The sequence below is a fragment of the Robinsoniella peoriensis genome (assembly GCF_000797495.1).
Lineage (GTDB): Bacteria > Bacillota > Clostridia > Lachnospirales > Lachnospiraceae > Robinsoniella > Robinsoniella peoriensis.
Genome location: NZ_JTGN01000023.1, coordinates 1 through 97,756 on the forward strand (window position 1 = coordinate 1; position 97,756 = coordinate 97,756).

A 97,756-nucleotide genomic window follows, 5' to 3' on the forward strand; every position below is an offset into this window, starting at 1 on the left:
TCCCGAATGTGTCTGGCAATGCTCCATACCCTGCGGTCCCCAAGGACGGCAGGATCATAGCCATGATCTGCGAGGATCTGCCGCGGAATCTCCCCTAACTGGTATTCCGAGTAAAAGATCTCCTTGAACTCCCTGGTAAAGGTTAATTGGAATTTGGACACCTTGTAGGTGTAAGGATTTTGACGAAGCAGCAGCATTTGTTCATTGGTAAAAGGGTTTTTGGTCATGGTATTCCTCCTGTTCTTAGATAAGAATACCATAAGCCAAGAGAGGTGTCTAAGCCAAAAGAGGCCTCAGCAATCATCCAAGCCAGTTGTCCCAGAAACAGGGTATACCAGCAAGGCATGTCCACAATTGGGGTTCTGAAAGGTGAGGGGGTGTCCATTTATATGGAACTAATGGGAAGGGATGTCTAAAAAAATGGGAGCCCCGCTAAATGATGTGTCCACACTTATGGGTACATTATAAAATGCTCAGATCTGCTATACGCCTTCCAAACGCCTGCCATGGTCCGCCCCCTTCTCTTTCCGGGATGCAGTTTATTGATACAAAGCTGGTTTTCTCAGCATGGTTGGGCCCCGGGGTTGTGGCATGCTGTACGCTATTGGCATAGAACACTTTAAAACCAATAAACCAGCTGGATGTTATCACTGTGAACTGTCTCGAAATTCTACCACAGTATATTTGTGGTTATAGTACCTACATCCAGTTAAGTCTGTGATCAGGAAAGCAGGTAAAATTTCGTCTTATCATCCCCCTTTCACACTGAACTGCCGTAACACACTCTGCTGCATCCAAAAACGAACAGACCGTCACAACCCAGGGGTCTCCACCAGGCTGAGAAAACCAGCTTTGTATCAACGAATGCTATCTCGGAAAGATGGGTGTGGGAAACTGGTATGGGCGGAGGAAGCGTAGAGCAGAGCTGAGTATTTACTTGCCTTTCCGGAGTGTTTTTTGGCGGATAGTATTCGACTGGCTCCCATCGGATACTAAGCGGGTACTGAACCGAGAAATGCATCAGGATTTCTCGGTGAATACCCGCGTGCCGCCAAAAAGCGCTTCGGAAAGGTTAGAAAATACCAGTTCTGCGGCCAGCTGACGGAGCCCATGCCAGTTTCCCACACCCATCTTTCCGTACACTACCTATCATTTACAAAGCGTCTTTAATCAGCTAAACCCCAATCTGTTCACCATACTAATAATCACCAGAACTGAACAGCGATAACACAACACGCTCTATATTGAGGTAAACGTATGACAAAGAAAATATTTGTAGAAGTAACTGCCCGCTTTGGAACAGACGGTACCATTACACCGCTGAGTATCCTGTGGGAAGATGGCCATATATATACCATCGACAAAATTATAGATATCAGACGGGCGGCTTCTCTAAAAGCCGGTGGTCAGGGTATGCGGTATACCATAGCTATCGGCGGGCACCAGGCTTATCTGTTTTATGAAAATCCAAATTGGTTTGTGGAGGGAAAATTTTAATGTGTGGAAGATATAGTTTGTTTACAGAAGAGGACAATCAGGAAATCATGAGAATTGTGCAGAATATAACTGCAAGGTATCCGGAAAATAATATGAAGCGGGGTGAAATATTCCCAACTAATACAGCACCTGTTTTAAAAGCCGAAAACAGTCAAATTGATACCGATCTTTCCATATGGGGCTTTCCGAACTTCAGAACAAAGGGAGTCATTATCAATGCCAGGTCTGAAACGGCTGAAGAAAAAAGAACCTTTCGGGAAAGTCTCCATTCCAGAAGATGTGTCGTCCCCAGTACCGGTTTCTATGAATGGGCTCAGGATGGCAGTAAGACAAAATATCGTTTTACCCTTCCCGGGCAAAAAACGCTTTATATGGCGGGAATCTACAATGTATTTAAAGAAGAAAAACGGTTTGTCATCCTGACCACAGAGGCAAACAATTCCATGGCTGACATTCATAACCGCATGCCTGTTATCCTGACCAAAGATAAGGTAGCGGACTGGATCTTAACGGAAGAATTTGCCGTTCCCTATCTGCATGCAGTTATGCCGGTTTTAGACAGAGAGCAGGTGAAAACCTGATTCCTCAATCCTGCATGGAAAGATTCGTATTTCTGAAAGTCAGCTATTTTCCACGATCACCCCGTCCTGCACCATTATAATCCGGTCACTGCACCTGGCCGCTTCCTGTGAATGCGTTACCATAATAATAGTCTGACCGATTTTATGGTTTATTTCTCTCAGCAGCTCCATAATTTCCGCCCCCGTTTTACTGTCCAGGTTCCCGGTAGGTTCATCGGCAAACAGAATTTCTGGGTTTCCGATTAAAGCACGTGCAATAGCCACACGCTGCTGCTGGCCTCCTGACAGTTCCCGGGGTGTATGTTTCCGCCTGTCATCCAGTCCCACGATCCCTAATATTTTATCTAACTGCCCTTTATATTCTTTCATTTTTTTACCGTCCAGTAAAAGCGGCAGCATAATATTTTCCTCCACATTCAGATTTGGTATCAGATTATAAAACTGAAATACAAATCCTATATTTCTGCGCCGGATTATACTCATTTTGTCATCATTAAAATGAGAGATATCGGTCCCGTTCATCAGCACTTTTCCCTTTGATGGCTTATCCAGACCGCCCAGAATATATAATAGAGTACTTTTTCCTGAACCGGACTGCCCCATGATAGATACAAATTCTCCCTGCATCACCTCTAAAGACAGACTTTTTAAAATCCTGTTTGTTGTACCTCCAACTTGAAATTCCTTTATAACGTCTACTGCTTCAATTGCCTTGTTTTGATATTTCCTGCTCATGATGATACCTCCTGGTAAGTTGTTATTCAAATTTTATCTCTTCTACTATTTTCATGTTCTTGCTTTTTATAATCGGCACTGCCGAGCCAATGAGAGTAACAGCGATTCCTAAGATTCCAGCCAGAAGAAATGTTTTAAAATCCAGCTTGGGCATCATGGAAATCTTTGGACCCGCAACTATGAAAATTGTCTGAATTTCCATTGCGGATATGGCCATTCCAATGACTGCCCCCAGAAATCCGGAAGTAAGTCCTTCAATCATCGTCATTTTAATATTTTGCCTGTTACTTTGCCCCACAGACTTATACATGGCAATAGACCGCCGCTTTTGTATATAGTTAATCAACAGATTATTTATGATGCCGATTGCCGCAAGCAAGAGTATAAAATAAGTCATATAGTTCATAGGCGCTAAGAATCCGCCGATGGTGCTTAGCGAATCATTATTAAATTCTTCAACCGTCCGGCTCCAATTCCATGTATCGCCGAATAGTTCTCTCACCTGAATCATAATGGCATCCGGATCGGCTGCAGTATACGCCATAAATCCAAAGACGGACTGGCTAAAATCCTCAGCTGCATAAGCGGATGGTATTACAGCCTGAACATCGCTTGCGCGGGATTTAAAACTGCCGGCAATTGTATACGGTACATCTCTATTTCCGTTTGACAGCTGAATTGTATCACCAACATCACAGTCCAGCACCTTAATGGTATCTTCATTTAAAATGATTGACCGCTTCTCTCTAAATGCTTCTGCCGCCTGTTCCTTCATTTCCGGATCTGTATAATTGATCGCTAACATCGAGCTATATGTCTCAATGTCATCGGTGCCTTCTACCCTTGTAAATGTCATATTTTTGCAGGAAATTTCATGATCCATCACATAAAGAGGCAATACTTTTTCAATCCCCTCCATCTGTTCTACCTGATCTATAAATTCCTGATTCATTTCACCATCTGCAAACCCCTGCAATTCGGCATCACGAAACACATCTCCTACATAAGTCTTAACAAAATCCCCCACTACACTGATTGCAATTACTGCTGAAATACTGATAAACAGTAACGTAATATTCTGTGTGATATTTTTATTCTTCTTCATATTCCTGGCAGCAAGTTTTCCCTCGTTTCCCCATATTTTTTCGTAAATTATCTCAAAAAATGCGGATGCCAGATCGGTAAACAGCGGGATGAGTATAATAGCAGCCGCTATTAATCCCAGCAGAGAAAATCCGCCAGCTATATATAACGCATTGCCCGTTGCTATTTGCGGCAGTATAACAGATGCAATTAGCATAACAATGCCCAAAATTAAAACTGTACTGTTTGAAACATTCTTTTCCTCTACTGTTCCTAAAACCACATCCTTTATTGGAAGACGGCTGGCGCGTTTGACCGGTATATATGCACTGAGCAATGATGCAATAATAGAAACCGCTACAGATACCACAACTCCCACAGGCGCTATTACCGCAGGTATAGATATTCCCTGATCCAGCGACTGGCCCAATCCTTGCAGCATAATATTAAGTACCACAATACCACTAGGAATCCCAAGTAATCCTCCGAAACACCCATACAGGATACTTTCCATCATAAGAATTTTCTTGACAGTTTTCTCATTTGCTCCAATGCTGCGAAAAGTTCCTATGATTGGAAGGCGCTCTAATGTAATCACTTTATAACTGCTGAAGATAATAAAAACGCTCATCGTCAATGAAAAGAAGCTGATTAAAAAGAATGGCATTGTTTTCTGTCTGGCACCGGAGACAATCTGAGCTTCATTTACCGTATTGCTGACTCGATATTTTCCAGTGGGAAGCTGTTCTGACAATTTATTGATCAGACTTTCTGTGTCAATACCTTCTTTTTGTTCAATCAAAATTTCCGTATAGCCGCCGGCTTTCTTCATTATCTCAGCCAGGGTACCCCAGGGCAGCAATGCAGTTGTGCCACGGGTGTGTCTTAAAAATACGGTATCATATGCCGCAATGTCCGCCACTTCAAATGTATAGGATTTTCCTCTGATATCCAAAGTGATGGAATCCCCCTGATTTATGTTATACTTTGATGTAAAACGATCCGGCAAAATAATTTTGTCTCCTGTAAAATCAGAGATCTCATTACCATTTAACAAGCGCGGTTCATTAATCTGTTTCAATTGTTCCAAATCCGACGAGATCAGGTCAAAAGATTCAAAATAGCCATTTTTATGGTAAATAGCCGAACTCTCTAATATTCCTGCTATTGATTGTATCTCATCTAAATCAGGGATATCTTCCATTCTGGCTAATACGCCTGAATCCGCACTTTGGACCGATATAGTTGCCGTTCCAGCCTTTCCCCTTGCCATTTTTCTTTGGGCACTTTCGTAAGAGGAACCGATAGAAAATGAAACAAACAGCAACATGGTTGACAATACAATGGATAGCAGCATAACTGCGGTTCTGGTTTTACGTTCTTTTACATTCGTGAGAACATACTTTAAAATAATTTTCAATTTTACACCTGCTTTCTCTCTAATTTTCAATTTTTTGTCGTTCTAAAATTTTCAAAAAATAGTTTCACCTTCAACAGAAAAAAGGTTGACAGCTACCATAATTACATGATAACCTGTCAACCTTAATCACACTTTCATTGAACCTTATTTATCCTTAATACCCAGCTTTTCTAATATTTCGGAAAAGAAATATGAAACACTGTACCTGTTCCCAGCGAACTTTTCACGATAATTGTTCCTCCATGTATTTCTACGATCTGCCTGGCTATTGCCAGACCCAGTCCGGTACCTTCCGTCTTTTGCGCTGTATTGGTTCCCCGGTAATACCGCTGAAACAGATTGGACACTTGTTCCTCCGTCATACCCTCTCCGTCATCGGAAAGGAGAATCCCGATATTTTCATCTATTGTAATATGTATCTCCACTTTCGTATTGCAGTTTCCATGTACAAATGCATTTATAATCAGATTGCTAAATGCCCTCTTCAACAGTTGATGATCAAAGTCAAATCTCAGGTCGGAAATACCACTGTCAAAAACAATTGCATTGGATGCATATTCAGGTGAGTTTAAAATATCTATGGATAACTCCTTTAGAAATCTGATCAGATTATCATTTTGCCGTTGAAAGGGCAGCATCCCATTTTCCAGTTGATACGTTAACTTCAAATCATTAACCAGCGTGTTTGCATATTCTATATTCCGAAGCATAATGGAAGCATATTTTTGTATTTGTACCTGAGAAGGAAGTTGCCCGTCATGTGCCAGAAGTTCCGCATATCCTTTGATTGGTGCCAGCGGCGTTTTCAAGTCATGGGTTATATTTGTAATCCACTCTTCCCGCATGATATCTGTTTTCTTCTGTATCGCATCACTGGCATGAACTTGTTCATTAAGGGTATTCAAGCTCTTATAAACATCCGAAAATGTTCCATTCTTTTTAATGGGCAGATACTCCCTCTTTGCAATATCACCCACTGCCACTGTTATCCTGGAAATGAATTTCGTTACCCAATACCCATATCCGATTCCGGAAATCAATATGATTAAAAACAAAATACCTGCTGCAGAAAGTATAATCGTTTTTCCCCCAGTAAATTTGCTCCCATCAAGAAACATCGTTACAGTTGAGATGGAAACAGGAAAATGTATGATGTAAATAAACTCATCCGTCTTGTTTGTTACGGTTCCCAGATATACCGTTCCATCTGTTACATATCCCTGACCGGATAATCTCAACAGTTCCGCATTGGAATAATGATTTTGCTGATTTTCCGGTTCCTGGAAACCATAAACCCTGTTCCCCTCCCCGTCCAATACCTGCATCCACAATTTCTGTTCCTGAAGCTGTACCATTGCGGATTGTTTTATACGTGGTTTATCATCTATAAAAATAATCTGATCCGCAAAATCTTCCGTAAATGTTTTTGGAAAATCGCTCCTGATATATGTACCATTTGGCTGCCGGACCGTAATCAGAGAATCGCAAATGCCTATTCCGGCTAGCATCAGAATAAAAATGACAAGAAAAAAGGCAACGTACGTCTGCAATATTGTTCTATAACCAGATTTTCCCATCTATTCCACTCTTTCCAGAAGTTTATATCCTAACCCTTTTATCGTAATCAATTGCTTTGGTTCTGAAGGGTTTGTTTCTATTTTTTCTCTCAGATGCCTGATATGGACCATTATCGTATTATCACAAATACTGCTGTATTCACCCCAGATCTGCTCATAAAGGCGTTCTTTGCTTATGATTTTATTCTTATTTTGTACAAGAAATGAAAGCAGTAAGAATTCCCTTCCCGTTAAATTCAGTTCTTTTCCTGAATTATAGGCATGGTTGCTTTCCATATCCACACTCAGTCCACCCGCCGTATATACCATATGATTTGCCTTAGAAGTGCAGGCGCAATATCGCTGCCTGCGTAATTGTGCCTGCACACGGAAAGAGATTTCTCTGGGGCTGAACGGCTTTGTTATATAGTCATCTCCGCCGTTGGATAATCCCAGTATCTTGTCTATATCATCATTTTTAGAAGATAAAAATAAAATAGAGCAATAAGAAAAACTGCGGATTTGCTTACATACTTCGATACCGTCCAAATCCGGCAGCATAATATCAAGTATGACCACGTCCGGTTCAAAACATTTGCACAGGTTCACGGCGTCCCTGCCGTTATATGCCTTTCTTATATTTCGAAATCCATCACCTTTTAAGACTTCCTCTATTAGATCTGTTATATCTTTTTCATCATCAACTAATAAAATTTTACTATCCATTATTTTCCCTCCTCTGTTAATTACAAAATGAAAGCCAGATCAGATATTGTAAAGTATCTTCACTAATCCAAACTCATTAAATAATAAAAACCTTCCAAGAAACATAACACCCATATAGATAATCGGTTCGTATCTGCTATAATCTGAACGCTTATGATCCCATTTTGTAATTTTAATAAAGAATAAAAATAATAGATAACCTAAGATTGTACCAAGTGTATTCATAATCAGATCATCCACATCCGTTCGCCTATGGTTGCACAACTGGCTGATCTCAATCAGCAGGGAAAAACAAAATCCATATAACAGCATATACGGGAACTTCCCGGTTTTCGGCCATATGACAGGCATCAGAAATCCAAGCGGAACAAACAGCAGGATATTCAGCAGATAACCCGAGAGATCTATATTCTTAGAAAATGGTAATAAATTGACTTCATTTGCCCGTACCTCTATCCCATACATATTTAAATCGAACAGCGTACCTGCCCCGGTCAGATAAAAGACTGCATAAATATAACATGTAAATAGGAGATGCAGAACAAAATAACTCTTTGTACCTGCAATGCCTTTTTTCTTATATTGTTTATTTCTTATTATGTAAAGGATTAAAAGGGGGGTTAAGACCGTTAGAAATTCATAGAGTTTTAAAATATTCTCATTCATTTGTACTCTCCTTTTCGTTTTTCATAAGACTGGCGATCAATTATCAAGAGTATGATTCCATGAAGACTTGATTAATATAAATATAATAACCTATAAACCTTAAACTAATTTTTATTTTATCTTAATTAACCTTATTTTATAGGGATAATACTTATCTGTATACTTTATTTATGTGGAGAGCCATTCGCTCTATAGCGGTTCAGGTACTCCGCTTTTATCTGAGCCGTATTAATTCATAAAAAAAAAAGGCTGTCTGAAACAGCCTTAATTTAACTTTCCCTTGTCTTTCACTATGAGAAATGAATAGAAATGTATGAAACTACAAAAAACGTATCTTCGCTGTCTCTTTCTGTGCAGTTCGGTGATATGTTACTCCCGAATACCCCAGAACCAGCGTAGCGATAACTCTGTTTTTGCGTTTTAAGCCAAGTGCCTTGCGTAATGAACGGGACATATTTGCAGCCATGCAGAAGAAGCCGCTGTATAGCACACCCAATCCGTTGGCCTCTGCCATAAGAGCCATGTTAGAGGCGGCAAGTGCTCCGTTTATTTCATCTTTCGCCACAATCACAATTACAGCCGGTGCCTTATTAAAGAAAAAGTGGTCATCAATTTCCTTATTTTTTGCCATGGGATTCACAAGCCGAGCAAATGGCAGCAGCCTTCTAAAAAAACGGACTGCCATTTTTTCATAACGCTCTATATGTTCCTTTAACACGATATAGGATACATCCTGTGCATTTTCCCCGCTTGGTGTCAAGCGCCCGGCCTCTATAATCTGTGCAATCACTTCTGGAGCAACCGGCTGATTTTTAAACTGCCGTATGGTTCTTCTGGTTCTGATAGCATCCAGTAATTGCTGCGGATCTAATACAGTGGGCTTTTTAAATTCCATTGGCGGCTCATCAAAACCCGTCATGGAAACAGCCGCCTTGGGACAGACAGCGACACAATGCCCGCACTTGATGCATGCCTGGGATTCAATAACCGCTTTTTTATTTGTAATTGAAATATTGCTTGCCGGACAATCTCTGCGGCACATACCGCATCCGATACACTTTGCAGTGTCTACCTCAATTCTATGCTCTTTCATAATACAATCTACCTTTCCCTATCATACTTTCTAATTATTTCATTCTTCCATAATGTAATGGCGATGCCGGCCTTTTGAAGACTTCTTATATTCAATAGCTTCTACCGGACATCCTGCGATACATGCCATGCAATGGGTACAATTTCCTTTCCATAAAGGTTTGCCATTTACCATAACAATATTGTTTAAAGGGCACCTGCGGGCGCATTTTCCACAGGAAATACATTCACTGGATGCAGTGAATCCCCTGTCATGTACAAGGAGTGGATAATATATGCCATTAACCGGACCGCTTAATATTTTGTCTCGAAACGATATTGCCGGTTCCGGGAATTTTTCTCCTTTTTGTATCTGTATGGCAAGTTTTGAAATTGCCGGTTTCGCAGCTTCTACAATATTTTTACACTCCTGTTCACTAGGTGTTGGGAACATCGCCACATAATTCTCCGGCATAGGAATCGAAGCAATTCCATTAAATTGCATCTTTTTTTCTTTGCAGATCTTTTTTGCGTAAGCATTTGCATTTCCGCTGCTGCCATCGCAGGTAAGAACAAAATAGGCATTTCGATTTCCCGCGAAATCAGTCTCATCAATCCATTGTTCCACCACTTTTGGCATACGCCAGGCATAAGTTGGCGTTACAAACACCAGGGGCTTTTTTGATTGGAACGTATTTTTTTTACCCTTCTTCAAACAGTTATTAATGGAAATCATCTCATCACTGGTGGTTTCAGCAATCATCTTAGCCGCTAATTGACTGTTCCCGGTTCCGCTAAAATAGAAAATCATATTTTCCTCCTCTTGACATTTATAGAAACGTTTAATATGATATAAATTGTATCACATCAATCCTTCCTGTCAACTATCCAACCTGATACAAAATAAGGAGAAATGTTTCATGGACAAGAGAAAAATAGCAAATCAGTTAGTGAAAGACCGGCTGCTGTCCGCACTGGTTGCCCTCATGCAATACAAAGACTGGTCTAAAATTACAGTAACAGAATTAATTAAAGACTCCGGCGTTGCCCGGGCTTCTTTTTATCGTAATTTCAAATCAATTGAGGAACTTGTTGAGTATGGGCTCCATCAGATGACACTCAGCTACCACGAGGGAAGTCCCTCCCCGGTGGAAGACTTTCATAGTTGGGATCTGATGCGTTACAAGTTTCGGTTTTATGGAGAACACGCAGCACTTATCCTGGCTTTTCACCGTGCAAAATCTTCAATTTCCCTGCTTGATGTGGTCACAGACTGTGTGATTGAAGCACATGGAGATATGCCCGCAAGTTCCATCCTGAAATATGAACTATATTACCATGCCGGGGCATTTTACAACATGGTGCTGTGCTGGCTGGAAGGTGGGGCGAAAGAATCACCGGAAGCGATGGCAGATGAATTTTTGCGTATTACAAATAATTCCTGATACAATAAATACTAATAATCAAATGCAAAGTTACGGAGCACTTTATGAACTTAAGAACAATTATGGTATTTCCAGATTTCAAAAATATGGACTCGTTTAGTACCATCGTTCATAAAGTATCCGTTGAAATGATTGGGGAAAATCAGGAATCTGTGATTATAATAGAGAAGCATTTATATTGAATTACCCGATTTTAACCCCCTCAAAGGAAAGTGTAATGATCGTACGATAAATGTGCTCTTCGTATGAGGACTGCAGCACCCCATCATATTTTAAAACAGCCGATTCAATATTCTTCATCCCGTACCCATGCAGTGTCTTATCTTCTTTTGCTGTATTTCGTTCCCCATCACTGTTGTATTCCGGCTGAAGGCTGCTGTTTTCCAACTTTATAATCAATATATTCTGAATGCGTCTGATGGTCAGATAAATAAAGGGAGACTCCTGCGTTCCCATTCCTGCCGCTCTTTCACATGCCTCGATTGCATTGTCTAAAAGGTTCGAGAGTATGGTACATAGATCATTGGGCCGGATATTTGTATTATTGGGAAACTCAATATTCATCTCCATTTGGATACCTTTTTCTTTAGCCTTTGAATATCTGCTGTTAATAATATAATCTACGGTTTCGTCCCCGATCCATATAACAGACGCAATCTCTTTTAGCGGTTCACTTAGATTTTCAATATATTTTACCATATCTGTGTCCTTGCTTTTATTTGCCATTTGCAGCATGATCTCTAAATGTCTGTGAAAATCATGAAAAATTTTAGCATTAACAGCGTACGCCTGATTTAGAGCAGAATAGTTTTTTTCAAGCAGTTCTTTCTGCATATTAATTGTTGAAATATATTCCTTTTCTTTTTGATATCTAATATGGCTGTACACCAGAGAAATCCGCAAAAAGATCACAGCAAGCAAGATTCCCCAAATAATAAAAACCGTAGACTTGTCACCTATGGAAAAAGTTTTGTAACTCAAAAATGAAATCCCCATAAAACCAACTATAGGCGTTCCGTAAATAGAATTATAGTAAGGCTTTATTTCTTTTAAAATGCGTTTATTTCCAGGAAACAGCAACATCCAGATATAAAAAAAGATTTTTAAGCTGATCCAGATACATACACACATAATTAGGGATAGTTGTAAAAATTCTTTTAACAATAACCAAACCACAGTATCAAACAAATATATTATACTCAAACATAAACAGACGGAAGAGATTAGAAGTTTTGGCTTTACCCGTAACAAATATTTTGATAATCCCGCAACAGCTATGACAAGAATAAGCTGTTCCACTTCAAAGATCTGGAAAAAACTCTTCCATAGACATAAACAGACAGCGAGTCCAGCACTTGCCGCACATCTTGGAAATGATAAGGCTCTGCCTTTTTCCTCAGTAAACAAAATTTCACTCCAGCTGATACACAGGACTATATTCATAAACAAAATCAGAAATTTCAGTACGAAATTCATCATATACGTTTCCCCCAATAGGAATTCAGCGCAATTTTTACCCCCTGTAAATGGGATCTGCTGATTGGTAATTCTATTTGATTCTTTAGATAAATCATACTATTTTTTATTTGCGTTACTTGTATCAGATTTACGATACATCCCCGTTCAACAAAAATAAACTCTTCCGAATCCAGTTCTTCATGAACAGTCTGAAGACTTCTCCTCACCTTTATGACACCATGGAAAGTCGTTATTGCAGAATTCTTTCCATCTCTCTGAATATAAAGAATATCCTGAAATCTTACTTTCTCCATACGATTTGCCGTCAAAACTATATAATTTTTATTACTCTCCAGCATAATTAATTTCAGAGCATCTGTCACTGCATACGTCAACCTTTTCTCCAGATCATCTTTTGGCACATAGCGGAAAATAGATAGCTCAAAACTATCTATTGCATACTTAATATGGGAAGTGATGAAGATTACCCGCATATTTGGCATCTTAGGTTTTATAGACTGCACAATCTCCATACCGCTTATATTTGGCATCTCAATATCCAGTAAAATCAAATCGTAGAAAAAATCATCTTCTAATATATCCGATAAAAGCATCTCTCCATTGGAATAAGTGATAATATCTGCAATGCATTTCATCTGGCTAATACATTCCTGTAAAATCTCCTCGTTTCTGTGAATAGAATCGGACTCATCATCACAAATGGCAATTCGAATCAATCTGTTCACCTCCGGCTAATTCACCCCGAACGATATGTCCAATTCCGATAACAGCCTTTTCCGTAGCAGCCATTCCATTAATTATGAAGTCGGCTTTCCACTTTGTCGGTTCTACGTATTCATTATGGCGATACCTGACCAGTTCCAGATAAACTTCTGCAATTTCTTCAAAGGATTTGCCCCATGACATGTTTCTTCTCAATCTTCGGATGATTCTTTCGTCTGCGGGACAATCCACATAAAGTTTCAAATCAAGCATATCAAATATGTTTTTCTCCCATAACGTCAAAAGTCCTTCAATCAAAATAACATCATATCCCCCGGAATCCATATGGATTAGCAGATCTGAATACACGCTTTTCAAATCCATAGTATCCGGATGGTTATCGTCTATATACTCTTTGCCGCTGACCGGCGCTTTAGAAACAGGGCGTTCAGTCTCCGGTTTGAAATAATCATCCATATGTATGTCTATTACCTTTAATCCCTGTTTACCCAGAAATTCCGCAAGCTGCTCACAAAAAGCAGACTTCCCGCCGGCAGTTCCTCCTGCTATGCCAATTACATAACAAGTTTTCATTCTCACACTTTCCTCCTTTTAAACAGGCTGTTTAAAAACCTGGCACATTATGAGCTGCTCATTATATGCCAATCTAATTGTTTTTTTCAGTATATTTCATTTTTATTAATAATTCCAGCACTATTTTATAATTTCCAGAAACTACAGGATAACTTATCTGCATAGATAACTTGCTATATTTTTACCTCTATAATAACTAAGCCACCGATAGGTTGATTTTATAATAGCATTAAAATCCTGTCAATCAGAAACCGGTAGGAATATCCAAAGAGATATGATAAAATAATTACGCTCATTTGCAGCCGTCTCATGTTAATCTGCGTTGCTTGCCGCAACGGTACTTTTAACATAAATTGTACTAGGTATAATTATTAGTATAATTGTGATAAATATCATTATGATAATCGTTAGTGTGGTTTCTTTTAACATCTATGACAGTAAAGGGAAAGTGACCGTTATAGCTCAATCTGAGATGGTGTTACCAGACGAATAATATTTTAAGCTTATAAACCGTTTGAAAAGTTCAATATAACCGGTCCTCGTTGGAAACTATCAGACCGGTTATATAGACATTTATTTTCTATTACTGGGCATTAACCACATTTACAATACTCAGCTTCTCAATCTTTTTCGATGGTGAAATGACTGCTATAAATGTCGTAAGAGCAGAGGCTGCAATTGTTACCCCCAATACCAGAAACGGCGGCTGCCACTCCACTCCCCAGTTTTCAGTAACCATCATGGTAAATACCATTTTGTGACATAACATACCTAATATACTTCCTGCCAGACTTCCTACCACTGCATAAGAAGCAGCTTCTGCCCAAACCATACGCTTTAATTGTCTGGCACTCATACCTACCGCACGCATCATTCCATATTGGTTGATACGGCTGGAAACGCTGCCATTTACTGTATTTACTATATTCAGCAGAGCTACAAAAGCAATGACCATTAAGAATCCATACACAAATACCGACATTGACAGATAAGCTGCCTGCACATCCTGGTTCGCACTCCGTTTGTCCAGCAATGAAACCTGGGATCCCCCCGCTATTTGGCGGATTTTTTCATCCAGGTCAGAGGGGGCATTTGCATTTACCTGTACATCGATAATGGTGTAATCACTGGTTCCGGTCAACGACGTAAACGTATTTTCTGAACAGATTACAGCCTGTTCCCCCGCAGCTCTGTCATAAGGGGCATCTGCTAAGATGCCTGCAACACGCAATGAAGTTTCACCTTTTGGTAAGTTTACGGTGATCGAATCACCCACATGCCAGTTCTGTTCCTCCGAGTATATGACCAAAACTCCGTCTCCATCCTTCGCATCTTCTATATTTCCCTCAATCAGCTGATCTTCTACCCAATCGAACTGATACTGTTCATGAGAGATCAGCATAGCAGTATTGACGTGATCTCTTCCGGTTACCGGAATGTTGTATGCAAACATACGGCCATATGTTTTTTTGACGCCATCCAATTCACTGATTTCTTTGGCCAGGTCATGCTTAATGGACGGTGCATTTTCTTCAGCCAGTATACTGATATCCGGAGCATAAGGCCGAAGGGGATTCAGTGCATGGTTCATAAACGTGATCAAAACTGTAAAACACAGGAATAAAACAATACTGATGGCAAATGATCCGGAAAGTAAAAATGTATTCTTGCCGCTCTGGAACGCATGGTTTACCCCCATCCCGGTCTCCACATGAAAGAGACGGGTATTTGCCGCTTTTCCGGCTGCTTTCATTCCACCTACGCTGCCAGTCAGTGCTGCCTGAGGCGAAACTCCTGCTGCTTTTTTACATGGAGTATTGGATGCCAGCATGACCGTCAGAAAACCAACACCGGCACCCGCTAAAAGTGCAGGCACGCTGATCTGAAACAGTGGCATTTCCGCAAAAAATGCTGCGTTAAAAAATTTAAGGTAAGCTGATGCCGCCCACATCATAAGCGTACCACCCAGTAATCCAATTGGAATTCCAACTGCACACAGGCGGAGCCCTTCCAGCCTCACATAACGTTTTACCTGCTTTTTCGTCGCCCCCAAACAGCGCATCATCCCGAAAAACTGTACACGCTCCGTCACCCGCATTGTAAAGCTGCTGGAGATCATAAAAGTACCTGCACAGAGTATCAGCACAAACAAAATACCTGCTACAAGATACAACTGGTACATTCCACTGTCATTTCCCTGTCCCAGTAAACCAAGCAGCACCCGGTTCGTACCTACCTGATCATCGGACAATCCATAATCTGTTTTTATTTCCTGTATCGCCTGGCGCATGTTGGCACCTTTTTTAAACTGGATGTAATATACCCCATACACATCACCAGTTGACAGTCTTAAAATTCCTTCTGTAGTAAGGTAAATGGCATGCCGGTCAAAAGACTTCAGGGAAACAAAATCGCTGCTGATGCCAGTAATTTTAAACTGGCGTACAGTTCCATCTGCCAGGGTAATATCTGCCGAATCACCCACTGAATATCCCAGCTTCTGCATTGCTGACCTGTCCATCATTATTTCTTCCGGAGATTCTGGAAAACGCCCTTCTGAGGCTTCCATATTCATCTCCCTGGAAATTGCCTCGTCGCCGCCGGAAATACGTACCTCCACATCTCCGGTTTTTCCGCTCTCAATTTCATAAAACCAGCCCGAAACTGCCACATCCGGTCTTTCACCAATCTGTGTAGCAATTTTAGAATCGGGGTTCATAACAGCAGCATGATAATTACCATAAGTCTTAATATGTTCATTCATTTGTGTCTTCACGCTCATTTCAGCCATGCCGAATACTGCCACAACTAACAGTACGGATACGGCAATACAGGTAATGGTTAAGCGATTCTTCTTTTTATGCACTTTTGCATATTCAGAAATCAATCCAAGATAGCTTTTCACTCTGCATACCCCCCTAAATCAGTGAGTACCCCGTCCGATACCCGTAATACCCGATCTGCTGTGGAAGCTATACTGCGGTTGTGGGTAATCATCAGGATCGTCTGGCTGTACCGCTTGGATGCAGACTTAAGCAGGGAAATTACTTCACTGCTGTTTTGCGTATCCAGGTTTCCTGTTGGTTCATCAGCCAGAATCATCATCGGACGGGTAATGAGCGCCCGCCCGATGGCGACACGCTGCTGCTGTCCGCCGGATAATTGGCGGGGTAAATGATTGCGTCTTTCTTTTAAAGACAAAACCGACAGCAATTCTTCCACATAATCCTGATCCGGCTTTTTATAATCCAAAAGCAGGGGAAATATCATATTTTGTTCAACAGTTAACTCCGGAATCAGATTGAAAGCCTGAAATATAAATCCAATATTCCGCCTCCGGAAAATCGTAAGCTTTTCATCATCCATCTCCAGAATTTCCCTTCCGTCAATCTGAATACATCCAGAGGTAGGCGTGTCCAGAGCCCCAATCATATTCAGCAGTGTACTTTTTCCTGATCCGGATTCACCCACCACGGCTACAAACTGACCCTTTGGGACAGAAAAAGATACATTTTTCAGCGCCTCCACTGCAGTCTCCCCGCTCCCGTATGTTTTGTATAATTCCTTTACTTCCAATAAATTCATTTTAAAATCCACCTTTCTAAAGCATGTTTAACAGGCTTTCATTCGATGGGTATAGTATAACATAGCTACCTTGCATAGAGGTGACTCTTAGATTACACATGTGTAAGATTCCTAGAGATAATATATCTTCATATAAGTCCTCAAATGCTGATATTTACTGACTTTATATCCTCTGAGAATTACACAACATATTATAACTGGTATATATTTACACGGTGTAATGGTGTAAACTATGGTGTAAAATAACGTAGTTTTAACATTTACACCATTTAGGCTTCCAGAATACCAATTCTAATCATATTTTTTTCTACGCGATCAACATTTACATGGTTATAAACATCGTTAGTTATTTTTGAACTGCTGTGCCCCATTAGATATTGTATAACCTTTAACTCCATTCCATCTTCTGCTTTTCTTGTACATCCTGTGTGGCGTAATATATGCGCAGAAATTTGATCTATTCTAAGATCAGACTTTACACTTTTATTATAGTTATTTACCAGAACTTTTAAGGCACTATTAAAATTCGCACAATTTGTTAGATTTCCCCGTTTACTGTAAAACAAGAAATCTGTATACCCATCAACTTCATATTCTTTAGGTGTATTTTTTCTTATCTCTTTAACTATTTTATAAACCCTTTTTGACATAGGGATGGTTCGAATACCGCAATCAGATTTGGGAGGGGCTATGCTGTATTTTTTAAAGTATTTTAATTGATGATTAATAATTATCCTCCGTTTTTTCATATCGATATCGTTAATTGTTAGACCAGCAAATTCACCTATTCTACACATCGTATCTAATAAAAAAACTATTTGCAAATACATTTGATAATCATTTTCTCTTGCAAATTTGATTAAACCTTCTTCCTGCTCCCGTGTGAGTGCAAATCTTTTTTTTTCGATTCCACATATTTCATTTATACATCTTTTGACTGGGTTCTTTAAGATCAACTCATCATCCAGTGCCATATTGAATATAGCATTAATTAATTTATTGAAGAATGTTATCGATCCATAAGAAATTCCATCATCTTGCAACTCTTCATATATCTTAATAATATCATTGCGTTTTATCTCAGAAATTCTTTTATTTGCTTCTCTTTTATCTCGAATATGCTTGTTCCACATCCCCATATAATTTACTTGGGTTGACTCATTTAGTGGTCGCCCTTTGTGCTTTTTCCGTATAATGTATTGATCAAACATATCGTTCAGAGTAATTTTGCTATCATAGATTCCCTTCTCTAACTTCTTTTTAATGACCTCTTCTTTTTCTCGCAAAGAAGTATCATCTCTTTTTCCCGCAGGAACTCGGTCTGTAGGAACTAATTTCCAGCTATAAATGGTATGTCTTTCTCCTTTTAGATCTACATATCTATATTGATACTTTCCTTCCTTTCTTTGGCTTTCCCCTGTTCTTAATAATCTCCCTCTTAAATCTTTACGTTTTTCAGACATTATTCTATCTCCTTTCATATTTTGAAAAGAGCTTTGATATGATCTATTTATACTATCATATAATAGCCTCTTTCTCAACTATATAGCCTGGAGTGTATCGTTAAATTTTTCAAATTGTTTACGTTTAATCATCTTGTGAGTACCTTTGCGTAATACAAAATCACAATTAGGATCATTTGTCAATTCATCAATTCTATTAATACCTATACCAGAATATGCGGCTGCTTCTTTAACAGTAAGGTTCATTTTGCACCAAAATGGGATCTCGTTATACAAATTAAATTTATCCATTTTTATCTCCTTTTCTTACCTCGATGTTTACAAATTCTCCGAATAACCACCTATTCGGAGGTCTACCCAAATATTTACCGTTCACATTATCAAATACCTATAAACGATGCTGATCTGTGCTCCCAATTCCACCATTCCTAATTGCGGTAACATCATCATCAATAGTTATGCCGTATTCTACAAAAATCCCCTGCATAAAAGCATCTCCTGCTTTAAGTTGTACTAGTTTGCCCTCGTTACTTTCGTTTGAAATCTTAGCAAAGATATGCCCTTCATTGTCAGAGTAAAAGTAATCGCTATCTATAATCGAAACTGTATTGTTCAGCCGAAGACGATATTTAAAACCCAATCCGCTTCTGGGATAACATTTCAATACCCAACCTCCTTCCATTTCCACTCGAATTCCGGTAGGGATTTTAACTGTACGCCCCGGAGCCAGTGTAATATCCTTTGGAATATAGAAATCATATCCCGCAGAGCCGGTTGTGGCTCTTTTGGGAAGTTTGACTGCTTCATATAGTTGTGCAATTTTAAGTTCGGTAAATACGGGGCATTCTTCTCTATAATCTTTTAGAAATTGGTTATAACTTACTTTATGGAATTTTGCTATTCTCTGCATTTCTTTCTCCTTTTTTACTTAATCGCATTTGCTCCATCCACAGCTTTTACATATATTGCATCCTCCTTCAAAGGAGAGTGCTTCACCACATTGTGGGCATGGATTTACAAGGATTTTCTTTTTATTCTGCTTAATAAGTTTTGAATTCATATCTTCATAATCTTCATTAATTTCTTTAATGAATTCCTCATACATATCAATCAGCCCATTACCAATAGCAACTGGACAACAAGATCCTTTTGATGTATCTTTTTTTGTTGCTGATCTAACCGCATATGAAGGGCATGAACCACAGCTTTTTAATTGGTCTACAATAGAATAAATATCTACTCCAGCCCTAGCAGACAAAGATATCATTCTTGAAAGACCGATCATAAAATTGTTACATCCGCCTTGTGAGCCTTTGCTGAAGTATGTTTCCAATAAGTCTCCTGTATCTGGATCAAAGAATGCCTCACAATGTAAAGTTCCGCATCCCGTTGCGAGTGTACGTTTTTTCCCTATACAATTATCATCTGCTTTTATAATCATTCCTCGGGGCAGTACTTGTTCTCCCCATTTTTCTGCTGTTTCTGCTTTACTTGGCGTTGTAAGTATTCCAGTACGTTTACACCCATCCCGAAAGATTGTCACTCCTTTTAGCCTTTTTTCCCAGGCATATAAATAAAGTCCCCCAATTTCAGTCTGAGTTGTGCTTTCTGGCAAATTAACTGTGGAAGAAATAGCTGTGTCCACATGTAACTGGATTACAGATTGCATATCAATACGATCTCTCCAATTGATATCCGCAGAACTTACAAACGTACCTGGGAATTTTTTTGAACCAAATTTCTCTATATACTGTTTTGCTACATCTATATACACATCATAATATGTATCAGTACCATTTAAAGTTTCTGTTTTACGTTTGTATGATATTTGGAAAGCAGGCTCACAACCAGTGCTAATATTCAACATGGAGCCTATACTGCCTGTGGGAGCCAAGCTTATTAAACTACAATTTCGCAAACCATACTTCTCTATGCCTAATATTTTCAAGTCATCGTTCGTAAAATGTTTTCTGATGATTGATGACCTCAGAACATCTTGCGTATATTTAGGGAATGCCCCTTTTTCTTTTGCTAATTTGTTACTAGCAATTACGGCTCTTCTAAACATAAACCCCATTAAATTGTCAACAAATGCCTTGCTTGAGTCACTTCCATATTTTAAGTTAAGTTTACACAGCATATCCCACATGCCCATTACACCTAACCCAATATTGCGAAAATCTAAAGACATTTTTTTCTGCTGTGCCAAAGCATGATTATCTTTGTTTTCGTCAATAATTTCATCAAGCGCTCTAATCCCCTCATCAATAGCTACCCCAAACTCTTCAAAATCAAACATAGCACTCTCTGTAAATGGATTAATAATAAATTCAGATAGATTAATACTCCCAAGATCACATGCTGCATTTTTAGGTAAAGGCTGCTCTCCACATTGGGCAGTTAGCACACCATTAAATATGCCTGAATGATTACTGAGTTCAGTGAAACAATACACGTCCTCACGATAATCTAAGGCTTTCACACTTTCAACTGTAATGAATCTTTTGGAGGTACGATTAGGAATTATAGCGTTGTTTATTCTATACGGATTAAACCCGAGCCTGTTGAGCTTTAATATATCACTTGCGCTTATAGTCAATCTATATAATGCTTTGGTGTTATAAAATTTGTTTCCCATCCCTTCTGGAAAATATTTAGTTTCTTCAACCCTACATTTATTATAAACAGTTGACACGCCAAGCGTTTCTAACATATAAAATATATTCTTTATAAAATTAGAATCAATTGAAGTAATGCAAATAGAACCGTCTAAATTATTTGAGCCATCAGAATCAACTATTCCTTCTAGCCACCTAAGTTTTGAATTTACAGTATAGCCATTAATTGGAACAAAGGATTTATCATGCTCCACATCCACAGAATATGTATCTCGTCGTTCTGAAATTTCTCTTGCATTAATTGTTGCACAATGTTTCGATAAAGGTTTTTTATGTTTACCATAGAATGAAATATATTTACAATTTCTATCCGCACATTCAAACCCATCTCCACTAAAAAATCCTTGGGTATATGCATTTTTCAATTCTTTACTTCCATCAATTATAGGAAATAAACATTTTATTAATTTATCTCCTGTTTTTAATTCACTTGCTGCGACTCTGCTTCCGTCACTTAAAATAAATTTATGATATGGAGTACATTTTAAAGAACAGCCATTGGAAAGTTTCACCTCAACCAGTTCTTGGTCTTTCGCAGTTTTTTCAGGATGCACTCTGGAAAATTTATATCCGTTCCAAATATTTACTTCTTCTCCAACTAAGTCCTCTATCGGAAAGTGCCCTTTGTCAGTAAGTACTAAAGTGTCTTTTGTAACGCAAGGATTGCATGTCTCAATATTGTACGCATTACAAAACTCCATTAAATTGTAATTCCTAAATTGGTTTGTAAAAATACATCCAGGTTCTGCCCAATCATAAGCCTTCTCCATCATTAATCTATATAGTTCAATCGGAGTAACCTCATACTCAATTTTGTTTCCATTGAAATTTTTTACTATCCGCTTCGTTTGAACTTTTCCATAATCATAATATTCTTTTACACAAGACATAAATTCATCATCAACTTCCAAAGAAAGATTTGCTTTCTCAATCTTTCCTTCTTCCGATTTGATTTTAATAAATTCAGGAGCCTCTTTATGCCACGCATCTAGGGATATTAGAAGTGCACCTTTTCTACTTCCTCCTTGAGAAATACTTTCAGTTGTTCTATTATATAGCTCCATGAAAGGTACTATTCCGTCTGACTCAAACTGACCATTGTTGATACCACAACCTTTAGGACGAAGTTTACTCAGTGAAAGACCTTGCCCACCTTGTGTTTTAAATGTAAGGGCTATATCCGTATTAGCTTGCATGATATCATCTAAATTATCTTCGATGAATCCCCTTGAATAACAATTCATCATACTGGCTTTTTTACCTGTATTCCTATTTGCTGTAGTTCTACCTCCAAATAAAAACTTCTTTTCTTTAATCAATCTTCGTAAATTTTTATTGCCACCCGAAACCCTATCTAACCACTCGTCAAACGTTTCATTATTGAACTGGTACTTTTTACTCCATATATCTATTCCTAGTTTATTATCTTTACCTAACCAATCTTCTACAGTCAAATTATTGCCTCCTTATTAGTTGTTATTGCTAATTTATATATTGCATTATTTGCGATGAAACAGTGATTTTATTTATGTTTCTCCATATATAATTCTTTATTGTCTTCCAACTCCCTCAATCTTGTCGAAGCATACTGTAACATATGTATTAATCGGTACTTCTCGTTTTTATAATACTCTTTAACTTCGTCAATAATCTTAATTTCTAATTTATCTTTTCTAGGAAAATAGCAGTCACACATGTAACATTCTTTGCTAATATTTGATCCGACATTTCCTTCACCATCTCCGAAAGCACATTTTAAGCAGCTGCTTCCTCTTGATCCGTCATTGTAGACGGTTATAGAGACACAATCACAATTGGGAAATCTTTCATTATATGCATTGATTTCTTCTTTTGAATAAATACTGTATTGCTTACACTTTTTATGTGGTAATTCCCCTAATCTATAATCAATCCAATCTTGAGGTTTCATAACACAAGGATTCCCCGCACCATTAGCAAATGAATTTGCAAATAATTCTTGAGACTCCAATGGTAGAGAATTAATAAAATTATCAATATTTGATTCAAATTTATATTCTTCTACATAATCAGAGTGGGTAGGAGTTTCATTTACCCATTTTTCATATTCAATGTTTGCACAGTCGTTGCACAATTGAAAATACGTATTAACATCATCATACATACTTCCATATCCCCGTCCATGAATTGAATACCTGTGTATAGATTTTTTATTTAAGCATTTCATGCATATATTTTTATCTGTAATAGCTTTAATTCCCTTGGTATTTATACCATCCACTCTCCTTTTAATTTAAATTGATCCTACGCAATCAGAATCCTGTTACCATATCAGTTGCAACCCCTAAATCAATAGAATCTTCTGGGTAAATATACCAATCTATTTTCTTCTCCTTAATTTCTGCTAACCTTGCTTTTGTAATCTTCGTCTGAGTGCAGATATATTCTACAAGATCCATCCAGAGCCTATCATAGTTAGTCATTGCCTCTTTCATGTCCTGATAAGTACCTACCATTCCACCTGAAAATTCATGACAACACATTTTCGTATGTTTTGTAATAAACCTCCTATGCCCAGCAATAAAAATAAGAAATCCGCAGCTATCCGCATGGCTTGTGCTGTATGTATAAATTGGAGTCTTGCTGTTTAGAATAATATCAACCAATGCCCACATATCATTTGTAAAACCACCATATGAATTAATGAATAATTTAATAGGTTCCCTTTTAAATTTCTTTTCTGCTTCTTCTTTTTCGTTGTCTTCATTAAGCAAATGTAAAAGATTATAACATACCATACTCATACTATCCTGATCAATATCATCATGAATATAAAATATTCGTTTACTTGTATCAATAAACACATTTTCTCTTGCCAAATTTATACCTCTTAAAATATTTAAATTTTTTCTTTCACTCTTTTGTATTTTGCCATTTCATTACTTACAATCCTTACTCCTTTTACTATTGCTTCTTGTATTGTGCCTGCATTTAATATATGGTAATTCCATACTGCTCTTCTCTCATATTCTGAAAATTGCTCATTCTCCATATCATACCTCTTCAAATATGAATCAAGACTTTCACCTCGCTGTTCTGCTCTTCTTTTCCCTACCGACTTCGGCACTCGGATATAAATAATTACAAACTCATATAGATCTGTGCACCTTCTCTTTAAATCATCCAAACCCTTTGGGTCAATGACATAAACATCGCAATCATTAAGGATCTTCTTTGTTGTAAAATACTCAAATCCATTGATGCTTGTCCATGCTGCCATATCGTTAGAATACTGATCTACTTCGTTTTTCTGAATGAATATATGATCACTTTCTTCTGGCGTCTCATTTGTACGTATCGGTCTAGTAGTATAGGACTTGACTTGTTGCAAATGTAATTTTTCACATATTCCCTTAGCGATTGTTGTTTTCCCAGAGCAGCTTCTTCCAATTAATAAAAATACTTTTTTCTTGTCCATATAAAACCTTTCATTGGCTCCAGCTTTTTGTTATCTAGCCAGAGCCCCTTATACTTACCTGCTAACCGTATTTCCGCAATTTAAGCATTCGTACCACATGTCCGTAAATCCTGGAAAATCCAAATCATACCGCTCACTCATTGGATACATAACTCCTCCACATTTTTCACATGCTGGATGATTTGCTAACCAATCATCTTGTACCCGCTCCTCTTCCATCACTTCACCCCATATTTAGATATTTTTGTATAAAAATCATCTGCAACCGCCTTATCTGGAGTTAATATTTCTGCTTGTACCGTCTGTGACAAATCTGCCGAAAAAATTCCTATAATACTTTTCCCATCCAAAATGTACCTGCCTGAATATACGTTTACATCATCCTCGTATGTACTGCAGAGCTTTACAAATTCCTGTGCTTTACTTACTTCATTTAAATTAATCTTCATTCCTCTATTCATTCTATTTCCTCCGCTATTCTATCATTCTTCCACATCTTGTACATTTTCTGGAATATATAGTTTCCATTGATGGGAATCCAAAATATTCACCTCTGCTTTCCATGTGGCTGCTAATTTCAAGTTCTCCAAAACACCTTGGACACAATTCATTTTTTCTGCAAATGCTGTCAATCTCATCATTTAGACTTGTTTTAAAATTATCGTTCGTCACATTGTCAGAGAGTTCCTTGAACATACATAGTCGCAGATTTTTATCATCCAAGGTGTAATTTTTTATTGCTTCCACAAATTCGTACCCAAATTCTATTTCTACCGCCCACTTTCTGCATATTAATAACATTCTACAATTGGATCAATTTTACATTTCTTTCTTAGTTTATGTATAAATTTGTCAAAACACTCCGGACATAAGTCTAAATCCACTTTATCTCCATCATGTTGGGAACCAAATCCGATTCTCCAATGTACTCCAAATTCAAAATCTTCATCGAAATCATCAAATTCTTTCCCACAAATATTACATCTTATTATTCCTTTTGCCATTTCCTTTTCCTTTCATTAAAAATTTTTTAACTATGTTATTAAATTTCAGTTTGCGCCTTTAAATATTTTCTGATTTCCTGCTGTATTACCTCCGTAAATACCCTTGCAAATACTTTCGCCCCGCTTGGATAATCAGTTTGTATGCACTCCCACAGGTCAGAATATTCTTCCATCCCATCTATATTATCTAAAGAATTCATGAATTCCTTTTCACTGCATGTATCAATTGAATAGACTTCTTTTATCATCCGTTCTGACTGTTCTTCATTAGAAATCCAGTCTATAACTGTCTTTTTTGTTTCCTCCAAATCAAACACAGTCCTGTCTGAAATCTTACTCAGAAGATAATAACTATCTATTTGTTGCATCAATTCAAGAAATGTTCTCCCGCCTGATTCCACGCACCAGCTGTATGAATAATCCCCCGCATCTGATTGCGCCATCATCGACCAATTTTTATTATCAAACGTCACTCTCGCCCACATGCATTGCTTACAAAGCTCATCTTCTTTATCCATCCTGATATAAAACTGAATTGTGTCAGGTTTTCTTATTTCTACTTGCATTCTCTGCCTCTTTCCCGGCTACGACCGATGATTTAATCTTGTTGTGTGACAATTCCACCAACCCCATTACGTTTTTTATAACAAAGATACGTGCGATCCAGATCTGCAAAACTGTGCGGTACCGGTTGCTTAATATGCTTCTGGTTTCTCTTACATCGGAGATAACAGCAATTATTTTTACTACAATATGTAATATCCTCCTTCATGACTTCTCCTAACTATCCGACACTCAACAATCGTCGGATAAATTTTAAATTAATCTCTATGGACTTCTCCTAAAATAATTTTTCTTAGAATGCTTTCAAATATATTAACCGGTATGCTATTTCCAGCCTGATTATATAGTGCTGTGTAGTACCTTCCATTTCTTTTTTGAACCGTCTTTGCTTTGTAGAAATCTTGATCTTTGTATCCTTGCAGCCTCCAGCACTCCAATTCTGTTAAGTATCTAAACCGACCATTCCCGCAGTCAATAACCTGTGCCGGTGTTCTGTCTTGCCTTGTTGTTATTGTATATGCGAATTCTTTTATTACCGTTGCTCTTTTTATGCCTGTTTTTCCAATAGCAGAATATACACTAGGCTGCGTCACATCGTATACCGCAGGAACTTCCTCATTACTTATTAGTAACTCTGTTAAATCTTTCATTGGTGTCCTAATCAAGTCATCAAAAGTGAATTTTTCTCCGTTTAGAACTGATACTGTAAACACTCTTTCCCGTGCCTGTGGTAAACCAAAATCTCTTGCATCCAGAATACTATAATTGCTTACATATCCTAATTTCTCCATTTCTGATAAGTATCGATCAAAATTTGCTTTCATGTGTTTCGACAACACATTTTTCACATTTTCCCATATAACATATTTAGGTTTCCATTCACCCATGTTCTGTATGATCCGGATAGTTTCCCACATAAGGCTGGATCTGGTTTCGCTTCCTTGATCCGCCCCTTTTTGATGTCCTGCAATACTAAAATCTTGACACGGTGAACCATGTATTAAAATATCTGGCTTTAAATTCCAACCTACTACGGATTGTGTCTTGTAATTTAATTCCTCACTGAACATTGCATTGTATGATCTTACCGCCTTTTCATCTATTTCCACATAATCAATTGCTTTTACTGGAATCCCTAAATTTCTTAATGCTATTCTCGGTGATCCTATCCCGCCGAACAATTCTAGTATTTGTATCATATTTTATAAAGAGAACCCAGGTTCATGTGCGCACATCTCTGTCCTCCTATCTTAGTTAAATTTTAATTTACCGTATAACCAACTGTTAGTTTTAAAAGCATTTTTTCCAACTCTTCGTTAGCACTTCTAATAGCAGTAACATCAATTCCGTCCATACATCCCATATGCATAGACTTTTCATTTTCCTCTATTGTCTGTTTTAGAAACTGAACGGCTAATACTTTTGCAGTTTTTATGTTTTCAGGTTCCAATTCAGTATTTTCGTATTGTCTAAGTCGTTCAAGAGCTTTGTCTATTTCATCACAACAAAAATCACCGTAACAGTTTGATTTTTCTATGCAATTGCAGCATTTTATTAATGCCGCTTGTGGAATCGTCGTTAATCTTTTCATATTATCCTTCCTCAGATTCTCCCTGTTCTTTTAATTGTTCTCTATATAAATCTTCAAATCTATCCCAGAATTCAGCTGGAACCCCTAGAGCGTGTTTGAAAATTAAAAGTTGCACAAAACAAATGTTTTGCATCCCCGTTTTATGGTAAAATAAAGAAAAAGGGGTGTTTTATATGTTGAGACGATATGAATTAACAGATGATGAATGGAATCATATAGTAACTTTACTTCCTCCTGAAAACACAGGAAAACCAGGTCGTCCCTCAAAAGAAAACCGTACCATGCTTAATGCAATGATTTGGCTGGCGCGAAGCGGAGCCCCATGGCGTGATCTTCCTGAGCGTTATGGGCCATGGGAAAGTGTATACAGCCGTTTTCGTAAGTGGATTGATGCTGGCGTACTGGATAATATTTTTCGCGTTCTAAGCCTTGAAGCCGCATTGGAAGAACTTTCGTTAGATGCATCTATCGTTCAGGCGCACCAACATAGTGCAGGTGCAAAAAAAGGGGGCCTTCTAGCGAAATAGCACACAGCCTGGGCGGAGGCAGTACATAAATACACGCCATTGTGGATGCTTATGGAAATCCAGTGTATTTAATGATCAGTGAAGGACAACGCAACGATATTAATTTCGCGATTCMCTTATTGAAACATGTAAATTTAAAAGGAAGTAACATACTTGCTGATCGTGGATATGACAGTGATAAACTGATTGACTATATCTATGAGCAAGGTGGTGAACCAACAATTCCATCAAGAAAGGGAGCAAAGTTTGAACGTCATTGCGATTGGTGGCTATATAAAGAGCGGCATCTGATAGAAAAACTCTTTTTAAAGCTAAAGGCATTTCGTAGAATTGCCACCCGCTATGACAAACTTGCATTCACCTATCTGGGATTTTTGTGTATCGCTTCAATATTAATTTGGTTAAAATGACCAATGTGTAGCAATTTTCAAACACGCTCTAGCGCGTGTTTTACACTTATTACTTTTTCTTTACATTGATTACTATCTTAGCACTTTTACCATTAAATGTAGTTACCTTAATGGTTGCTTTTCCTTTTTTCTTTGCAGTAACTTTTCCGGTTGATGAAACAACAGCCACTGATGAATTGTAAGATTTATATTTTAGCCTATAACTGGCTGTCTTTGATGGGAAGTTTACTTTTATCCTCCAGGACTTTCCTTTCTTCAGATCCTTTGTTTTTGTACTGATTGAAATTGCCTTTGGTGCTTTTTTTACAGTGACCTTGCAGTAACTCTTTTTGCCATTTGCTGTCTTTACTGTAATCGTAGCCTTTCCAGGCTTTCTTCCGGTGATCTCTCCCTTTGACGTCACCTTCACTACTGACTTCTTGTTTGAACTCCAGGTAACTTTCTGAGATGCATTTGCGGGTTTAACTGCTGCTTTTAATTTTACCTTTTCTTTGGCTCCAATGGTGATTTTTGTTTTGTTTAGTGTCACTTTTGATGCTTTCGGCGTTTCCGGTACCGGCGGTTTGGGCGGAGTCTGGTTCTTCGTAAAGTTTGCTGTCAGCTTTTTGGATGCTGTTATATTTCGGTCACTTCTCTTTGCCGATTTTACTCCGTCACTCCATCCGGTAAAGGTATATCCTGTATTTGCCGTTGCCGTTACTTCAGTTGTGGAACCGCCCTTCACTATGGTCTGGACAGCTGTTCCGCTGATTTTTCCACCCGTCTGTGCCACGTACTCTACTGTTACCTTTTCTTCTGCTTTTTTGGTTACGGTTACCTTTAAAGATACGGTACTGTATGCATCCAGTAATTCTTCTTCATAGGTCATTTTTAATATAGGTGAGCCGTCGGCTGTCCAATGTACGCGTTTTAATCTTGCATGGCGGCAGGGGTCGTTCAGTGGCTCTCCGTTATAGGAGCTGTTATTACCATTATAATCAGAACCGCATTTCCGGTAATTATGGGAAGTTGGCCTTGCGTGGTATACGAAGATCGCATTCCCGTCCTGATCTACCGTAAAGGAGTTGTGTCCAGGTCCTTCTTCTCCATTTACATCCCTTGATGTAAGCAGCGGATAAGGGCTCTTCGTCCAATTGGCTGGATCCAGCAAATCTTCCCCTCCTTTTGCACTGCACATACCAATGGCGTATTCTGACCCGGTTCCGGATGCAGAGTAACACATAAATATATTGCCGTCTTTCTGTAAAACAGTTGCTCCTTCATTTACGCAATAACGGATCCGTTCCCATCCATAATCAGAACAGGTAATACGGGTAGGCTCTGAAGTCACCAGCCATGGCTGCTGCTCATCCACACTGGCTATAAATAAATCAGTACTGGAGCCCTGATAAGCTGCGGTAGGTTTGCCTGCCCAGATTACATAGGACTGTCCGTTCACTTCATCTTTAAAGTAAGTCATGTCCAGACAGAAGGACCTGCTAAACGGATTTTCCGATACCTCTGAAGTTACACCCAGTTTATAGTCTGTCCATTCGGATTCCTGACCGGATGCCTGTAATGCAGTTTCATAAGGATCACGGTCTCCGGGCAGTACCAGTGCATGGCAATAGATATCAAATAAATTACTGCTGTGGCTTTCTGTGAAATAGATAACCCAGTTATCACCCACTCTGTGTATTTCCGGTGCCCAGATATAGCGGTATCCTCTGGAGGCGTAGTCTGCTCCATCATAGAATCCCTGGTTTCCGGCCTTCCAGACGGTTACCTGGGTACTTCTGTCCTGCAGCCCTTCCAGTGTCTTAGAACGTCTTAAAACTACACGGTCATACTGTTCCAGCTGATCGTTTGAATCAATCTGATCCTGATCCTCCGGGAAATATGAACCGGTCATATAATAATATCCGCTCTGTTCATCCCAGTAAATGCAGGGATCCGCCATGCCTTCCACGAATTTTGTCTCATCGTAATATACCGTACCGGTTTCTTCATTATAATTATCCGGATCATCCGGATTTGCATTCTCCGGATCATCTTCCGGAAGGGTGCTTCCATTTAATTCTTTTAATTTATTGATATACTGGGTCTGAACCACCTTACCGGTTAATGTATACTCTCCCGGTTGGGATAAGCTGATGCCCTGCAGCGCTCCCTCCCAGTCGATACTGAATTTCTGACTGGATCCGTCTGTATAAACTGCATTAACACTTGGGTACAGTTTTTCCAGCTCCTGTTCCGTAAGCCCCTGCTGCGCATCTACATTTAAGCCGGTCAGGGACTCCAGTCCATTATTTACAACTGTCCCCAGTTTATTTACGATATACCGGTACTCTTCTTCTGTCAGGGAAACCGCATTTCCAAGGGTGATCTGCTCATCTGTGTCTAATATATTTTCCCCATTCAGCATTAATGTAAAATTAGAACGTTTCAATGGCAATGCATTTAATTCAGTTTCTGATACCATAATGTCATCATAATAAGCTACTCCATCTGTGGAAGTAAACAGATGGATTCCCCTGGAGGACGTCGCATCCGGCGCCGCCACTGTAAATCCCTCTTCTGTCTTAAAGATACGGGGATCTGTAACCTGAAGCGTGCCATTGGTATTCTTGGAGAAAATCACTGCACCACCATTGTTCAGAACTTCAAAGTTTTTTCCGTCTTTGCTCACAGCCATGTAGACACTGCGGGTTTCCTGGGCTACATTTGCTGCGGAGGCATAGAAGTCTGTAGAAGTGGAATATACAGCTGCATAATATCCCTCCTGCAGTTCCCTGACTGACTCTACTCCATGTACTGTAATTTCAAATGCTTCTGATTCCATACCGCTAACGATTGCTGTCACATGTGCAGTCCCTTCGGAAATTCCTCTTGCAACACCCTTTTCGTCTACCGTAAGTACCTCTGGATTATCAGATACCCAGGTTACTGTCTTGTCTACATTTGTAGATGCGGGCTGCAGTGTAACGCTGAGGCGGATACTTTTATCTTCATCCACCGTATTTTTGCCTGAAATAGTGACACTCTCCAAGGGGATTGGCACCATGGTTTCCTGATATAGAGCAGAAACTTCATCATCAGTCAGTGCTTTTCCATAGAAGGAAACGTCATCCAGCATAGCTCCGGCACATTTCCAGTATGTTGCCAGGCTGGCGCCCAGACGGACATTGGTTGCGGATGGATCTTCGGCAAGGCCTCCTGTGAGATCGCTGATCATCTGCCCGTATTTCTCGGAACCGGAGGTAATGGTATGCTGCTTTTTCACACCGTCGCTATAAAAAGTGATTCCGGACTCTGTGACTGTCATGGTAACCATTTTCCATGCATCCTTTTGGTCTAGTCCCAGGCTGGCAACGGAAAAATCTGTATAAAAAGTATTCTGGTCTGTGGTATTCCAATAAACCATCAGCTGGTTCACCGCAAATGTACCCGCTCTTTTACCCGTAGAAGGTGCTACTTCAAAGTCTATCAGACATCTGTCACCGCCTGCTTTGCCCGTAGTCTTTGTCCAGAAATTGAGGGTAAGGCCATTCTCCGTCTCCTGCCCTGCAAAAGGATTTCCCGGGAGCAGTGCATATCCGCGGTTGTTATAATCCGCCTCATTTAACTGAAGCACCTGTCCCCTGTATACATCATTTACCAAGGACGGTTTTTTTCCGCTTCCAACAGTCTCCAGTAAAAGCTTCTGACCGTCATATTCAAGCGCCTTTCCATCCGATGACAGCTTATAATCAGTAAAGTCATAGTTCTTAAGAGCCGTGGAGGAGATTTCCCCGGTTGCTTTATTTTCCACGGACTGTTTCTGATTACCGGGCTGTTCCAGAACTTCATCCAGATCTGTGTTCACGTCCTGCTGATCCTGTGGTTTTTCTGTCTGTAACAGAACCTCCGATTGATCTGTCTCCTTAGCCGATTCACCGTCCTGCTTTTCTGACTCAGGTGTAATGGCTGCACTATCCTGTTCCTGTATTTCGATTGCCGTATTTTCGCTGGCAAATACGGTACCTGACATCGGTGTAGCCGCCACTGCTACCGCGGTTACCACTGCCAAAATCTTTTTATATATTTTATTTTTCATTTTTATACCCATTGTATATTGCAGGCTTGCCTGCAATACTGCCACAATAAAACAGATTGAAAGAATCACACCGTGGCATCCTTTCTATAACATAATTTTCTTTCAACCTTTTCCTCCCTTTACTGCTCATCAAATGTAAATGAACTTCCATAAAAGCATAATTTTGAAATCCTCTCCAGTCTGCAAGCCGGAGCTTCTGCCCACAGGCAGACCTGCAGATCATTTCCGGAAGCTCTGAAGTTCTATTTTATTTTGATTGTCTTCTTCATGGTCACCCCTGATACCTTTGCTGTTACCACAACCCCGCCTTTTTTTAAAGCTTTCATTTTACCTTTTGCCGATATCCGGGCTAATTTTTTATTATTTACCGACCATTTCACTTTACCTGAAATACCGGCAACTTTTAAGGTAATTGATTTTTTTGCTTTTACACTGCTTTTTCCGGTTATTCCACCCACCGATATACTGACCGATCGTGTAATACTCTTTCCATCAACTGCAACCGTTACTCTAACAGTCCCTTTTCCGGTTTTCTTTCCCGTTACTTTTCCACTGGAATTTACTGTAACTGCACCGGATGCCTGATAAGTTATCTTGGGATTTTTGGCTTTGACTTCATTTGGACAGCTGACTGCTATCTTCGTTGCAGATCCTTTTGCAATTTTAGTCTTTGCGGATTTTGCAGTCACCTTTGACAAATCCACAACTGCTGCTGGAGGCTGTTTCTCTTCCTCAACTGTTGCTATCGTTATAAAATCCACCGGATATCCATCTGCCCCTGAGATAACTCTGGCAGTGAGAAGTGCATACCCTGCCTTTTGTGCAACTGCTGTACCATTTTCATATTTCACCACATCCGGAGCACTGGAACTGTAGCTTACGGTAACGCTATTTTTTAACTGATCCGGCAGGCGGAATATCGTTGCTGTTCCCTTTACTTTTAATGATACTTTAGAAGCAGGCTCGGCTTTTTTCAGCGTATCCCATACACTGTCATAGCTGTTCTCAAAGCGCAGACTCTTCACTGCCCTTTTTAACATGGCGGCTGCTGCATCTGCTTCCCCCTGGGAAACAATCCCCGCTGCTGACTCCAGTGCTGCATATAACTGTTTCCTGGATATAGCACTTAAATACGGCGTATCATAAGACCGTGCATCCTGTACAAGTGCATTGAGCTCTATTAGATTCAGTGCCTTTACCTTCACGGTAAATGACTTTTCGGCTGTAACCATTCTGGCTGTGAGAACCACCTGGGTATCAGCGGATGGGTTGTTAACTTTTCCCAGCCCCGTCACTACCTCAGGCACCGATGATTCCCAGACTACATCCATGGCATTAACTTTTAAAGGCAGCTTTAAATCATAAGCTACTGCATCCATACTTCCATTTCTGCTTCCCAGCAATATGCTATCCGTTACCGCATTATCCAGCTTTTCCTGAATGGCTTCCCGGTAAGCGGAATTTGTTCCTGCCACATCTAAATCGGACAAGGCTTTATTGTGAATTTTAAAGGATGAAATTTTGCCCTGGAAATTATCGTCACCTGTCCAGCAGGATTTTCCTATGTATCCCAGTATGTCATTTTCCGTACCCGGAGTTACTACATCATCCATGATGCTGTAACCGGTCTGTTTTTCATCAATTTTAATTCCGTCCACATAGAGGGTGATGGTTCCCCGGTCAAATACCATAAATACAGTGTAATATTCCTCATTTTTATTCAGCGGTGTATTCTGGAATAGAATTTCGGTATTGCTGTCCTTGATTCCTCCCCGAAGATTTCCGCCGGAAAAGGATGGACAGCAGAACATATAATTAGCTCCGCTTTTCCGGACTTTAGAGCCAAGGGTGAATAACCAGGCGTTCGTACCGCCGCTTCTGCTGTAAGTTGCTTCAACGGTAAACTGCTCTTTATCGGCAAGATCATCCATAATGGATACCGGGAACTGTACATAGCTGTTTTTCCCTGTTATATGCATAACATCCCGGTCATTTTCCGTATCAAAGGATACGCCTTGCGGATTTATAATCGTTCCATCATTCCCATGTCCGGATATGTCAAGCAGCCGGTCGCCGTCAACAGATGCCATCTGATATTCAACTGCCAGATTCTCATTTACTTCTTCCGGGTCATTTACGGTAACCGCAGTTGTCTCTGTTTTGGCTGTTTCACCGATACTCACCGTAGTTGTAATCTGCGTATTTCCTTTTTGGAGTCCGGTAACCATTCCCTCTTCATTTACTTCTGCTATAGTGCTGTCCAGAGACTCATAGGTAATCGTTACGTCTTCCGGTGTTACGCCTGCCGGAAGGCTGACATTAATCTTTGCCGCTTCATCCTTCATAAGCAGGATGCTCTTCTGTACATGAAAGCCTTCCTCACCCAGAATCTGCTCCGGAGAAAAGTCTCCATACAGTTTCAGGATCTGTGTATCGGTCAGCGCCTGATCATAAATGCTGATATCATCCGCCAGACCTTTGAATTCTTCATCCCAATTACTGACTCCCAGATAAATATCCTGATTTTGTCCGCTTAAGGCACTGGATGCCAATCCATAGCCGACCTTTTTACCATTTACGTAAACGGCTGTTTCTTCTCCATTTCCGGAAAGGGTAAGCATACTCCATTCTTCGGAGGGGATGTCTGCTTTGGCAATGACTGTCCAGGAATATGAGGTGCCCTCTTCCCGGGTCCAGAGCTTGTAATTATTTTCCCCTTTATTGCCGGATAGAGCCACCCATTTTTCCGGTGAATGATACCCAAGAAACAGGATTGGACTATTGTCTGTGATAGGGGCATCCGGTTTTACCCACAGGGATATCGTATAGGATTCTCCTATATTCTTCTGATTCATTTTCAAGCCATATTCGCCAAGCTCAATTGCCTGATCAGCTTCTTCTGCACTCCGGCCCTGGGCAAATGTTACATCTCCTTTGTAATCGCTAAGCCCCGTTACAATAGCCCGGGGACCTTCAGTCATTCCGTCATTAAAGTCATAATATGCCAGCGGCACAGGATCTGGCTCCTGGGCTAAAGCTGTGACTGCCTGAACACAAAAAGCTGTTGATACAGCCATGACTCCGGTAAAAGCTGCATATAATAATTTTCTGAACTTCATATTCATTCTCCCCCTCATTATGAAATCTTCTTCAGTTTCATGGTCTTCTTTTCAAACCCTGTCTTTGCAGTGATCAGTTTATTAATTGTTTTATATCTGGAAGAAGGAATCTTAAATACTGCCTTTTTATTGATATTTTTGAAAGCATTTTTTCCTATGCTCTTTATATTTTTTCCCATTGTCACTGTTTTGACTTTTGTCTTTTTATAGAATGCTTTGCTTTGAATGCTGGTTACTTTAAATGCATATCCATTTATTTTTACTTCAGCCGGAATTTTTATGGATGACGGATTCTTTTTTGAAGTTCCTGTCACAGAAACCGTTCCATTTCTGGCTGCTGATTTCGTTACCTTGTATTTCAGTCCCCCGCTTGTATAAGCTGCACCTTTTTTAGGTATGGTCTTTTGCGGCTGCACCGGTTTTGGAGTTTCCTGCCCGCTGGACGCTGAAGGTTTTTGTTCTACCAGAATTTTAATATCCGCCGATGCGGTTGTCCCCTGATCGGTATAGCTGACTTTTAAAGGTTTTTCACCTGACGTCTTCATATCCAGTGCACTTGCATTCGTACTGAATCCCGTTACTTTTTTACGGCTTCCGTCTGTATAGCAGGCCATTACCTGAAGGTCATTGGTGTTCAGGGTATCCCCGACAAGATAAGTACGTTTGGTCTTTAATACACGGATACCGCTTAACTTTGCCTGTTCTTCCGGTTTTTTATCTGCATCTGTATCTATGACAAACGTACACTGTTTTTCATTTGGATTTGTCTGCAATACCAGCTTTCCATCCTCACAGGCGAGATAATATCCAGGCTTAGCCACGCTCTCCAGGGTAACTCCGTAACCTGCAAATCCTTCCAGGGTACGAAAAGTCATATTATCTGCCTCCTGGGCAGTTCCATATGTATCCTGAGTCAGCACTGTCTCTTCTCCTTTTGCAGACAGGTACAGTCCCGGCTTATTGTAGGATTCAATGGAGACATAGGATGCTTTCGTCTTATCCGCCTTACCCGGCACAATCTCCCAGGAGGCATCTTCTATTTCCGCACTGAGGCTGGTCATTACCGAAGCACTGATCGGATAATACCCATCGTTCCAGCTGTTCACAAAATTCTCATGTGCCACCGGCACTCCCGAATAGTCATAAATGCGGCTGACTTTTCCGGTCAGGCCCGTAGAAGTCTCCTGGATCATGTCAATGCTTCCATCTGCCTGAATGGAAAATTCTTCTACACACACGGAACGCCGAAATCCGCTTCCATGAGGAAGGGAGCCATTGTGGTAAATAAAATATGTTTTTCCCTTAAAATCAAATACTGCCGGATGATTTGTATTGGAAGTGGCAGTAGGGGGCATCAGCAGGCCTCCAAAATTCCACTTTCCGTCAGTGAGATCATCGGTGGTGCAATATGCCATGCCTTCCCGCCAATTTGCCGCAAAGAAGAGATAATAGGGTCCGTAATAATTTCCGCCCTCATCCTGCTGGCGGTAGAGATAAGGCGCCTCCGTATAGGTATAATCCATGCCTTCTATGGTCTGCTGCCAGATATCATCTCCCATGGTAATCTTTCCATCCTGGTTCTGGTCTTTTACCGATATCATATCCTGGTTCAATTCACACAGGTAGAGAAGTCCGTTTCCCCATGAAAGGTAGATATGTTCTTCTCCATTTTCATCTGTCTCTATCCAGGCTGTAGGATCAATATCGTTCCAGGTACTGGTTTCTGGTTCTGTTACGTATCCCTTAATCATAGAATAACCAATATCCCGAAACGGTCCCGTAGGGCTGTCCGATACAGCCACACCGATAGACTGTTTCCCCCATGCCGTATTATCCCAGGAACAGAAATACATATAATATTTGCCGTTATGTTTCATCACCTGCCCTGCCCAGGCAGAGTTATTGTCGCCCCAGGATACATCTGTCATATCCATCATTACGCCCTCGTATTGCCAGTTCTCCATGTCCTGGGTGGAATAGCATAGATAATTTGGCATAACATAGCTTTCATTTTGTGCCACATCGTGCCCCACATAGAGATACACGGTATCTCCGTCTACCAGGACCGATGGATCTCCCCCATAGGTAAGATTCTCCTGATCATCGAATCCGAGAATGGGATTTCCAAGCGTACTCTTTTCTACCACCGTTTCCTTTGGAACGGTATTCCCTGCCGCCATCGATTTTAGTTCCATTCCGGGAACAATACCCGCCTGAAGCAGAATGGAAGCAGTTAGAATGCCTGCCATTACTTTCTTTTTCATTACCCTTTTCCTCCTTTTTCTATCTGAAAACTGCTGAGCGTATCTTAAAAATACTTTCTGCAAGATTTGGGTCACAATTTGCGGCAGATTTTTCAGACACGCACTTGATATATCAATTATCCCATACCCCTATAATTATTCAATTGAGTTATTTCTTCATTTGTTTCGATTATTTTGTATCTTTTTGTGTTTATCCGTGACAGGGTTTGTTTTTTTATGTATTTTGTAAGAAATCTTTTGATCAGAATGCAAAACAGGATCCACAGCCTTTTATCAGCCATGGGTCCTGTTGTGTTACTTTCATCTGTTTCTTATTTTTTTACTACCTTGATTTTTATCTTTTTATACTTTCCGTTAAATGCTTTTACCTTGATTGTTGTTGTTCCTTTTTTCTTGGCTGTGATCTTACCGGTGGAAGAAACAACTGCAACTGATTTTCTGGTGGAAGAGTACCGGATGTTATAGCTTGCCGTCTTGGACGGAAGATTTACTTTTAGCTGGAAACTCTTTCCTACCTTTAATTTCCTGTCTTTCGTATTTAGAGAAATTTTACTTGGAGCTTTACGAACGGTTACGGTACACTTATAAGATTTCTTATTTGCTGTTTTCACCGTTATCGTAGCTTTTCCTGTTTTCTTTCCTTCAATCTGTCCCTTGCTGTTTACTTTTACTACTGATTTCTTGCTGGAGGACCAGGTTACTTTCTGGGAAGCTCCTTTCGGATATACAGTAGCTTTTAATGTTACTTTTTCTTTCAGCCCAATTGTTATTTTTCTTTTGTTAATTTTTACACTTTTTGCCGCAGGTGTTGCCGGTTTTGGTTTCTCTGTGGATGGCTGAGAAGGTTTTTCTGTTGACGGCTGGGACGGTTTTTCTGTTGACGGCTGGGACGGCTTCTCTGTGGGCGGTGTTTCTGTTTCCGGTGCATCGGTAGGTGGTGTTACCTGGGTTTTTACAAAGTATGCCGTATAAGTAACATCCTTTTCTGCCAGATCGGTACGTGCCGCCTGGGTACTGCCGTCACTCCACTTACTAAATTCATATCCCGAATCTGCCACAGCTTCAACCTTGGTGCCAACCGTTCCCTTTTCCAGTATCTGGGTAGCGGTACCTTTGATTTTGCCATGTTCCCCTGCTTTGTAAGTAATGGTGAATTTTTCTGCTGCAGGTTTTTCACCATACTTATCCGCAACTTCTTTTGCTTCCATTGCACGGTTATATACTTCAATATTGTCGAAATAACCTTTGAAATAATTGTCTTTGCTGTACAAGGATCTGCCAAGGTAAGCAAACAGGTTGGTGCCAAGCTCTGCCATCTTAACCGTAACTTTCTGCTCTCCTAAAAGCTTTCCGTCTTTATAAACTGTAATCTTATCCGGTGTTACCACCATAGTAATATTCATCCATTTGCCTTTAATGGCAGATGTCGTTCCGCTGGCGGTCTGTTCCGAACCGTAAGAACCGGTGGTTATCGATACCCTGGATTGTGTATTCTGTGTTTTTAATAAAAGGTATCTGTTGCTGTTTTTACCAATACCAAACGTAAAGAAGTCTCCGTCAACCATTTCTGCCTTCACATCCATTGAAATGGTCATCTTATTTCTTCCGTCAAAGAATCCCTGTGGCAGTTCCGCATAAGTTCCCTTGGTACCGTTCAGATACAGAACATTTCCTTTTACCTGATCCTCTACATAAGCTGCATTTCCATAAATCTTGCCGTCATGGCCTTTTCCGGAATCATCTTTTATGGTATTGCTGCCGGCAGCATCTTCAAAGCTATATTTAAGTACTGCATTTTCTTCTTCTTCTTCCGTATTTACGGACGCTTCATCATACCATTTTTTCTGGATAGCGTCATACTCCTGACGGGTCAGTGACATAACGGTACCATGTCGCATGGTGGACGGGAAGGAATACTTACTGCTGTCCAGTCTGGTAAATGCTCCGCTGCCCAGATCTGTTGTAATCATCGGATAATATCCCACTCCGCCAAAGTCATCCAGAAGCAGGCACCACTTGTCCTCTCCATTGAACTTAAAGCAGGTTCCACCTTCTACATAGCGCTGGTCTTTTAAGGATGTTACCTCGGTCCAGCCGCCAATTAAGGAGTTACTCTTTTCCACGATTGTGTATTTTCCAGTGCCGCCCTTTACATCATGATCTTCTCCAGCTTCATTTTTAGAAAAACGGTAGTATACTTTCTTACCATTTTCCATGACGGAAATCACGGAGGTATCTATCACGCTGATTGCATTACCTTCCTGGTTGTGAAGCTCTATCCAAAGCTCCGGTTCTGTAAAGCTGTAGAAGTCTCTGGTCTTGCTGTAGTACACTCTCTGTACACCATAGTTGTCTGCGCTGGTCTTGGATGCCCAGAATACAATATATTCTCCTGTCTTTTCGTCATAAAAAGCTTCCGGTGCCCAGGTGCAGCCTGCATCATCCAGGGCAACCTTAGCCATACGCTGATTGGACCAGTTTACCATATCCGTTGATTCCCAGACCATAATACTCTGGCTTCCGGCTGTCTGTGCAGCTCCCCAGCCATTGCCGCCGTTAATCTTCAGATCCGTTGCGATCAGATAGAATTTGTCCCCTTCCGGTGAACGGATAATGAATGGGTCACGGAGTCCTTTTTCTCCCAATTCAGATTTGAGCACCGGTTCCCCGTCATTCATATCCTTCCAATGCAGGCCATCTTCACTGGTAGCAAAGTATATCTGTTCGCCTGTAGCTGATCCCTCACCTTTAAAATAAGCAAATACATAAGCTTCAAAATCTTCTTCTGTTATATCGGATTTTGCCTTTACGGTTACAGTTATCTCCTTTGTATCCTGTGCTTCACCTTTGGAGATCAAAGCAGTAAGAACAACGTTTTTGTCCTTTTCCCCTCTGTTAACCACGCCCGCCGGGGTATTGTCATAGTTTTCATTTACAACTTCTTTTGCACTGACAACCTGCTCATCGGAACTTGTCCAGGTAATTTTTGTTCCATCCATTTCTGCCGGCAGTGTAAGATTACCAAGGATGGCATCTGCATTTGGAATTGTCAGAGCTTCTTTTACTTCTGCTACAGTTTCCGCATCCGTTTTCTGGTATTTTGCATCTTCCTGCTCATAGTTTTCTTTTATCTGCTTTCCGGACAATATGGATTCCACGAATTTTACTTCACGGATTCCACCCTGGAAATCCTTAAAGGAATCGTTGTTGCCGGTTCCAATATAAGCATAAGTAAGTGTTCCCAGACTGGAGATGGATGCAGGTGTCGTTGCCGTACATAACAGTTCTCCATTCATGTAGTATTTCAGTGTTGTTGCAGGTGTTCCGTCTGCTCCGGTTACATCCCGGATTGTCACAGCGATCTGATACCAGGAACCAAGAGGTGATTTTTGATTACCGGGTGTATCCCCCAGAATACTGGTTCCGTCCTGCGCTCCCCATGCGCCTCCGGCTTCTTTGCCGTTTAACATAAATGTCGTTCTGGCACTTGCCCAGTTCAGTGTTGAGAACGCATATCCGTTTTTCTCATCACTTCCAAAAGCAAATACAGTTGAACGGTCATTAGAATTGGTATTTGTCACATCATTACGTACCCATGCCGTAACGGTTAATTCTTTTGCATCCTGCAGTTTTGTAAGTATACCGTCATCCAGCTTAACATAATTCTTGCCTACGGATGCCGTACCTGCCGGGAATACAATGCCGCCTTTGTCATTAACTGCAAAGTCAGCCTGACCTGTCAGGGCACCGTCAAATCCATTATTTGTACCGTCTTTCAGATCATTTGTCAGCGGATAATATGCGAATGGTTCTGTTACTGCTGCATCTTCGTCATCCTCTGCTTCTGCTTTCCCATATGCCTTCATAACTGCATCATACTCTTTCTGAGTCAGATTCAGAATGGTGCCATGGCGTTTTTTCAGGGTATCAAAAGAGTACTCATCAGATGCTAATTTCTTCCATGCCGTTCCGGTTTTATCATTTAAATCTGTAGTAATAACCGGAAGATATCCTTTTCCTTCTGCAAACTGGTCGCTATACAGTCCAAAGGTTGTGCCGTCATTAAATTTAAACAGCTCCGGACCTTCCAGTTTCCTGCCGGTCATATCCCCGCCTAATCCAAGGCTGTCCAGATTGGTTACAACTTCCCAGTTTCCAAAGATGGAGGTACTTCTTTCCAATGTGATCTGTCCGTCTGCTGATGCACGATAATAATATCCGTCGTTACCCTTAATCATGGTTGTATCAATTATGGATTGATCTGCTCCACGGGTTATATATTCTTTTGCTTCCGTGAACGTAACAAAGTCTCTGGTCTTCGCATAATAAATCTGAAGAACGCCGTCACCGATATCATCGGTCATATCATTGGTTGCCCAGTATACTACATATTCACCTGTTGTCTCGTCATAAATTGCTTCCGGCGCCCACGCACATCCTCCTGTAGGAGCAGATACTGTCACCGCCCGTGGCTCTGACCAGTTTACCAGGTCAGTAGATTCCCATATGATCAAATCCCTGCTTCCGGTGGTGGTTCCCATTGCCTGTCCCCAGCCTCCCCGGTGATAAATGCTCAGATCGGTTGCCAGCATATAGAAACGGTCTCCTTCTGCGGAACGCATAATGAATGGATCACGTACTCCCTTTTCACCCACAGTGCTTGTCAGTACCGGTTTGCACTCATTCAGATCCGTATAGAAATATCCATCCTTACTGGATGCAAAATAAATCTGCTCATCAGTATCTTTGCCTTCTGTTCCTGTAAAACTTCCAAACAGATATGCAACATATGGATCCTGTTTCACCGCTTTTCTTACCGTCAGCTCAAATGTTTTGCTGTCCGTTACATCTCCGCTGGTGATCTGCGCGGTCAGGGTAACCTTCTCATCTTCTTCCCCTCTTGTAACCACACCCGCAGGTGTTACGATATCATCCTGACTCTGTGCCTTGGAGGTAATCACATCTTCATTACTTCCGGACCAGGTAATCGCTGCACCTTCCAGCTCATCCAGAAGTGTAATATTACCACGTATATCATCAGCATTTGGGATATCCAGTGCTTCTTTTGCTGCTGCTACCTTTGCGCTGTCATCCCGGCTGGCAGTCTGGGAGATCTGCTCCTGGGTCAGTGCCTTATCATAAATTTTAAAGTCTGCCACTTTTGCTTTTAAACCAGGATCTGCCGACCAAAGAGATCGTCCGATATAACCCATAACGTTATTTTCGGTTCCATTCTCCAGAATTTCTTTTACGCTGGTATTAAACTTAAAGGTTGTTATAATCTCCCCATCCAGATAATAGGACAGGATTTTATCTTTATAAGTAATGGTAATCGTTCCATAGGAACCGTCTTTTGGAAGACTGTGGCAGCCGCCAAAAATCCGTTCCTCTGTTTCTCCTTTGATTCCTCCTCTTACATAGCCTGTGCTGTAGCAGGGATCTACATAGAGATAATTGTTGCCGGTTCCTTTTACCTTTGAACCAAGGCACCAGAGCCAGTGATATGCCCCATTGGATGTACTTACCGTTGTTTCAATGGTAAATTCCTCATCCATAACACCTTCCAGCATGGGCAGTTCTATGTACTGGTTTTTATTTCCGGTAAAGTTCAACGCCGGAACCTCCTCAACTACCAGGATATTTTCCTGTGTCATGCCAACTGCATTCGCATCATTTTTAAGTCCGCTGACGTCCTTTAGCTTTCCGTCTTCAATTGTACTCATATCATATTGTACTAATAATCCGCCGTCTTCCACTACATCCGGCGCAACAGGTTTAACCGGTTCCGGATTTTTAATTGAGCTATGTTCTTTGATAAACTCCGGAGATTTTGCCGTATTGTAAATCTTTACATTATCAATGAGTCCCTGATAATATTCTCCGCTTCCCCAGTTTGCCTTACCAATCTGAATAATTCCACCGCTTTCACCCAGAATGTCGCTCAACTTGTAAGTACTGATCTGTTCTCCCACTTTTTCCCCGTTCACATACAGAGTAGAAGTATCTTCTGTAACAACCAGATCCACATGTTTCCATTCCGGGGAAGATCCTGCCGAAATATTATTTCCAGGCCTTTTTCCGGTATTGTTATAACGCTCTACCGTAAGTCCCGATGCCTTATCCATAATACCAAGATAGTGTTCATTTGCAGGATTCCCTACCTGGGCATTCAGATTTGGCGCTGCATAAAATGCCCATCCGTTTCCACTGCCGGATGCTTTGCTGTCATAGGATATTGTAATTTCATCCAGTCCCTTTAAAAGGGGAGTTTCATCTTCTTTGGCGATGCCAAACCAGTTAGTACTGCTTATGGACATTGCCTTTCCGGCATTATCATAGCTGTCTTCCAGTACCGGTGTTCCATTTACCGTTGCTTTCGCCCCTGCTCCTGCAAATCCGTTTTCTTCGTCATCAAAGGTGAAACTGGCAATCAGATTCTCATCTGGTATCTCCTCATCTTTTTCAAACGTTGCGGTTACTTCGAAACTTTCGGTTACATTCTCGTCTTTTCTCACCGCATCGGTAACGCCATCGCTCCACTCTTTAAAGTGATATCCCACGTCTGCAACCGCTTCCACTCCGGTAGTGCTGCCGCCTCTTGGGATCTTCTCTTCTGTTACTCCCTGAAGAGTACCATTGCTGCCAGCTTTGTAGACTGCCGTTACCTGATCCTTGATCTCGTCTTCCGTTCTGGCATAATTATAAATCTGGATATTATCGATCTGACCTCCGAAATATTCTCCGTTTCCCCAGTTTGCCTTGCCCAGCTGAAGCACTCCGCCATCAGCTCCCAATATATCCGTCAGCTTATAATCGCTTGTATTTTCGCTTTTTACACCATCTACATAGAGAGTTGTAGCATTTTCCTGAATAACCAGATCCACATGCTTCCACTCCGCTGAAGAGGTTCCCAGAACGTCATTTCCGGGTCTGGTTCCTTCGTTATAAAAACGTTCTACCTTCATACTGTCCGTTTTGTCTATAACACCAAGATATTTTTCATAGTTAGGGGTCTGTGCCGCCCCGCTTTGAGCTGCAAAAAACGCCCATCCATTTCCGGTTGTCCCGGCCTTGCTGTCATAGGAAATAGTAACTTCTTCAAGATCCTTCAATAAAGGTGTATCATCATCCTTGGTAATATTAAGCCAGCTGCGGCTTCTGCCACCATCCAGGCTCAGTGCCATATCCTGCGATTCACTTCCATGATCTGTAAACAATGCAGCTGCTGCGGAGGCCTCTCCCCCGGTAAATCCGGTTTCATAATCATCAAATGTGAAATCCGCTAACAGTCCCACATCAGCTGCTTTTGAGGTATCTGCAATCTGCTCCTCTGTCAGCGCACCGTCATAGATTTTAAAGTTATCCAGAGTTCCACTGTAGTATTCCCCTTTTTCCCAGTTCGCTTTTCCAATCTGCAGTACTCCGCCGTCTGCTCCCAATATATCAGAAAGCTTAAATTCACTTTGCTGTCGTGCAGTTTCTACACCATTTACATAAAGTATGGTTTCCGTCTCTGTTACAACCAGATCAACATGCTTCCATTCAGAGGAAGTAGGTGCTGAAATGTTATTGCCCGGTCTCTTACCGATATTGTTATAACGTTCTACTCCCAGGCTTGTCTGTTTGTCGATAATGCCCAGATAATGTTCCTGCTGATACTTTTGCTCATTGGTATTAAGTGCCGCATAAAATATCCAGCCTCTGTTTGCCGAGTCCGCATCGTCTCTGCTGTCATAGGAAATGGTAATATTTTCTTTCCCTGCCAGCAAAGGAGTTCCGTCTGCTTTTGTTACATTCAGCCAGTCTTTGGTTGAGGAAGCAAGGCTTAATGCTTTTCCCCCGTCATCCATATCCACCAGCGTATAATCCCGCATCAGAACTGCTGCCGCACCTTCTCCTGCCAGAGGTGTCTCGCCATCGAAGGTGAAATTTGCAATCATCTTCTTTTCCGTGCTGTCCGACACTTCCTCAGCCATAACATTTACGGGTATACTCGTAACAACCATTGCAGCCGCCAGTGAAGCGGCTATCATTTGTTTCGCATACAACTTTTTCCTCATAAAACCTATCTCCTTTTCTGCCTGATTTGATTATCTGCAGCTTGATATAGATATTGTAACAAATTTGACTTTTTCTTGAGTTTAATAATTTTTGCATTGATTACGATTTTATTGGAGATTTTGCGGGATTTTAGTTTAAACTTATGTTTTTTTACGATTTTTGTATTATATTTTATTATCGTTGCAGACCGATCGTCTGATTGCACAAAAAAAGGCACTGCAAAGCTCAATGCCCTGCAATACCTTCTCATATTTCTTTATTTCATCCTCCATCCCGGATGATATTTGTTTTTTAAAGTCCCATTTACCAGCTTGCCCCATCCCAACGGGAATCCATTGATACAGACCAGCTGCCACCCTTTGCTATGCTTCACTTGCAGATCATCAATATAAATAGTTTCTCCACGCAGATATTTTCCTACACGGCTGTCTGACCAGTTAAAGTTTACGGTGGAAACATACTGCCCCTTATGAAGTGCCATTGCAAATGACTGGCTGGGCTCAAAGCGGTCTTTTTTCAATTCTCCAAGGTAGAGCCCGTTTCTCAGAAAAGCCAGACCTTTTCGATCTCCTAACAGACCCGGTACATAATATACCTGCCCTTTTCGGACTTCTACATAATTTATATCCATATCCATGGAGATATCTTTCAGGAAATCGTTCAGTATGGTGCGGTCTGCTTTGCATATTTTTAATTTTACTCCATTAGCTTTCACATATTTCTGCGCTGTTTCTTCCTCAGACGGTTCTTTTTTCATTAAAAGCGCAATAAAATGTCCCTCTCCTGACATCTTGTGAGGCCAGATCCGGATACATTTAGTAAGGTCCGGATGTCCACCCGTCTTCACGAGATCTGGACGCCCCCCGGAAAATCCTTCATATCCCGGCATCTCCTGTATTTCAAACTCCGGGCACTCCTCCAGGAGATATTGAATCACTTCTTCATTTTCTTCCGGAGAAAATGTACAGGTAGAATACAGCAGCTGACCTCCCGTGCGCAGCATCTTTGCCGCCTGCATAATGATTTCTTTCTGCTGTTTTGCACAGAGCAGCGGTTTCTGTTCATCCCAGACTTTTGCAACTGCCGGATCCTTACGGAACATCCCTTCTCCGGAACACGGTGCATCTACCAGAATTTTATCAAAAAATCCCTCAAACTGCCCCGCCAGCTTTCCGGGTATCTCATTTGTGATAAAAGAATTCGGGATTCCAAATACCTCTACATTTTTCAGAAGTGCCTTAGCCCTTGATGCACTGATATCATTGGCAACCAAAAGCCCTTCTCCTCTGAGCTTAGCACCTAATTCCGTGGCTTTTCCACCCGGAGCCGCACATAGATCCAGCACTTTTTCCCCTGGCTCAACTGCAAGTCTTGATGCAGGAGTCATGGCACTTGGTTCCTGAAGGTAATACATGCCTGCATAGTAAAATGGATGCCTTGCCGGTGTATCCTGCTCCTCATAATAATAGCCGTTTTCCACCCAGGGGATCTTTGTCAGGTGAAAGGGGGCAATCCGTTCAAATTCCCCGGCAGAGAGTTTTGCCGTATTAACACGCAGCCCAAAATTGCGGGGTGCATCATAACTTTTTAAAAAATCGTCAAACTCATCTCCCAGTATCATTTTCATTTTTTCTATAAAAGCTTCCGGTAAATTCATAAATATCCTCTGTTTCTGTCATTTTATCTTTGTTTCCATAATTCCTATTCCACACTCTTCAATGATTCAACCATATCAATTTTCTTTAACTTGAAATACATGACAACATTTACAATCAGCGAAAATCCACAGGTGAATAATATAGAGTATATAAAACTTGGAAAGTTAATATTCCTTCCAAACATACATGCATCTACCTCAACTGTAACTATAACAAACCGATGCAGAACAATGCCAAGTACAATCCCCAGCAGAACGCCAAAAAACGTAAGTAAAATATTTTCCCGGTACACGTAGGCACAAACCTCATTATCATAAAATCCCAGTACCTTGATGGTTGCCAGCTCCCGCTTTCGCTCATTAATATTAATATTGTTAAGATTATAAAGTACCACAAATGCCAGCATACCTGCTGAAACAATTAATACTACAATTACCACATCCAGCGAACTCAGCATATCATCCAGCTGCTTCATTACACTGGAGGTATAGCTGACGCTAAGAGCCGCCTTATTCCCCAGAATATTCTGCCCAACATCTTCCACGTGATCTTTGGCATCCGGTACCGCCTTAAATAAAATGCTGTTATAATCCGGATTTTTTCCCGTGACTTTTTCATATAGTGACGGTGACATATACACATAATGTGCCAGATAATTTTCACATATATCTGCAATTGGTGCTTTTATAGTGGTTCCGTCCTCATTATGAAGTTCTATGATATCGCCTTTTGACAGTCCCATCATATTAGCCGTTTTCTCTGTTACAATCACCCCATCGTCTCCAAAGCTGACTTGCCGTTTTGTCTTCCGGTCTCTAAAATTCACAAAGGTATCAAAACCATACATCTCTTTTGGTACGATGATATAAACACTCAGGTCTTTTTTCCCTACTTTTACCGACATTTTCTGCATCATGGAATCTACAGATGCATCAATCTGGCTGTCCGTTTTCATATAGCTCTCAAGATCTGCCCTCTTCTCATCGGATGCATCTTCATCGACTAATACGGTTCCATCATACAGCTGTATCTCCTGATACTGTAAAACTGCGATATTCCGGACAGAATCTCTGATACCGTATCCAACCAGAAGCAATGCCATACATCCTCCAATCCCGAATATAGTCATAAAGAACCGTTTCTTATATCGAAAAAGGTTGCGGATTGTGGACTTCCAGGTAAAACTCAGATGCTTCCAGATAAATGTTACCCGCTCCAGCAAGACACGCTTTCCCTCTTTCGGTGCAGGGGGCCTCATTAACTTTGCCGGTGTCTCTGCAAGCTCTTTGTAGCATGCCGCAAATGTAGCAATCATCGTACAGCACACCGCTGAAACAGTGGCAATTGCAGCAAACTTCAGATTATACGGAAGTTCTACATTAGGCATATGATGATACATAATCCCGTAGGCTGTAATGATAATATACGGCAGGATTTTCTCACCTACCAGAACACCCAGAATACTTCCTCCAATAGTAGCAAACAGCGCATAGTTCAGATATTTGGATGCTATGGAAAACTTGCCGTACCCCAGCGCTTTTAAGGTACCGATCTGGGTTCGTTCCTCTTCTACCATTCTTGTCATCGTTGTGAGACTGATCAGCGCTGCTACCAGGAAAAACAATACCGGGAATACTTCCCCGATATTTTTAATCCGGTCGGCATTCTCACCGTAACCTGTGTTCTCAGGAAGTGAGCTTCGGTCATTGACATGCCATTCCGGTTCTTTCAGATCATCGATCTCTTTCTCCGCATCTGCAATCTTCGTCTCTCCGTCAGAAATTTCTGTTTTGGCATCCCTCTTTGCCTTTTTATATTCTTTTTTACCATCTTTTAATTTCTGCTCATTCTCTGTTATTTCTTTTTCGCCATCCGTTATTTCCTTCTCAGCATCTGATAATTTAAGAAGTCCGTCTTCTATCTGCTTTTGACCATCCGCAGTCTTTTGTACTGCGCTGTTCAGCTCAGATTCCTTTGATGCCAGCTCTTTTTTTGCCGCTGCCAGCTGGGCTTCTCCCTGGGAAAGTTGATTTTTACCTTCCTGCAGTTCCTTTTCTTTTTGAATCAGCAGTGCACTCTGGCTGTCCAGTGTCTTCTTTCCATCATTTAATACTTTCGTCTGCTTATCTAACTCTGTCTTGGCACTAACCAGCAGAGGTTCCTTTTCATCAATTTCTTTTTTCGCTGATGCCAGCTTTTTTTGGTTGGTATCTATTTCCTTTTTTGCTGCTGCAAGCTTTTTCTCATTTTCATTAATCTGTACACTTGCTGCTTTAAGGGCTGCTTCGTTCTTATCAATTTCTGCTTTGCCAGCCTGTAACCCCGCCTCGCTTTTTGTCAGTTCCGCCTGGGCAGCATTGATTTTCTGCTGTCCTGCTTCTATTTGCTGCTTCGCCGGCGCCAGCGCTGCTTCCATCGCTGCTGCTTTCTGCTGTTCTATCCTCAGTTGTTCATTTTCTTTATCCAGTTCCGCCTTTTTCTGGGCAAGAACCGGCTCGCTCTGGGCAATCTGCTCCTTCAGCTGCCCTGCCATGGCGATTTGCTCCGCTGTTGCAGTTCCGGCATCGATAGCCGCCTGGAGCTGTGCCAGTGCATTTTTAGCCTGGTTGAGTTCTGCCATCTTAGCTTCATATTCAGCTGCTGCTGATGCCAGCTCCGCCTGCTTCCCGGCAATCTGGCTTTTAGCGGCATCCAGCGCTGCTGCATTTTTATCATATTCTGCTTTGCTGATGTCAAACTTTTCTTTTTCTGCCTGGAAGTTCACCTTTGCCTGCTGTAGAACTGCTGCATTTTTTTCATATTCTGTTTTCGCGGCTGCAAGTTGGCCTGTTCCGGTTTCATACTGCTTTTTCGCGGAGTCAAGCTGGGAAACTCCGTCTTTATATTGCTTGTTTGCCTGATCCAGCTGGGCTTTACCCGATTCATACTGCTTTTTGCCCTGATCCAGCTGCTTCTTACCGGCTTCGTACTGTTTACTAGCTGCTTCCAGTTTCTTCTTACCGGTTTCATAGTCGCTCTGAGCCTTACTGATCTGGGTTTTACCTGCTGCAATTGCTGCTTCCCCATCCTTTATCTGCTTAGATGCTTCCGGATATTTTGCCTGAAACTCTGATTCTTTTGAAGCAAGGGTATCTTTTCCGTCTTTTAACTGTGTCTTAGCCGAATCCAGTTGTTTTTTAGCGGAATCCAGCTCTTTTTGCTTATCGGTAAGGGTTGCTTTATTATCCTGAACTTCTTTTTTGGCATCGGCAAGCTTTTTCTTCCCATCCTCCAGTTCCTTTTCGCCGTCCTTAAGTTCCTTTTTGGCATCGGCAAGCTTTTCGTCCGCTTCCTGTTTCCCATCCTCAAGCTCTTTTCTGGCATCGGCGAGCTTAATATCCGCTTCATCTTTTACTTCAGCAAAGCGTCTGGTGCATTGAACAGATTCTATCCCTTCCACATTTTTTGTTACATTATCAACCAGCCTGTCGTATTCTTCCGTATAAGATGTCAGATCCCTGGAGCCTTCTGCTTCCACATATGCAAATGTATATGCCGCCTGATCAAACTCTTCCGGCATTACATATCCATATCCGGATACCTCTCCGGTGCCCAGGGTGGTATTCCCCTTACTAAAAGAAATATAGGCAGGACTATTACCGGTTCCAACAATTTTGAACTCTTTGTTCTTTAATACTTTGTCACTGTCCTTATTTTCTTCAAGCTGTATGGTATCCCCCACCTTATATCCGTTTGCAGATAAAAATTCTTCGTCTACAATACATTCACCGGTAGTTTCCGGCAGCCTGCCCTCTGATACAGACAATTTATTCAAAGTAGGCAGCATCGATTCCATATGAAGTACTTTCTCATCTTTTCCGCTGCCGCACAATACATCCGTCATATATCCTGATTCTGCTTTGCTGACTCCATCTACCGCTAAAATAGCCTGTATATCCTTATCGGTCAATCCCAAAGTACCAATTATTTTCAGATCCATCAGATTATTCTCATCAAAATAAGCATCACCGGAAAGACGCATATCGGGTGCTGCCGATTGAATCCCAGAATAAAATGCCACTCCCATGGCTACAATAAAAAAGATCGATATAAATCGATTAAAACTCTTTTTTATCTCCATAAAAAAATCTTTATGTAATGCTTTTTTCTTCATATGCCCACTACCATTCAATTAATTCTACCGATATCGGTTCATTATTCATTCTCATACTGGAAACTTTTCCATTTTTAATTTTGATCACCCTGTCAGCCATCGGTGCCAATGCTGAATTATGAGTGATAACAATTACGGTCATCCCTTTTTCCCTGCACATATCCTGGAGCAATTTTAGTATTGCCTTTCCCGTCTGATAATCAAGTGCACCGGTGGGCTCATCGCATAACAATAACTTAGGATTCTTAGCTAAAGCTCTGGCTATAGACACTCTCTGCTGTTCCCCGCCGGATAACTGGGCCGGAAAGTTATTCAGTCTTTCTCCAAGCCCTACTTCATCCAATACATCTTTTGCTTTCAGCGGATTTTTACATATCTGAAGCGCCAGTTCAACATTTTCCAGGGCTGTCAGGTTTGGAACAAGATTATAAAACTGAAATACAAAACCTATATCATCTCTGCGGTATCCGGTTAATTTTCTTGGATTATACTCCGCAATATTCTCACCATCAACCCATACTTTCCCCTTTGTGGCAGTATCCATCCCTCCTAAAATATTTAATACCGTCGTTTTCCCGGCACCACTTGGACCTACCACTACTACAAATTCACCTTTTGTAATTTGAAAATCTATGCCGTCCACTGCATGAATGTCTACCTCACCCATATGGTATGTTTTGGTTACACCGGACAGTTCAACGAAATTCTCATGATTTCTTTCTGACATCTGAATCCCTCTTCATTATTATTCTTCTTATGCATTGCATTTTGCATGTTTCTTTTTATTTTATCACATCAGGTTTGAAAAAACACTGTTTTACTTATTAAAAAATAATAAAGAACCACCCGGTTAGATGAAAATATTTTCTGTTTGAGACCATTGACAAGGAAAAAAAATTAGTGTATTCTTCTTATTGAACAAAGGCGTTCATCGTACAGGGCTTGAATTTCAATTCGAACCTTGTACGATGAACGCTGTTTTTTAATAATCCTTTTTAGAACGTATTCGAAAAATGCCGGTGTCAGAATCTTCAGATAAATGCATTGATTTTTCAATATACTCTAACCCAAAAATCAGGAGGAATTAATTATGGATCATACAATACAAGAAGTTTTGGAGTTTGTCCGGGACAATGACGTAAAATTTATCAGACTTGCTTTCTGTGATTTATTCGGCACACAAAAAAATATATCTATTATGCCTGACCAGCTGGAGCGGGCTTTCCGTGAGGGAATCTCCTTTGACGGCTCAAATATACGTGGATTCTGCGGTGTTGAAAAATCAGACTTGTTCCTGATCCCGGATGCCGCTACTTTAAGCGTACTCCCGTGGCGTCCCCAGCAGGGCCGCGTAGTCCGTTTCTATTGCAGCATTAAAAACCCGGATGGAACTCCCTACGTATGCGATACCCGTCATATTCTGAAATCTGCCATTAAACGATGTGAAACCATGGGCTATCTGCCAAAAGCCGGAACAGAATGCGAATTTTATTTATTTAAAACCGATGAAGATGGTAATCCTGTTTTTCAAACCCATGACGAAGCCGGTTATTTTGATATTGCGCCTCTTGATAAAGGGGAAAATGTCCGTCGTGAGATCTGCCTGTGTCTGGAAGAAATGGGAATCACTCCGGAGTCTTCCCATCACGAAAGCGGACCCGGTCAAAATGAGATTGATTTTAAATACTGCGATCTCCTGGGCACCGCTGATAACTTGCTGACCTTTAAATCTGTCGTAAAAGCCATTGCCGCAAGAAATGGCCTCTACGCATCTTTTATGCCTAAACCCATTTCTTTTGAAAGTGGAAGCGGACTTCATATTAATTTATCGCTCTCACAAAATGGTAAGAATATTTTTCTCAGTGGTGAACAACATAATCCTGTAGCGGAAAGCTTTATGGCAGGCATTATGGAACATGCGGCGGAAATGACCGCTTTTCTAAATCCGCTTCAGAATTCCTATGAACGCTTTGGATCCTTTGAAGCCCCCAAATACGTTTCCTGGTCTCATCAAAACCGTTCTCAGCTTGTACGTATTCCCGCACAGGCAGGAGAAAAAGCAAGAATGGAACTGCGCTCACCGGATCCTTCCCTGAATCCATACTTAGCATTTGCCATTTTACTTCATGCAGGTCTTGATGGAATTGAACAAAGTGCCGCTCTGACAGAGGCTGTAGATGTTAACCTTTTTACAGCTGATAAAACAATCATAAACAAGCTTACCGCCCTCCCCGGTTCTCTGGAGGAAGCAATCCGCATAGCTTCTAGTAGCAGCTTTATTCGGAAAACCTTAAATCCTGCACTATTAGAAAAATATTTTCTCATCAAAAAAGAAGAGGTGCTTGCTTTTGATAAAACCGCGAACAAAGAGGACTTCTACAAACAGATCTACTTTAAGCTCATATAAGCAACGAGAAAAGCAGTCCTTAGATTGTATCAAAATAAGAAAGGCGGCGATGATATGAACAGCGTTCTAATTATATCCCCCACAGAAAAAAGTATTGCAGTTTTCCGGGATATGCTTTCACAAAGTTCCTACCGTGAGCTGGTCACAGTATCGAATTGCGGAGAAGCCAGACGCTTATTGATCGAGCGCAGTTTTGATCTGTGTATTATAAATTCTCCTCTGCGGGATGAGACAGGTGTCAGTATGGCAAGGAATATCGCCACAGACGGATCTACCCAGGTAATTCTGATCGTGAAAAATGAGCTTTACGACGATATTTCTATGAAAGTGGAAGAATACGGAGTATTCACAATTGCCAAACCAATCAGCAAAGTACTTTTCTGGAGCGCATTAAAGTTATGCCAGGCATCCCATAACCGCATGTCTATGATGCGCAATGAAAATAAACAGCTGCTGCAGAAAATCGAAGATATCCGCATAGTGGACCGGGCAAAGTGTATACTCATTGAATATCTGAATATGTCGGAAGCAGAAGCGCATAAATACATTGAAAAGCAGGCAATGGACACCCGGGTGACCAGAAGAATTATTGCTGAGCGTATCTTAAAGACCTATGAGAATGACTAGAGCGTGTTTTAAAATTGCTTTCTGGCAGCTGTGCGTCACAGTTTGTGAGAGATTTGTCCCGGATGAAGGGCGCGTAGCGGGCCACGTAACCTGAATTCGGGGCAAATCTCCCACAAAGTGGGGCGTGCAGATGACGGGAATGAATTTTCAAACAGGCTCTAGTGCCTCCCTGCTTTTTATGATAAATACCACAAGCCTTTGTCAGTGCAGCAAAAATTTACTGCACTGACAAAGGTTTTAATATAAAGCGAGTTTTTCCATGCGAATCCACTCTGCTTCTGACAGATGGTATTTTTTTCTGATTTCACTTATCGGTATCTGATTATGTATCTCCTCCAAAGCGTTGAGAATGTTATCGGTGGTCTGACTTACTGCTTTATTTACTGCTTTATTTACTGCTTTATTTACTGCTTCATCCAGTGCTATCTTTACTTCCCTCTCTAAACGTTCTTTAATAAGATCTTCTAATGCTGCACACAACATATTTTCATTCACCTCCTTAAAAATACGGATATTGTTTTTCACTATGATATCCATCGCCGAATTATATAACTTTTCATCCTTGTGTTCATCGTACTCTTGGATCAGGCTGTTTACCATATCCTTTGATTCTAAATGCAGGTTTAAACTTTTAAGCCATAAATTCTTTTCTTTTGACAATTTTTTTGTGTTTATGATCTGTATTGGAAATATATTGCCGCTGACATAATATATCCCCCTCTCGATTTTCTCTACCTCCCATCCCCTTACCTGCTTCAGGTGTTTGACTAAATTTCTTGGAAAACCACTGCTTACCAGTGTTAATGTAATTTCTGAAATATTGATCTCATTTTGTTTATTCCCATCCGACTTGTAAAAACATACATAGCCATAACATTTATAAAAATCATCTATACTGAGATAGTCCTCAGGACTTTTGTACTCAATAATATTATGCATTCTGAAAATACGTCCAATATTCTTTTTTATGGTTTTATTTACAGATTTTTTTATTACCAGTACATCGATCTGCTTCGGTTTCGTCCCTATCATATGTTCATTTTTAAATGTTAATTCACCTGATTCTTCCTGGAATTCGATCTGCCATGATGCAAAAAATGCCGGGTGCCACTGATGCGCATATGAATTATAACACGCCATAGATCCCCCTTTCATAATGGAAACCCTCATGACGTAATGAATAAAAAGATATACTTACATACACAATCATTTCCTTTATTAATTTTTTCATTGTGATTTTGAAGACGGAAATGTCTTCTTAGAATTGGATATTTAGATTTTATGTTTGTATTATATCACCCTTCAGATTTTATTTCAAGTGATTTTATTTTATATTTAAAAACATCACTTTATCAGAAAGTGATGTTTTTAAATGTTATTGCAGATTATTTGATTTTGGAAAAATATTTTTTCGTTTCTGATACGATAACGCCGCTTAATACCAATATTGCAATTAAGTTGGGCAGTGCCATTAATGCATTGAAAATATCCGCAATTATCCAAACTGCAGATACGGTCATAAACGGACCGATAAAGACTGCCAGGATATACAGCCACCGGTAACCATTTAATATCTTTTTATTATATCCGCAAAGATATTCCAGGCACCGTTCGCTATAATAATCCCAGCCCAATATTGTGGTGAATGCAAAAAATACAAGGCATACCATCAATATAAATGCACTGACCGTATTACTGAATGGAAGCCCCTGCTGAAATGCCGCTGTGGTCACCGCAACCCCTTCCAATCCGATATTCCAGGTATCCGTAATAACGATAGTAAGCCCCGTCATCGTACAGATTACAATTGTATCAATAAAAGTTCCTGTCATAGAAACTAATCCCTGGCGGACCGGCTCATTTGTCTGAGCCGCCGCTGCTGCAATGGGAGCACTTCCAAGGCCTGCCTCATTTGAAAAAATTCCGCGCGCTATTCCCTTCTGCATTGCCACCATTATGCTTCCCAGCGCTCCTCCTGCCGCTGCCCGAAGGCCAAATGCTCCCTCAAAAATTGCTTTAAATGCATTGGGGATATGCTTATAATTCAACACTAAAAGCAGCAGGCAGGCAAATATGTATATCCCCGCCATAAAAGGTACAACAATCTGGGATACACTGGAAATTCGTTTGATCCCTCCAATGATTACCATACCAACGGCAATCGTCAAAATAATTCCTGCGATTACCACTGTCCAGGAATAATCCCTTCCTAAAATAGAAACGCTCCAGGCATTGCCCGGATCAAAAAAATTATTAACGGCATTGGAGATACCATTCACCTGGGTAAAGGTACCAATTCCCAGAAGTCCTACACCCAGTCCGAAGAATGCAAATAATTTTGCAAGCCATTTCCATTTAACTCCCATTCCATTTTGAATATAATAAAAAGGCCCTCCGATTACATGCCCGTCATCATTGATTACCCGGTATTTAATCGCCAATACGCCCTCTGCATATTTTGTTGCCATACCAAATAATGCAGCAACCCACATCCAAAATAATGCACCCGGTCCGCCTGCTACGATCGCAGTAGCCACCCCGACTATATTACCAGTTCCAATGGTTGCGGAAAGCGCCGTACAAAGAGCCGCAAAGCTGGTCACTTCCCCATGGCCGCCCTCTTCATTTTTAAACATATACTTAAGCGCTTTGGGAAGTTTTGTGATTTGCAGCCCTTTCAGGCGGACCGTCAAATAGATACCCGTAGCTAAGATAAGTACAATAAGGGGAATCCCCCAAAGGAAATCATCAATGTTTCCTAATATCGTGTTCATTTGTTTCAGCATAATTCTCTTCTCTCCTTTATCTGTTTCAATGCAATAGAAAAAGAGCTGATAAAATAATCAGCCCCCTAAAGAGTAGAACTTATACAGATATAGCCCTGTCCTTTTGCCTGAGAGATAGGCGGGTCATTATATTATACCCACTGTACACCTTCGGCGCCCGTTCTTTGAGACTCTCCAGAGTTGTCATTGTATGCCCTAATTGGACATTTGTCTTTGACAGGAGATACTATACCATATGTTAACCGTTGTTGCAAGGAATTTTCTTGATTTTGTACACAAAAGAATTGGGCTTTGCCGATTAAGGACGCTCCAGCCTTCTGGTATTGGCAAACTGAAATAAAATTCCTGCCAATGCAAGTACCAGACCTGCCACAACTGCCATAGTGTGGTCCTTCAGACCGGCTGCTGTTAAAATAGCACCAACCGAAGATATTCCGCCATGGATTCCGGAACTTACAATAACAGCCGGTCTCACAAACTTAACTGCAATAAGCCCGATTAACAGACCTAAGACAATGCAGATCACAAATTTCCACCAGATATCCGGTGACATTATTTCATTTATGGCAAAATAGGCAAGTGCTCCGCAAAGAATAAATACCCCTGCAAGATAAACCTTAAATGCCAGTCCCATCAATACAACACCACATATGATTGCCGCAATGACTGTAATGATTGAATTATGAATAAAATAATCGGCAATAAAATATCCAGCTCCCGCTCCGGTAACAAATCCAAATAAAGATACCCAGAATTTAAGCAGCCGATATCCGAAAAAACAATTAACCAATGCCATTATAACCGTAATCGCCAGAAATACACCTGACATTTCTGCCGGCAGCCGTTCTAACATGCCTTGAACCTGACTCATATTAGTCCCCTTTCAACAGCGGTACACCAGCTGTTCCAAATTACGTTTCCAAAAAATAGAAATATTTAATAGATTTTAATCCCATTTAGAAATAGTGTCAAGATTATTGTGCGAATTATTATGCATTTCATGCAAAATTAAGCAAATCTTTAAATTTTCAAGACAGGCAAAAAAACCCGGCGCAGCTTCTTTGTATTAAGAAGCCCTATCCGCCGGGATATTTTTACATATACTTCACATCATTGCTCCATACAGACCTTTACCTTATGAATTACTCACATAAATTCCATAAGTTCCATAACTCAACATGAATTCCAGCACTATCATGATTTTTTGCTGTTTCCATCTTCTTTGATCAGTTTCCGAAGTGCCAGAACAGCATTTGTGATAGCTATTTCCGTATCGTGAACAACTTCATTGCTAAGCCCCTGCTTTTCTCTTTCCTGATTCGCCACTACCAGAAATACAGATCCCACTCGGACTCTTAAATAACTTCCCACAATAAACAGTGCAGCCGATTCCATTTCAGAAGCTTTGCATCCCAGGCGCAGCCAGGCATTCCATTTACTCTGAAGTTCATAATTTACCGGCATCTTCTCCGGTTCATGCTGTCCATAGAATGAATCCTTGCATTCTACCACACCTGCATGATAGCGGAAATTTAAATCCTTTGCCGAATTGATTAACGCATTTACTACTTCTATATTTGCTACCGCCGGATATTCAATAGGTGCATATTCCTTACTGGTACCTTCCATCCGAATTGCCCCGGTTGCAATAACAACATCACCGCTTTGTACATCCAGATCCATTCCTCCGCAGGTTCCCACACGAATAAAGGTATCTGCACCAGCCTTCACAAGTTCTTCCATTGCAATCGAAGCGGATGGCCCGCCAATTCCCGTTGATGTGACACTTACTTTTACGCCGTCCAGATATCCTGTATAAGTCACAAACTCTCTGCTGTCAGCAACTAATTTAGCATCATCAAAATGTTTTGCAATTTTTTCACACCTTTTTGGATCTCCCGGTAGAATTACATATTTACCTACATCCCCGCTTCTTACACCAATATGATATTGTAAACCTTCTTCTGCATATTTCATAATAATAATCTCCTTTTCAACCATAAATATTTTTACTTCTTTTCATAATTTGCTACTTTGTCTGCTATGAATTCCTTCATTTTTAGATACTGTTCCTTATTTATCTCAAGCGTATAACCCTTTTTTGTGATATATCCGTCCTCTTCCATTGCCTTCACCGACCGGTTTACCGTCTTAACACAGAGACCTGAACTTTCCGATAATTCCTGCCTTGTCATCCGAAGATCACAGATTCCGTTTTCCTGATTGTGCTCGTATAGCCGCATAAACAGGAGAATCATCCGGTCTGCACCCTGCAAAAACAAAAAAATGCGTTCCTTTTTTGCCTGCTCCAATAAATAGTTCCCCATACTTTTTATTTCCATAAGCAGGACATGCCGGTCACTTCTTACCCACTTTTCAAATTTGTGCCTGGAAATCACCAGTAATGTGCAGTCCGTAACGGTAGAGAGAGTCGTTTCATATATTTCTCTGTCCAGGAGGATTTCCATGGTTCCAAAGACTTTAATCGGTTCAAACCGCATATAATCGTAGGCAATTCCCAATACTCTGTGATCTACTGCCCGGACAACTCCCTTTACCAGAATGTAAATCATATTGACTTCTTCTTCCTCGCGTATAAAGATGGTTCCCCTGGGCAGTCTCTGAATCTGGAATGACTGCATCAGCCAGAGCGGTGCCTCTGCCAGATAATCCTCCAGATATTCCCGCTCCTGCCTACCCAGACTTTCAATCAGAGACAGCAATTGTTCCATAGAATCTTGACGCAGCATGGCAATCCTCCTTTCCAAATTTCAATTCGTTCTATACACTTACTTAATTAATTCCGTCACCAGGATTTCAGTCGGGATGCCTTTTGCATCCTGTGCCACATCATCTTTATAAATCTGTATTTTTCCGTCCACGATCATTTTGTAAATTTCATCATAGTCCGCCTGTGAAAAAGTCTTAAACTTTGAAGTTTTCATAGGAAGCAGTACATTACCCGATTCTGATCCGAGGACAACGGATACGCCGCCTTCAAACTTTCCTTTGTAGAAGCTGTCCAGGACATCATATACGGATTTCTGCAAATTCTTCACTGCGGAAGTAATAACCGTATCCGATTCACCGGACTGGTCAACGTCAACCCCTATTACGGTCTTATCTACGAACATTGCCGCCTTCATCACGGAATTTCCTACTCCTCCGCCGCAGGCAAATATAGTATCTGTTCCCTCGTTATACCACGCCGCTGCTTTTGACATATTATCAGGGGTAGCATCGAAGTTTCCTACATATGTATATTTCATCTCCAGATCACCCTTCGAAAGCCCTAATTGCTTTCCGGCATAATCTGCTCCCTGTATAAATCCATATCCAAAACGGATAACTGCCGGTACTGCAATTCCACCCATAAACCCAAGCTTCCTGTTCCCATCCATCACTGCTGCATAGCCTGCCAGGAATCCCGCCTGTTCTTCTGCATAAAAAATGGAATGGGTATTATCCAGAATTTCACTGTTCCCGTTGCCGTCATGAGGTGATCCATCCAAAATCACAAACTTTACATCCGGATATTTTTTCTGCATGTTGTATACCGGAACCTCGTACAGATAACCGGGGCATACCACAATTTTTGCTCCGCCTTTTACTGCAAGTTCCAAAGATTTGGTATAAGCATCATCCGATTTTTCGGTAGGTTCATAGTATTTGCTGGATAGATTATGTTCTTTGGCATAGGCCTGAACCCCCTCCCAGGACCCCTGGTTAAAGGAACGGTCATCTATGGACCCCACATCCATCGACAATGCCACTTCATACTTTTTATTTGATTCCGATGATTCCTCTTCCCCACCCTTCTGACAGCCTGCCATAGTGAAAACCATGGCTGCCGCTATCAGAAATGCAATACATTTTTTCTTCATATCCCGTTCTCCTAATATTCTTTTGCTGACCTGCCCTTTAACAATTCAACTGCGGAGCTGGTTCCAATACGGCTGCATCCTTCTTTGATAAAAGCTTCCATATCTTCTATGCTTCTGACTCCTCCGGCTGCTTTTATTTTTACCGCCTCTCCTATTTCCCTTTTAAACAGGCGGATATCCTCAAGTTTTGCACCTGCTGTGCCAAATCCGGTACTGGTTTTGATAAAATCAGCTTTGGCATTTGTAACTGCTTTACATAAAGCTGTTTTTTCCGCCTCATCCAGATAACAGGTTTCAATAATAACTTTTAAAATAAAATCTCCGGCTTCTTTTTTTAATGCTGCGATTTCTTTTTCAACTTTATCAAAATCCCCATTTTTCACATCACTGATATTTACTACCATATCAAATTCACTGGCACCGTCTTTCTTAGCCTGTCGAATTTCTTCTGCTTTCGCCTCCGTTACACTGTATCCCAACGGAAAACCAATTACCGTACAGATATTAATCTGATCACCATATGTTTCTTTTACCCTTTTTACATAGCAGGGCGGGATACATACGGATGCTGTATGATATGCAATTGCCTCCTCACATAATTTCTGAATATCTGCCCAGACTGCAAATGCCTTTAACTGGGTGTGGTCTACATAATTTAATACATTTAATTCGCTCATATTTTCCTCCATTAACGCTTTATGCGTCTTTTATTATTTATTTAGTGTGTTTAGAAAAAGGATATCCCAGGCTGCCTTTACCTGCTGCCCTTACCTGCTGCCCTTATCATATGGTATCCCTTCTGCTTTTGGAGCCTGGGAATTCTTGGATAAGAATGCCAGTACCACAAGCGTTGCAACATAAGGTATCATTTTATACAATCCATCCGGCAGCGGAAGATCCTTTAATAACGGTATTCCGGAATAGATACTGGAAAGAGTCTTCATGATTCCGAAAAATACTGCCGCCCCGAAAATTCTCCCTACTCTCCATTGCCCGAAGATCAGAACTGCAATTGCCAGGAAACCATATCCCGCCACACTTGCACTGAAATTAGTGGATGTTGGTACTACAAATGCCAGTCCGCCGATTCCGCCAAGGACACCTGAAATGATTACACCTGCATAACGGATCTTATATACATTGATACCAACTGAATCTGCCGCCTGGGGATTTTCCCCGCAGGCACGCAGCCGAAGCCCGAATTTCGTTTTATTAATCACAATCGCAGCTGCAATTAATATGATAATCCCCAAAAATGTAGTCAGATATGTATGTTTAAAAAACATATCTCCAAGTACTGGAATATCGCCAAGGAGCGGTATCTTTTTAATATGGAATGTATCCAGAAAAGAAATCTGCTGCTTTCCCTGCACCATTCTGGCTACAAAAATTGCAAATGCCGGTGCAAAAAGATTCAGTGCGGTACCGCTTATAGTCTGATCTGCTTTCAGATTCACAGATGCAAATGCGTGAAGCAGGGAAAATACACCGCCTGCAATGCCGGAAACCAGGATAGCCAGAATCATAAACGACTGTCCGCTCAGAGTATTTTCAAAGGTATTAATAAACAGGATACCGGCAAAGGCTCCCATAACCATGATACCTTCCATTGCGATATTAATGACACCGCTTCGCTCTGCAAACATAGCGCCCAGAGCTACCACCAGAAGCGGTATGGCAAAAAACATGGTCTGCTGAACTACGAAATAAAGAATATTCATGATTTTTCAGCCTCCCTTCTCCTTCTGCTTATGAATTTTATAATAACATTTTTAAACAGTAATGCAAACGCCCCAAAATAGATGATCACAGATATAATAATATCAATTACTTCCGGTGCAAAGCTCAATAGCTGAAGATTGTCTCCCCCTACGGTTATATGACCGATAAATAAGCCCGCAAAAAGAATACCGATAGGATTTGAAATTCCAAGCAGTGCAACGGAAATTCCGCTGAACCCTTCCGGAGAAATCACATCCAGTACCTGGATACATTTACCCACATCAGCCAGATACATCAGTGCTCCGCCGATTCCTGCAAGGGCACCTGCAATTGCCATAGAAAGGACAATGTTCCTTTTTTCATTAATTCCCGCATATTTACTCGCCTGTGGACTTAACCCGCAGGCTTTTAATTCGTATCCAAAGGTTGTCTTATTAATTAGTATGTAAATGACGATTACAAGCAGAATTGCCACCAAAATTCCGATATTCATATTTGCTTCCGGAAACAGCCTGTCCAGACCCGCCTTTGGTATGGTTGCGGACGCTGCAACCGGAAGTGACTGGTTTTTGATCTGGTCATAAATCGTACCGGCTACCAGCATGTTTACCAAATACATTCCAATATAATTAGTCATAATAGATGCGATGACCTCATTCACGTTCCGGAAAGCTTTTAAAAGTCCGGGTATCATTCCCCATAAGGCACCAAACAGTGCAGCTCCCAGAATTGCCACAATCCAGTGTATTCCAGCCGGAAGCCAGGTCCATTTCACGCCAATATAAACTGCTGCAAAAGCGCCCATGGTAAATTGTCCGGATGCTCCGATATTGAATAAACCGGTCTTAAATGCAAATCCAACCGACAAACCGGTCATAATAATAGGTGTTGCAATATACAGCATCTGTCCCACCCCATAGGAACCGGAGGTAAATCCTCCCTTTAAGATCATAGAGAAGCCTTCCAGCGCCTCCGATGAATTGCTAAACAGCAAAATAATAAGCCCTACTGCCAGACCAGCCACAATTGCAATCAGGGAAGCCGAGAAATTAAGCAGCCCTTTCCGCTCTTTTTTATTTTTAAGCTTTTCTTTCATAACCTGCGCTCCTTTTCGTTCCTGCCATGTAAAGGCCTAATTCCTGCACAGTGACTTCTTCCGGTTTAACATCTGCAACAATTTCCCCCTCGTACATTACCAGTATCCGGTCACTTAACTGCATTACTTCATCTAATTCCAGGGATACCAGGAGAACAGCCTTCCCCTTATCCCGCTGCGCTACCAGCTGTTTGTGTATATATTCAATGGCTCCTACATCCAGACCACGGACCGGCTGGACCGTTACGACAATATCCGGATCCCTGTCCAATTCCCTGGCAATGACTGCTTTCTGCTGGTTTCCTCCTGACATTCCCCGGACTACGGACTCTTCCCCCTGCCCGCACCGGATATCAAATTGTGTAATCAGCTTTTTTGCATATTCGCGGATTGCCTGGAATTTCAGGAATCCATGATTTTGAAACCGGGGCGTATAGTAGGACTGCAGCACCAGATTTTCCTGTAAATCAAAGTCCAGCACCAGACCGTGTTTATGCCGGTCCTCGGGAATATGAGCCATCCCGTCCCGGCATTTTTTCCGGATACTTTCTTTCGTAATGTCCCTGCCATTTAAGGAAACACATCCTTCATCCAGGGGCATTAATCCGGTGATGCCATAAACCAGTTCTGACTGTCCGTTACCGTCAATTCCTGCAATACAGACAATTTCCCCTTTTCGCACCTGGAAGGAAACATCCTTTATAATATCCTTCTGGGAATTTGCAGATTTAATGGTAAGGTTTTTAACCTCAAGTACGGCATCCCCCGGATCCTGCTGCTTTTTCTCCACATTTAAATTAACTTTACGTCCTACCATCATTTCAGACATTTCTTCTTTTGAAGTTTCCTTTACATCGATGGTTCCAATATATTTTCCTTTGCGCAGTACACTGCAGCGATCGGCCACTGCCTTTATCTCATTTAATTTATGGGTAATAAAAATCAGGGATTTTCCTTCCTTTACAAGCTGTTTCATTACTTTCATCAGCTCATCAATTTCCTGAGGCGTCAGAACTGCAGTCGGTTCATCAAAAATCAGAACTTCATTGTCACAGTAAAGCATTTTGAGGATCTCCACCCTCTGCTGCATTCCAACCGTTATATCCGATATCTTCGCATCCGGATCGATTTTAAAGTGATAGCGTTCACTTAATTCCATGACCTTTTTCCTGGCATCGTCCATTTTTAAAAATCCATTTTTCAAGGTTTCCCTGCCCAGAATAATACTTTCTAATACCGTAAAATTATGTACCAGCTTAAAATGCTGGTGTACCATTCCGATCCCCAATGCATTTGCATCATTGGGATTATTGATCTTTACCTCTTTTCCGTTCATTTTGATCTGCCCTTTTTCCGGCTGGTAAAGTCCGAATAATACACTCATCAATGTAGATTTTCCTGCCCCGTTTTCTCCTAACAGTGCGTGAATCTCACCTTTTCTAAGCTGCAATGTCACATCGTCATTGGCCTTGAAGCTGCCAAATTCCTTTGTGATATGGTTCATCTCAATAACAAATTCCGCCATATCCCCACCCATGCATGCCGCAGTCCCCTCTGCGGCGCTTCCTTTCATAAATTATAATCGTTTTTGCCTGTATCTATAAGTTATCTTTTGAAAAACTCAGTGGAAATAACTCTTCCAGCCGGTATGTCCGGTAATCCGTTTCGCTTTTTGCAAGCAATACCATAAATTCTTTTGGATTACAGAACTCTGCCATCACCTGCCTGCACACACCGCAAGGAGCGCAATAATCCCTTTCCTCGTCTAAAGCACCCTCTTTATTCCCTACAATAACAATCTTTTCAAACTCCCTCTCCCCGACGGACACCGCTTTAAAAAATGCAGTTCTCTCAGCACAGTTCGTTGGCGAATATGCTGCATTTTCTATATTGCATCCGGTATATACACATCCGCTCTTCCCCAAAAGCGCTGCACCTACCTGAAATCCTGAGTAAGGGGAATAAGAGTATTTCTGGGCTTTATATGCCTCCCGAATCAGCTCCTTGTCTTCCATTAATCTCGTACCATCCTCTCTTTTATTACTTGCTTCCATTACTGTTACTGCTTCCATACTTCCCTTAAAAAACTTTCTCCGTCCACCTGGTTTTCGATTCCGAACAAATCCAATACCGTCGCCGCGATATCCGCAAAGGTTTTTCTTGTTCCCAAGGAGACATTTGCTTTGATGCTGTTCCCATAAATCAGCATCGGTGTATATTCTCTGGAATGATCTGTGCTTGCAGTTCCGGGATCGCAGCCGTGGTCTGCGGTGATTATTAAAATATCGTCCTCTTTCATTCTCCCCAGAAATGTTCCAAGCTGCTTATCAAAATCTGTGGCTGCCTTTGCATAGCCGTCGATATCATTTCTATGTCCATACAGCATGTCAAAATCCACCAGATTCACAAAACAGATTCCGTGAAAATCACGGTCCTGAAGTTCTATTGTTTTCTCCATACCGTCTGTATTGCTCACTATGCTTCTGGTATCCTGTATTCCCCTGCCCGCAAATATATCATAAATTTTTCCAATGCCAAGTGTATCGAAACCTTTTGCTGACAAAACATCCAGCATGGTGTTCTTGGGCGGAACCAGGGAAAAGTCATGACGGTTCGTTGTACGCTTAAAATCCGGATATGTCCCTTCAAAAGGCCTTGCAATCACTCTTCCCACACCATGTTCTCCACAGAGAAGTTTTCTTGCGATCTCACAATCATGATACAATTCCTTCATCGGTACCACGTCTTCATGAGCTGCAATCTGAAAGACACTGTCAGCCGATGTATATACTATCAAAGCTCCGGTTTCCACATGCTCTTTCCCATAGTCCCGGATTACATCCGTGCCGGAATACGGTTGGTTACAGATCACTTTCCTGCCTGTCTCTTCCTCAAATCTTTTAATAATCTCTTTCGGAAATCCATTTGGATAAACAGGAAGCGGTTCCGGGGAAATTACACCAGCGATTTCCCAATGTCCGATGGTGGTATCCTTTCCCATAGACGCTTCTGCCATTCTTGCATAAGAACCGGTCGGGGTCACCTCGCTTTTCCCTTTTTCTACCCCTTCGATGTGAAACATTCCTAAATTCTCTAAATTCGGTGTGAAATACTTCCCTGACTTACGTATTGTTCTAAGTGTATTGCTGCCCGTATCATGAAATTTGTCCGCATCCGGAAGTTCACCGATTCCAAAACTGTCCAATACAATTAAAAACACTCTTTTTGCTTTCATTCTCTTACCTATTGCATATTGCCGGTTAGAGGGTAGGCTCTAACCGGCCTTACTGCCCTTTCTTACTATTTTTATATCTTATATGAATCCTCGTACATTTTGCTGTCGCTTGATAAATAGATCATAGTCCCTTGTTGTATTTTTAGATAGGACTTCTGTCCTTTCTTTTATCTAAAATATTCATTTCGTCTTATTTTACAATTTTTGTCTTCTGTATTTGGTCATAATTCACAATTGGTTCACTTCTTTATTATCTGAATAGATAGAAAAAGCTATACATATTCTTTAACAATACTTTCATTAATTTACAATCATTTTTAAGGAGGAACGCATTATAAAAATTTCTAGAATTGATATCCAGGAAATAGATATTCCGCTGGTAACACCCTTTCGGACAGCGCTGCGTACCGTAAGTTCTATCAATGACATTGTAATCACTGTTCATACGGATTCAGGAGAAACCGGCTATGGAGAAGCTCCTCCAACCGCAGTCATTACAGGGGATACCAAGGGCTCCATAATCTGTGCCATTCGTAACTTTATCGCCCCTTCCATAATTGGTAAGGAGATTGATGACATAGAGGGCATCATGCATGCACTTCACTCCTGTATCCTGAATAATTCATCCGCCAAAGCAGCTGTAGATATGGCAGTTTACGACCTCTATGCCAAGAGCCTGCACCGTCCCCTCTATCAGATACTCGGCGGTGCAAAGCAGACGCTTGAGACCGACCTTACCATCAGTGTAAATCCCACAGAAATTATGATACATGACAGCCTTGACGCTGTAAACCAGGGCTTTCAGATTCTGAAAATCAAAGTAGGAAAAGAGGGCATGAAAGATGTAGAACGCATTTCCCAGATCCGCTCAGCGCTGGGCCCCCAGGTCACCATACGGGTAGATGCTAACCAGGGCTGGAATCCCAAAGAAGCGGTCCGTATTATAGCCCGGATGGAGGATCTGGGACTGGATATTGACCTGGTTGAACAACCGGTCCCGGCTCATGACCTGTATGGCATGCAGTATGTTACGTCTCACTCCTGCACTCCCATTCTGGCAGACGAAAGCATATTCACTCCCCGTGACGCCATTCGGATTTTGGAAATGCATGGAGCGGATATGCTCAATATCAAGCTGATGAAAACAGGTGGTATCCATCATGCCCTGAAAATCTGCAGTATCGCAGAAATCTACGGTGCAGAATGTATGATCGGCTGTATGCTGGAAAGTAAAATTGCTGTCAGTGCCGCCGCACATCTTGCTGCGGGAAAAAATATTATTACAAAAGTAGACCTGGATGGACCATCGCTCTGCAGAACTGATCCATTTGAGGGCGGACCGGTCTATGAGGGTTCCTGTATCAAGATGAATCAGGATTATGGGATTGGTATTACCCAAGTGCCTAAACCCATATTTAAAACACTAAAATAACTTACTGAAAAGTGCTTGTATCTAATTATGCGATCCGTTTTCTTACGATGGGTTGTCATAAATATTTCTTTCATGCGTAGTATTATGTGAAGAACAATTCCCATGAAAGGGTATGCCATGCAGACATTGGTCCACTACATATCTGTCCTGAATGATACAATTAACCGTTTCGTCTGGGGAGTTCCCATGCTGGTATTTTTTCTGGCTGTGGGAGTTCTCTATACAGTTGGAACCAGATGTTTTCAATTTCGTCATTTTAAGCTCTGGTTTTCCGAGACGATTCTCACCTGTTTTAAAAAATCTCCACCAAAATCACCTGAGCCCGGTTTACAATCCGGTAAAAAGAAAAACTCCATATCTCCCTGGCAGGCAATGGCTACTGCCCTGGCCTCTACCGGCGGTGTAGGAAATATCGCCGGGGTTGCCACCGCCATTACGGCAGGCGGACCCGGCGCTCTTTTCTGGATGTGGGTTTCCGCTCTCCTGGGTATGATGACTCATTATGGTGAAACCGTACTTGGCATCTGCTTTCGAAATAAAGATAAGGACGGACACTACAGCGGAGGCCCCATGATCTATATGGAAAAAGGTCTTCACTGCAAATGGCTCGCCTGTTTTTTTTCACTTTTTTGTATCGGCGCAGCACTGGGCATGGGCAATATGTCCCAGTCTAACTCCATGGCAGATGCCCTGAACCATTCCTGGGGTACCCCAAAGCTGGCGATCGGAATTGCTGCTGCTCTTATTACGGGACTTGTTATAACCGGGGGAATTGGCCGCATTACTATCGTAAGTGAAAAACTGGTACCAATTATGTCTATCCTGTATATTATTGGTGCACTCCTTGTAGTTCTGACTCACATTGGAAATGTACCGGCTGCCTTTAGCTCTATCTTTCATGAGGCATTTAACTTTCGTGCCGCAGGGGGCGGAATTCTCGGATACGGAATAGCATCCGCCATGCGTACCGGAATTTCCCGCGGGGTCTTTTCCAATGAGGCAGGACTTGGAAGTTCCGTTATGGTACACGCCGCCGCAGATGTGGATCATCCGGCTATCCAGGGTATGTGGGGAATCTTTGAGGTATTTGCCGATACAATGGTGGTGTGCACCATTACCGGCCTGGCTATCCTCTGCTCCAATGTCTATGACCAGACGGCTTACTTAAATGCCATGCAGTTAGACCAGATGTACCAGACTACCCGCTATATTGATGCGCTTCCAAATGGTGTACCGCTTGCGTCAGCTGCTTTTGCTTCCACCTTTGGCTCGATGGGAGATATCTTTGTCTCCTTTTCTATCCTGCTTTTTGGTCTGGCTACATTGCTTAGCTGGTCCTATTTCGGAGAGCAGGCAGTCATCTACCTCTTTGGCCACAAAGTTGTGCCTGCATATAAGTTTATATATATCTTTTTTATCGTAATCGGAGCTGTTGCCCGGCTGGATTTCGTCTGGAGCGTCTCGGATACGCTAAACGGACTTATGGCGATTCCAAACCTGATAGCCATTACGGTACTGTCGCCTACGGTATTCCGGGTAACAAAAGATTATTTTGTCAAATACAAGGGCGGGTGATTTACAGAAAACGTTAACACGGAGTAATTCTTATGTCAGGACATACAAAAGCGCTGCTTTTCTTTCCGGGAAGGTATATCCCCGGGACCCAGCAACGCTTTTGTACAATAAAGCTTTTATTGTATAGCAACTATTATTCTTTTTACAAGTACCTCCCCAATATATCTGCATTTTGAAAAAGTATTAAACAACGATATCCGCAAACTCAGCTTTCACCAGACTTTGCAGGGCTAACGGCGACAGCCTGATCGTGGTTCCAAGTTTTCCGCCGCTGATATAGATTTCATTATATTTCCGGGCACTGCTGTGTATGATTGTCTTGTATTGCTTTTTCATTCCAACCGGGCTGCATCCGCCCCGGATATATCCGGTTATTTTATTGATATCTTTTACATGGATCATCTCCACTGACTTTTCACCCACTGCTTTGGCAGCTGTTTTCAACTGTACTTCTTCTGCAATAGGGATCACAAATACGTAGTATTCCCTGCTCTTTCCCTGGGCCACCAGTGTTTTAAAGGATTGCTCAACGGGCGCACCAGTTTTTTCTGCTGTATGGAGACCGTCTATGAACTCATCACATTCATAGGTGATGAGTTCATAGGGTATCTTATTTTTTTCCAGTATCCGCATTGCATTGGTTTTTTGCTCTTTTGCCATTTCACTTATGCCTCCTGATTGTGTCCATATAAATATGTTCCCAGCAACTCCATTTCATCCTGATAAATACAGTGCTTAAGTTCTCCGTTTTCCATCTGATTCATGCATTCCCGAAAAGATAGCCATATTACGGATTCCACCTCTGATGTCTGCAGGATAAACTCTTCGGGGTTCATATCCCGGTAAAGCACATAAACTGCACTTAACTCATAATTCCGCCAGGGTTTTCCGTAGAATTCTGTTTCCAAAAGGGCATCATGGCGCCCTATATAGTGCAGTTCATCCGCTGCCGCCACCACGCCCAGCTCCTCCTTAAGTTCCCGTATTGCCGATTCCAGGTAGTCCTGCCCTGCCGGTATGTGTCCGGCCGAAGAAATGTCATAACAGCCTGGGAAGGAATCTTTGTCACTGCTTCTTTTTTGCAAAAGGATATCAAAATCCTCATCTGTATTTTTTCTAATGATCCATACATGGGAAGTCCCATGAATATCTCCGTCTCTATGCACCAATGAGCGTTCTTTGGTTTCTCCCGTGATGTTTCCATCTAAATCACGGATATCAAAATATTCCATATAACCTCCAAGAGTCTGTTTTAAAAATGCTTTCTTTATGGATTATCATAGTTTTTCTATTACCGATCATAGATCAAATTTATCCATTTGTAAAGCAGATATGGAGATTTCTCTTCTTTGTCACCAATGCAATTCTCTTCTTACATATTTTTATTGTATCTGCTGATATAAAACACATTTGCAAAAATAACAATCAGATATGCCACGACAAGTGTAAGTGTAACCCAAAGTTCTACCTGCATCAGGGCATATACCAGCATGAGTGCTCCAAATACATAGATCATTAGATCATAAGCTTTGCCTTTTGCCTGGTTCCTTATCGAGACATTTCGCTCGTCATTTGTATCAATCCTAATCTGCTTTGCTGCTTCCGGATTTTTCCGATAAGAAAGGTTTGTAAATACAGTACCAATATTCTGGCCAAATACACCTGCCCCTATACCGATCATAATAAATGGCAGTACAGCCATAATTCCTTCTGCGTCACCATAAAGCTTTGCCAATACCGCCCCTGATGCTCCTAACACCAGACCAATCACTGTAAATATAACATATTTTCCTATTTTATACCCCATATCTTAATCCTCCTCATAAATAAAAATATCTTCAATTGTCATTTCAAAATACCTTGCGATCTTAAATGCCAGTAAAATTGAGGGATTATATCTTCCGTTTTCCAGTGATCCGATTGTCTGCCTGGAAACCTCAAGATCCTGTGCCAGCTGTTCCTGACGGATCCCTCTTTCTTTTCTTATTTCCTCTAACCGGTTTTTCACCTCACCGCCCCTTTCTCATTATGGAAAGCTTCCTTTACATTTTCATCATATACCTTATTTTCAGAAATGTCAAGCTTACTTTCCATTTTTATTTTTTCTTTTGGTGTAGTGTTGGTGTGGTATTGATTTTATACTTACTCAATTAGATCATTGTAATTACCCGGGTTATCACAGAGGAGGCCTTACATTTGAAACGACATTTACCTTTGCTAATTTCCGTTCTTTTATGTACGATATCCTTACTTTCTGTTATGCTTCTTATTTACTCCATACAGGAAGAAAATAATTATAAAAATCCTGAGAATCTTACCTCTGTGCAATTCATTGGAACTTATCAGGCATCACCGTCAGATCTCCCAAGAGATCTGACATCTGAAACCTATATTAACGGAGCAGAGGTGCCTTCACTAATTTTAACCGGACATTTTGACCACGAAATACAGGATAATGAACAACTCCTTTTCCGGCTGAATAATGTCCGATTTAAAATTTATATAAATGGCAGGGAATATTTTTCCTATGGAGAAAAGGGAACTTACCCCTCATTTGTAAAATCTCCCGGTAATATATGGATTGGCGTTATGTTCCCTCACATTACTTTACAGGATGAAATAAAAATCGAACTAAGCAGTATTTACCATAATAATCTCTCGATATCATATAATAATTTTTACCATCAGATATACAAGGGAGACTCTGGTGCACTATTTCAATTTCTGCTCAAGAATAATTTTACTAAAATTTTCCTGGGGTTTTTTGTCGTACTGTTTGGTATGATGCTTTTAGGAGCACTGATGCTATTGAAAATTTTAAAGACACCCATATCTCCGGCACCTTTTTACCTGGCATTTTTTACGATTGTAAGCGGAATATGGGTACTGATCGATTTCAATCTGATCTCGCTGATAATCCCTTATGGACTGTTCACCAATATTTTAGATGTTATCTGTTTATCACTGGCACCGTTACTGCTCGTACTTTACATGCTGAACTTTGTGACAGGAAATGCCAGGTATTTCCTATTTGCTGTTGCCTATTCCCTGTTAGGATTTCTTTTGTTCTTTATTCTGACCCAGGGATGCGGTATTTTAGATGGTTATGAACTTTTAACCCCGCTGTGCATCTTACTGGGCATTAGTTCTATCGTAGCATTTTTCTGCCTGCTGCATGAAATCAGGCATAATTCGAATAAAACGACTAAATTTATACTGCAGTCCTGCTGCCTCTGCTTTTTAGGCGCAGGTGATGTAGTGAATTATTTTTTACAGATCATTCCCTTTAATATTTGGTTCATTACAGGATTTCTGCTATTTATGATAACCCAGTTTATATTCGTCGTGCGTTATCTTAACAAAAGCATTAATAATGCTTACCTGACCAGACAATTAGAAAGTGAACTGGCACAAAGCCGTATAGCGATAGCTCTAAGCCAGATACAGCCTCACTTCCTGTATAATTCACTGACTGCAATCAAACAGCTTTGCGCCATTGATCCTATCCGCGCAGAAAAAGCAGTTGGTGATTTTGCCAGTTTCCTAAGGGGCAATCTGGATTCTCTCTCAAGCAGTGCCCCCATTCCTTTCGAGAAGGAACTGAATCATATTAAGAACTATTTATCCCTGGAACAATTAAGATTTGGACGCCGGCTTCGAATTGTTTACGATATCCATGCAAATGGATTTCTGATTCCTTCCCTGACTGTCCAGCCTTTAGTTGAAAATTCCGTTCGATATGGTGTTACCAAAAAAATTAATGGAGGTACGGTAACCATATCAACTAAAGAAACTGAGAATGCCTTTATCGTTACCATCTCTGATGACGGCATTGGATTTGACCCATATAAAAAACAGGATGACGGACGCACTCATATTGGCATCGAAAATGTTCGAAAACGCCTTTATTCACAGGGGGGCAGTCATCTGTCCATCACAAGTATTCCCAAAGAGGGAACTACAGCTGTCATTACTATTTACAAAGGAGCGACTGAAAAATGAATATTATAGCCGTAGATGATGAAGAACTTGCACTTGCTTACTTAGTCAGAATTCTGGGGGAAGCTGAACCGGATTGTCAGATACAACCTTTTCTGGATCCTTTTGACGCTCTTCAGTACGTGAAATCCCACCCGGTAGATCTTGCATTTTTAGATGTGGAAATGTATGGACTAAATGGGATTGACCTTGCAAAACGTTTTAAAGATACTCAGCCTGACATTAATATTATTTTTGTGACAGGTTTTCCTGATTATGCCGTAGATGCCTTTTCCCTTCATGCCAGCGGATATCTTCTAAAGCCTGTCTCCGTTGAAAGTATTCATTCGGAAATAGCCTATCTGCGTAATCCAATCGTCAAAAAGACGGATAAAAAAATTCGTGTACAGACCTTTGGCAGTTTTGAAGTATTTAACGGAAGTATTCCACTTGAATTTTCACGGATCAAATCCAAAGAACTGTTTGCTTATCTGATCGACCGTAAGGGCGCAGGATCAACTACTGCCGAACTCAGTGCAATTTTATGGGAAGACCGGGAGTACAGTATTTCTCTTCAGAAACAGTTTCAAACGATTGTCAGTGATATGATGAAAACGCTAAAAAGCGCAGATGCAGATGATGTAGTAATAAAAAAACGTAACTTTATATCAGTGGACACCTCCAAAATAGAATGTGACTACTATAATTTTTTAAACGGAGATGTTCGTGCCATCAACAGTTATGCCGGCGAATATATGTCAAACTACAGCTGGGCAGAATTTACCACCGGCTTCTTATACCGGCAAATTCATGAATAACTTCTTAAACTATTCATGTATGCCGCATTCCGAACAGAAAGCAGGAATTTTTCATGGAAAAGAGTACCCTTATACGGACAAATATTATTATTTGCGTGATCATCACACTGGGTTTTACAATTACTTCAATTATTAGTTATCGCTCAAATATAGGCATTTTTCAAAAAGATATTGAAAATGTATCCGCCCTGGCTTCAGATGGCATCTACCATAAAATTGATTCCATCTTTGCTAAACCGGTAAATGTTTCACTTACCATGGCAAATGACAGCTTGCTGGTTGATTTTCTCTCCAAAGAAAAGAATCACATGGAAGATGATACTTACATACAGCAGCTTCGGGAATATCTGAATTCCTATAAAGAAAAGTATTCCTATGATTCAGTATTCCTGGTTTCCACAAATACAAACCGCTATTATCACTTTAATGGCATTGACCGGTTGATTACTGTCGATAACCCGGAAAACAAATGGTATTATGATTTTATCGAACACGAAAATGAATATTCTCTCAATGTGGATAATGACGAAGCCAGTGATAACATCATCACCATTTTTGTAAACTGCAAAATCAAAGCAAAGGACGGGAGTACTTTAGGGGTAGTGGGTGTTGGATTAAAAGTAGATCATCTTCAGGAACTTCTAAAAGAATACGACCGGCAGTTTGGAGTCACTGCCAGATTAATAGATCATGATGGTATTATACAGGTCTCTTCCTCAGAGACGGGCTATGAAAATGTTAATATTTTTAAAGATTCATCACTTGTTGATTTCAAGGATACCATTCTGCAAAATACAACAGGGAAAGAAACTTTCTGGTGTGACTCCCCTCAATACCAAAGCGAATACTGCGTTGCCCAATATATCCCTAACTTAAAATGGCATCTGGTTGTTGCTAACAATTCTACTGCAGTGAGCCATCAGCTACATCTGCAGCTTGGAAGAAATATTGCGATTATAATATTTATTATCATGTGTGTACTCCTGACGATTACAAAGGTAATCCGTAAATACAATAAACAGATCCTAAAACTTTCCATTGATGCCGAGCTGGAATACCATAAGCTCCTTCATGAAGCAACGGAAGGTCTGTATGAAAATATTTATGAACTGGATATCACCCATAACTGTGCCTGCGGTGAAGGTACCAAACAATATTTTGAAAGCCTTGGCATAGAAAGGGATTCCCCCTATGATAAAGCACTGAAGACAATTGCACAAAAACAGGTGAAAGAGGATTATATCCAGGGATATATGGAGATTTTTTCTCCCCAGCACGTATTGGAAGTTTATAAAAGCGGTATCAATACCCTGACTTATGATTTCTTATTTTTGGAATCACCGGATAAATACCGTTGGATGCGGATTAATGCCAGAATTTTTTTCTGGGCATCCAACCAGTCCATTCGTATGATCACATACCGCCAGAATATAGACGCGGAAAAGAAAAGGGAAATTATGCTTCTTAAAAAATCACAGATTGATTCCCTTACCGGTTTGTACAACAAAAGAACTACTGAGGATATGATATCAGGTATCCTTTACAAAGATGCTCCTAACAGGCTGCGTCATGCATTTATTATATTTGATATCGATAATTTCAAACACATCAATGATACTTTTGGCCATACCTTCGGTGACTCCGTCATTACAGAATTTGCGGCAGAATTAAGATCGCAATTCCGGGACAGCGATATCGTAGGGCGAATTGGCGGGGATGAATTTGCAGCCTGCATGAGAGATTTCCATGATATAGGTTCTGTTATTCATAAATTAGAAAGGTTCTGCTCTAAATTGAGCCGGAAGAATTTTGGAAAAAACAGTGAATACTATATTTCTACCAGTATTGGCGTGTCCCTGTTCCCGGATCATGGAAGCTCCTACACGGAATTATATGAAAAAGCCGATCAGGCATTATATTATACCAAAGGACACGGAAAAGGCTCTTATTGTATTTTCAATAAAAATATTGAAGGAGATTCTGTGTTTCATGTCAACCAGCAGGATATGCTTGCATTAATCAGTACTTCCATTGACGGCATTTCCAAAATAGCATGGGTGGATGGCAAATTCAGAATGCTGTATTTCAATCAGAAAAGAACTGAGCTTACCGGCACCACCGCAAAAACATTTTCCGATCCGGATTATGATGTCCTCTCACAGATTCATCCGGACGACCTTCCCGGCGCTTTGGACATTTATTATAAATCTTTGCCGGAAAGAGTTCCTTTCTCCTTATCTTACCGGCTGCGCCACTCCGATGGCCATTATATTCCCGTGAAAGCCAACGGCCTTTTTGTGGATGAAGTGTATAAAGAGAAATACCCCGTGTTTTATGTGATCTATACAGACATGTCCTCTGTTCTGGATTTCGAAAAAACAAACAAAATAACTGATAAAAATCTATAAAAAGTCTATGCTTTTTTCAAAAGTCGTCTTATAATTAAATATAAGAAATTTATGAAGGAGGTATACATATGACAAAAGTAACTATTAATCCAGGTGTCTGCGGGCTGATCACCAGTATAGAAGCTTCTTCTGAGGATCAGATGGAAGTTACAGTAAAAGTTGATTCCGGGTGCGCAAGTATCCAAAAAATGTTTGACGACCTGGGGGATACCTTTGATGCTTATGAGGTCTGTCTTGGAAAACCGGGCACAGGCCCCTTATATGAGTATGCATCAGAACATCTCCCCGGACATGCATCCTGCCCCGCTATCGCAGGGATGATTAAGTGCATGGAGGTTGAGTGCAAGCTAGCACTTCCCAAAGAGGCATGGATACGATTTGAATGATCTGCATTGTAACGGAAAGACTCATTAGCGATATGACAATTCTTATCGATAATGAGTCTTTTCGTCAAACTAATCTTTTAGTTTATATCTAATTAATCTCCCACCCCCACTTTTTATAATAAACCCCTTCTTTGTCATTTCCCGCAGCAGTACAATTGCTGTTGCCTGTGATACTCCAACGGCTTCTTCAACATCTTTTCGAACAATATAATCTTTTTTATTAAAAAGATTAAGAATTTGCTCCTCTCTCTCCGTATAACGGTTAATACTTGCATTTATATGTTCGTGTGTAAGCCTATTGGCATAAAAATTCCTATTTGGCAAAGTAATCTTAAAGGCATTATTCGTCACATCAAACCGAGGCTTTTCATCAGCCTCTTCATAGCTCTCCACAATCTTAGGTACCCCGGTTCCATATGCTTCAATCAGGTTCAGACGATAGAATATATTTGCCAGTTTTTGATTTCTTAAAATAGATACACCAAGCAAAATATCATCTAATGTCATTCCTTTCACCAAACCGCCTACCGTCACAAATTCAATTCTATCTTCAAAAATACTAATCAATGTACTGGCGCTAAACGAATAATCCCGATGTACAATCGCATTCAAAAGAGCTTCACGCAAGGCTTCTTCGGGATAATCCCTACGATCAATTCTATTCAGACCTTTAAATTCAGCTCTGGTACGATTATATAATTCGATATATTCATATGCATCCTCTACCTGTCCTAGCAGCGATCCGGTAAACTCCTTTCTCTCCTTAAAAACTGCTTTTTTACTTCCCTCAAATACTGCCAGTTTTATTGTATGCTGGCATTGTTCTGACAATAAAAGCCCTAAACACGTATATGCCCCATCCATTCCAATCAAGCCCAGAGAAATCCTTTGATTATCCTCAAACGCAACCTTTTTCCTCTTAAAGTAGTCTGCCGTCTTTACAAAAGTAAGCTGCTGTTCCAGCGACCGTGCTGTTTCATAACAGTCACCGCTAGTTTCCTTGATCATATTTCGAATCCCGGTCTCTGTTGCCGGAACGGTAGACGCTCCCTGCCTTACATATACCCCTTCCGGACGCAATCCTTTTTTAGATATATAATAAGGGCGTGCTGTCCCCCTCTGTACTGAAACAACAACGACTTCTTTATCTTCCATTACTTCATTATTACATTCTACAAAAAGTGTAACATCCGGCCGTATTGCATCTCTGACGGCATTGGTCATACGCAGCATGGTATCATCCACATCATTTACTCCAACGACTGATCCATCATCCTGTATACCAATATATATTGTACCACCGTCAGAGTTAGCAAAACCAACCACTGTTTTCTTTATATCATCTGTAAACTCTCTTTTAAACTCAATTGTTTTACTTTCATTCATACCCGTTTCCTCATAATTCTTTCTGATTATCGTTCTAATTATTCTAATCATTATAATAATTATTATATCATTATAAAATACCTTGTCAACGCTATAAATATAAAATTGTTTAACAACTGTATTCTCCAATCAATATGCACCTCAAAAAAGCTGCCGGCACCTGCCAGCAGCTTTTCCTGTTTGAAGAGATTCATACTATGGAATCATGGTTACAAATCAGAAAGCAGTATGGAATTAACGTCCCGCCTTGTCTTGATCCGGTCTGTGTGAATTCCTGGAAGCCATCATTCTGCGGCTTACAAATGGTCCTACCTCTTGTACCAGTTCCATGCATTCATTATCATGAATGATCATTTGAATATTTTTTGCAGAGCTTAGCGCCAGAGTTCCCACCAGCGACTTTGCATCAACGATATGGTGTCCATACCGCAGGTCTACATCTACATCATATCTGCTGACAATATTGACGAACTGGACAGCGTCATCCGGGGTCTGGAATGTAATGGGTATTTTGATCATGTGTTTATACTCCTTTCATGAGATGTTTCATTAATTGGAGTATATCCAGTTTCTGGAATTATAACGGTTAATATTTCATTCTACAGGAAAATATTTATAACTTCTGTCTGATATGCTTTCAGTCTGCAGGAAATTTCTTTTCCTTCCACCTTTACCAGTGTTTCCTGTTCTGTATCCGTATTATTAATTACTACCAGTGCGTGTCCGTCAGGAAAATAAGCGCATTCCGTATTCAGATTCGATGTGACTCCCTCCTGATCCATTTTCTCCCCTGCCCCGAATAAAATGAGATTTTGCAGCATTCTGGTATTCGCCGGGCAAATCCGGTAAGATGACAGATAGATTCCGCAGCCCCTTCCAAATGAATGAACCGTTAATAACGGCTGACCTTCTTTTTCCAACAGCACCCTGGCTGATCCGTCTGTGAGATACATTCCTTCCCCGGATTTTATGCCGGCTCCTTCGGGGATCAGCCCGGGAATTTCCTCGGCTGTAAATTTCCATTTTCCATGGCACACCCTTGCCCCTGTGTCTTTATCCACTCCCAGTATATGCGCCATTCTGAAGTAAGTATCGTATCCATCCACAGCGGAAGGCTCATTTACACCAATAAATGCGCCTCCATCGTGGGCCCACTTAGTCAGTCTTTCTACAATTTCACAATCCTTCCAGACATCTCCGCCGCTCCATGCCGTACCTGCCGCGCCTGCATTGATCAGAACGTCTATCTGGTCCAGTGCTCCCTTTTTCACATCTTCAAAATTGATAAAGCTGACCTCAAAGGGAAGACCTGACAGACTTTCATTGATATGGATCAGATCATGCATATAAGTCTCATGAAAATGCCCCGACAGCGTCCAGGAACGAAGTCGCCCCCAATAATGCAAAACAGCAACTCTTGGTCTGAAATTCATCGGTGCCCCTGTTTTATGTAATTCCCGGATCTTACGGAAGTCATCTGCCAATTCTTCCATATAATCGGCAAACTCCGGTTTTCGCTCAACCAGATGCAGATAACCGCCCAGCCCGATACGGTCGACCGGCTGCCTTAAAATTGCTCTTCGTACATCTTTCCAGTATCTCTGTGCCTCCGCCTTTGGATCACCGTCAGCCAGAAAAGAGGGCGAACCGTCCACTCCTGTTGGAAACAGATAGGGATGAAGTCGCAGTTCATGGGTCTTTACCCTAACCCCGCTGCAGAGTCTGGATTCAAAACCACTGAAAACCGCTTTGATGATGCCATCAAATCCAAACTTTTCAAAATTTTTTCCATAAGGTTCATTTCCAACCCAGCTGTCATCGTAGAACACATAGGCTTCCTTACCGTAGTCGTGGACGATTTTCACTAGCTTTTTTCCAAACTGAATTACAAAATCGTTTATAAACTTCATCCAATCGGCTTTCTTTTTGTCTCCGGGCATGTGGGTAACATGGAATTTACCCTTATTTACAAAATCTTCTGCCGTCATCGAGTAACCATATTTCTTCTCAAATTCATCCAGGGCAAGGGGACTGACGGTAAAGTCATAGGACGCCCAGTCCGTAAATAAATGTCTGTTTCTTTCACTGCTTCCCCACATCCACACAAAATTATAGAACATGGAAGTAAAACGGACCACTGTGGTATCCGGGTGCGCCTCACACCAGTCCTTCATCCACCCCAGCATATATTTCTGTGTCTCAGGATACCTTGGATCAATCTGCATCAGATGTTCCTTGTCCCATCCATTAGTAGTATGGTTATACATGGAAATTTCTTCCCAGATGCGGTATGCCAGAAAGCTTACGGTATACTTGTGCCAGAGTGCAGTTTTATTTACCTTCACCGTCTTTTGTTCTCTGTCATAGCTCCACTTTTCCCGGGATATCTCTTCATTACTGGTCCGGTCATATACCTGCCAGTATTTCATTGCATTTTCCGAATCATTCACCTGAAACTGCCCTTCAAAAAAGTCTTCCATCAACTGAAAGGAAACGCTTTCCTCCACAGCCGTTTTCGGCTGTGTCACCAGAAAGGTCTGCTGCAGTTTATCCATATTCTTTTTCGCCCAGTCATTATGGTCCCGGATAATGCAGATTGTAGAATAAATTCCGTAACCTGCATCCAGTATTTCCCGGGATAGTTCGGTGCCGTCACTGTCACGGATTACATCTGCTCCCCACTGCTTTGCCAGTTTTAAGGTGAGTTCTTCGTATCCGGCTTCACCCGGCAGAGTAAATCCACCCTTTCTATTTTCTATATTCATAGATTCCTCCTGTTAAATCGTTAAATACATTTATTTTGATCCAGTTTCAGAAACGGAATATACAGAACTACTTCCGTGCCTTTACCGGGCGTACTCTTAATTTCCATTCCATAATTTTTTTTACCAGTTTCATTTTTACATCCGTTTGCCTGTCTGCTGCCAGACTGTTTCCCGTAGATATGCTCAATTCTGCTCTTGACGTTTCCCACACCAATGGTGCGCATCTGTCCCTGTATGGAATCATCCTGATTCAGAATACGTTTTACAACATCTTCCTCCATTCCAAGACCGTTATCACGTATGGTAATTCGTATGTCATCTGTGATCCCTTTTATACGGCAGATAATAATCTCTAAAATCCCTTTTTCTGTTTTCCCCGCCAATCCATGAAAAATAGCATTTTCTACTATGGGCTGGATCAGTACATTGGGAACTGCTGCCTGACATACACTTTCGTCAATATCATAGATGACATCAAACCGCTGGGGATACCGGTAAGATTGCAACAGCAGATAATTCTTTATATTTTTCAGTTCCTGCTCCATGCTGATAAAGATACTGTCTTTTTGTACCCGAAGGGTATCCTGAAGTAAAGATATAAAAGCATTGGAAAATCTCACGATCTCTTTATTTCCTTCTATTTGCGCCATATAAACAATGGAATTCAACGTGTTATAGATGAAATGAGGATTGATCTGCAGCATGAGCCGGTTAATTTCCATTTCCTTTGTGGTTTTCTCGTATTGAATGCTCTCTTCCATTCTTCTCTTAATATCGGCAACCATAGTATTAAACGCTTCTCCCAATACCATTAATTCGTCGTTTGTACGGATATCTACTGCAATTTCAAAATCGCCTTTCCCTACCTGGACAGCCGCTGTATGAAGCTGTTCCAGGGGTTTGGTAATATTTCGGATACAAAAATATAAAACCAGGGCCAGGATACTGATTGCACCCATAAAAATAGCAAGGAAGAATAATTTTATATATTTTAACTGCTTCAGAAGCAGCGTATTCGATACTTCTGATACCATCATCCAGCCATCATCCAAACTGCGGTTTACCAGAATGGTATTTTTATTTATAAGCTGTATCTGTCTGCCGGTCTGTTGTTTTACTTCCGGAAATGGCATACTGATGGAACCATTATGCAGTATTGCATTTCCCCCACGGTCATACAGTGCATATCCGCTTAGGAGACCGGTATCCAGTTTTGCGTATTTTTCCATCTCCGGGACACCGGCATGCAAAATGATATCGCCCAGAATATCTTTGCCATTTCGAATGTCCTTAAAACTCATGATATAACTTACCACTTCTTTTTTTTGGATTCCCTGTTCCAGGGTATAAATATGCGGTGCAGAAAATCCTTTGTACAGGCCGGTATCCTTAAATTTTGTATACCATATTTCCTCTTCCGGATTAAACTTTCCTTCCGTCTGGTTGCTGGAATAAGAATCCATTTCGGGAGATACAATTGTGACTCCATAAATGTAAGGAAACTGATTGATATAAGTACGCAGTGTCTGTTTTACGCTGCGCTCGGTAATCAGGCTTTCCAGTACATCTTCATTGCGCTCTTCTCTGAGCAGATTTTGCACCTGCTCATCGATTACAATCTGTTTTGCAATATTAATTACATTATTTTGGATATACTGAAGCTGCCTTGCTGTCTGCGCCAGCTTTTGATCTTCCCCCATAACCGTATGGCTCTCCAATATGCGGTAAAAATATTGGGATGCTCCAATGCCGCTGATTAAAAATGCCGCTATAACGGGAATAAAAACCATCAGCATAATTTTAGTACGGATTGTCCGCTTCATGATTTTTGCCTCCTGCATCCTACTTACCTCCCGTTCTCTATAATGATTTCAGAAATTCGCTGGGAGTAACACCCTCGATCTTTTTAAACACGTAACTAAAATACTGGCTGGACGTAAATCCAACCTTTTCATAGATCTCCGAAATTTTATACTCCCCGCTCTTCATCATTTTTTTAGCCCGCCGGATACGGTAATTTGTGAGATAATCAACCACTGTAATATTCAGTTCATTTTTAAAACATTTCCGCAGATGTCCCTCTGAAATATTTGCCGCATTTGCAATATCCTGGACAGAAATATTTTTTTCAAAATTCTTATGAATATATTCCAGGCACAATCCGATCATTCTGGAATACTGTTCTCCTTTGTATGAATGCAATCTCTCATAGATTTCATTCATGCCTTCATATAACCACTCTTCTACCTGCAGGACGCTGGCAAATACATGATTTTCCCAAATAATCCCCGCTTCCACTTTTTTACGTTCCGCATATCGTTTCAGGATACCACGTATTTCCCGCAAAATTCTGGTGTATTCTGTTTTGGAGTAAGCAGCTTTGTATTTTTCCATCATCTGATGCAAGGTAAACTCTGATGCATTCTGGTCTTCTTCATCCAGGGTATACATCAGCTGAAGCATGAGTCCATCATAATCAGGGTCTGTTTTACAGCACTTTTGCAGTTCTTCCTGCCAGAGAACCCTGTCCCCACCACAGAAAAAAGTATAGTCAGACAGATCCGCCAGTTCTTTATACAAATCCGGCAGTTCCAGAAACTTTTTTGTAGCCCTGGAAGCTATACAACTGACGTGGATTCCTTTTTGCAGCATGGCACTGCGGATCACTTCTCCTGCCTGCATTAACAAATCTTTACTTACTGCAACATTTACATCAATAAAAAAAATGGTACACCATCTGCCTTCTCCCATTGCCACAGCACTTCTGCATACAAGGCCCCCTGGATATTCCAGCATTTCCAGCAGCTCCCCATCGTATACGGACAGCCGTTTGTTCTCACCATCCAGACTCAGCGGCTGATCCTCACAGATATACAGCAAGCCATATCTTTGCAGGGGATGGTTGCGGTAAATAATATCCTCTTCCTCTGCCGCCTGGCTGGTCAGAAACTTTCTCAGATTGTGTTCTGCATACATATGGGCTTTATGACGTTCTTCCTTCAGGATGCTCATAATTTTTTCTATTTCTTCTTTCAGGGTCTCCCCGGTCAGCTCATTTTTCAGCATATAAGAGACAACGCCCATTTCCATGCCTTTTTTCACATAATCAAAATCCCGGTAAGAAGTCAGCAAAACAATTTTCACTGTTTTATCCGCTTTCAGCAATTTACCGGCTAGTTGAAGTCCATTCATCACAGGCATACTGATATCTACAAATATGATATCCGGCTTTAGCCTGCAGATCTCAGGATATGCCGCCGCACCCTGCAATGCCTCCCCTACAATTTCAATATCATCGGATGCCTCCCTCACCAGGGATTTAAAATAAGCGATCGCCATCATTTCATCATCTACAATATAAATCCTAGACTTTTCGTTCATAAACCTACCTCCAAGAATTAAACGAATATGCCCGTATTCATCGAAAGCATTTTCGGCATGCTTAAGCCCACACATGATATCAGAAAGCACCTTTTCGCCTTTATCTGGTGACTATTATACCATGGACACTCACCCTTTGACTGCTCCCGCAGTCAAACCGTTGATAAAGTTTTTGGATCCCAAAATGAACATCAGTAAGAGGGGGATTGTTGCAAACACCAGTCCTGACAGCTGAGCACCATAATCTGTCCGGTATGCATTGGCAAGCCCTTTGATAAATATAGGAATGGTATTCAGGCTTTCGTTGTTTACAAAAACCAAAGGAACCAGATAATTATTCCATGACCAGAGGAAAATCAACAGGCACAGTGTGAGGATACCCGGTTTAATGCAAGGCAATACCATTTTAAAGAAAATGCTCATTTCCCCGGCTCCGTCAATGCGGGCACTTTCCACTATTTCCACCGGAAGGGAGCCGCCGATAAACTGAATCATCCAAAAAGCACCAAATCCATTTGCGCACCACAGCAGAATCATGGGCCACAGGCTGCCTGTCAGATGGAACGTACGCATTTCAATCATGTATCCGATAATTCCAATCTGGGTAGGTGCCATCATGGTCAGCATGATGAAGTTGGTGAGTGCTTTCTTAAACCGGAATTTATAAACGGTCATGGCATATCCTACCATTGCGCTGACCAAAACGCAGATAAACATGGATAAGAAGGACACCAGCAAACTGTTCATATACGTCTGTACAAAGTTTGATTGGAACACTGTCTTAATATTCTCCGCAAAATATCCTGACGGTAAAAATGGAAGACCTTTGAAAATCTCTTCTGTTTTGTAGGTAGACATGGTCACCATCAGATAAAAGGGGACCAGTGAAACAAAAGAAATGATGCCTAAAATAATATAAGAAGAAATCTTTGCTGTTCTTTTCATATCAGTTTTCCTCCTTCCGGTTCATAAACCGCATACCGATTAAAGATGCAGCAACAATAATAATGAATAGTGTACTGGATACCGCTGTTCCATACCCAAGCCTTGCAGTAGAGCCAAATGCCACATCGTAGAAGTTCCAGACCATAGTCAGACAGGAACGGTCCGGTCCTCCGATAATACTGGTGGTGGAAACATTAAACATCAGATTCGGTTCATCAAATAACTGCAGTGCATAAATCAGGCTTGTAATCGTAATAAAAATAGTAATTGGTTTTAATAAAGGCATGGTAATCTTAAAAAATGTCTTTACAGTTCCAGCCCCATCAACCTTTGCTGCCTCATAGATATCTGTCGATATGGAAGTAATGCCTGCAAGGTAAAGTGCCATATAATAGCCGGTACATTTCCAGATAATCATAATACCGATTACAACCGGTGCAAACTTTGCATTTCCCAGCCAGTTGATTCCTTCACCTCCAAAAAATTCAATGATACGGTTTATGATCCCTGTGTTCCAGTCAAACAAAAAAGTGAAAATAAGCCCGATTGCAACCGGAGTCGTAATATATGGCAGAAAGTTAATTGTCTGAAACAGATTTCTGAATTTTTTCAAATTGCTTAAAAATGCTGCAATTAAAAGCCCCAGGAATACAGAGATGGGAAAACCCAGCACCATGATATATAAAGTGTTCCAAAGAGATTTTAGAAAGGTCGTATCTTTGGTAAATATACGGATGTAGTTATCAAGGCCTACAAAAACTTTCTCACCGATTCCGTTCCAATCTGTAAAGCTTAAGAAAAAAGAATAAATGATGGGAAATAAATTAAAAGTAAAAAAGAATATTATGAATGGTGCAATAAAAACTACAGGCCAGAATACACTATATTTTTTATTTCCTTTGCTGTTCATCTTAGAGATCCTCCTTATAACATTTATTTTTGAGCATAAAAAACGGAGCAGTGTTTTTTACACCGGTAAAAGCTCCACTCCTCCGCTTTTTCATACACTATTTGATTTCTATACCGCTGTCTGTTATCCGGTTGGTACATTCCTCCAGACCTTTTTGGATTGCCTGGTCTGCCGTCATACCGGAATCTGACATCACAGCTGCCGCCAGCAGATCACGGATATCGATCACTGTCTGATCATAGATGGAAGACTTGGGAAGTTTAATGCTTTGCGCAATCTCTCCATATAAGAACCCGCCTACATCCTGTCCTCCAAAGAAATCATCTTTTCCGGAAGCATAAGTAGCATCTTCATAAAATTCTTTTGTCGGTACATAATATTCTACTTCTTTTTTAGCTGTATCTACACCTTCCTTGGTGAAAAATGCCCAGTTTAAAAATTCCCATGCTGCTTCTTTCTGTGCATCTGTGCTTGTATTTGTAATACCAACCGAACATCCTCCATGGCTGTAGCCGCCGGTTGCAGGCATCATTAAGCCCCAGTTTCCGGATCCATCCGGATCGTTGGCTTTGATGTAATACGTTATTGCCCAGTTAGGACATGGATAGAAGAGATGATTCTCATCTGAGTAAGTAGCGTTTGCCTGGGGTGTTCCATTTTCAAAGGTGTCAACCACTTTGTTATCTCTCATGTCGCATAAAAGCTTCATAACAGGTGACATTTTCTCTGTAAAGTTTACTGTATTTCCACTCTGCAGATCCGTAGTATCCGCAAAATACAGCCACTCTGCTACTGCACCGCCGGAATGGAAGAGATAATCCTTTCCGCCTGATTTTTCCTGCACTTCTTTTCCATACTTAATATAATCATCCGTTGTCTTGAAGATTTCTGCTAATTCTGCGGGATCATCTGTTCCAAAGTATTTTTTCGCTAAATCTCTTTTATAAGCAATTGCAGAAGGAGATACCGACTGTTCAATACCGATCAATGCTCCGTCATCCGTCATGGCACGTCCTTTAATAAAGTCAAAGAATTTATCCGGATCTACATTATATGGATCTTGTGTAAGATCTTCAAAAATCCCCAGTTCTTTATAATTTTCAATCAGGGTACAGCTCTGCTGAACCATGGTCGGCAATTCGGAACCCGAAGCAATTGCCTGCTGGATTTTGGTAAAATAGTCGCTGAATGCTACCGTAGTCGCTTCTATTTTGATATTGGGATGGGTTTTTTCAAACTCTGCAAACATTGGTTCATACCAGTTGGTATCCCACCCCCAATAGGTCAGTGTGGTCACTTCACCATCTGATGCTGCTTCACCCGCTGCTGCTTCTTTGGTTTCCTCTGCCGCAGATGTGGTGCTGCCGGCTTTATTATCCTGCGCCGTTGTCTCCTTAGTTTCTGCTGCTTTTGAACCGGTATCCGCTCCTGCTGCGTCCCCTGATCCCCCGCAGCCTGCAAGCGTTCCCGCCAGCATTGCCGCTGCCAATACAAGACTTAATACTTTCCTTCTCTTCATAATACCCTTCCTTTCGTTCTGCTGTTTAAGAACCTGTGTTTTCTTGATGAATTTATGATATCACAAAGATTTCAGGATATTGATTTCAAGATTCACTCATTTTGTTCGAAATCCGAGCATTCACTACTGCTTTCATTTTACGGAGCAGTTCCCAGCCGGAATAGCCGCTGACTTGGGTCATATATAATACTACCAGCTGCCTGGAAGTATCAATGGAACAGTACGGACCGCTCCATCCGTCCCAGCCAAATTCTCCGATGGGTGAGTTCATGCCCGATACCCCGGGCTGCATATGGATGCGCATCAGGTTTCCATATCCAAATCCCCTTAAATGGGCAAACGCTTTGCACAGATCTTCTCTCTGACCGAGTCCCAATTGATTCCTTGCCAGCATATCCACCGTATCTTCGGACAAAATCCGCTGCTTTTTATATATACCTTTTGCCGCCAGCATATTGGCAAAATGAGCATAATCTTCTAATGTAGAGTAAAGTCCGGCTCCCGCTGATTCAAATGCCGGCGGTTCTAAACCAAAACCCAGCCCCAGGTGGCGCTCATGATCTTCCTGCAATACCGTCCCCTCCGGAGTGACCTTTTTACAGTAAAGCTCTGTCAGACGCTCCTGTTTTTCCAGGGGCACATAGAATCCCGTATCCTCCATTTCCAGTCTGTCAAATATATTTTCCTGATAAAATGCACTTAATTTCTGACCGGTAATTACTTCGATTACACCGCCCAGAACATCTGCACAAAGCCCGTAGCGGAAGTTTTCCCCCGGCTGGAAAGCCAGCGGCTGGGATGCAATAATATTCATGATCTCTCTTGTGGTATAAGCCTCCTGTGTCCCCGTTTTTTGCTGAATATCATCAAAAGCCTTCTGCATAATTTTCCCAGGCCTATCCTCATCGGGATAAACAATTCCCGCCGTCATATTCAGTAAATCCCATATGGTAATCGGTTTACCGGACTTTTTAAGTCCATCCGGTGTCCAGACTTCCATTTCTTCAAATTCAGGCAGAAAAGTACTGACCGGACTCAAAAGATCCAGCCTGCCCTGCTCAAATAAAAGCATTGCCGCCACAGCTGCCACCGGCTTGCTCAGCGAATACAGGCGGTAAATAGTGCCCGGCTGATATCCATATGCATGCTCATATACCGGTAATCCATTGTGATACACACCTATCTGTGCCCCTTTGATCTGATTTCTTTTTACCTGTTCCCATAACAACTCATCTAAGCGTTCCATTTACATTTTCCTCCCTAAATTCTTTTAGATCATCATATCATAGTTCGGACCCGGCGGTATTTACAAAATACGGTTCATTTGTATAAAATCGGAAGAATTTTATGCCTCAAAAAAAGACCGCGTTATATGCTGTTTTCTTTCCGGCATATAACTGCGGTCTCTTTTACAAATTAGAATTCTCCTATTTTCTCTGAAGCATACTGTAATATCCGTGCTGCATCATCGCTGTCTGTAACTCCATCACGATTCACATCTGCAGCTTTGCCCTGCTCATCCGTAAGTTCTTGTAATTCTGCCGAAAATTTCAGCACATTTGCAGAATCATCTGTATCTACTTTTCCATTCAGATCCACATCTCCCATCAGCCGGGCTTTCAAAATTTCGTTAATCAGTTTCTTCAGAATGGTCCCCACGGTATCCGTATCTGCGCTTTCATCTTCATACACGGCTCTGGCTTCCTGATCCACAGTCTCCAGACCGGCAATGCTTTCTTCCAGGTATCTGCCGGATTCCTGCAGAATCTCTTCGGCTTTTTCCAGTGCATTTCTCAATTCTTCTTTATTTGCCTTTCGCACAAGGGCTGTTATGGCCTCTGCCAGACTTTGATAAGCCTCATTGATTTCATTCTCCGTTGCCAGACTGTTTGCATTGACTGCCCTGGCTGCCTCAAGTTCTGTTTTCAGTTTATCCACGCTTTCCGTGGTGTATTTGTCTGCATTTTTCAAAAGTTCTGCTGCTTTTTGAATGAGAATACCCAGTCTAGCATCTGCTTCTTTCACCAGCAGATTGGTCACCGCGTCCATTAGCTTTCTGGATACACGGTTGATTGTTTCCTGGTCTGCACTGCTCTCAGCAAATGCAAACCGTGCCTCTTTTAGGGCTTCTCTCACTGCCGCAACACTTTCCGGTGTGTATTCAGCCATTGCAGATGTATCTGCCAGAATAGCTTCCGTTCCATCAATGACTGCTTTCAGACCGGATTTCTGTACACCATTTTGAAGGAGATTACATGCCGTAATTAATTCCAAAAATGCATGGTCAATCTCATCCTGTTCTGCATCCGTCTTCATTAATGCTCTTGCATTGTCCAGTGCCTCCTGCACTGCCTGCCAGCTTTCTGTAGTATAGCAGCTATATTCTGACTGCACTTTCTCCAGCTTTTCAGCCATTGCAACTGCCAGTTCCAGTTCTCTCCATCCTGTGGTTTCCGGCTTCAGGCACAATGCTTCCCTTGCTGCTTTCAGCTCCTGAATTGTCTGTTCCACCTGTGCTTCTGTATACACGCCTTGCTTAAGCAGAGCCAGTGCCCTAAGATAAACCTCCCGGTAGCTGTCCCAGCTCTCTTTTGTGTATTTGTATGCTTCTGACTCTACTACGGTATATTCCAGTATGCCTGCTTCCAGAACAGAGGTAAGGGATACCAGGTTATTCCAGGCTTCCTTCAGTTCACTGACTGCTCCGTCAACTTCTGACTGCAATGCATCCGCTTTGTCCAGGATAATCCGGGCCTGGTCATATGCCGCTGCATAAATTTCCCAGGATCCTGCAGTATAATCACTTTCTTCAGTCTGTTCCAATTCCTCAAGGAGCTGTTCCAGTTTCGTCTTATCAACCGTTTCGTCTTCCGGCACACTGAAAAGATAAAATGCGTCCACGGACATTTTCGGGGCTTTTCCTTCCTGATTCTGATTACCCAGCAGCTCTACCGTCACGGTATGGATACCTTTTTTCAGATCCATGTATTTGAATATGCTCTGTCGCTGGTATCCTTCACTGTGAGAATCATAAAGGGAAACTTTCTCGCCTCCCGGTATATCCTCATCGTCCACCGTGATTTTTACATATCCCAGTCCCGGGTTCTTATTGCCCATCATCTCAAATCCAATTCCATCAAACCGGAAGCTAAAAGCTGCGCCGGGATCCGATGTATAAATTTCTTTCTCTGAGAAAAGCCTGTCATCAGCCCATTCCTCCCACTGTCCGGTGAGGTTTACCGTCCTGTCATCATTATAAAGCAGACCCGGACGTTTCAGATTGTCAATTGCCTTTTTTAAAGCCTTATATACTTCCTGTATGTCCGCTTCCGGTGATTCCGCGGTAATCTGCTTTGCCCTTTCCAGTGCCTTTAATAGTCTGGAAACAGATCCCGGCTCATACCCTTCTGTGCCGATACTTTTTCCATACGCTATGGCATTTTCCAATCCGTCAAAAGCATTCACTGCCTTTCCATAGAATTCCAGTTCCGCTACATTGCAGTACTCTGAATCTCCACTGTAAACCCGGTAATAAGAGTAGGGCTTTAAGGGCCTTTCTTCTTCGGGAAGGTCTGCAAACCAGACGCTGTTATATACCGGATGATCCAGGCTTTCTTCAATGGTGTAAAGGGTATCCCAGTTGGTCATGTCATCGGAACCCTGAACCCGGACTCCGGGCCATCTGTCGCTAAAACCTCCCCGCACAACATACCGAAAACCTTCCAGGGTAAATGCTCCCCCCATCTCTAGTCCGGCATACCCGCCGTTTTGACCGTCATACGCTGTATCTGTATTGCCGTCAAATGCCAGGGCCGGGGGAGAACCCGCTTCCCATTCCCCTTCCTCTCTGCCGAATACCGTGCCCATGAGCTTATCCTGATCTAAAAGTCCCTCTTTAATCTCATAAACTTTTTCCTGTACATAACGGGGCGCTTTCTTTGGGGATACCTGAACGGTTACGGCGCCTGCTTTTTGGGCTGTCAGGACGCCCTGGGCATTGATCTTCGCCCTTCCCTGGGTTTCCGTCACACTCCACTGCAGTTCCATATCGTTTTGCATGCCCTCCGCAGTTTCCACCAGGGCTTCCAAAGAAATAGATTCACCGCTGCGTATACTTTTGGGACCTGTTATTTCAATACTGCCCACAACCAGGTTTTCTTCTGTATATTCCTGAGGTACCATCTGGAAGACCGCAGCCCCACCGGCATCACCGATTACGGGCACCCCATTTTTTATTATAAGAGCTTTTGTTCTATCCGGGGTAAGAATCCGGCAGCCTTCCTCCAGCTCCTCTATCTGCCATATATCTCCATGGAGCGTCTGCACCACCTTGCCGTCAGCAGCGGAAAGTGCATATCCTGAGTCTACACTGGTGATTAAATACTGTCCGATTCCTCTGCCCGTGAGATTCCACTTCTGGGCTGCCGAATCTGCCGGAGTCCCAAGCACTACATCTGATGATTCGTCCGTATAAACAGATTCCAGGCTTTTGTCTTCGGCTATTATCTGATAGGTTCCCTGGCTTATCTGCCCTCTGACAAATCGTACCTCAGCGGTCTCACCTTCCTCCATCGTCAGCCTGACAACACCTTCCCCTGTTATGATCTCTCCTCTGCCTTCCAGGATCACAGCGCTGCTGCTGTCCATACCACAGCTTAAATCGATCTCCTGTGCAGCATCCGACCTGATCATGGCTGTGACTTCTCCTTTTTCCATATCCCAATCCAGACGCTCAATTTGCGCACGTGACCTTGCCATCATTCCGGTAATGCTGCCTTTTCCCCAATCATCCGGAAGTGACGGCAGCAGTTCAATTTTCCCGGTATCTGAATAGGCCAGTGTCTCCAGTATAATAGAAGGTATGGTAATCAGGGCATCTGTGCAGTATGCACTGTCCCGGTTCCTGTCATGATTGGTCATCATGGAACTGTAATACAGTTTACTTCCCGTGAACAGTGGCAGAAGGCTGTCTGTCACTCCCTGCGCATTTTTCAGGCGTGCCTCTGTCAATGCCTGATGCAGCCAGCCGTGGCTGGCATTGTCATCTCCCGTGTTATATTTCTTTCTGTTCTCAAGCGCCTTTTTAGCACCTTCCATTAGTTTGGAGTCATCAGCGCCATCATGGGCCGGCCAGACTCCATACATATGACTTACATGCCTGTGGTTATTCTGTTCTGAGTAATCCCGTAGCGCCCATTCCTTCAGACTGCCGTCAGTGTCATATTTATATTCAGGCAGCAGTTTTTTCAGCGACTTCCATTTTTCTACTGCTTCCTCATACCCGGGACGCTGTACAGCCTCTTCCATTGCGATTGTCATATCCAGTCCGTCTCTGGCTGCGGCAATATCCATGGTAGAATTTGCAGAAATTGCAATTCCTGTATTACCCGGTTTATTCTCCGGCGAATACCCCGGAAGTATCAGGTATTTTTCATTTCCTTCCAGGGATGTCTTCCCCCCGTCATAATGTTTATATCCATCTTCCCCTTCATAATATCGGGGATCTGCCATCTGTTCCCAGAAATTCGCCTGCTTTGTCAGCAGCGGCAGCAGCAGGTCCTGCTCCAGGTCAAAATACCCCCGCTCCTCTATCTGGCTGATCTGTGCATCCGATAAATCCTGGTCCTGGATGGAAAGCACCGAGCGCAGCGCATTCAGGTCGATATCTTTGCCCAGGGGAATCTGGCTGTTGCCAAAGCACTGCCAGTATTCGTATACCGGGAGTAATAGCCAGCTCGCCCCCGCGTTCCAGTAATTAAATGGATAGTCCGCATTGAAATGCACCAGGTTCCCTCTGTCCCCGTCTGTCCTGGGCGGTGCCAGGAGCGCATCGTGCATGCCATAAACCTGGGTGGCATTCATTTCAAAATCAGGAAGAATCCTGAGAAGGAAATTAATATATCCCTCAGAGGCATTTTGCAGATTTCCGATATTAACACCGGAAATCTGGAGATTCACATTTGCATCCGTGGTATAATCCGCCTGCCAATATCCATTCCATGCCCCGATCCACATGCCGCTGAGTCTGGATGTACTATAACCGGAGGTACATACCTGTGCATATCTTCCGGCATAGAAGGCACGCTCCAGCATTGCATGGTTCAACCGGTCAGAATTCCTCTGTTTTGAGATTAATTCTTCGTTGGTCAGGCTATCATCTGCCTCATCTCCTGCCAGATCAAATTTAATCTTATTAAATTCACTGCCATGGAGCTGTTCGTGTGGCGCAAGTGCCTTGCTGTAATCAAAGTATCCGTTTGTCCGGTACGCTTCATTTTCCGCAACTGCCCGGGTTTCTTCAATCAGACGCTGTACCAAAGGCAGTTCATTTTGTCCGGCAAATGCAGATGCCGGGCCCATCTCTTTATCCCTGGCAGATTTTGTGATCAGTACCACGCCCTCTGCATCCTTTACCTTTATTCCAAAGTTATCCTCTGTTCCGGCATTCAGGTGATCCTGTATATCTCCCAGCCTGACCCTCTCTTTTGTTCCACCGATATTTACCACATAAGTAACTCCGGCGAACCCCGCTTCTTTCAGCTCACTGTTGTCATACACGGGATAATGAGCAGTCAGTCCCAGATAGCTTCCATCCTGTGCCGCAATCTTTTTGTATTGAAGCCCTTCATCTATTTCCCTGCCCTGGTCAATCGCCATATCGGAAAGGTCATCGATTGACAGCGTTGTATTCAGCCTGCCGCCGTTCTCCGGCTGACGAAGCCATGTTATGGTCACATTGTCCTCTCTGGATGTAAATGTGCTTCTCTCCCATGTCTCACCATCCGCCTGAAAACTCACCCCGATCTCGGCAGTTTCATAGTCTGTCCATCTCTGATAATCGGATACATCCGTCTCTTCCAGATCATCCAGCCTCATCCGAAGCTGATGGCCCGGGTGCAGTGTATAGTCATAGTCCAGTTCCGGCTGTACCTGACTCCAGAAATTCCAGTTGTTCATCACGGCCTCTCTGGCATCTCCCAGCTCTCCTGTCAAATCCATGGTTTCCCTGTAATCATCCGTAGGCATGTTAAATGTAGTATTTTGGAAAATAAAAGTATCATTCACAGGATGGCAGGATTCCATCACCCCGTTCTCCCCATTTCCGCTCACCATAGCCTCTCGCCAGTTCAGGTTGCCTTTCTGCGGATCCTGGTACGTATCTGAGAACACTTTTCCGGCAAATAATGGTTCTTTATTTTTAACCTCCGCCCCCAAAACAGGAGCCGGTATGCTTCCAGTCAACAGCACCGCCGCCATTCCTGCACCAATGCAACGGTAAATTTTATGTCTCCATTTTTTCTTTTCCATGCTTATCCCCCGTAAATTTTGTAATATGTTACTGCTGTTATTATCATAATTTTAGCATGGGTTAAAAAAAACACTTAGGACTATATTTTAAAAAATTAGAAATTTTTCAGGATACTTTTTATATTTTAGGACTTTCTTTTGAGATTAGGACATATTCGTGTTTACAATTCTGTCTAGTATTTCAGCAAATAGTTTAGAGATGGCTTATGGCTCATTATTCAAAACAATTTTATGAGTCATTACTTGAAATTGAGACTCACTGCAGGTTTATTATATTGGGGTTTAGCTGAGAAATGACGCTTTGTAGATGTAGGTAGTGTACGGAAAGAGAAGGAGGCGGACCAGGACATTGGTTTGGAAGGCTTAACGCAGAACTGGCATTTTCTAACCTTCCCGGAGCACTTTTTGGCGGCACGCGGGCATTCGCTCCGAAATCCTGATGCATTTCGCAGCTCGCTGCCCGCTTACAATCCGATGGGAGCCAGTCGAATTGTATCCGCCAAAAATCACTCCGGGAAGGTAAGTAAATGCTCAGCTCTGCTATACGCCTTCCAAACCAATGTCCTGGTCCGCCCCCTTCTCTTTCCGAGATAGCATTCGTTGATACAAAGCTGGTTTTCTCGAGGGCACTGAAAAACATATGTTTTTAAATCCTTCCTTAATAATAAAACACAAAATCCACCAGACTCAAATTTTTCTGGTGGATTTTTGTGCATTTTCTATGGATGATTCCTTTTTCTGAACTAGGGATTCCTTTATTTTTCCCCCATCACTTTCATGATTCGTTTGAGGTTCACTGCAAATATTGCCATCGCTCCCTGCATTTCCATGCCAATAAGACCTGATGATGACGCAACGTCATAACCATGTCTATGTTTTAACTCGCTGTTTTTTGCTTCTATCTTATAACGCTCTTTTACTTTTTCTTTAAAATATTCCGTTTCCTGAAATTGTGCCTGTTCGCTATGGGTATCACTGATGACCGTCTCTGTATATGTCTTTTTTTTCGCTCCCTCTTTGTAGC

The 97,756-nt window shown here is 41.4% G+C and carries 74 protein-coding genes, 3 pseudogenes and 1 riboswitch; of the genes and pseudogenes, 14 read left to right on the plus strand and 63 right to left on the minus strand.

Annotation, left to right across the window (positions count from 1 at the left end; translation table 11 throughout):
• Together QR40_RS27965 and QR40_RS32750 are read right to left on the minus strand one after the other, a co-directional pair.
• The coding region (locus QR40_RS27965) for an HTH domain-containing protein (RefSeq protein WP_044297751.1) at positions 1 to 227 on the minus strand (227 nt) is incomplete at its 3' end.
• Positions 228 to 1,020: 793 nt separating this feature from the next.
• On the minus strand, positions 1,021 to 1,143 hold the full coding sequence (locus QR40_RS32750) for a hypothetical protein (protein WP_255348045.1): 123 nt from the start codon (positions 1,141 to 1,143) through the stop codon (positions 1,021 to 1,023).
• A gap of 114 nt (positions 1,144 to 1,257) precedes the next feature.
• Here QR40_RS32750 and QR40_RS27975 point away from each other — a divergent pair, with 114 nt between their 5' ends.
• On the plus strand, positions 1,258 to 1,497 hold the full coding sequence (locus tag QR40_RS27975; RefSeq protein ID WP_027292092.1) for a hypothetical protein: 240 nt from the start codon (positions 1,258 to 1,260) through the stop codon (positions 1,495 to 1,497).
• Positions 1,497 to 2,078 (plus strand): SOS response-associated peptidase, encoded by a 582-nt coding sequence (locus QR40_RS27980; protein WP_044297753.1) that lies wholly within the window; start codon positions 1,497 to 1,499, stop codon positions 2,076 to 2,078. The genes QR40_RS27975 and QR40_RS27980 overlap by 1 nt, the downstream gene beginning before the upstream one ends.
• Before the next feature lie 39 nt (positions 2,079 to 2,117).
• Here the strand turns inward: QR40_RS27980 and QR40_RS27985 are convergent, their stop codons facing one another.
• The 7 genes from QR40_RS27985 to QR40_RS28015 all read right to left on the minus strand — a co-directional run bounded on the left by QR40_RS27985 (position 2,118) and on the right by QR40_RS28015 (position 10,146).
• Positions 2,118 to 2,813: an ABC transporter ATP-binding protein gene (locus QR40_RS27985; protein ID WP_027292094.1), complete on the minus strand. Its 696-nt coding sequence runs from the start codon at positions 2,811 to 2,813 to the stop codon at positions 2,118 to 2,120.
• A 22-nt stretch (positions 2,814 to 2,835) separates the two neighbouring features.
• A complete protein-coding gene (locus QR40_RS27990) occupies positions 2,836 to 5,316 on the minus strand; it encodes an ABC transporter permease (RefSeq protein WP_081999084.1) in 2,481 nt (826 codons plus the stop codon).
• A gap of 170 nt (positions 5,317 to 5,486) precedes the next feature.
• Positions 5,487 to 6,893 (minus strand): HAMP domain-containing sensor histidine kinase, encoded by a 1,407-nt coding sequence (locus tag QR40_RS27995; protein WP_044297754.1) that lies wholly within the window; start codon positions 6,891 to 6,893, stop codon positions 5,487 to 5,489.
• The gene (locus tag QR40_RS28000; RefSeq protein WP_027292097.1) at positions 6,894 to 7,598 is read right to left on the minus strand and encodes a response regulator transcription factor; all 705 of its coding nucleotides are present in this window, start codon (positions 7,596 to 7,598) and stop codon (positions 6,894 to 6,896) included. It abuts the gene before it with no gap.
• 39 nt (positions 7,599 to 7,637) lie between these two features.
• On the minus strand, positions 7,638 to 8,264 hold the full coding sequence (locus QR40_RS28005) for a VanZ family protein (protein ID WP_044297755.1): 627 nt from the start codon (positions 8,262 to 8,264) through the stop codon (positions 7,638 to 7,640).
• A gap of 319 nt (positions 8,265 to 8,583) precedes the next feature.
• The gene (locus tag QR40_RS28010; protein ID WP_044297756.1) at positions 8,584 to 9,357 is read right to left on the minus strand and encodes a nitroreductase family protein; all 774 of its coding nucleotides are present in this window, start codon (positions 9,355 to 9,357) and stop codon (positions 8,584 to 8,586) included.
• 39 nt (positions 9,358 to 9,396) lie between these two features.
• Complete coding sequence (locus QR40_RS28015) at positions 9,397 to 10,146, minus strand: EFR1 family ferrodoxin (protein WP_044297757.1); 750 nt, start codon at positions 10,144 to 10,146, stop codon at positions 9,397 to 9,399.
• Positions 10,147 to 10,255: 109 nt separating this feature from the next.
• On the opposite strand from QR40_RS28015, the gene QR40_RS28020 reads away from it, so the two are divergent.
• Together QR40_RS28020 and QR40_RS31990 are read left to right on the plus strand one after the other, a co-directional pair.
• Entirely contained in the window at positions 10,256 to 10,780 is a 525-nt protein-coding gene (locus QR40_RS28020) for a TetR/AcrR family transcriptional regulator (RefSeq protein WP_027292101.1), read from the plus strand.
• A gap of 44 nt (positions 10,781 to 10,824) precedes the next feature.
• On the plus strand, positions 10,825 to 10,962 hold the full coding sequence (locus tag QR40_RS31990; RefSeq protein WP_156042714.1) for a hypothetical protein: 138 nt from the start codon (positions 10,825 to 10,827) through the stop codon (positions 10,960 to 10,962).
• Between the two features lies 1 nt (position 10,963).
• Here the strand turns inward: QR40_RS31990 and QR40_RS31995 are convergent, their stop codons facing one another.
• From QR40_RS31995 to QR40_RS28115, 18 genes are all read right to left on the minus strand, one after another.
• Complete coding sequence (locus QR40_RS31995; protein WP_160295881.1) at positions 10,964 to 11,761, minus strand: ATP-binding protein; 798 nt, start codon at positions 11,759 to 11,761, stop codon at positions 10,964 to 10,966.
• 494 nt (positions 11,762 to 12,255) lie between these two features.
• A complete protein-coding gene (locus QR40_RS28030; protein ID WP_334291807.1) occupies positions 12,256 to 12,984 on the minus strand; it encodes a LytR/AlgR family response regulator transcription factor in 729 nt (242 codons plus the stop codon).
• Complete coding sequence (locus tag QR40_RS28035) at positions 12,953 to 13,555, minus strand: uridine kinase family protein (RefSeq protein ID WP_052431100.1); 603 nt, start codon at positions 13,553 to 13,555, stop codon at positions 12,953 to 12,955. The genes QR40_RS28030 and QR40_RS28035 overlap by 32 nt, the downstream gene beginning before the upstream one ends.
• Positions 13,556 to 14,138: 583 nt before the next feature.
• A complete protein-coding gene (locus QR40_RS28040; protein ID WP_044297759.1) occupies positions 14,139 to 16,460 on the minus strand; it encodes an FtsX-like permease family protein in 2,322 nt (773 codons plus the stop codon).
• A complete protein-coding gene (locus QR40_RS28045) occupies positions 16,457 to 17,140 on the minus strand; it encodes an ABC transporter ATP-binding protein (RefSeq protein WP_027292104.1) in 684 nt (227 codons plus the stop codon). The genes QR40_RS28040 and QR40_RS28045 overlap by 4 nt, the downstream gene beginning before the upstream one ends.
• Positions 17,141 to 17,409: 269 nt before the next feature.
• Entirely contained in the window at positions 17,410 to 18,603 is a 1,194-nt protein-coding gene (locus QR40_RS28050) for a site-specific integrase (RefSeq protein ID WP_044297760.1), read from the minus strand.
• 78 nt (positions 18,604 to 18,681) lie between these two features.
• The gene (locus QR40_RS28055) at positions 18,682 to 18,894 is read right to left on the minus strand and encodes an excisionase (protein ID WP_044297761.1); all 213 of its coding nucleotides are present in this window, start codon (positions 18,892 to 18,894) and stop codon (positions 18,682 to 18,684) included.
• A 97-nt stretch (positions 18,895 to 18,991) separates the two neighbouring features.
• A complete protein-coding gene (locus QR40_RS28060) occupies positions 18,992 to 19,513 on the minus strand; it encodes a dCTP deaminase/dUTPase family protein (RefSeq protein ID WP_044297762.1) in 522 nt (173 codons plus the stop codon).
• Positions 19,514 to 19,531: 18 nt separating this feature from the next.
• Complete coding sequence (locus QR40_RS30440) at positions 19,532 to 22,735, minus strand: TSCPD domain-containing protein (protein ID WP_052431101.1); 3,204 nt, start codon at positions 22,733 to 22,735, stop codon at positions 19,532 to 19,534.
• 68 nt (positions 22,736 to 22,803) lie between these two features.
• A complete protein-coding gene (locus QR40_RS28075; protein ID WP_044297763.1) occupies positions 22,804 to 23,541 on the minus strand; it encodes a hypothetical protein in 738 nt (245 codons plus the stop codon).
• A 31-nt stretch (positions 23,542 to 23,572) separates the two neighbouring features.
• Positions 23,573 to 24,139, minus strand: coding sequence for an ATP-dependent Clp protease proteolytic subunit (locus QR40_RS30445; protein WP_052431102.1), 567 nt, complete (start codon positions 24,137 to 24,139; stop codon positions 23,573 to 23,575).
• Positions 24,140 to 24,159: 20 nt separating this feature from the next.
• Positions 24,160 to 24,738: a hypothetical protein gene (locus QR40_RS28085; RefSeq protein WP_044297764.1), complete on the minus strand. Its 579-nt coding sequence runs from the start codon at positions 24,736 to 24,738 to the stop codon at positions 24,160 to 24,162.
• Between the two features lie 218 nt (positions 24,739 to 24,956).
• Positions 24,957 to 25,199, minus strand: coding sequence for an HPr family phosphocarrier protein (locus QR40_RS28090; RefSeq protein WP_044297765.1), 243 nt, complete (start codon positions 25,197 to 25,199; stop codon positions 24,957 to 24,959).
• 13 nt (positions 25,200 to 25,212) lie between these two features.
• A complete protein-coding gene (locus tag QR40_RS28095) occupies positions 25,213 to 25,539 on the minus strand; it encodes a hypothetical protein (RefSeq protein WP_044297766.1) in 327 nt (108 codons plus the stop codon).
• Complete coding sequence (locus QR40_RS28100) at positions 25,530 to 25,742, minus strand: hypothetical protein (RefSeq protein WP_044297767.1); 213 nt, start codon at positions 25,740 to 25,742, stop codon at positions 25,530 to 25,532. The genes QR40_RS28095 and QR40_RS28100 overlap by 10 nt, the downstream gene beginning before the upstream one ends.
• 38 nt (positions 25,743 to 25,780) lie before the next feature.
• Positions 25,781 to 26,308 (minus strand): phiTE_072 family protein, encoded by a 528-nt coding sequence (locus QR40_RS28105; RefSeq protein ID WP_044297768.1) that lies wholly within the window; start codon positions 26,306 to 26,308, stop codon positions 25,781 to 25,783.
• A 255-nt stretch (positions 26,309 to 26,563) separates the two neighbouring features.
• Positions 26,564 to 27,505, minus strand: coding sequence for a DNA cytosine methyltransferase (locus tag QR40_RS28110; RefSeq protein WP_044297769.1), 942 nt, complete (start codon positions 27,503 to 27,505; stop codon positions 26,564 to 26,566).
• A gap of 62 nt (positions 27,506 to 27,567) precedes the next feature.
• On the minus strand, positions 27,568 to 27,897 hold the full coding sequence (locus QR40_RS28115; protein WP_044297770.1) for a hypothetical protein: 330 nt from the start codon (positions 27,895 to 27,897) through the stop codon (positions 27,568 to 27,570).
• 173 nt (positions 27,898 to 28,070) lie between these two features.
• Between QR40_RS28115 and QR40_RS31180 the strand changes: the two are divergent.
• Positions 28,071 to 28,834 (plus strand): annotated as a pseudogene (locus tag QR40_RS31180) (IS5 family transposase).
• Positions 28,835 to 28,883: 49 nt separating this feature from the next.
• Here the strand turns inward: QR40_RS31180 and QR40_RS28130 are convergent.
• From QR40_RS28130 to QR40_RS28170, 8 genes are all read right to left on the minus strand, one after another.
• Positions 28,884 to 32,954, minus strand: coding sequence for a family 43 glycosylhydrolase (locus tag QR40_RS28130; protein WP_152614306.1), 4,071 nt, complete (start codon positions 32,952 to 32,954; stop codon positions 28,884 to 28,886).
• Between the two features lie 197 nt (positions 32,955 to 33,151).
• A complete protein-coding gene (locus tag QR40_RS28140; protein WP_044297773.1) occupies positions 33,152 to 36,028 on the minus strand; it encodes a LamG-like jellyroll fold domain-containing protein in 2,877 nt (958 codons plus the stop codon).
• Between the two features lie 17 nt (positions 36,029 to 36,045).
• Complete coding sequence (locus QR40_RS30450) at positions 36,046 to 38,292, minus strand: family 43 glycosylhydrolase (protein WP_052431103.1); 2,247 nt, start codon at positions 38,290 to 38,292, stop codon at positions 36,046 to 36,048.
• Between the two features lie 19 nt (positions 38,293 to 38,311).
• On the minus strand, positions 38,312 to 38,392 hold the full coding sequence (locus tag QR40_RS33910; protein ID WP_394910253.1) for a DUF6783 domain-containing protein: 81 nt from the start codon (positions 38,390 to 38,392) through the stop codon (positions 38,312 to 38,314).
• Between the two features lie 211 nt (positions 38,393 to 38,603).
• Entirely contained in the window at positions 38,604 to 46,352 is a 7,749-nt protein-coding gene (locus tag QR40_RS31575) for a LamG-like jellyroll fold domain-containing protein (RefSeq protein WP_044297774.1), read from the minus strand.
• Positions 46,353 to 46,609: 257 nt separating this feature from the next.
• Entirely contained in the window at positions 46,610 to 48,010 is a 1,401-nt protein-coding gene (locus tag QR40_RS28160) for an RsmF rRNA methyltransferase first C-terminal domain-containing protein (RefSeq protein ID WP_044297776.1), read from the minus strand.
• A 44-nt stretch (positions 48,011 to 48,054) separates the two neighbouring features.
• Entirely contained in the window at positions 48,055 to 52,131 is a 4,077-nt protein-coding gene (locus tag QR40_RS28165) for an ABC transporter permease (RefSeq protein WP_242858599.1), read from the minus strand.
• Between the two features lie 40 nt (positions 52,132 to 52,171).
• Positions 52,172 to 52,891, minus strand: coding sequence for an ABC transporter ATP-binding protein (locus QR40_RS28170; RefSeq protein ID WP_044289618.1), 720 nt, complete (start codon positions 52,889 to 52,891; stop codon positions 52,172 to 52,174).
• Positions 52,892 to 53,254: 363 nt separating this feature from the next.
• Between QR40_RS28170 and QR40_RS28175 the strand changes: the two genes are divergently transcribed.
• Both QR40_RS28175 and QR40_RS28180 read left to right on the plus strand, forming a co-directional pair.
• Positions 53,255 to 54,571, plus strand: a complete 1,317-nt coding sequence (locus tag QR40_RS28175) for a glutamine synthetase family protein (protein ID WP_044297778.1) — start codon at positions 53,255 to 53,257, stop codon at positions 54,569 to 54,571.
• A 54-nt stretch (positions 54,572 to 54,625) separates the two neighbouring features.
• Positions 54,626 to 55,198 carry an ANTAR domain-containing response regulator gene (locus tag QR40_RS28180; RefSeq protein ID WP_027295711.1) on the plus strand — a complete coding sequence of 191 codons (573 nt, stop codon included), beginning with the start codon at positions 54,626 to 54,628 and terminating at the stop codon, positions 55,196 to 55,198.
• Here the strand turns inward: QR40_RS28180 and QR40_RS33415 are convergent.
• Positions 55,158 to 55,289 (minus strand): annotated as a pseudogene (locus tag QR40_RS33415) (DUF6783 domain-containing protein); the annotation flags it as partial. The gene QR40_RS28180 and the pseudogene QR40_RS33415 overlap by 41 nt on opposite strands.
• Between QR40_RS33415 and QR40_RS33915 the strand changes: the two are divergent.
• Positions 55,227 to 55,427: pseudogene (locus QR40_RS33915) on the plus strand (DUF6783 domain-containing protein). The pseudogenes QR40_RS33415 and QR40_RS33915 overlap by 63 nt on opposite strands.
• 8 nt (positions 55,428 to 55,435) lie before the next feature.
• Here QR40_RS33915 and QR40_RS28185 read toward each other — a convergent pair.
• From QR40_RS28185 to QR40_RS28240, 12 genes are all read right to left on the minus strand, one after another.
• On the minus strand, positions 55,436 to 56,338 hold the full coding sequence (locus QR40_RS28185; protein ID WP_044297804.1) for a hypothetical protein: 903 nt from the start codon (positions 56,336 to 56,338) through the stop codon (positions 55,436 to 55,438).
• 245 nt (positions 56,339 to 56,583) lie between these two features.
• Positions 56,584 to 57,984 (minus strand): alanine/glycine:cation symporter family protein, encoded by a 1,401-nt coding sequence (locus tag QR40_RS28190; RefSeq protein WP_044297779.1) that lies wholly within the window; start codon positions 57,982 to 57,984, stop codon positions 56,584 to 56,586.
• 85 nt (positions 57,985 to 58,069) lie between these two features.
• Positions 58,070 to 58,172: riboswitch (glycine riboswitch) on the minus strand.
• Positions 58,173 to 58,282: 110 nt separating this feature from the next.
• A complete protein-coding gene (locus tag QR40_RS28195; RefSeq protein ID WP_027295709.1) occupies positions 58,283 to 58,855 on the minus strand; it encodes a TM7S3/TM198-like domain-containing protein in 573 nt (190 codons plus the stop codon).
• A 323-nt stretch (positions 58,856 to 59,178) separates the two neighbouring features.
• Entirely contained in the window at positions 59,179 to 59,961 is a 783-nt protein-coding gene (gene udp, locus QR40_RS28200; protein ID WP_044297780.1) for a uridine phosphorylase, read from the minus strand.
• 32 nt (positions 59,962 to 59,993) lie between these two features.
• Positions 59,994 to 60,734 (minus strand): Crp/Fnr family transcriptional regulator, encoded by a 741-nt coding sequence (locus QR40_RS28205; RefSeq protein ID WP_242849142.1) that lies wholly within the window; start codon positions 60,732 to 60,734, stop codon positions 59,994 to 59,996.
• Between the two features lie 39 nt (positions 60,735 to 60,773).
• A complete protein-coding gene (locus QR40_RS28210) occupies positions 60,774 to 61,868 on the minus strand; it encodes a BMP family lipoprotein (RefSeq protein ID WP_044297781.1) in 1,095 nt (364 codons plus the stop codon).
• Positions 61,869 to 61,879: 11 nt separating this feature from the next.
• A complete protein-coding gene (deoC, locus tag QR40_RS28215; RefSeq protein ID WP_027295705.1) occupies positions 61,880 to 62,545 on the minus strand; it encodes a deoxyribose-phosphate aldolase in 666 nt (221 codons plus the stop codon).
• A 90-nt stretch (positions 62,546 to 62,635) separates the two neighbouring features.
• Positions 62,636 to 63,589 carry an ABC transporter permease gene (locus QR40_RS28220; protein WP_044297782.1) on the minus strand — a complete coding sequence of 318 codons (954 nt, stop codon included), beginning with the start codon at positions 63,587 to 63,589 and terminating at the stop codon, positions 62,636 to 62,638.
• Positions 63,586 to 64,686 carry an ABC transporter permease gene (locus tag QR40_RS28225; protein ID WP_027295703.1) on the minus strand — a complete coding sequence of 367 codons (1,101 nt, stop codon included), beginning with the start codon at positions 64,684 to 64,686 and terminating at the stop codon, positions 63,586 to 63,588. The genes QR40_RS28220 and QR40_RS28225 overlap by 4 nt, the downstream gene beginning before the upstream one ends.
• Positions 64,670 to 66,211 carry an ABC transporter ATP-binding protein gene (locus tag QR40_RS28230; protein WP_044297805.1) on the minus strand — a complete coding sequence of 514 codons (1,542 nt, stop codon included), beginning with the start codon at positions 66,209 to 66,211 and terminating at the stop codon, positions 64,670 to 64,672. The genes QR40_RS28225 and QR40_RS28230 overlap by 17 nt, the downstream gene beginning before the upstream one ends.
• A 73-nt stretch (positions 66,212 to 66,284) precedes the next feature.
• Positions 66,285 to 66,758: a cytidine deaminase gene (locus tag QR40_RS28235; RefSeq protein ID WP_255348112.1), complete on the minus strand. Its 474-nt coding sequence runs from the start codon at positions 66,756 to 66,758 to the stop codon at positions 66,285 to 66,287.
• Positions 66,746 to 67,921: a phosphopentomutase gene (locus tag QR40_RS28240; protein ID WP_044297783.1), complete on the minus strand. Its 1,176-nt coding sequence runs from the start codon at positions 67,919 to 67,921 to the stop codon at positions 66,746 to 66,748. Before QR40_RS28240 ends, QR40_RS28235 begins: the two co-directional genes overlap by 13 nt.
• Before the next feature lie 433 nt (positions 67,922 to 68,354).
• Here QR40_RS28240 and QR40_RS28245 point away from each other — a divergent pair, with 433 nt between their 5' ends.
• Together QR40_RS28245 and QR40_RS28250 are read left to right on the plus strand one after the other, a co-directional pair.
• Positions 68,355 to 69,353 carry a dipeptide epimerase gene (locus tag QR40_RS28245; RefSeq protein ID WP_330373917.1) on the plus strand — a complete coding sequence of 333 codons (999 nt, stop codon included), beginning with the start codon at positions 68,355 to 68,357 and terminating at the stop codon, positions 69,351 to 69,353.
• 102 nt (positions 69,354 to 69,455) lie between these two features.
• Complete coding sequence (locus QR40_RS28250; protein WP_242858600.1) at positions 69,456 to 70,928, plus strand: alanine/glycine:cation symporter family protein; 1,473 nt, start codon at positions 69,456 to 69,458, stop codon at positions 70,926 to 70,928.
• A 183-nt stretch (positions 70,929 to 71,111) separates the two neighbouring features.
• Here the strand turns inward: QR40_RS28250 and ybaK are convergent, their stop codons facing one another.
• The 4 genes from ybaK to QR40_RS28270 all read right to left on the minus strand — a co-directional run bounded on the left by ybaK (position 71,112) and on the right by QR40_RS28270 (position 72,936).
• Entirely contained in the window at positions 71,112 to 71,588 is a 477-nt protein-coding gene (gene ybaK / locus QR40_RS28255; protein WP_044297784.1) for a Cys-tRNA(Pro) deacylase, read from the minus strand.
• Between the two features lie 5 nt (positions 71,589 to 71,593).
• Entirely contained in the window at positions 71,594 to 72,160 is a 567-nt protein-coding gene (locus tag QR40_RS28260) for an NUDIX hydrolase (RefSeq protein ID WP_044297785.1), read from the minus strand.
• Positions 72,161 to 72,300: 140 nt separating this feature from the next.
• Entirely contained in the window at positions 72,301 to 72,735 is a 435-nt protein-coding gene (locus QR40_RS28265) for a hypothetical protein (RefSeq protein ID WP_044297786.1), read from the minus strand.
• A 3-nt stretch (positions 72,736 to 72,738) separates the two neighbouring features.
• Positions 72,739 to 72,936 (minus strand): helix-turn-helix transcriptional regulator, encoded by a 198-nt coding sequence (locus QR40_RS28270; protein WP_027295694.1) that lies wholly within the window; start codon positions 72,934 to 72,936, stop codon positions 72,739 to 72,741.
• Between the two features lie 188 nt (positions 72,937 to 73,124).
• Between QR40_RS28270 and QR40_RS30455 the strand changes: the two genes are divergently transcribed.
• The 4 genes from QR40_RS30455 (at position 73,125) to QR40_RS28290 (ending at position 78,518) form a co-directional block, all read left to right on the plus strand.
• Positions 73,125 to 74,930, plus strand: coding sequence for a sensor histidine kinase (locus tag QR40_RS30455; protein ID WP_052431105.1), 1,806 nt, complete (start codon positions 73,125 to 73,127; stop codon positions 74,928 to 74,930).
• Complete coding sequence (locus QR40_RS28280) at positions 74,927 to 75,724, plus strand: response regulator (RefSeq protein ID WP_027295693.1); 798 nt, start codon at positions 74,927 to 74,929, stop codon at positions 75,722 to 75,724. Before QR40_RS30455 ends, QR40_RS28280 begins: the two co-directional genes overlap by 4 nt.
• A 53-nt stretch (positions 75,725 to 75,777) precedes the next feature.
• Positions 75,778 to 78,132, plus strand: a complete 2,355-nt coding sequence (locus QR40_RS28285) for a sensor domain-containing diguanylate cyclase (RefSeq protein WP_044297787.1) — start codon at positions 75,778 to 75,780, stop codon at positions 78,130 to 78,132.
• A gap of 68 nt (positions 78,133 to 78,200) precedes the next feature.
• Positions 78,201 to 78,518, plus strand: a complete 318-nt coding sequence (locus QR40_RS28290) for a DUF6951 family protein (RefSeq protein ID WP_027295692.1) — start codon at positions 78,201 to 78,203, stop codon at positions 78,516 to 78,518.
• A gap of 69 nt (positions 78,519 to 78,587) precedes the next feature.
• Here the strand turns inward: QR40_RS28290 and QR40_RS28295 are convergent, their stop codons facing one another.
• The 11 genes from QR40_RS28295 to QR40_RS28350 form a co-directional block, all read right to left on the minus strand.
• Positions 78,588 to 79,904: an RNA-binding domain-containing protein gene (locus QR40_RS28295; RefSeq protein ID WP_044297806.1), complete on the minus strand. Its 1,317-nt coding sequence runs from the start codon at positions 79,902 to 79,904 to the stop codon at positions 78,588 to 78,590.
• A 234-nt stretch (positions 79,905 to 80,138) separates the two neighbouring features.
• A complete protein-coding gene (locus QR40_RS28300; protein ID WP_044297788.1) occupies positions 80,139 to 80,423 on the minus strand; it encodes an HPr family phosphocarrier protein in 285 nt (94 codons plus the stop codon).
• An 80-nt stretch (positions 80,424 to 80,503) separates the two neighbouring features.
• Entirely contained in the window at positions 80,504 to 82,669 is a 2,166-nt protein-coding gene (gene gnpA, locus QR40_RS28305) for a 1,3-beta-galactosyl-N-acetylhexosamine phosphorylase (RefSeq protein ID WP_044297789.1), read from the minus strand.
• A 20-nt stretch (positions 82,670 to 82,689) separates the two neighbouring features.
• On the minus strand, positions 82,690 to 84,492 hold the full coding sequence (locus QR40_RS28310) for a sensor histidine kinase (RefSeq protein WP_160295882.1): 1,803 nt from the start codon (positions 84,490 to 84,492) through the stop codon (positions 82,690 to 82,692).
• Between the two features lie 37 nt (positions 84,493 to 84,529).
• Entirely contained in the window at positions 84,530 to 86,050 is a 1,521-nt protein-coding gene (locus QR40_RS28315; RefSeq protein WP_044297791.1) for a response regulator transcription factor, read from the minus strand.
• A 129-nt stretch (positions 86,051 to 86,179) separates the two neighbouring features.
• Positions 86,180 to 86,995 (minus strand): carbohydrate ABC transporter permease, encoded by an 816-nt coding sequence (locus tag QR40_RS28320; RefSeq protein ID WP_027295687.1) that lies wholly within the window; start codon positions 86,993 to 86,995, stop codon positions 86,180 to 86,182.
• A 1-nt stretch (position 86,996) separates the two neighbouring features.
• Complete coding sequence (locus QR40_RS28325; RefSeq protein WP_044297792.1) at positions 86,997 to 87,905, minus strand: carbohydrate ABC transporter permease; 909 nt, start codon at positions 87,903 to 87,905, stop codon at positions 86,997 to 86,999.
• Between the two features lie 97 nt (positions 87,906 to 88,002).
• Positions 88,003 to 89,424 (minus strand): ABC transporter substrate-binding protein, encoded by a 1,422-nt coding sequence (locus tag QR40_RS28330; protein ID WP_044297793.1) that lies wholly within the window; start codon positions 89,422 to 89,424, stop codon positions 88,003 to 88,005.
• 85 nt (positions 89,425 to 89,509) lie between these two features.
• Positions 89,510 to 90,670, minus strand: coding sequence for a serine hydrolase domain-containing protein (locus QR40_RS28335; protein ID WP_044297794.1), 1,161 nt, complete (start codon positions 90,668 to 90,670; stop codon positions 89,510 to 89,512).
• A gap of 170 nt (positions 90,671 to 90,840) precedes the next feature.
• Positions 90,841 to 96,732, minus strand: coding sequence for a glycosyl hydrolase family 95 catalytic domain-containing protein (locus QR40_RS30460; protein ID WP_052431106.1), 5,892 nt, complete (start codon positions 96,730 to 96,732; stop codon positions 90,841 to 90,843).
• Between the two features lie 755 nt (positions 96,733 to 97,487).
• A partial coding sequence (locus tag QR40_RS28350) for a transposase (protein WP_044297796.1) occupies positions 97,488 to 97,756 on the minus strand: 269 nt, incomplete at its 5' end.

Coding starts and splice junctions, on each gene's coding strand:
- QR40_RS27975 (WP_027292092.1), top strand. CDS start 1,258: ATGACAAAGAAAATATTTGTAGAAGTAACTGCCCGCTTTGGAACAGAC.
- QR40_RS27980 (WP_044297753.1), top strand. CDS start 1,497: ATGTGTGGAAGATATAGTTTGTTTACAGAAGAGGACAATCAGGAAATC.
- QR40_RS27985 (WP_027292094.1), bottom strand. CDS start 2,813: ATGAGCAGGAAATATCAAAACAAGGCAATTGAAGCAGTAGACGTTATA.
- QR40_RS27995 (WP_044297754.1), bottom strand. CDS start 6,893: ATGGGAAAATCTGGTTATAGAACAATATTGCAGACGTACGTTGCCTTT.
- QR40_RS28000 (WP_027292097.1), bottom strand. CDS start 7,598: ATGGATAGTAAAATTTTATTAGTTGATGATGAAAAAGATATAACAGAT.
- QR40_RS28005 (WP_044297755.1), bottom strand. CDS start 8,264: ATGAATGAGAATATTTTAAAACTCTATGAATTTCTAACGGTCTTAACC.
- QR40_RS28010 (WP_044297756.1), bottom strand. CDS start 9,357: ATGAAAGAGCATAGAATTGAGGTAGACACTGCAAAGTGTATCGGATGC.
- QR40_RS28015 (WP_044297757.1), bottom strand. CDS start 10,146: ATGATTTTCTATTTTAGCGGAACCGGGAACAGTCAATTAGCGGCTAAG.
- QR40_RS28020 (WP_027292101.1), top strand. CDS start 10,256: ATGGACAAGAGAAAAATAGCAAATCAGTTAGTGAAAGACCGGCTGCTG.
- QR40_RS31990 (WP_156042714.1), top strand. CDS start 10,825: ATGAACTTAAGAACAATTATGGTATTTCCAGATTTCAAAAATATGGAC.
- QR40_RS28035 (WP_052431100.1), bottom strand. CDS start 13,555: ATGAAAACTTGTTATGTAATTGGCATAGCAGGAGGAACTGCCGGCGGG.
- QR40_RS28045 (WP_027292104.1), bottom strand. CDS start 17,140: ATGAATTTATTGGAAGTAAAGGAATTATACAAAACATACGGGAGCGGG.
- QR40_RS28050 (WP_044297760.1), bottom strand. CDS start 18,603: ATGTCTGAAAAACGTAAAGATTTAAGAGGGAGATTATTAAGAACAGGG.
- QR40_RS28055 (WP_044297761.1), bottom strand. CDS start 18,894: ATGGATAAATTTAATTTGTATAACGAGATCCCATTTTGGTGCAAAATG.
- QR40_RS28060 (WP_044297762.1), bottom strand. CDS start 19,513: ATGCAGAGAATAGCAAAATTCCATAAAGTAAGTTATAACCAATTTCTA.
- QR40_RS28085 (WP_044297764.1), bottom strand. CDS start 24,738: ATGGACAAGAAAAAAGTATTTTTATTAATTGGAAGAAGCTGCTCTGGG.
- QR40_RS28090 (WP_044297765.1), bottom strand. CDS start 25,199: ATGAATAGAGGAATGAAGATTAATTTAAATGAAGTAAGTAAAGCACAG.
- QR40_RS28095 (WP_044297766.1), bottom strand. CDS start 25,539: ATGTTATTAATATGCAGAAAGTGGGCGGTAGAAATAGAATTTGGGTAC.
- QR40_RS28100 (WP_044297767.1), bottom strand. CDS start 25,742: ATGGCAAAAGGAATAATAAGATGTAATATTTGTGGGAAAGAATTTGAT.
- QR40_RS28105 (WP_044297768.1), bottom strand. CDS start 26,308: ATGCAAGTAGAAATAAGAAAACCTGACACAATTCAGTTTTATATCAGG.
- QR40_RS28110 (WP_044297769.1), bottom strand. CDS start 27,505: ATGATACAAATACTAGAATTGTTCGGCGGGATAGGATCACCGAGAATA.
- QR40_RS28115 (WP_044297770.1), bottom strand. CDS start 27,897: ATGAAAAGATTAACGACGATTCCACAAGCGGCATTAATAAAATGCTGC.
- QR40_RS28140 (WP_044297773.1), bottom strand. CDS start 36,028: ATGAAGTTCAGAAAATTATTATATGCAGCTTTTACCGGAGTCATGGCT.
- QR40_RS30450 (WP_052431103.1), bottom strand. CDS start 38,292: ATGAAAAAGAAAGTAATGGCAGGCATTCTAACTGCTTCCATTCTGCTT.
- QR40_RS31575 (WP_044297774.1), bottom strand. CDS start 46,352: ATGAGGAAAAAGTTGTATGCGAAACAAATGATAGCCGCTTCACTGGCG.
- QR40_RS28160 (WP_044297776.1), bottom strand. CDS start 48,010: ATGAATTTACCGGAAGCTTTTATAGAAAAAATGAAAATGATACTGGGA.
- QR40_RS28165 (WP_242858599.1), bottom strand. CDS start 52,131: ATGGAGATAAAAAAGAGTTTTAATCGATTTATATCGATCTTTTTTATT.
- QR40_RS28170 (WP_044289618.1), bottom strand. CDS start 52,891: ATGTCAGAAAGAAATCATGAGAATTTCGTTGAACTGTCCGGTGTAACC.
- QR40_RS28175 (WP_044297778.1), top strand. CDS start 53,255: ATGGATCATACAATACAAGAAGTTTTGGAGTTTGTCCGGGACAATGAC.
- QR40_RS28180 (WP_027295711.1), top strand. CDS start 54,626: ATGAACAGCGTTCTAATTATATCCCCCACAGAAAAAAGTATTGCAGTT.
- QR40_RS28185 (WP_044297804.1), bottom strand. CDS start 56,338: ATGGCGTGTTATAATTCATATGCGCATCAGTGGCACCCGGCATTTTTT.
- QR40_RS28190 (WP_044297779.1), bottom strand. CDS start 57,984: ATGCTGAAACAAATGAACACGATATTAGGAAACATTGATGATTTCCTT.
- QR40_RS28195 (WP_027295709.1), bottom strand. CDS start 58,855: ATGAGTCAGGTTCAAGGCATGTTAGAACGGCTGCCGGCAGAAATGTCA.
- udp (WP_044297780.1), bottom strand. CDS start 59,961: ATGAAATATGCAGAAGAAGGTTTACAATATCATATTGGTGTAAGAAGC.
- QR40_RS28205 (WP_242849142.1), bottom strand. CDS start 60,734: ATGCTGCGTCAAGATTCTATGGAACAATTGCTGTCTCTGATTGAAAGT.
- QR40_RS28210 (WP_044297781.1), bottom strand. CDS start 61,868: ATGAAGAAAAAATGTATTGCATTTCTGATAGCGGCAGCCATGGTTTTC.
- deoC (WP_027295705.1), bottom strand. CDS start 62,545: ATGAGCGAATTAAATGTATTAAATTATGTAGACCACACCCAGTTAAAG.
- QR40_RS28220 (WP_044297782.1), bottom strand. CDS start 63,589: ATGAATATTCTTTATTTCGTAGTTCAGCAGACCATGTTTTTTGCCATA.
- QR40_RS28225 (WP_027295703.1), bottom strand. CDS start 64,686: ATGAAAGAAAAGCTTAAAAATAAAAAAGAGCGGAAAGGGCTGCTTAAT.
- QR40_RS28230 (WP_044297805.1), bottom strand. CDS start 66,211: ATGGCGGAATTTGTTATTGAGATGAACCATATCACAAAGGAATTTGGC.
- QR40_RS28235 (WP_255348112.1), bottom strand. CDS start 66,758: ATGGAAGCAGTAACAGTAATGGAAGCAAGTAATAAAAGAGAGGATGGT.
- QR40_RS28240 (WP_044297783.1), bottom strand. CDS start 67,921: ATGAAAGCAAAAAGAGTGTTTTTAATTGTATTGGACAGTTTTGGAATC.
- QR40_RS28250 (WP_242858600.1), top strand. CDS start 69,456: ATGAAAGGGTATGCCATGCAGACATTGGTCCACTACATATCTGTCCTG.
- ybaK (WP_044297784.1), bottom strand. CDS start 71,588: ATGGCAAAAGAGCAAAAAACCAATGCAATGCGGATACTGGAAAAAAAT.
- QR40_RS28260 (WP_044297785.1), bottom strand. CDS start 72,160: ATGGAATATTTTGATATCCGTGATTTAGATGGAAACATCACGGGAGAA.
- QR40_RS28265 (WP_044297786.1), bottom strand. CDS start 72,735: ATGGGGTATAAAATAGGAAAATATGTTATATTTACAGTGATTGGTCTG.
- QR40_RS28280 (WP_027295693.1), top strand. CDS start 74,927: ATGAATATTATAGCCGTAGATGATGAAGAACTTGCACTTGCTTACTTA.
- QR40_RS28285 (WP_044297787.1), top strand. CDS start 75,778: ATGGAAAAGAGTACCCTTATACGGACAAATATTATTATTTGCGTGATC.
- QR40_RS28290 (WP_027295692.1), top strand. CDS start 78,201: ATGACAAAAGTAACTATTAATCCAGGTGTCTGCGGGCTGATCACCAGT.
- QR40_RS28295 (WP_044297806.1), bottom strand. CDS start 79,904: ATGAATGAAAGTAAAACAATTGAGTTTAAAAGAGAGTTTACAGATGAT.
- QR40_RS28300 (WP_044297788.1), bottom strand. CDS start 80,423: ATGATCAAAATACCCATTACATTCCAGACCCCGGATGACGCTGTCCAG.
- gnpA (WP_044297789.1), bottom strand. CDS start 82,669: ATGAATATAGAAAATAGAAAGGGTGGATTTACTCTGCCGGGTGAAGCC.
- QR40_RS28310 (WP_160295882.1), bottom strand. CDS start 84,492: ATGAAGCGGACAATCCGTACTAAAATTATGCTGATGGTTTTTATTCCC.
- QR40_RS28315 (WP_044297791.1), bottom strand. CDS start 86,050: ATGAACGAAAAGTCTAGGATTTATATTGTAGATGATGAAATGATGGCG.
- QR40_RS28320 (WP_027295687.1), bottom strand. CDS start 86,995: ATGAAAAGAACAGCAAAGATTTCTTCTTATATTATTTTAGGCATCATT.
- QR40_RS28325 (WP_044297792.1), bottom strand. CDS start 87,905: ATGAACAGCAAAGGAAATAAAAAATATAGTGTATTCTGGCCTGTAGTT.
- QR40_RS28330 (WP_044297793.1), bottom strand. CDS start 89,424: ATGAAGAGAAGGAAAGTATTAAGTCTTGTATTGGCAGCGGCAATGCTG.
- QR40_RS28335 (WP_044297794.1), bottom strand. CDS start 90,670: ATGGAACGCTTAGATGAGTTGTTATGGGAACAGGTAAAAAGAAATCAG.
- QR40_RS30460 (WP_052431106.1), bottom strand. CDS start 96,732: ATGGAAAAGAAAAAATGGAGACATAAAATTTACCGTTGCATTGGTGCA.